Origin of the sequence: Streptomyces sp. NPDC053079, assembly GCF_044546695.1 — a bacterium.
Taxonomy (GTDB): Bacteria; Actinomycetota; Actinomycetes; order Streptomycetales; family Streptomycetaceae; genus Streptomyces.
Genome location: NZ_JBITZJ010000009.1, coordinates 285589 through 398228 on the forward strand (window position 1 = coordinate 285589; position 112640 = coordinate 398228).

The window sequence follows — 112640 nt, forward strand, 5'->3', positions numbered from 1 at the left end:
AGGCCCTGCGCTTCGTCGGCCTGGAACAGCAGGCCCGCCGCTACCCCGAGCAGCTCTCCGGCGGCCAGCGCCAACGCGTCGGCATCGCCCGCGCCCTGGCCACCTCGCCCGGCGTCCTGCTGTGCGACGAGGCGACCTCCGCCCTGGACCCGCAGACCACCCAGGAGGTGCTGGCCCTGCTGCGCCGGGTCAACAGCGAGCTGGGCGTGACGATCGTCCTGATCACCCATGAGATGGACGTCGTCCGCTCCCTGTGCGACTCGGTGGCCGTGATGGCCGACGGCAAGGTCGTGGAGAGCGGCGGTGTCTACGACGTCTTCTCCCGGCCCCGGCACCCCACCACCGAGTCCTTCGTCCGTTCCGCCCTCCACGACCGGCCCGACGGCCCGGCCCTGGACCGGCTGCGGGCCCGGCACGGCGGCCGGCTGGTGACCGTGCCCGTCAGCGGGGACGCGGCCGGCGGCCACGAGTTGTCGCGGCTGCTGCGCGAGCACGCGGTCGACTTCACGATCGCCCACGCGGGCGTCGCGGAGGTCCAGGACCGTCCCCTCGGCAGCGTCACCCTCGAACTGCGCGGCACGGACGCGGACGTCGACGCCGTCCTCGAGCGCCTGTCCGGCCTGGAGAAAGCGGGAACCCGGTGAAGGTCGACTGGAACGAATTCTGGGTCAAGGTCGTCGACGCCACCGGCGAGACGGTCTACATGGTGCTGGTCACCCTGGCCCTCTCGGCGGTCCTCGGCATGGCCCTCGGCCTCGCGCTCTACGCCACCCGCAAGGGCGGCATCCTGCCCAACCGGGCGCTGTTCGCCGTGCTGAACACCCTCATCAACATCGTCCGGCCGGTCCCGTTCATCATCGCCATCGTCGCGCTGTCCCCGGTGACCCGGAGCGTGGTCGGCACGATGATCGGCACCGAGGCGGCCGTCTTCCCGATGGTGGTCGTCGCCACCTTCGGCGTCGCCCGGATCGTCGAGAGCAATCTGCTCTCCGTCGAGCCCGGGGTGATCGAGGCCGCGCGGTCGATGGGCAGCGGACCGGTGCGCATCATCGTCACCGTGCTGGTCCCGGAGGCCCTCGGCCCGCTGATCCTGGGCTTCACCTTCCTGCTCGTCGCGCTCATCGACTTCTCGGCCGTCGCCGGGACCGTGGGCGGCGGCGGAGTGGGCAACCTCGCGATGACGTACGGCTATCTGCGCTTCGACACCTCCGTGATGGTGGTGACGGTCGCGGTGCTCGTCGTCCTCGTCCAGGCCGCCCAGCTGCTGGGCAACGTCCTCGCACGCAAGGTGCTGCGCAGATGAGACCGACGCCGCACCGGGCGTCACGGCGGCGAGGCGGGCCAGCGGTAGCGCACCCGGGTGAGGGTCTCGGAGATGTCCCAGAGGCTGTGGGCCAGCGCGGCGTCCCCGGCCGGTGCGGGCAGCTCCACCGGGCCGGGGGCGCCGCGCGCCTCGAAGCGGCCGGTGGGCCCGTAGAAGCCGCCGGGGACGACGTCGCCGGCCGTGGCCGCGTACAGCGACGGCAGCGCCGCCTGCTCGGCACTCTGGCCGACGACCCGGTCCAGCGCCAGCCGGCCCAGCGCCCGCACCGGCCGCGCGAGGTGTCGCTGCAGTCCCGTCATGCTGACGCCCGGGTGCACGACCACGCTGGTCAGACGTGCTCCGGCTGTGTCGGCGCGACGCTGCAGCTCCAGGGCGAACAGCACGACGGCGAGCTTGGACTTGGCGTAGGCGGCCAGGGGCCGGTACCTGCGGGTGCTCTGCAGGTCGGAGAGGTCGGCCGGCGGACGGCGGGCCATGGCCGAGCCGACGGTCACCACCCGGGGCGCGGGGGCCCGCAGGAGCAGGGGGAGCAGCCTGCCGGTGAGGGCGAAGTGGCCCAGGTGATTGATGCCGACGGTGAGTTCGAGGCCGTCGCGGGTGGTGCGCCGCCGCGGGACGGCCATCACGCCGGCGTTGTTGACGAGCAGGTCGACCGGCCGCCCGCCGTGCTCCATGCGGTGGGCGAAGCCGGTGACGGACGCCAGGTCGGCCAGGTCGAGCAGATCGGGCCGGACCCGGGCGCCGGTCACCTCCCCGGCCAGCCGCTCGGCGGCGTCGCGGGCCCGGCCCGCGTCCCTGCCGGTGACGACGACCTCGACGCCGGCCCGCGCCAGTTCACGGGCGGTGACGTACCCGATGCCGCTGTTCGCTCCGGTGACGACGGCCAGCCGGCCCTCCTGGCTCGGCATGTCGTCGGTGGTCCAGTCGGTGGTCCAGCTGTCGTGCATGCGACTCCTCGGCGGCCGGTCGCGTACGGACGAGCGTATTGTCCGCCGACCGGACGACCATCCGGCGGAAGGCGCGCCCGGCGGGAAGGGTGGGACGGGCAGGGGAGCCGGCGGCTCACCCGCCGGCCGTCCCTTCCGGCCGCCGCCCGGCGATCTCCTCCGCGACCTGGCGGGCCTGCCGGGCCACGTTGCGCAGGTGGTTGGAGAAGGGGATCCGTACGTGCGTGCCCACGCCGGCCACCCAGACGCGTTCCGGCGGCGCCCCGGGCCGGCGGCGCACCCGCAGGTCGGCCTCCAGATGGTCCACGGCCCCGGCGCCGTCCACGGCCCGCGTCAGCTGCAGCGTTTCGCCGTCGGGGGACCAGTGGAGCGCCGGCTGGTGGAAGCCGGTGCCATTGACCACGTGGTCGAAGCGCTCTGGTACGCCGGCCGGCCCGGGCCACTCCACCCGCCAGGCGTCGCCGTCGAAGGCGACGGCCCGGGGGTAGGGGTGGGCCAGCCGCAGCGCACCGGTGGCGAAGTGGGCGAGGAGCCGCCGGGCGTTGACGACCGTCATGGCCGTGGCGTAATAGCCCGTGAACCAGGAGAAGCGCTCCATCAGGGCGTGGCGGCGCGCCGCCGGCAGGGTGGGGCCGAGTGCGATGGCCGCTTCGAGCAGAGGCACGACGACGCCGGGCCAGTGGCAGACGCCCGCTTCGACCAGGGCCGTCTCCTCCCGCAGGCGCTGGACGGGGTCGGGGGCCGTGGACGTCTGCCGGCGCAGCGGGCGCCGGCTCAGCAGACGGACCGCCTCCACCGCGGCGCGCAGCACCTTCTCCTCCAGGCAGGGGTCCGCCGGGTCGAGGCGGGCGATGCGCTCCACCGGCGGGAGGTCGCGCGGGGGCGCGCCCAGCGACAGCCGTACGGAGGGCAGCCGGCCCGAGGGAGAGGTCATGACGGCCCGGTGGCCGTCGCGGCACAGCAGCAGGGCCGCGTCGATGGCCGACTGGCGGGTGCCGAGGACCAGCACCCGGCTGTGCGGGCGCAGCTCCTCGCGGAGGCGGTCGGAGGGATAGGGGCTGTCCAGGTAGCGCGGGTGGGCGGTGAGGCCGGCGAAGCCCTCGGGGACGCGGGGCCGGCGGACGCCCGTGCAGATGACGACCGCGTCGGCCGCCAGTTCCTGTCCCGTGCCGAGCCGCACCCGGTGGCGTCCGTTCGTCGGTGCGCCGACCGACTCGGCGTCCGCCCGCACCTCGCGCACCTCGATGCCGAGCGCCTTCGCGGCCGCCCGTGCCCCGGCGTGGCGGTCCCGGCAGTAGGCGGCCATCCGGGCCCGGGGGACGCAGTCCTGCGCGGTCCCACTCCAGCCGTGCTCGCGCAGATAGCCGACGAAGTCGGCGTGGTCGTCGGCGAGGAGGGAGTTGACCTCGGCCGCGCTGTTGCACAGCAGCAGGGGGTCGCCGTCCCCGAAGGCCAGCCCCCAGCCGACCGGGCGCGGGTCCACGACGAGGATCGAGCGGACCGTACGGGCCGGATCCGCGGCCCTGCGGGAGAGCGCGCGGACCAGGTGGACGAAGACGCTGGTCCCGGCGACACCGGCGCCCACGATCACCACGTCCTGCCCGTGATGCCGCGAGGGCGGGGCCGCGTGTGAGGGAGCGTCGGCAGGCAGGGCGGGTCTGAGGGGTCCGCCGGGATTCCTGGGGGCCGTGGGGGCCATGGGCAGCACCTTCCTTCCGTAGCTGACCCTGCCCATGCGCGCGTGCCGGGAAGCGCCGGCGGCGCCCGGCCCGGCGGGGGCGGAGCACGGCTCCGCCCCCGCCGGGCCGTCGTCTCCTACGCCGGTGCCGCCAGCGGCTTCGACTTCAGCGCCAGGTCGATCTGCAGGCCGCCTCCCGCGCCGTTGCCGAGCAGGTCGACCGCCGACTTGAAGGCGCGGGCGTACGGGCCGGCCGGCCCGTCGAGAACGCGCTGGAGCATGACGAGCCCACAGACCCCCGGGACGCCGAGCAGCAGCCCCTGGGCGAAGGTCTCCTGGTCGATCTGCTGGTTGACCAGCTGGATGATGGCCATGGTGACCCCCGCGACGCCGAGGGCCGTCTCGGCGAGGGGCGCCACGAGCTCCAGGAAGTCGAGGATGTCGCCCGTGCTGAAGCAGGAGATCAGCAGCGAGTACACGAAGGCGACGGACGGGCCGGCGATGATGCCCTCCAGCGGGGTCAGCTGGAACGCGCTTGCCGTCAGATAGGTGACGGCGGTGAGCCCGAGGGTCACGATGCCGAGCCACTTGGGGGTCTTCTCGTGGCCGAGGTCGTTGATCGAGTTGAGGACGCCGTTGACGATCTGCAGGATGCCGGTGGCCAGCTGGTAGCCCCAGGACACGCCGTCCGCCGTGTCGCCGGCCTCCTCATGGCCGGCGGCACAGGGTTCGCTGTCCGCGCCGTTGATCAGCTTGTAGACGAGGGTGACGGGGAACGCGCCGATGAGGGCGGCCAGGGAGCCGAGGGTGAGTTTGTCGTCGTCGCCGTATCCGGCGAGCTTCGCCGCCCACGCCCAGAGGGTGTTGACCGGGCCCAGCTCCAGCTCCTTGTCGAGCATCGAGCCGACCGCGTCGAGGGCCGCGTCCACGACGTCGAGGAGGGCGAGGACGATCGCGTCGCCCAGGTCGAGTGCGCCGTCGACGAGTTTCTCGACGCCGTCGAGGAGTTCGACCGCCGCGTAGGTCTTCAGCGACCCCGGATCCTTGATCAGGTCGACGCTGCCCTCCGCGAAGGACTGGAGCCCCTTGCTGAACTCCTGGCCCGACCTCTTGACGGCCTCGGCGAGTGCCTTCCAGGGGGCGGGATGGACGGCCGCGCTCAGGTCGAACGCCGACTCCGGGAAGAAGACGGAGTTCGCGCCCATGTGGTTCTGCAGCCAGTTGTGCTGGGCGTTGTGGGACACGCCGGACGTGCTCACCTTGCCGCCCGCCGAGCCCTGCGATCCCTTCTGCCAGTGGGGCAGCTCGGCGATCTTCTTGCCCGCCCCGTCCCGCCTCAGCTGAGCGAAGGCCGTGTGCGCGTCCTTCTTGAAGCGCCCGAACACGGCGTCGCCCTGGCCGCGCAGGGTGGCGACGACCTTTCTGGCCTCGGGGACCGCCTCGTGCATCGACTTCTGGAAGGCCATCTTCGTGCGCCAGATCGCCGGGAAGTCGAAGAAGGCCTTCAGCCAGGCGATGACCTCTTCGACGAAGGCCTCGATCTTGTGGAAGACGTTCACGACGAACTGCGCGGCCTGCTCCAGGCCGTGGAGCACCATCTTGAGTCCGCCGATGATCGAGTTGCCGATGCGGATCGCCAGGGTGGAGAGCTGGTGGACGCCGGTCATGACCGCGTGGTCGATCTCGATCAGGCCGTTCTTCGCCGCGCGCAACAGGTCGCCGCCGAGCTGACGGAGCTTCTGCCGAGCCTCTTCCGCCAGGTGCTTGACCCCGTCCACGGCCTCGTTGTAAACGTGCTTGATCCCGTTCCAGGCGTCGCCCAGCCAGCCGTACGCGGTCGCCTCGCCCTTGCGGCTGACCTCCTCGACGTGCCGGGCGACCTCCTCCTCGGTCCGCAGCAGCACGAACTGGTGGGACGCGGCCGCCGTCCGCGCGCCCTTGGGGGCGGCCGGCTCCAGGCTGAAGCGGATGGCCTTGGCACCGTCGGGCAGCGGCTGTCCCATGCCGATGAGCGCGGTGTGCCGGATCGCCTGGGCGGCCACCGAGGCCAGGAAGGACTCGTTCGCGGCGCGCGGCGCCAGGGCGCCGCCCTTGCGGGCCGTGGCCGCGCCCAGGGTCTTGCCGTGCTTGTCGAACGGCTCGAGGGCGCCGCCCGGGTCGGTCTCGCGCAGCGTGCCCGTCCCGGACAGGTAGGTGTGGACGGCCCGGCCCGGCTGGACGGGCACCGGGGCCGGCAGGTCGGCGGCGGTCAGCTCCAGCGAGGAGGCCCCAAGGCCGTTGGGCGGCACGCCGATGGCGATCCTGCCGAAGCCGTCGGTGCGCAGGGTCACGCCGTCACGGGAGACCGTCAGCATGCGGCCCTGGTGCGACACCGGGCAGTCGGAGGCGTTCGCCGTCACCCTCAGCGTCATCGGGTAGTCCTGTACGGGCAGGCCCTTGGCGTCGGTGACGACGGCCTCGACGCGGTACTGCGTGATCTCGTACGCCTGCAGCCGCGGTGCGCGGACGTCGTGCTCGTGCCACATGCCGGTGCGGGCGTCCTGTGTCTCCATGCGCAGGCCGCGCTTGCCCTTGACGTAGGAGAAGAGCGTCGGGGTGTCGACCGGTTCGACGGAGGCGGCGACCCCCGCGATGTTCCGGTCGAGGGGAGTCGGCGGCAGCCAGCGCGGCAGCCCGTCGTCGAGCGGGCGCACCGGGTCCTGACGCAGGGACCACAGGGTGCGGTCGTCGTCGATGCCGTAGACGTCCCAGCGGACGGGACCGGGCCGGTCCGGGTGGTTGCGGCACAGGTGCGCGACCGCGGTACGGAACGACATCTCCCCGACGGGGCGGCTCCCTGCCGGCCTGCCTTGGTGGTCGCAGTGCCACAGGTGCAGCGTCCCGTCCTGGTGGAGGATCAGGAAGGCCGCCCGCTCGGGGTCTCCGTAGGCGGCCACCACACGGCGTACCGCCGGATGCCCGGGCACCTCTTTGCCGAACTCCTCGCGGGACGTGCCGATGTCGCCGCAGTTGACGACGAGCTTTCCGCCGACGGCGGCCGCCGAGACCCAGTGCTTGACGCCCACCCGGGTGATCTGCGCGTTCTCGTCCAGGCGCGTCCACACGGAGTGCGGCGCCGTGGAGAGGATCCAGCCCGACCCCGTCTCCGTCCCCGAGGCGACGAGGGAGTGCAGGGGGTAGGAGTCGCCGTGCCGCTTCCCCGTGGCGTGCGAGAGCTTCAGCCCGCGCAGCCGCGCGCCGGGGGTGTCGATCGGATGCACCTCGCCCCACGTCCTGCCGTCGCTGTTCAGCACGGAGCGGAACGCCCGGGCGTCGCTGATGAAGTAGCACTGGATGTACGGCTTGCCCTCCCGGTCGGTTCCGGCGGTGGTGACGACCTCGGTGGGCGTGTACGAGGCGAAGACCTCGGTCGCCTGCCAGCCCGTCGCCGTACCGGGGTCGGGGTGGACGTGCAGCAGGGCCGTGGCGGTCGAGGCCCGGCTCACCACCAGCGTCTCGTCCGCCCGCGTGAAGGGGTTGTGGAACACGGCGAGGGGCGCGGGGCTCAGCTCGTCGACGTGGATGCCGGCCGCCATGACGACGTCCTGGCCCAGCACCTCGCTGACCCCGACCTTGAGCGGAAGCGCGGGCGGACGGGCGGTGGACGGCGGGGCAGGCGGGGTGGCGGTCTCCATGAGGTTCTCCCGGGGGGATTTGCGCTGGATGTCCTCCCAGGCTTCCCCTCCACCGGGCCCCGGCAGTCACCGCCGGGAACGGATCATCCCTGCGCGCGACGGCGCACGGCCGGTGGTGTCACAGGTCCCGGCGCATGCACACCCGGGGCCACCGGTCCAGGCCGTGCGCGGCTTCCTGCCGTCGGACCTCCCGAAGGCCCGGGCCGAGCGCGCTGTCGTCGAGCGGGCGGAAGCCGCAGCGCGCGTAGTACGGCGCGTTCCAGGGGACGTCTGTGAACGTGGTGAGGGTCAGGGCGGGGACTCCGGCGGCGCGCGCGTGCTGTGCCAGGTGGTCCAGCAGGGAACGGCCGATGCCGCGGCGGGCACGGTCCGGGTGGACCGACACCTGCTCGACGTGGAGGTTGCCGTCGACGTGGTCCGCGATGAGGTAGGCCACCGGGGCGTCGGCCCCGCAGGCCGCGACCCAGGCCAGGCCGGTCCGCTGGTAGCGGGCGAGTTCCCCGGCCGGGAGCGGCTCGTCCTCGGCGATCTCCGGCATGCCGATGTCGTGGAAACACCTCCCGGCGGCCCTTTCGATGTCCTGAAGGAGGGTCAACTCGTCGGTGCGGACTGCTCGGATGCGCATGGGCCCATTGTCCTCGGCGGGCGTGAGCGCCCACCGGGCGGGGCGGCGGCCGGTGCCGCGGCCGGCCGCCGCCCGCGGCGCGGTTCAGCTGCTCCGGCCGCCGGCCGAGGCCATGCCCAGCCAGGTGTGCGGGTTGCCTTCCCAGCACCACCCCAGCTTCGGGGCGCCCTTGCTGATCCACAGGGCGGGGACCCGGCGGTCCCCGAAGCGGGTGCCGGCGAGGGAGAAGCACTTGTTCTTGGCCAGCGCCTGGGGGTACTGGGTGATGAACGCTATGCCCTCCTCCATCGTGAGCGGGGTGCGGCCGCGCTCCGCGACGGCCGCCAGGGCGTCCAGGGGCACGACGTCGCAGAACTCCTCGCCCCGCTCGACGTCGAAGACGACGTACGCCTCCCCTGCGGGGAGCGCCAGTTCCTCGAGCGAGACGAACCGCTCCAGCTCGCCCGGGGCGTAGAAGCGCTCGATGACCCCCGGGGCCTTCTTGCCGGCGAGCGTGGTCGACGGGACCGACGCCTCCAGGGGTACGAGCGCCCTGGTGACCACCAGCAGGAACGGCACCCGGCCCTCGGCCGGCGGCGCCGACGCCGCCGCCCGCGCGAGGACGGGCTCGCGCAGCGGGGCGAGGACGTCGCGGAACGCGCTCTCCGTGATGCCGGCGAGAGCCGGGTAGCCCCGGTCGACCAGCGTCTGAACCTGACGGTCGAACTCCGTGCCGGCGTCGAATGCGGTCATGTGAGGCCTTCCTGCGGGGAATTTTGCGACGGACGTAAACTTAGCCCGAGGCGAGCGAGACCGTCAAGCGCAAACTTACGTCGGGGGTAAGATTTGCTCATGGATGTCGAACCGATGGGGCTCCGCGAGTCCAAGAAGCAGGAGACCAGGCAGCTGATCTCCGACCACGCGACCAGGCTGTTCATCGAGAACGGCTTCGAGCCGACGACGATCGCCGAGATCGCCGCGGCCGCCAGGGTGGCCAAGAAGACGGTGACCAACTACTTCCCCCGCAAGGAGGACCTGGCCTTCGACCGCCACGAGGAGTTCGTCGCGGGCCTGGCCCGGACCGTCGCCGGACGCGCCGAGGGGGAGTCGGCGCTCGCGGCGCTGCGCCGCGCGTTCCTCGACGGGGTGGAGCGGTGCGACCCGGTGATCGGGTTCTCGGGGGAGGTGTTCGCCCGGATGATCGCGGACAGCCCCACCTTGCTGGCCCGCCTGCGCGACATGCACGACCAACGCGAGGCGGCGCTCGCCGGTCTCCTCGCCGCGGAGACCGGAGCCGCCCCGGACGACATCACCCCCCGCGCGGCGGCGGCCCAGCTGGGCGGCGCCCACCGGGTGCTGTTCCAGCAGATCCTGGAGCTGACCCTCGCCGGTCACGGCAATGAGCGGATCGCCGAAACGGTGGCCGTCTCGGCCGACCGTGTCTTCGCCATGCTGGCGGGCGGCCCGCTCGCCGACTACGCCGTGAGATGAGCACGGCGCTTCAGCCGTGGGCGATTCCGCTGAGAGCATGCGGCGGTTCCCGTCGCGGCCGACAGAGGGCAGAGTCGCCGTCATGAGACTCCTGATGCTGGGCGGAACGGAATTCGTGGGACGAGCCGTCACCGAAGAGGCGCTGGCGCGCGGTTGGGAGGTGACGGTCTTCCACCGCGGCCACCACCCGGCGCCGGCGGGGACCGTCGCGCTGCACGGCGACCGCAGGGCGCAGGACGGCCTGGCCGCCCTCGCGCGGGGTGAGTGGGACATCGTCGTCGACACCTGGTCGGCCGAACCGTCGGCCGTACGGGACGCGGCCCGGTTGCTGGCCGGACGCGCCGGGCACTATGCGTACGTCTCCAGCGGGTCGGTGTACCGCCACCCCCGCGCGGCCGGGATCGGCGAGAGCGCGCCTCTCGTGGACGGCTCGCCCGACGCGGGCGATGTGGAGTATCCGCAGGCCAAGCGGGGCGGCGAGCTCGCGGCCGCCGAAGCCTTCGGCGAGCGGGCGCTGCTGGTGCGGGCGGGGCTGATCCTCGGCCCGTGGGAGAACATAGGACGTCTGCCCTGGTGGCTCCTGCGGATGGCCCGCGGCGGCCCCGTCCTCGCGCCGGGCCCCCGCGACCTGGCCCTGCAGTACATCGACGTCCGTGACCTCGCCTCCTGGACCCTGGACGCCGCTGCCCGCAGCCTCGGCGGCCCGTACAACCTCATCAGCCGCCCCGGGCACGCCACGATGGGCGAACTGCTGGAGGCGTGCGTCCGCGTCACGGGAGGAGGCGCCGAGCTGCGCTGGACCGCCCCGGAGAAGATCCTGGAGGCCGGCATCGAGCCGTGGCTGCAGCTGCCGGTCTGGGTGCCGCCGGGCGAGCTGCACGAGACCCTGCACCAGGGCGGCGTGGACAAGGCGTTCGCCGCCGGCCTGCGCTGCCGCCCGGTCGAGGAGACGGTGGCCGACACCTGGTCCTGGCTCGAGCGGCTCGGCGGAGTGCCACCGCAGCGCGGCGACCGCCCCGCCGTCGGGCTGGACCCGCAGACGGAGGCGAAGGTGCTGGGCGCCTGAGAACGGAGCGGCGGGCCGCCGACCCCGGTGGCCCGCTGCCCGGCACCCCCGCCCGCGGGCGCCTCACCCCGACGGCCCCCCTCCGGCTGCGCCCCGCGCCGGGGGCCGGTGGACTTGGGGCCGGGGAATCCGGAGGGTGTGAGGCGATGCGGGAGCGGGCCGGCGCGGTCGGGGTGGTGGTCGCCGTTCTGGTTCTCGTGGCCGGCGGATGCGTCGCGGGCGGGGGCGAGCGGGGGAGCCGGGCCTCGCCCGTTCCCGCTTCCTCGGCACCGCGCGACCCGCAGCAACGGGGCGTGCCCGAGCTGCCGGCCGTCATCGCCGGGCAGCAGCTGGCCTGGGAGGCCTGTTCCGCCGAGGACGCCGGGCGGGCCGGCGCCACCCTGCGGCGGGACGCGGACTGCTCCTGGCTCACCGTGCCCGTCGACTACGGCGCGCCCGGCGAGCAGATCATCAGGCTCCGCGTGGCGCGCGTACGGGCCGCGGGGGCGCAGCGCCTCGGGTCGCTCGTCTTCAACCCCGGCGGGCCGGGGGAGGCGGGCGCCGCCATGGTCGCGGGCGGTGTGTTCGAAGCCACCGCCCGTGTGATGGACCGTTACGACCTGGTCGGTTTCGACCCGCGCGGCATCGGGCGCTCGGCACCGCTGAAGTGCCCCCAGGGTGCGGGCGGCGACCTCATCCCGCGGACCCGCGAAGAGGTGGACGCCGAGTTCAGGGCGGCCGCCGAGCAGGGCGAGAACTGCCGCAAGGCGAGCGGCGCGCTGCTGGCCCACATGGACACCGTCAGCGTCGCCCGCGACCTGGACGTGCTGCGCGCCGCCCTCGGCGAGAGCCGGCTGCACTACCTCGGCATCTCCTACGGCACCTACATCGGCCAGCACTACGCCCACCTCTTCCCCGGCCGCGTGGGCCGCTTCGTCCTCGACGGCGTCGTGGACCCCGCCACCGACCAGACCCAGACCGCCCGCAACGACGTCAAGTCCCTCGACGACAGCTTCGCCAGCTACGCACGCGCCTGCGCCGCCCTGCACTGCCCCCTCGGCGGGACGTCCGAGGAGATCGTCGCCAGGACCACCGCGTTCGTACGGGACCTGGACGCCCACCCGGTGCCCGCGCCCGAGGGCGGCAGGCTCACCACCGGGCTGGCGGTCCAGGGCATCAGGGCGCCGCTCTACCAGTCCGACCGGTGGCCGGACCTGACCCGGGCGCTGGTCGAGGCGATGGCGGGCCGGCCGGGCGCGCTCATCGCCCTCGCCGTGGAACAGGTCCAGGTGCAGACGCAGACATCGGAGGGCTCGGACAAGTCGAACAAGGCGGCCTCCGGCAACCGGGCTCCCGTGGACCCGACCATGGCCCGCAACGCCGTCGACTGCCTCGACAAGCCGGGCCCCCGCAGCGCCGCCGAACTCCTGGCCGACCTCGGTGAGTTCGAGAGGACGTCACCGCTGTTCGGCGCCACCGTGGCCGCCGCCATGTTCCACTGCGCCGCCTGGCCCCTCGCCCCCACCGGCCGGGCCGAGCCCCTTACCGCCCCCGGCGCCCCGGCCATGGTCCTGGTCTCCTGGGCCGTCGACCCGGCGACCCCGCTGAGCAACGCCGAGGCCGTGCGCAGGAACCTTCGCACCGCCTCCCTCGTCGTCCGCGGCGGGACCGGCCACTCCGCCTACGCCAGCGGCTCGGGCTGCACGGACCGGGCCGTGGACGAGTTCCTCGTCGGGGGCAGGCTGCCGCCGACGAAGGCGGAGTGCAGCGCCTGAGGCGCGGACGAGCGGCGCCGCTCGCGGCGTACGACCAGCAGCGCGGCGTCGTCGGACAGCGCCCCGCCCGTGTACGCGCGCAGGTCGGCCACCAGCCGGTCCACCAGCGGGTCCGGGGCCAGCTCCGGCATCGTGGCCAGGCGCTCGGCCAGCGGATAGAACCGGCCGGAGGCGTCACGGGCCTCGGTCACCCCGTCGGTGTACAGCACCAGCAGGTCGCCCGGCGCGAAGGCGAAGTGCAGGAAGTGGTACGGGCCGGCGGCCAGGTCCCGCAGCGCCAGCGGCGGGTCGGGCACCGGCGTCTCCACCTCGCTCACCACGCCCGCCCGCCACAGCAGCGGCGGCAGATGGCCGCAGTTCACCAGCTCCGTCGGACCGTCGGCCTCCGGCACCCCCAGCAGGACGGCCGTGACGAACTCCTCGCCGGACCGGCGCCGCAGCACGGTGGCGTCGAGCCGCCGGGCCACCGTGCGCAGCTCCGGTTCGACCTGCGCGGCCTCCCGGAAGGTCCCGAGCACATCGGCCGCGGTCTCGATGGCCGACAGCCCCTTGCCCCGCACATCGCCCACGATCAGCCGCGTCCCGTAGGGGGTGGCCAGCACCTCGTACAGGTCGCCGCCCACCCGGGCCTCGGCGGCGGCCGCGAGGTAGCGCACCGCCACCCGCAGCCCGTCGATCCGCTCCGGGAGCGGGCGCAGCAGGGTGCGCTGCGCCGCCTCCGCGACCGAGCGCGAGTGCAGCAGTTCGCGCTCGCGGGTCGAGACGAGGACGACGTTGGCGGTGCTGACGCAGGTGAGGGTCAGCACGGTGGCGCCCGCGGTGAGGTGCACGGCGAACGGCACACCGGTGTCGGCGATGCCGAGGAGCGGGACGAACGCGAGGGCGATCAGGCCCACCGTCAGGGGGACCCGGGCGCGCCGGGTGCCGCCGATGCTGGCGAGCGCGGGGGCGGTGGCGAGGACGGGGGAGAAGGTCAGCTGGGGGTTGGTCGCCAGGTCCACCACCACGGCGATCGTCAGCAGGGCGTAGGCGGCCACGACGAGCAGGCGCGCGCTGCGGGGGAGCGGGGGTACCTCGGGCGGCCTCTCGCGACCTTGGTCTCGCTTCATGGTGGTTTCCCACCCTAGGCGGCACTCGTCCGGCCGCAAGCGGACCGGCCGAGTGGCGCGGCACGTCGGATCGTGGGATGGAAGGTCCATATGCCGGCGGTGGCGGCCGGTCGACGTGGCGTAAACCGTCTTATGCCCAGAAAAAAGGACATTACTCCATAAAGGTGATCGCCGCCCCCTTCGGCGGTGCGGCGCCGACGGGTCGCCGATGATGGCCACTGTGAGCGGCAAGGTGGAGACGCGCGACGTGCTGATCGTCGTGTACGACGGAGTGCAATTGCTGGACGTCGCAGGCCCCTTGGACGTCTTCGGCCGGGCTGTCTGCGAGGGCGGGGACGGGGCCGGCTACCGGGTGCGCCTGGCCTCGCTGGGCGGCCGGTCCGTGGCCACCTCGGCCGACGCCCACCTGGGCGTCTCGGCGGACCTCGCGCGCGTGCGCAAGCCCCCGGACACGCTCATGGTGGCCGGGGGCCGGGGGTACGCCGAGGCGGCCGCCGACCGCGAACTGGTCCGGCACGTGCGGCGGCTCTCCGCCGGGGCCCGGCGCACGGGCTCGGTGTGCACCGGCGCGTTCGTCCTGGCCGAGGCGGGCCTCCTCGACGGGCGCCGCGCCACGACGCACTGGGCGTTCTGCTCCGAACTGGCCGCCGGCTACCCGGCGGTCACCGTGCAGCCCGACGCCATCTACGTCCGGGACGGCACCGTCGTCACCTCGGCCGGGGTGACCGCGGGCATCGACCTCACCCTCTCCCTGCTGGAGGACGACTACGGCCCCGAACTGGCCCGGGCCGTCGCGAAGTTCCTGGTGGTCTTCATGCAGCGGCCGGGCGGCCAGTCCCAGTTCAGCACCTGGACCCGCGGCGAGCCGCCGCTCGGCGGCGCCCTGCGCGAGCTCGTCGAGGCCATCGACGCCCACCCCGCCGACGACCTGTCGGTGCCCGCGCTGGCCGCCCGGCTGGGCATGAGCCGGCGCCACTTCAGCCGGGTGTTCAGCCAGCAGGTGGGGACCAGTCCGGGCGCGTACGTCGAACGGGCCCGGGTCGCCGCGGCCCGCGCCCTGCTGGAGAGCACCCCCGACAGCGTCGACACCATCGCCGGACAGTGCGGCTTCGGCACCGTCGAGACGATGCGGCGCGCGTTCGTGCGCGAAGCCGGCGTCTCGCCGGCCGCCTACCGCGACCGGTTCCGGCGGGGCTGACGCCGGGCGCCGGCCCCGCGGCCGGATCACTCCGTGCCGGGGGTCTTCCGCGTGGTGACGGCGATCCGGTTCCAGGCGTTGATGGTGAAGATGAGCGCGATCAGGTGCGCCAGCTCCTCCTCCCCGAACTGCCGGGCGGCGCGCTCGTACACCTCGTCGGGAACGAAACCGTCGGTCAGGACGGTCACCGCCTCCGTCAGGTCGAGCGCCGCCTGCTCCTTCTCCGTGTACAGGCCGGCCTCGCGCCAGGCGCTGAGGAGGTGGATCCGCTCCTCGCTCTCGCCCGCCGCACGGGCGTCGCGGGTGTGCATGTCCAGGCAGTAGGCGCAGTGGTTGAGCTGCGAGGCCCGGATCTGGACCAGCTCCACGAGGGCCGGGTCCAGATCGGCCGTCGCGGCCGCGCTGAGGGCGATCATGGCCTTGAAGACCTTGGGGGCGGCCTTGGTGAAGTTCATGCGCTGTGCGTGCTGTGTCGTCGTCATGATCAGAACCCTAGGCGCGGAATCGGCCCGCCCCATGGTGCAATTCGGGGATGGAATCACAGGTCAATCCGGCGAAGTCGCCATCGGTGGGAGGGGCGGGAAGCGACCTCCACCTGGAGTTGTCCGACGGGCCGGGCGGCCGCCGCGGCGCCCTGATACGCGCGCTGCGCGAGGCTGTTCGCGCGGGGCGGCTCACGCCCGGCACCCGGCTGCCGCCGTACCGCGTGCTCGCCGCCGACCTGGGCGTCGCCCGCAACACCGTCGCCGAGGCCTACGCCGAACTCGTCGCCGAGGGCTGGCTCACCGCCCGTCAGGGCTCCGGAACCCGCGTCGCCCACCGCGCGGAACCGCCCGGCAACGGACGGCCCCGCAGACCCACCACCCCCTCCCGCCCCCGGCGTCCCGCCTACGACCTCGTCCAGGGCACCCCCGACGCCTCCGCCTTCCCCCGCACCGCCTGGCTGGCCTCCGCCCGCCGCGCGCTCTCCGCCGCACCCAACGAGGCCTTCGGCCCCGGCGACCCCCGCGGCCGCGCCGAGCTGCGCCACGCGGTGGCCGAATACCTCGGCCGCGCCCGGGGCGTACGCGCCGACCCCGAACGCATCGTCGTCTGCTCGGGCTTCGCGGGCGCGCTGCGGCTGCTGGGGCAGGTGCTCGAGGGCACGATCGCCGTGGAGTCGTACGGACTGGGCTTCCACCGCTCGCTGCTGACCGCCGCCGGGCTCACCACGGCGACCCTGCCCATCGACGAACACGGCGCGCGCGTCGAGCACGTGGCGGCCACCGGCGCCCGGACGGTGCTGCTGACCCCCGCGCACCAATTCCCGACGGGCGGCCCGCTGCACCCGCGCCGGCGGGCGGCCCTCATCGACTGGGCCTGCGCGCAGGGCGGACTGGTCCTGGAGGACGACTACGACGGCGAGTTCCGCTACGACCGCCAGCCGGTCGGCGCGGTGCAGGGCCTCGACCCGGAACGCGTGGTCTACATCGGCTCGGTCAGCAAGAGCCTCTCCCCGGCGCTGCGCCTGGGGTGGATGGTGCTTCCGGGGCACCTGGTGGATGCGGTGCTCGCGGTGAAGGGGGAGCGGGAGTCGTGGGCGAGCGCCCTGGAGCAGCTGACGCTCGCCGACTTCATCGCCTCGGGCTCCTACGACCGTCACGTACGCCGCATGCGCCGGCACTACCGCCGCCGGCGCGACCGCCTCGTCGCCGCCCTCGCCGAACGCGCCCCGCACGTCCGCGTCACCGGCATCGCGGCCGGCCTGCACGCGGTGCTCGGCCTCCCCGAGGGCACCGAACGGACCGTGGTGCAGGCAGCCGCCTGGCAGGGCCTCGCCGTCGAGGGGCTGGGCCTGTACCGCCACGGCGAGGCGACGGGAGTGCCGGACGACGGCCTGGTCGTGGGCTACGGCACCCCCGCGGACCACGCCTTCGCGGGCGCACTGGACGCCCTGTGCGAGGCGCTGCCGCCGGGACTATGAGCGGCCCGGGGCCGGCGGGCGGCCGGCCCCCCGGCACAAGCGCCGCCGCTTCCGGCCGTCAGCTTCGGCTGTCGGCGGCGATCCGCCGCCTGGGCGGCCCGCTTCTCGCGCCCGTGCTTCCGACGCGGCCGGCAGCTGGGGGCGACGGCCGGTGGACGGGCCCCGCGCCACCCGCGCCGGGCGCTTTCTTGCCGCCCTTGCCCGGCCGCCCCCGCGTCGTGCGGTGCGCGCGGGCCAGGCCGTCAGCCCCGGCTGTCGGCGGCGATCCGCGCGGCGGCCTCGCCCGCGACCCCGTTCAGCCGCTGGACGACCTCCAGGAGGGCCCCGCACCTGGCCGACGACACCGTGGCCGAGCTGATCGACCCCGCGAGCGCGCTGTTCGGCTACCGCTGTCCGGCGGGCGCGTTCGTACCGGAACCCGGGGACGGGGCCCTCTTCGAGGACCCGGTCGCACCCAGTGGACGGCCCGGAGCCCGCGCGCCGCACGTTCCGCTCGGCGGCGGGTCCACCCGCGACCTCTACGGTCGCGACTTCGCCCTGCTCACCGACGACCCGGCCTGGCGCGCCGGCGCCGCCCGGGCGGCCCAGCGCCTCGGCGTGCCCGCTCGCGTGCCCGCCCTGGACGGGGACTGGGCCGGTGCCCACGGCGTGACCGCCTCGGGCGCGGTGCTCGTCCGGCCGGACGGCATCGTCGCCTGGCGCAGCGCGGCCGGGGGTGACCCCGAGGGGATCGAGCGGGCGCTGCGGACGGTGCTCGACCGCTGACCTCGACCGCCGACCTCGACCGGCGTTCCGCCCGAGCCGTCGGCCCCGCCCGGCTTGGTACAGTCAGGAGGACTTTTCAGTGCACCGTACTGACCTGAGGAGACCCGATGGCATCCGACAGCGCCGACATCAAGGCCTGGCTCGACACCGTCACCATCGACCCCGCCGTGCGCGTCCTGCGGCCCGACTACCGCGCCCTCGTGCTCGCCGCGGAGGGCCTGCGGCCCGGGCCCAGCGACGAGGCGAGCGAGAAGCTGCTGGTCTCGGCCGAGGAGGGGGCCCGGGCGTGGCTCGCGCACACGCCGGTCGAGGAGCACCCCCACCTGGCCGCCTGGCGCGAGGCCTTCCGCGCCTTCGGCGCGAAGCCGCAGCGCACCCGCCCCAGCGCGGAGGCGCTGCTGCGCCGCGCCGAGACCGGACTGCCGCGAGTGGACCGGCTCACCGACATCTACAACGCGATCTCCGTCGCCCACGTCCTGCCGTTGGGCGGCGAGGACCTCGACCACTACGCGGGCCCGGCGCGCCTGGTCCGCGCCACGGGCGAGGAGGACTTCGGGACGACCGCGGGCGGCGAGGACGTCGTCGAGCACTGCCCGCCGGGCGAGGTCGTCTGGCGCGACGACGCGGGTGTGACCTGCAGGCGCTGGAACTGGCGCCAGTGCACCCGCACCCGTCTCACCCTCGCCACCACGCGCGCGGTGTTCATCCTCGACGCCCTCGGCCCGCTCGGCGACGCCGAGCTGACCGCCGCCGGGGACGCCCTGACGGAGGCCCTGCTCGCGAGCAGCCCGGGGGCGAGGGTCGCCGCATGCCTGGTGCGCTGACCGGACGACGGCCCCGCGCCGGGCGGCGCCCGCCGCCCGGCGCCGGGGCCGCTACGCCGTCATCGGCTCGGCGACCGCGGCGTCGAGCCCCTCGACGCACGCGTCGGCGAGGGCGTCGGTCGACAGCCCCAGCGCGGACGCCAGGGCCGTGATCGTGAAGAAGGCGGGGGTCGGCGCCCTACCGGTCTCGATCTTGCGGAGGGTCTCGGCGGACAGCCCGGCACGGGCGGCCACCTCCACCATGCTGCGCTCACCGCGGGCCTCCCGCAGCAGGGCGCCCAGGCGCTCGCCGCGCTGCCGCTCCCACGGGGTCAGAGGAGTTCTCACCATGCACGTGATACTAATACCGGTATAAGAATTGGTTCGAGCGGTCCGGCGATCCCGCCGGCCGTACAGGTGGGGAGTCGTGCGGATGGTGGAGATCAAGTCGGACGCGGCGCTGGAGGCCATGCGCGAGGCGGGGCGCGTCGTGGCGCACGCGCTGGCCGCGGTCGAGGACGCCGCCGGGGTCGGCGTCGCGCTGCGCGAGCTGGACGAGGTGGCGCGCGAGATCCTGGACAAGGCCGGGGCCACCTCGCCCTTCCTCGGCTACCACCCCTCCTTCGCCCCCACCCCCTTCCCCGCCGTCATCTGCGCCTCGGTCAACGACGCCGTCGTGCACGGCATCCCCGACGGCTACCGGCTGCGCGACGGCGACCTGGTCAGCATCGACTGCGGCGCGCTCCTCGACGGCTGGGCCGGCGACGCCGCCGTCAGCTTCACCGTCGGCACCGCCCGCCCCGCCGACCTGGCCCTGATCGAGACCACCCGGCGGGCGCTGGAGGCCGGCATAGCCGCGGCCGTCGTCGGCAACCGCATCGGCGACATCTCCCACGCCATCGGCAGTGTGGCCCGCGCCGCCCGCCACGGCCTCCCGGCGGACCTCGGCGGGCACGGCATCGGACGCCGGATGCACGAGGATCCCCACCTGCCCAACCGCGGGAGGCCGCACCGCGGGTACCGCCTGCGGCACGGGCTGGTCCTGGCCATCGAACCGATGCTCATGGCGGGCGGCCGCGACGACTACCGCACGGCACCCGACGGCTGGACCCTGTGCACCACCGACGGCAGCCGCGCCGCCCACATCGAGCACACCGTCGCCATCACCGACGACGGACCGCGCATCCTCACCCTTCCCTGAGGCCGGCCCGGCGCGACGTAAGACTTTCGTCACCGGATTTCCGGATCCCCCGGGGCCCCGGAGCTGTTCTCACCACAGGGGAACGCAGAGAACGCTGAGAACGCAGCACGGCTTCAGGAGGCGGAAATGGGACGCGTACGACGGCTGCTGACCAGGCCCATCGTCATCGCGGCACTGGCACTGGGCACCGTGGCGGTCGCCGTCGGGGTGTACTGGTTCCAGCCGTGGAAGCTGTGGGTGGACGAGACGGTGCGCGAGTCCGCGCCCGTCTCCGGCGGAGCGCCGGGCCAGGGGACGCGGACCCTGGCCACCGGCAGGCTCATCAGCCACGAACACACCACCACCGGCACGGTGCGCATCCTGCAGTCGCCCGACGGCAGCCGCACGCTGCGCCTGGAGGGGCTCGACACCAGCAACGGCCCGGACCTGCGGGTCCTGATCACCGACGCCCCGGTGAAGGAGGGCCGGGCCGGCTGGCGGGTCTTCGACGACGGCGCCCACGTCAGCCTCGGAAAGCTCAAGGGCAACAAGGGCGACCAGAACTACGCCCTGCCCGCCGACATCGACCTCAATCGGTACGGCAGCGTCAGCATCTGGTGCGACCGCTTCGACGTCTCCTTCGGTGCCGCCGCCCTCTCCCGTGCGTGAGGGTCCGCGCTAGCCGGCCGTGACGTCCGTCGTCGCGGCCACCGGCGCGGTGCCGGAGACCGTGCAGTTCACGGTCACCCCGAACACGTGCACCGCCGCGTTCCCGGGGCTGAAGGTCGTGCTGCCGGCGTCGTCCAGCCGCGCGGACGCGGTGCCGCCGGTGAGGGTCACGGTGGAACCGCTGGGGATGCGGTCGGCGTTGGTGAACCCGGTCGCCGTCACGCTGCCGGAGCCGGCGCCGCCGATGGCTATCTCCATCTCGCCCGACACGCTGTTCGCCGGGACGCTGATCGGCACCCTCAGCTGCGTGGTGACCTCCAGGGCGAGGTCCGCCGTGCCGCCCTGCGGGACGGTGGCCGGCGCCGCCATGGTGACCTGCAGGGACTGGACGCCCTCGGGGGCGCCCGGCCCGTTGCAGGTGTAGCCGACGGACACGGGATCGGCGGCGGCAGCAGGCGGCGCGCCCAGTCCGATGCCCGCGCTCGCCAGGGCGGCGACGAAGGCCGCGGCCGTCAGGGTGCGGTTGCGTCTGCGCGGAGCGGTCGAGGTGTTCATCGTCGTACTCCCTTCCGTCCGGGGGGCGGCCTCGTGGGCCTGCCGCCCGGTACGAAGAGGTGGGGGACTGATGTGAACACGTCATAAGTTGCACGGGGTGCCGGAGAAGTCAACAGCGTCCGGCCGCCCACCTGGCCTAGAGTGCGGGCATGGACATGGACGCGGAGAAGGGAACGGTCCGGGTCGACGCCTGGATCTGGTCCGTGCGACTCACCAAGACACGCTCGATGGCCGGCGCCGCCTGCCGCGCCGGGCACGTCCGCATCAACGGCGAACGCGCCAAGCCGGCCCAGACGGTCAAGGCCGGAGACGAGGTACGGCTGCGCCACGCCGGCCGCGAACGGATCGTGGTGGTCAAGCGCCTGGTGCGCAAACGGGTCGGCCCGCCGGTGGCGGCAGAGGCTTTCATCGACAACAGCCCGCCCCCGCCCCCGCGCGAGGCCGTCGCCCCCGCCGGCCAGCGCGACCGCGGCACGGGCCGCCCCACCAAGCGCGACCGGCGCGAGATGGAGCAGCTGCGCGGGCACTGAACCGAGGGCCGGTAGGGCCGACGGGGCCGGAAGCGTGAGAAGAATCGTGTCTGCATCACAGGGGCGTCGTTAATGCCGACATGACCAAGCGCATCGCAGCCGCCACCGCGCTCAGCGCCGTGGCCCTCGCCCTCCCCGTCGGCGCCGCCTCGGCCGCCTCCGCACCCCAGCCCGCCCCCAACCCCGGCCCCGTCTCCCTGCAGTTCGGCGCCCCCGCTCCCGACGAGGGCGAGGGCGGCCAGGAAGGCCGCGAAGGCCAGGACCGGGGCGGCCGGGAGGCCCAGGAGGCGCCGTACCGGGAGGCGAGCGGCCCCCTGGATCCCGTCCTGGGACTGGTCCGGCAGGTCACCAGCCTCCTGCCGCACTAGGCGGTCACGGCGTGGCCGCCAGCCGGTAGCCACGCTTCGTCACCGTGCGCACCACCGGCGCGTACGGGCCCAGGGCCGTGCGCAGCCGGGCCACCGCCGCCTCCACCGCGTGCTCGTCGGGGCGCTGCCCCGGCGGACCGCTCCACACCCGGCGCAGCAGTTCCGACCGGCTGAGCACGGTGCCCGGCCGCTCCGCCAGCGCCCGCAGCACCGCGGCCGGCAGCGGCGGCAGCAACAGCGTCCGGCCGCCGGCCAGGACCGCCGCCCCCTGCAGCACCAGGGGCCCGGCCGGGGTGTCGAGCTCGTGCCGGCAGCGCTCGGCGAGCTCCCGCCCGAGGGTGCGGACCAGGGAACCCAGCCGGCCGCGCTCGGGCCACACGCAGGGTACGTCCGCGACCAGCAGCGGCCGGGCGCAGATCGGCCCGATGCACACCGGCAGGACGTCCCGGCGCAGCGCGTCGACGACCTCGGCCCGCCGCCCGCAGGCCTCGGCGGCGGCCAGGAACGCTTCGACGGCCGGGGCGCTGGTGAACGGCAGCGCGTGGACCTCGCGCCGCGCGGTCTGCTCCGCGAGCCGGCGCACCGCCGCCGGGTCCTCGGGCGGACCCCACCGGTAGACGGGCACCTCGATGACCACGGCACCCGCCGCCCGCAGCGCCGCCGTGAACTCCGGCTGCGGCGCGCCGTGTTCCTGCACCGCGATCCGCCGGCCCCGCACCCCGCGGGCCAACAGCCAGGCCAGGACGTCGTCCAGGGCCTCGGACTCCGGCGCAAAGGTCTCCCGCAACCCGCAGGAGCGCAGCGCGCCCGCCGCCTTCGAACCACGGCTGACCAGCACCGCCTCCGCGCACGCCGCCACCAGCCGGCCGCCCGTGCCCCAGCCCTCCGCCGCGCTCATCCAGCCGCGCCAGCCCACCCCGGTCGTGGCCACGACGTAGTCCAGGCCCCCGGCGAGAGCGGCCTCGGTGGCCTCGTACAACAGCGCGTCGTCGCTCAGCGGCACCATCCGCAGGGCCGGTGCGGCGACGACCGTGGCACCACGGCGTTCGAGGAGGGCGCAGAGTTCGTCGCGCCGCCGGTCGGCCGTCACGCCCACGGTGAAACCGACCAGCGGCCCCTGCGGCTGTGGCACTTCCCCCGCGTCCCCCGGTATTGCTGACCTCATGGCCCGAGGGTTGCCCAACGTCGTTAAGGCCCCGTTGCGCCCACGTCACAGGGGCGTTAGCCCCCGTGCCGGCCGCGCAACGCCCACGTGACGTTCCCCGCACACCCGGCGCCGGACAGGATGCGCGCCCTGTGCGCCGGCGGCAACGTGAACGTCGCACCGGTGTAACGCGGGACCGCGACGCTTCGGGACATGCCCGTCGCCCCGTCGCCCACCGACACCCACTGCCCCTACTGCTCGCTGCAATGCGGCATGCGCCTGCGCCCCGTGGAGCCGGCCGCCCCCGGCGGGCCCGCGGTCGCGGTCGAGGAGCGCCCGGACTTCCCCGTCAACCGGGGCGCCCTGTGCGGCAAGGGCGCGTCGGCCGCCGCCGTCCTGTCCGCCGGGGCCCGCCTGAGTGCCCCGCTCTTGCGCGACCGCCGCACCGGACGGCTGCGCGAGGCGAGCTGGCCCCAGGCCCTGGACCGGGCCGCCGAGGGCCTTGCCGCCGCCGCGAGCCGCCACGGACGCGACGCGGTCGGCGTCTTCGGGGGCGGCGGCCTCACCAACGAGAAGGCCTACCTGCTGGGCAAGTTCGCCCGCGTCGTGCTGCGCACCCCCAACATCGACTACAACGGCCGCTTCTGCATGTCGTCGGCCGCCGCCGCCCAGCGCCGGGCCTTCGGCATCGACCGGGGGCTGCCGTTCCCACTGGCCGACGTCGCCCGCACCGGCTGCCTCGTCCTGGTCGGCGCCAACCCCGCCGACACCATGCCGCCCGCCGTGCGCCACCTGCGCGAACAGCGCGAGGCCGGCGGCCGCCTGATCGTCGTCGACCCGCGCCGCACCCGCACCGCGGAACTCGCCGACCTGCACCTGACGCCCCGCCCCGGCACCGACCTCGCCCTCGCCCTCGGCCTGCTCCACCTCGTCATCACCGACGGCCGCCTCGACGAGGACTTCGTCGCCACGCGCACCAGCGGCTACGAGCACGCCCGCGCCGCGGCCATGGCGCACTGGCCCGAGCGCGTCGAACGCCTCACCGGCGTGCCCGTGGCCCACCTGCGGCAGGCCGTGGAGCTGTTCTGCGACGCCCCCACCGGCATGGTGCTGACCGCGCGCGGCGGCGAACAGCACAGCAAGGGCGTCGACACCGTCGGCGCGTGGATCAACCTGTGCCTGGCCACCGGGCGGGCCGGCCGCCCCCTGTCCGGCTACGGCTGCCTGACCGGGCAGGGCAATGGCCAGGGCGGCCGCGAACACGGCCAGAAGGCCGACCAGCTGCCCGGCTACCGTGCCATCGACGACCCCGCCGCCCGCGCCCACGTCGCCGGCGTCTGGGGCGTCGACCCCGACAGCCTCCCCGGCCCCGGCCGCTCCGCCTACGAACTCCTCGACGGCCTCGGCACCGCCGGCGGGGTGCGGGCGCTGCTGCTGATGGGCTCCAACCCCGTCGTCTCCGCACCGCACGCCGGGCACGTCACCGAGCGGCTGCGGGCGTTGGACCACCTCGTCGTCTGCGACGTCGTGCTCTCCGAGACCGCCGAACTCGCCGACGTCGTCCTGCCCTCCGCCCAATGGGCCGAGGAGGACGGCACCATGACCAACCTCGAGGGCCGGGTGATCCTGCGCCGGGCCGCGCTGGCCCCGCCCGCCGGCGTCCGCACCGACCTGAGCATCCTGCGCGCCCTCGCCGCACGGCTGGGCGTCGGCGAGGGGTTCCCGGACGCGGCCGAGAAGGCCTTCGCCGAGCTCGGCCGGGCGTCCGCCGGCGGGCAGGCCGACTACTCGGGCATCGACTACGACCGGATAGCGGCGCAGGACGGCGTCTTCTGGCCCTGCCCCGCCACCCCCGGCGGCCCCGCCCACCCGGGAACGCCCCGGCTGTTCCTGGACCGCTTCGCCACCCCCGACGGGCGCGCACGCTTCGCCGACGTCTCCCACCGGCCGGCCGCCGAGGAGCCGGACACCGACTACCCGCTCCTCCTCACCACCGGCCGGGTCCTCGCCCAGTACCAGAGCGGCGCCCAGACCCGCCGCACCCCGGCGCTCAACAAGGCCGCCCCCGGCCCCTTCGTCGAGCTGCACCCCCGCCTCGCGACCCGGCTCGGCGTCGCCGACGGCGACCTGCTGACCGTCACCAGCCGGCGCGGCCGGGCCACCGCCCCCGCACACGTCACCCCCACGATCCGGCCCGACACCGTGTTCATGCCCTTCCACTGGCCCGGCGAAGGCAACGCCAACCGGCTCACCAACCCGGCACTGGACCCCGTCTCGCGCATGCCCGAGTTCAAGGTCTGCGCGGTCCGGGTGGAGAAGACCCCCACCGGAGAGACGTCATGACACCCCGCCCCGCACCCCTGCGCGTCGCCGTCGCCGGAGCCGGCATGGCCGCCGCCCGCTTCGCCCACCAGGCACTCTCCCTCGCCCCGCCCGGCACCCTGGAGGTGACCCTCTACGGACGGGAGCACCACGCGCCCTACAACCGCACGCTGCTCACCGGCGTACTGGCCGGCCAGGGCGACCCCACCGCACTGACGCTGCCGACCGGCGGCGCCCTGGTACGCACGGGAGTGGACGTCGTCTCCTTCGACCCGGCTTCCCGCACCCTGCGCACGGCCACCGGCGAGACCGTCCGCTACGACGCCCTCGTCCTGGCCACCGGCGCACGGCCCGAACTGCCGGACATCCGCAACCTCCACGCCGGCCCACGGCCGCCCGCCCGCACCGCCGCCACCGGCCCGGACCCGGCGCCGCGCGGAGCCCTGGGCACGCGCACCCGCCCCGCCACCCGCCCGGCAGCCGGCCGCCCCCTGAAGGACGGCGTCCACGCGCTGCGCACCCTCGCCGACGGCGCCCGCCTCGCCGGGGACCTCCCGCGCGCCCGCCGGGCCGTCGTCGTCGGCGGGGGAGTCCTGGGCGTCGGCGCCGCCCAGGCCCTGGCCGCCCGGGGCCTGCCCGTGCACCTGGTGCACCGGGCACCGCACCTGATGGAACGCCACCTGGACGCCGGCGCCGCGGCCGCCGTGCGCCGGTCCCTGGAGGCTCTGGGGGTGCGCGTGCACACCGGCCGCGGCGTCCGCGCCCTGCTCGGCGGCGACCGCGTCACGGGCCTCGAGATCGCCGACGGCCCGCTCCTGGAGACCGAACTGGCCGTGCTCGCCTGCGGCACCCGCCCCCGCACCCGGCTCGCCCGCGCCGCCGGCCTGACCGTGCGCACCGGCGTCGTCGTCGACGACAACCTCGCCACGTCCGCGCCCGGCGTCCACGCCATCGGCGACTGCGCCGAGCACCGGGGCACCGTCCACGGCCGCGCCGAAGCCGCCTTCGACCAGGCCGACGTCCTCGCCGCCCACCTGTCCGGGGCCCGGCCGGGCGCCCGCTACACCGGCTCGCCCGCGCTCCTGCGGCTGAGCGCCGGCCCCCTGCGGGCCCTGGCCCTCGGCGACGGCACCGGCCCGTCCGGCCCGGACACCGACACCGTCCGCCTCACCGACGCCACCCGCGGCACCTACAAGAAGCTCGTCCTGCGCGGCGACGCGCTCCTCGGCGCGCTCCTCGTCGGCGACCTCGCCACGGCCCCCGACCTCGTCCACGCCTTCGAACGGGGCGAGCCCGTACCCCCCGACCCCCTGCACCTGCTCACCACGGAAGGAGCCGCCCCGTGAAGGACACCCGACGCCACCTGGTGCTGGCCGGCCACGGCATGGCCGGGCAGCGCCTCCTCCACGCGCTCACCGAACGCGCCCCGGGCGCCTGGCGGGTCACCGTCCTCGCCGAGGAACCGCGCCCCGCCTACGACCGCGTCCGGCTCACCTCCTGGTTCTCCGGCACCACCGCCGAGGACCTGTCGCTGTGGCCGGCCGGCTTCGCCGACGAGCACGGCATCGACCTGCGGCTCGGCGACCCCGCCACCGCCGTCGACCGCACGGCCCGGACCGTCACCACCCGCTCCGGCCGGACCGTCCCCTACGACGTCCTCGTCCTGGCCACCGGCTCCCGGCCCTTCGTACCGCCCGTGCCCGGCCACGACACCCCCGGCTGTTTCGTCTACCGCACCATCGAGGACCTCGAGGCCATCCGCGACCGCGCCGCGCACACGCGCGTCGGAGCCGTCGTCGGCGGCGGCCTGCTCGGCCTGGAGGCCGCCGGAGCCCTGCGGGCCATGGGACTCGAGACCCACGTCGTGGAGTTCGCGCCCCGCCTGATGGCGGTCCAGGTCGACGAGGGGGGCGGAGCCGCGCTGCGCCGCAAGATCGAGGAACTGGGCGTACGCGTCCACACCGACGCCGCCGCACAGTCCGTCGACGCCGGCCCCGACGGCACGGTCCGCTCCATGACCCTCTCGAACGGCGAGAGCCTGGAGACCGGCCTCGTCGTCTTCTCCGCCGGAGTACGCCCCCGCGACGAGCTCGCCCGCGCCTGCGGCCTGCCCGTCGGAGAGCGCGGCGGAATCGTCGTCGACGCCGGCTGCCGCACCGCCGACCCCCACATCCTGGCCATCGGCGAGTGCGCCCAGGCCGCCGACGGACGCGTCTACGGCCTGGTCGCCCCCGCCTACGCCATGGCCGAGGCCGCCGCGGCGGAACTCACCGGCGGCACCGGCACCTTCACCGGCGCCGACCTCGCCACCAAGCTCAAGCTCCTCGGCGTCGACGTCGCCAGCTTCGGCGACGCCCACGGCACCGGCGACGGCGTCCTGGACGTGCTCTACTCCAACAGCCGCGACGGCGTGTACAAGAAGCTGGTCGTCGGCCCCGACGGCCGCCTCCTGGGCGGCGTCCTCGTCGGCGACACCGACTCCTTCGACCTGCTGCGCCCCCTCGCCGCGGCGGGCACCCCCCTCACCACGCCCCCCGAACAGCTCGTCCTGCCCACCCCCGCGGGCGGCGCCGCCGGCCCCGTGACCCTCCCGGACGCGGCCCTCGTCTGCTCCTGCCACAACGTCTCCAAGGGCGCGATCCGCGCCGCCGTCACCGAGGGCGGCTGCGCGGACGTGGCCGCGGTGAAACGATGCACCAAGGCCGGCACCGGATGCGGCTCCTGCGTCAAGATGATCGGCACCATCGTCGGCGAGGAACTCGCCGCCGGCGGCGCCGAGGTCGCCAAGGGGCTGTGCGAGCACTTCGCGCACACCAGGGCCGAGCTCTTCGAGATCGTACGGGTCAAGAAGGTCACCACCTTCTCCCGCCTCCTCGACGAACACGGCAGCGGCGGCGAGGGCTGCGACGTCTGCAAGCCCGTCGTCGGCTCCATCCTCGCCACCCTCAACCCCCAGCTCGGCAACTCCGTCCACATCCTCGACGGCGAACAGGCCGCCCTGCAGGACACCAACGACCACTTCCTCGCCAACCTCCAGCGCAACGGCTCCTACTCCGTCGTCCCCCGCGTCCCCGGCGGCGAGATCACCCCCGAAGGGCTCATCACCATCGGCGAGATCGCCCGCGACTTCGGCCTCTACACCAAGATCACCGGCGGGCAGCGCATCGACATGTTCGGCGCGACCGTCGACCAGCTCCCCCTGATCTGGCGCCGCCTCGTCGACGCCGGCTTCGAGTCCGGCCACGCCTACGGCAAGGCCCTGCGCACCGTGAAGTCCTGCGTCGGCCAGACCTGGTGCCGCTACGGCGTCCAGGACTCCGTCGCCCTCGCCATCGAACTGGAACTGCGCTACCGCGGCCTGCGCTCCCCGCACAAGATCAAGGCCGCCGTCAGCGGCTGCGCCCGCGAGTGCGCCGAGGCGCAGAGCAAGGACTTCGGCGTCATCGCCACCTCCGCCGGCTGGAACCTCTACGTCGGCGGCAACGGCGGCATGACCCCGCGCCACGCCGACCTCCTCCTCACCGACGCCGACCACGGCACGCTCATCCGCACCATCGACCGCTTCCTGATGTTCTACATCCGCACCGCCGACCGCCTGGAGCGCACCGCGCCCTGGATCGAACGCATGGAGGGCGGCCTGGACCACCTGCGGGCCGTCATCGTCGACGACTCGCTGGGCATCTGCGCCGAACTCGACGCGCTGATGGACCGGCACACCCGCACCTACGAGGACGAGTGGCGCGCCACCCTGGAGGACCCCGAACGGCTGCGCCGCTTCGTGTCGTTCGCCAACGCGCCCGGCACCCCCGACCCCACCGTGCGCTTCACGCCCGAGCGCGGCCAGATCCGCCCGGCACGCGAGAACGAGGCGGTGGCGGCGCTGTGAGCGGCTTCGTGGAGGTGGAGGTCGGGGGGCGCTGGACCGAGGTGTGCGCCTACCGCGACCTGCTGCCCGGGCGCGGCACCGCCGTGCTCGTGGACGGCCGGCAGATCGCGCTGTTCCGCGACCGGGCGGGGGAGGTGTACGCGGTGGGCAACCGCGATCCGTTCAGCGGGGCCCAGGTGATCTCGCGCGGCCTCCTCGGCAGTCGCGGGCCGGTGCCGGTGGTGATCTCGCCCATGTACAAGCAGGCCTTCGACGCCAGGACGGGAGCCTGCCTGGACGAGGAGTCCGCACCCGCGCTGCCGGTGTGGCGGGTCCGCCTCACAGCCCCTGCCCGGCGGTGTGCGGGAGATGTAGCACCGCCGAGCGGGAACGCACACCGGCCGGAAACCGCCCGTCCGTAGCCTCGCAGAGTGACCACGAACCCCGCCCTCACCGCCCTGGGGCACCCGCCGCCCGCCGTGGCGCGGCCCCACCACATCGACGACTGGCGGCCGGAGGACCCCCTCTTCTGGGAGGCCGCCGGCGCCCGCATCGCCCGCCGCAACCTCGTGTACTCCGTGCTCTGCGAGCACATCGGCTTCTCCGTGTGGAGCCTGTGGTCGGTCCTGGTCCTCTTCCTGGGCCCCGAGTACGGCATCGACCCCGCCGGCAAGTTCCTGCTCACGGCGGTGCCGACCCTGGTCGGCGCCGTCCTGCGGCTGCCCTACACGGTCGCCGTGGCGGTCTTCGGCGGCCGCACCTGGACCATCGTCAGCGCGCTCGCCCTGCTGATCCCCACCGGCCTCATCGCCTACGTCCTCGAGCCCGGCGTCTCCTATACGACGCTGCTGGCCGTGGCGGCCGTGGCCGGGCTGGGCGGCGGCAACTTCGCCTCCTCGATGGCCAACATCAACGCCTTCTACCCGCAGCGCCTCAAGGGCCGCGCGCTGGGCGTCAACGCGGGCGGCGGCAACCTCGGCGTACCGGCCGTCCAGCTGCTCGGCCTGCTGGTCCTGGCCACCGCGGGCGCCGCCCACCCCCGGCTCGTACCGCTCGCCTACATCCCGCTGATCGTGCTGGCGGCGCTCGCCGCCGTCCTGCGCATGGACAACCTGCCGCGCACGCGGTCCGCCGGGCGCCCCCTGCGCGAGGTGAGCCGCGACCGTCACGCCTGGGTGATGTCGGTGCTCTACATCGGCACGTTCGGCTCGTTCATCGGCTTCGGCTTCGCCTTCGGGCAGGTGTTGCTGGTGCAGTTCCCCGGCGACTTCCCGACGCCGGTGCGGGCCGCCGCCCTGACGTTCCTCGGGCCGCTGCTGGGCTCGCTCGTGCGGCCCGTGGGCGGCATGCTGGCCGACCGGTGGGGAGGCGCCCGCGTCACGTTCTGGAACTTCCTGGCCATGGCGGCGAGCACGCTGCTCGTGCTGCTGGCCTCGTCCCGGGGCTCGCTGCCGCTGTTCCTGGCCGGCTTCGTGCTGCTCTTCGTCCTCAGCGGCGTCGGCAACGGCTCGACGTACAAGATGATCCCCGCCATCTTCCGCCGCACGGCGCGGCGCTGGACCGGCGAGGGCATGGACGCGGGGATCGCCGAGGAGCGGTCCCACCAGCACGCGAACGCCCTGATGGGCATCGCCGGGGCGGTCGGCGGCCTCGGGGGAGTCCTGATCAACCTCGCGTTCCGCCAGGCCTTCCTGACGCAGGGCACGGGCGAGGCGGCGTACGCGGCCTTCCTCGGCCTGTACGTGCTGTGCCTGGCCCTGACCTGGGCCGTCTATCTGCGCGGCGGCTCGCGCGGCGTCTGAGAACGGTCGGAAGGCTTCACGATCCTGCCCCGGCGCCGCACGCGGCCCGGGGCAGGGGCCTCTCAGGCGGCCGGCTCGGCGATCAGGGCGGTGCCGATACGGCGGAATCCGGCCCTGGCGTAGACGCGCGCGACGGCCTCGTCCCCCGCGGAGAGGAAGACCGTCCCGATGCCCCGGGACCGGGCGTCGGCCACGAGCGCCGCGGTGACCGCGAGGCCCAGGCCGCGGCGGCGGGCGGCGGGCAGGGTGCCGATGCCGACGAGCTCGCTGACCGCGCCGACCGGCTGGTGCTGGCCCGCGCACAGCGGGGTGCCGTCCTGCGCGGCCATCGCCAGGGCGGTGAGGCCGGCGCGGATGCGGGAGGCGATCTGCCCGACCGTACCGTCGGCGGTCAGCGTCCGCTCCGCCGCCGCCACCTCCTTGGGGCCCGCGCTGCCGACGGCCGTGCCGGGCTCGCCGAAGGCGACGAACGGCACGGCGACCGCCGTCGCCAGGGCAGGGTCGTCCGCACCCACCATGCGCACCGACACCCCGTCACCGGCCGCCGTGGGCAGGCCGGTCACCGGGGCGGTCCCGTCCAGCACCATCAAGGGGTGCTCGTGCACCACCAGACCCGCCTCCTCGGCGGCCGGGCGCAGCCCGGGCGTGGTCTCCGCGACCCACTCGAAGCTCTCCGGCAGGCCCAGTTCGCGCTGGCGGGCCCGCACCCGCAGCACATCGGCGGCCGTCACCGCGGCGCCGCGCCACCCCAGGGCGGGACGGCCGTAGAACGGCCAGCCCCGGCCCTCGCGGACGAAGAGGGTCAGCGGCCCGAAGTCCTCGCCGCGGGCCACGCTGCGGGGCACGGCGTCGTAGTACTCCTCGATCCGGTCGAGGAGGGCGCGGACGGGCTGTCCGGAGGGGAGGGAATGGTCCATATGGGTCACGCGCCGCATCCAACACCAGGTCGCGACCCGGCGGCCACCGAATAAACGGGGCCGTGCGCCGGCCGGGGACACGGGGGGCCACGAAAATCATGGGATTTCCGTTCCCCGTGGGGAACCATCAGCTGTGGAAGGCGCTCTCTGGGACCAGAGGCGTACGGATGTGCGGGACCAACCCATATGCGGGGGCGGTAAATGACGCGAAAAGTCGCACAACAGCGGTCGTCGAGGGCGCGGAAGACCGCCGTGAGAACGATGACGGCGCTCGCGGCGGGGCTGGCGCTCACCGTGGGCGCGGCGGCGCCGGGGCTGGCGGCCGGCTCCGCGCGGGCCGCGGACGGCGCGCAGGCGAAGCCCGGTTGCGACGCGCCCGCCGCGCGCGGCACGTCCGCGCCCGCCGCACCGGCGCTGCCGCCCGAGGCGGCGCCCGCACCGGCCGCCGCGGGGAACGCCGCACAGAAGATCTCCTACAGCGTGGACTCCCAACTGCCCATCGGCCTGTGGTCGTCCTCCGCCGTCACCCTGCGCACGCCCGTCACCAACGGCAAGGTCCGCCTCGACGTCAGCAGCAGCGGCTTCAGCACCGACTCCCTCACGGTGCAGCGCTACGACACGGGCACCCGGCGCTGGGTCGACCTGGACTCCGCCCCGGGCGGCGGCAGCTGGCCCACCCGCGCCACCCTCACCTTCCCCGTCAGCGCCAAGGGCGCCGACGCCAGGCACCCGCACACCGTCGCGCTGCGGCTGCAGGACCTCGACCGCCCCGGCACCCTCACCGTCGCCGCCTCCGTCGAGGACGGGCGCGGCCACACCTACCGCGCACCCGCCCGCACCACCACCGCGACCCGGCCGAAGGTCACCGTCAGCGGCTGGCGGCCCGGCAGCACCCTGGAGCGCGGCGGCTCCGCGCGCGCCGTGACGGTCACGGTGAAGAACACCACCAACCGCGCCTACCCGGCGCTCGCCGCCTCCTACTTCGCCTACGGCGTCGGCAGGAACCGGGCCCTGGAGCCCAAGGACCTGACGCTGCGCCAGCACCGGCCCGGCCACGGCTGGGAGCGGGTCGCGCTGGTCGCGGGCGGCTGCGACCCCGGCATGAGCGCCACGCTGCGCCCGGTGGCCAAGGCGCCGCTCGCGCCGGGCGCCACCGCTGTATACCGCCTGAAGGTCGCCGTGGCCCGGACCGCCCCGCGCGACGTGGCCCGCGCGGACGCGGGGGTCACGGTGAGCAACGGCGACATGTCCTTCTTCTCCAAGGACCTGCCGTTCACGATCCGGGGCGGCAAGTAGGGCACGTAGCCGCGTCCACCGCCACGACGGCCGTCGGCATGTGCCGACGGCCGTCGTGCGGGGCCCATGTGTCCGCTGTGTGAAGCCCGTACCGGACCCGCTTGTCAACAATGGCGGATGGCGGTTTGATGAGGCCCACGACACGTACACCTCGGGTAAGGGCGGCCGATGACCAGCGGTGACCGAGTACCTCGCCAGGGCGACCGGCCACTGCTGCGCAAGTTCGACCAGCGGCTGAACGAGCTGATCGCCGCCATCTATCCCGACGAGCGCAAGCGCCCGGGGTACGCCCGGCTCGCCAAGGAGATCCGGGAGACCACCGGAGGGACGATCTCCGGTACGTATCTGTGGGAGCTGGCCACCGGCAAGAAGCGCAACGTCACCCTCGAACAGCTCGACGTCCTCGCGGAGTTCTTCGGGGTGCCCCCCGAGTACTTCCTCAGCGAGGAGGTCGCCGAGCGGGTCAACGCCCAGCTCGCGCTGGCCATCGCGCTGCGCGACACCCGGGTGCGCAACCTCGCCCTGCGGGCGGACGGCCTCTCCGCGGCGACCCTGGACGCGCTGCTGGCCATGGTCAACGAGGCCCGCAAGGTGCAGAACCTCTCCAGCGTCGAGACCGGCGGCGACGACGTCGCGTAGCCGCCGGGGCGCGCCACCGCCACGGGCGGCCGGGGCCGCCCGTGGCGTGCGGGGTCAGCGCTTGGGCGTGTTCGCCTCGGTGACGTTCACCGCGGCCCAGGCCTTGTCCACCGTCTTGTACTCCGTGCTGGTCGCGCCGTAGATGTCGGCGGCGGCCTGCAGGGTGGCGGTGCGGGCCTCGTGGAAGTCGGTCGTGGAGACCATGTAGCGGGTGAGGGCCCGGTAGAAGATCTGCTCGGACTTCGCCCGGCCGATGCCGGTCACCGTCGAGCCGTCGTGGGTGGGGGAGTCGTAGGTGACCCCGCCGACCGTCTTCTTGCCGCTGCCCTCGGCCAGGAGGTAGAAGGCGTGCGAGGAGACGCCGGAGCCGGCGTGGACCTCGCGGTCGTAGGAGCCCTCGTCCCAGTAGTCGACGGTGCCCTCGAGGACGTCGAGGGAGGGCTTGTCCAGGCGGCGCAGGAACGTCTGCTGCAGGCCCAGCTTCTCGCCCAGCAGGTAGTTCGGCGGGTTCGCGGAGTTGTTCGTCGCGAACTCCACGCCGGTGCCGAAGATGTCGGCGAAGGACTCGTTGAGGGCGCCGGCCTCGCCGAACTGGTTGCCCGCCTCGTCCACGCGCGTGGGCTCGAAGTTGGCGGTGGCCTCGATGACGCCGTGGCTCAGCTCGTGGCCGGTGACGTCCAGGGCGACCAGCGGCTGCTTGAACGTTTCGCCGTCCCCGTCGCCGTACATCATGCAGGCGCAGTCGGGGGACCAGTAGGCGTTGCCGACCTTGTCGCCGTAGTGGACGAGCGCACGCGGACCCGCGCCGTCGTTCTTGATGCCGTTGCGGGCGAACGTCTTCTTGTAGTAGTCGAAGGTGCTCGTGATGCCGTACTGGGCGTCGACCGCCGCGCTGGCGGAGTCGGCGGCGGTGCCGTTGCCCCACTTGTTGTCGGCGTCGGTGAAGGCCTTGCCGGCGGTGAAGGCCTCGAGCTCCTTCTTTCCGGCGTTCCTGGTCTCGGCGTTGCCGCGGCCCGGGTCCTTGAGGGTGAAGGAGCTCTTCGCGGTCTGCGTGGTGATCAGCGGCACGCTGCCCGCGAAGATCGAGGCGCCCGTGCCGTTGGCCGGCGCCGGGAAGGAGCCCGTGGCGGGCTTGGCCGGGCCGGGGGTGGCGGGCCGGGTGGTGCGCGGGGCGGCCTTCTGCCCCCGCTCGCGCAGCGTGGACCGCAGCTTCGGCGAGATGAACGCGTCGCTGTGCGGGGTGCTGCTGATGACCTTGCCGGAGGCGGCGTCGACGACCACCGAGCGGGCGGTGCCCGCCTCGGCGTCGCGGCTGCCGGTGACGGTCACCCGGTAGGCCAGGACGGCGTCCTCGGTGCGGGCGTCCACGACCAGTTCGGTCGTGGACGCGGTGCCGCCCGCCGACGCGGCGGCCTTGGCGGCGGCCTGAGGGGCGGTCAGCTTCGGGGTGACGGTCGGGACGGAGACCTGGCGCTTGGTCGCCCGGGTCGCGCCGAGGTAGGCGTTCTTCGCGTCGAGGTGGACGACGAGGTCGCCGCCGATCACGGTCACGCCCTGGTGCGTCCGCTCGAACCGGACGTGCCGCTTGCCCTCGGGGTCGACGAGGGTGTCCTTGACCTTCAGGGTGTCCGCCGCCGCGACGCCGGTGTCCTTGGTGTGGGCGAGGGCGGCGGCACGGGCGGCCTTCACGACGTCCGCGGGGGACACCGGGGAGGCCGCCGGAGCCGCCGGGGCCTTCGCCGTGCCGGCGGGCGCGGCCACGGCCGGGCCGGCCATGGTCGCCGCGGCGGCGACCGCGACGGCGGCGGCGACGAGGCGTCTGCGGGAAGAGGCCGATATGGAGGATGTGGGGGATGTACGCACTCTGAGCGCCCTTTGTCATGGGGGCGGTTCGGGCATGGCCGAACCGCCCGCGCGCCACGCGGTGCGACACGGTCGCACCGCGGGAACCTGCGGTCCCGTGGATGACCATGCAGGCATTGGCATGCGCATGAAAAGAGCAAAGTGCGGAAATATCCGAACAGTTGATGCATTGTTTACAAATGATCAACAGGTAGTGATCGGAAGGCGACATCCTGTCCCACCGTCAGGCAAGACGGGGCAACCTCCCCCGGGGTTGCCGGGGTTGGGAAGTTGATCAGTATGTGAGACGGGGCCCGCGTCAGCCCGTCCAGTCGCCGCCCGCGATACGCGTGCCGGCCGCCCGCAGCCGCCCGGCCACCCGCTCCGCCGCGACGTACACCCACCCGCGCACGGGGGCCTCCCCCCCGACGCCCTCGGTGAACACCTCGCACACGACGCGCTCGTAGAGATTGCGCGGATCGCCCGGACGGTGACCCTCCAGTTCGTCGAGCGCCGACAGCACCCGCTCGTACGCCCAGGGCGCCACGGTGATCAGCTCGCCGTGGACCTCGCCCGCCCCCTCCCGTACCGCGTACGGAAACCCCGGGCCCTCGTACAGCACCGCGCCCCGCAGCACCGCGGGCACCTCGGCCACCGTGCGGCCGCGCAGCAGGCGGTCGTGGTTGCGCCGCCCCGGACGCAGTGTCCCGTAGACGAAGAAGGGCAGGTCAGCGGGGGCCTCCTGCGCGGTCACCGAGGACCCCTTCCGTAGAGTCTTCCGCCGCGGTCCGCCGGAAGGGCGGGTACGGACATCCGGCCGTAGCCTAGAAGTATGGGACAGCGGTCCGTCGCGCCCCCGGCCCCCTCCGCGCCCGAGCTCGTCGTCGAAGCCGACGACGGCTCGCACGTGATGAGCCCGAGCCGGATCTACCACGTGGGGCGCGACCCGGCGAGTGACATCGTGCTGCGCGACAAGCGGGTCTCGTGGCACCACGCGGTGCTGCGCGCGGTCCGGGACCACTGGACGCTGGAGGACACCGACAGCACCAACGGCACCTACGCCGAAGGCCGGCGCGTGCACGAGGTCGACGTCGGACCCGGCAGCGTCGTCCGCTTCGGCAACCCCGCCGACGGCCCCACCGCCGTCGTCACCGCCCCGCCGGAGCGCCCCGCCGACCGCCCCTCGTCCGTCCACCACCCCTCGGCCACCGGCACCTTCCGCCGGCCCACCTCCGTACACGCCCTGCCCACCCGCACCGTGCGCATCGGCCGCGGCACCGACAACGACCTCGTCATCGACGACCTGAGCGTTTCCCGGCACCACGCCGAACTGCGGATCCTCCCGGACGGCGGCCACGAGATCGTGGACGTCGGCAGCCACAACGGCACCTACCTCAACGGCCGCACCGTCCGGCGCGCCCCCCTCGGCGCCGGCGACATCGTCGGCATCGGCCACTCCGACTTCAGCCTCGTCGGCGACCAGCTGCAGGTCTTCGTCGACACCGGCGAGGTCTCCCTCGACGTCCAGGAGCTCTCCGTCCAGGTCGAGGGCGGACGCAAGACCCTCCTGGACGACGTCTCCTTCCCCGTGAAGGCCAAATGCCTGCTCGCGGTCGTGGGGCCGAGCGGCGCCGGCAAGTCCACCCTCCTCAACGCCCTGACCGGACAGCGCCCGGCCGACCGCGGCACGGTGCTTTACGACGGGCGCGACCTGTACCAGGACTACGCCGAGCTCAGGGCCCGCATCGGGCTCGTCCCGCAGGACGACATCCTGCACACCCAGCTCAGCGTGCGCCGCGCCCTGCGCTACGCCGCCGAACTGCGCTTCCCCGGCGACACGGCCAAGGCCGAGCGCGAGGCCCGCGTCGAGGAGGTGATCGGCGAACTGGGCCTGGAGCAGCGGGCGCGCCAGCCCATCCACAGCCTCTCCGGCGGCCAGCGCAAGCGCGTCAGCGTGGCCCTGGAACTGCTGACCAAGCCCTCGCTGCTCTTCCTCGACGAGCCCACCTCCGGCCTCGACCCGGGCATGGACCGCTCGGTGATGAACATGCTGCGCGCCCTGGCCGACGACGGCCGCACCGTCATCGTCGTCACCCACAGCGTGCTCAGCCTGGACGTCTGCGACCGGCTGCTGGTCCTCGCCCCCGGCGGGCGCACCGCCTTCTACGGGCCGCCCCGCGACTCCCTCGACTTCTTCGGCTTCTCCCAGTGGCCCGAGGCCTTCGAGGCGTTCGAGAACGACCGGGACCGCGACTGGGCGGGGCAGTACCGCGCCTCCCCGCAGTACCGGCGCTACATCGCCGCCTCCGAACAGCCCCGGCTCGGCGGCGCCCCGGCGCCGCTGCCCGCGATCGAACCCGTGAAGGCCCAGAGCTGGGGCGCCCAACTGCGCACCCTGATGCGCCGCTACGTCTCCGCCCTGACCGCCGACCGGACCTTCCTGGCCATCATGATCGCGCTGCCCTTCGTGATGGGCGCGATGGCCCGGGCCCTGGCCAGCTCCAGGCTGACCGGGGACAACGCCATGAACGCGCTGCTGATCCTGTGCGTGGGCGGCGTGCTGACCGGCGCGGCCAACGCCGTGCGCGAACTGGTCAAGGAACGCGTGATCTATCAACGGGAACGGGCGGTCGGCCTGTCCAGATCCGCGTACGTCATGTCGAAGATCCTGGTGCTCGGGGCCATCACGGTGGTCCAGGCGGTCGTGCTGACCCTGGTCGGGCTCGGCGGGGTGGACACCGGCGCGCCGGGAGGCAAGGGCGTCCTCATGCCACCCCTGGCCGAGATCACCCTGGCCGTGGCGCTGCTGTCGTTCACCTCCATGCTGCTGGGCCTGCTCGTCTCGGCCCTGGTGCGCAAGGAGGAGGTCACCATGCCGCTGCTGGTGCTCATCGCCCTGGTCCAGGTCGTCTTCTGCGGCGCCCTGCTCGCCCTGCACGGCGTGCCGGGGCTGGAGCAGCTGTCGTGGCTGGTGCCCGCGCGCTGGGCGCTGGCGGCCATGGGCGCCACGCTCGACCTGGAGCGCCTGGTGCCGGGCAAGCAGACCGCCGACCCGCTCTTCGACCACGCCGTGGGCACCTGGCTGGTGGACATGAGCATGATGGTGCTGCTGTCGGTGGTCCTGGGCCTCCTCGTCGCCCGCCTGCTGCGCCGGCACGAGCCCACCATCATGCGGAAGTGACGGCCGCCCATGAACGCGCCCGGTGCCCCCTACGCCGTCACCCCGGGCGTCCCCGGCTTCCTGCCGACCCATGTGGTGCCCAAGGCGGGGCTGGCCACCTGGGCGGCGCCCGACGCGGTCGTGCCCACCGAGCCGCTGGACCCGCTGCTGCCCGTGCAGCTGCTGAGCCGGCTCGGCGACTGGGGGCAGGTGCTGTGCGCCAACGGCTGGTCGGCCTGGGTCGACGCCCGGATGCTCGTCGCCCTCCCGCAGAGCCCGCCCCCGGCCGGCGGCCCCCTCGTGCGCACCGCCGACGCCCGGCGGCTGCTGGCCCGGGTCGAGGAGACGCTGGGCCGCTACCGGCGGGCCGTGGAGGACCTGGCCGCCGGCCGCACGGACGGGCAGGCGTTCCGCCGCGCCACCCAGGGCCTGCGGATCGGGGCCGTGGTCGAGGGGGAGTCGGTCTGGCTGTACGACGCCGAGCACGACCGCTGGTGCTACTGCGACGGCACGGCGACGACGACCTTCGCCGCCCGCGAACCCGCCCCGGCCGCCCCGGACGCCGCCCGTACGCCCGCCCCGGACCCCGCCCCGCCGGAACCCACGCGCATCGACGGCGCCGGCCCCGCGGGCGACGCCGGGCCCGCCGGGCCCACGCGCATCGACCCTCCGGGCGGCCCTCCGCACGCGTCCTCCGGTGACCTCTGATGCCGGCCGCCGACGAGCCCCGCACCCGTCCGGACGCCCCGCCCGGCACCGGGCCGGAAGACATGGTCGGCCGCCAGATCGCGGGCTACCGCGTGGAGAGCGAGATCGGGCGCGGCGGCATGGCCGTCGTCTACTGCGCCAAGGACCTGCGCCTGGAACGCAGGGTCGCCCTCAAGCTGCTCGCGCCCGAACTCGCCCGCAACGACACCTTCCGCGACCGCTTCACGCACGAGTCGCGGGTGGCCGCCGCCATCGACCACCCGCACATCGTCCCCGTGTACGACGCCGGGGAGGCCGACGGCGTCCTGTACATCGCCATGCTCTACGTGGCCGGCCAGGACCTGCAGGCCCACCTGCGCCGCGAGGGGCCGCTGCCCCTGCCCGCCGCCTCGCGGATCGCCGGCCAGGTGGCGTCCGCCCTGGACGCCGCCCACGCGAACAACCTGGTGCACCGGGACGTCAAACCGGGCAACATGCTGGTGGCGCAGGGCACCGACAGCGAACACCCCGAGCACGTCTACCTGACCGACTTCGGCCTGACGAAGAAGTCGCTGTCGCTGACCGGGTTCACCCGGGTGGGGCAGGTCGTCGGCACGCCCGAGTACCTCGCCCCCGAGCAGATCTCCGGGAAGCCGGTCGACGGGCGCTGCGACGTCTACAGCCTGGCCTGCGTGGTGTTCGAGATGCTGACCGGTGCGCCGCCGTTCCGGCGGGACGACGACATGGCGGTGCTGTACGCCCATCAGTTCGACCCCCCGCCGCGGCTCTCGGAGCTCCGCCCCGGGCTGCCGCCGGAGGTCGACGACGTGCTGGCCACGGCGCTGGCCAAGGCGCCGGAGGACCGCTTCGACAGCTGTCTGGCGTTCGTGACCGCGCTGCGGCGGGCCGCGCAGGCCGGGGGAGGTGGGGACGGTGAGGACGGTGGGGGCGTCACGACGACGGCTCCGCCGGAGCCGCCGGCCTGGGCGGCGCCGGTGTTCCCGGAGCGGGGGGAGCGGGCGTAGGGCTCGCCCGGGCACGGCGAACCGGCACGGCGCCGGGGGGCGGTGCCGTGCCGGTTGTGGGGCCGTGCGGGTCAGCCGTTGAAGCTTATCGAGCTGGCCTGGTCGTTCATGGCATCGCCGACATACGGCACGGCGCCGCTGTAGGTCTGACTGAAGCCGAGGTAGTTGCTGTGCTGGTACAGGGTGATGTTGCACTGGCCGGAGGCGACGGAGCTGATCCGGTCGTTCCAGTCGTACAGGTTCTCGAACTCGGAGTAGCGCGTGCAGCCGCTGCTGCCCACGAAGGCCATCGATCCGCCGCCGAAGTCCTTGTCGCCGTACATCGTGCCGAGCACGGACGAGGCGTTCATCGCGAGCTTGGCGCCGTGCTCGTTGCGCGGACCGCTGAGGCGCTCCTGGAACTTGGTGTCCCGCACGGCGGCCCTGGTGTCGTTCGGGGCGTCGGTGACACGGCCGCCGGTGGCGAAGGCGACGGACTCTCTGTAGGTGGAGAAGCAGGACTTGGTGCCGTTGTCGGCGTCGACCACGCAGTGCCGGCTCGTCGTGGCGCGGGCGGAATCGGCCTCCTGGGCGAGGGCGGGCGTGGAGACGGCGGCCAGGGTGGCCAGGGTGCCCAGACCGAGGGCGACGAGGGTGCGTGCGGGCTTCATGGGGTTCCTCCCTGAGGAGAGTGCTGGAGCGGCGCCGGTACGGGCGGTGGCCGTCGTGGCCACGTCGCAGACAGTGCCGTCCTGCGTTCACCGCGCGATAAACGTCACCTGGGCACCGGCCCGGCTAGGCCGGGGGCGCGGCGCTCGACGTCCCCGCCTCCACCTCGCCCCGTCGCCGTACCCGCAGCGCGGCCAGGCTGCCCAGGAAGCCCGCCACGAAGCCCCACAGCAGTCCGAAGCCCACCAGGCGCGGCAGGAGCGCGTGCAGGGAGACGTCGCCGCCGAAGTCGTCGCCCAGGTCGCCGATGCCGAGCAGGGACAGGCCCAGGCGCGCCTCGACCCGGGTCAGGAGCCCGACGACCAGCAGGGTCAGCGCCGCCGCCACGCCGAGCTGCACGGCGTGCTGCCAGGGGCGCCGGCGGGCGGGCGAGCGGACGGCGGTGACGAAGCCGGCCGCGAGCAGCGCCAGGGCGGCCAGGGGCACCAGCAGCCAGGCGCGCGCGTCGTAGTCGGCCAGGGAGGCCAGGTCCAGCGTGGCGGGCCCGTCGCCGTTCTCCCGCAGCACCGCGGCCAGCGGCTTGGGCACCGGCAGCCCGATGTCGGCGCCCGGCACCCGGCCCTCCCAGGCGCCGCCCAGTCCGATGCCGAAGGCCATCCAGGCGAGGTTGGGCAGGCCCAGCAGCAGCACCGCGAACGTCTGTGCGGTGTGGCCTCGGGTGAAGGCCACGACCACGCCCGTCACCAGGCCGATGACGACGTACGCCAGCAGCACCACCAGCATCGCGAAGGCGGCTGGGCGGACCGTGTCCTGAAAGCGCAGCAGCCGTGAGGGCAGGGGCGTCTTGCGGGACACGGCGGTGGCCACGGCCAGCAGCACCAGCAGCCACAGCAGCCCGTAGCCGAGGGTCGCTCCCACGGCCGCCTCGAACCCCACGGTGGGTGTCGCGCCCAGGGCCTCGCCGAGCTCGTCGATGAAGTCCTCGCCCACCTGGATGCGGAAGGTGTGCCGGGCCGCGAGGGCGACGCACAGGATCGCCGGCAGCCACAGCACGGCCGTACGGGCGACCCTGGCGAGCAGTTCGCCCCCGCTCGTCACGGCGTGGTGGCGCAGGGGGAGGAGGAAGACCACGGCGACCGCCAGCGCCCCGGCCAGGGTCACCGACAGCGGTACGACCGCGAGTCCCCCGGCCGTGCTGCCGAGGAAGCCCGCGCCGCCGGAGAGTTCGACGGTGCCGCCCACCGCCGAGACCACGGTGGCCGCGACCACCGAACCGAACGCGTCGTCCGGCAGGTCGCCGGCCCCGGCCGCCCACAGGCCCAGCGCGGCGACGACGTACATGGCGGCCACCCCGGCGGCCACCGCCGCCAGGGCGTCCCACCAGGCGCGCAGCTCGCGCGCCGGGGCCGGGCGGGGCGTCGGTGGCTGACTCACGCTGTCTCCGGACGGTCGACGAGGGGTCGGTGTGGCGGTTCAGCCCAACGTAAGCCCGCCGTTGCCGCACCACCCGTCCGCGCGGGCGGCCGGGGGAATCGCCGGGATTGGGTGGGCCTTCGGGGGGAATCCGTGGCGGAACTGCTCCGCATGCCCGCTTGCGGGACGGGCGGGTTTGGGACACACAATGAGCGCAGGGGCGGTAAAAAGGGATAAATCAAGCGTAGGAGAAGGGCCGTGTCGTCCGAACCGCCGTCAGGAAACCGCCCCACCGGCCCCCCGTCCGGCCCCCTGTCCGGGCGGCGGCCGCAGCAGCCCACCTCCCCCGGGGACCGGGAGCCGACCCGGCCGGACGTGACGGTGCCGCCGCGGCCCGCGGGCGGCGGCGCGGCCGGTCCGACACCACCGGGACCCCCGGCCCCACCGACGGGCGGCCGCGGCACCCCGGGCGAGGGGCCCGGCCGCCGCCGTTCACCCTGGTGGCGCTCGCGCGCCGTCCTGATCTCGGGCGCCGTGGTGGTGGCCGCCGCGCTCGCGGTCTACTTCCTGCGCCAGAGCGGCGGGACCGGCGAGGTCTTCCTGCAGTCCGCCTCCGCCGACGGCCGGGACCCCTTCACCAAGTCGTCGGCGAAGAACTACGGAAACGCGGCGTCCGCCGCCCCCGCCGCCCCGGCCGGCGGAACGGGCGGCGGCACCCGCAGCATCCAGGGCGCCACGCCCGGCCTGTACGGCGGCACCCGCAACAACGCCAGCTGCGACGTCGAGCGCCAGATCGGCTACCTGAACCAGGATCAGACCAAGGCCCGCGCCTTCGCGGGCGCGGCCGGCATCGAGGTGGGCGGCCTGGCCCGCTACCTGCGGAGCCTGACCCCCGTGGCGCTGCGCGCCGACACCCGGGTCACCAACCACGGCTTCAAGGACGGCTCCGTCACCAGCTTCCAGTCCGTACTGCAGGCCGGCACCGCCGTGCTCGTCGACGACCGGGGCCTGCCCCGGGTGCGCTGCGCGTGCGGCAACCCGCTGGGGGCGCCCATCGCCGTGAAGGGCACGCCGAAGGCCAGCGGCGACAGCTGGCCTGCCTACCGGCCGTCCGACGTCGTCGCGGTCGCCCCCGCCGACGCCGTGATGGAGGACATCGTGGTCTACGACACGGAGGCCGGCGAATGGTTCGAACGCCCGGTCGGCACCAAGGGCGAGGACGACCGCACCGTGGCACCTCCCAAGGGCGGCGTCTCGCCCGGACCGACCCGGTCGGAGGCCTCGCCGGGCAGCGCCACCCCCTCGAAGCCGTCGCCCTCCACGCCGCACTCCCCGCCCGAGGTCAAGACCCCGCCTCCGGCGTACGGAGCCCCTCCCGTCCGGGCGAACTGAGCCCGGCCGATGCGTGAGCCGCCCACCGTCCTCCGCCGGGCCGCCGTCGACCTCGACCGGCCGGGCGGACGGGCACGTCCGGGCCGCCCGCCCGGCAGGACCCGCCGGCCGGCCGGCCTCCGCACGGCGTGGGCCCCGCTGCTGCTGACCCTGGCCGCGGTGGTCTACAACGACTGGGTGCTGGAGTTCGTCCTGCCCACCGGGCTCGACTTCAGGCACTCGTACGTGAGCGAGCTCTACGCCGCCGACCAGCCCTTCCACAAACTCTTCGGCAGCATCGAGATCGTGGCCGCGTTCCTCGTGGTCGCCGGCGCGCTGCTGGCGCTGCGCCGGGCGCCCGGCCGGCTGGCGTCGGCCGGATGGTGGTCGCTCGTCGCCTTCGGCGCCTCGTCCGTGGCCGACGTCGTCATCCCCATGCGCTGCGCGCCGTCGGTGGAGAGCCCCTGCGAGGCCGTCAACCCCTGGCACACCACCACCAGCGCGCTGGTGCACGCCGCGCTGTTCGCCTCGATGGCCCTGCTCGTCGCCGCGGCCGCCACCGACCGTCCCCCCAGCCCCCTCCTGCGCCGCTGGGGACCGTGGGTCCTGGGCAGCGCGCTGCTGACGGCACTGTCGACGGTCGGACCGCTGTTCGGGCGGCCGGGCTGGCACGGAATGACCCAGCGGGCCCATCTGCTGCTCGTCGGCGTGTGGTTCGTGCTGCTCGCGGCCGCCTTGTGGGCCGGCACCCGGCGCAGAGCCCTCCCTGACGCCCCGGCAGCGGTCCGGCCGTCCGGCTGAACCCACTCCCCGGCCCGGGGCACGAGCGGTACGTTGCGCGCGGGCCCCCGTGAACGCGCGGTCCGCCCCCCCGTACCGACCGGGCCCGCCCCGGCCCGCACTCCCGGAGGACGAGCGGTGAAGGAGCATGGCGCGACGCCCGCCGGAGCCCCGGCCGCCGTGGGCAGCCTGAGCGAGGGCTTCGCGGCCGCGGTGCGGGCCTTCCCGCGCCGCGTCGCGGTGCGCGAGGGGCCCCGGTCGCTGACCTACCGTGAACTGGACGCCCGCTCCAGGGCGCTGGCGGCGGCGCTGCGCGCGCGGGGCGCACGGCCGGGCCGGCCCGTGGGCATCCTCCTGGAACGGTCGGCGGACCTGGTGGCGGCGGCGCTGGCGGTGCTGCGGACGGGCGCCTCCTACGTACCGCTGGACCCCGCGGCACCCCGGGCGCGCCTGGAGCAGATCCTCCGGCACACCGCGCCGCAGACCGTCGTCACCGCGGGCGGGACGGCGGGGCGGCTGCCGGACGGGCACCCGGCGGTACGGGCCGACGTGCGGCTGCCACCCGCGCCGGAGCGGGAACCGGCCGTCACCGTCGGCCGGGAGGCCCCCGCCTACCTCCTCGTGCCGCCCGGCACCACCGGCCCGACGCGGCCGGTGCAGGTCTCGCACGGCACCGTCCTGCGGCTCTTCGCCCGCGCCGAGAGCCGCTACGGCTTCGGCAGCGACGACATATGGACGCTCTCGCACTCCTTCGCGTCCGACATCCGCGCCTGCGAGATGTGGGGGGCACTGCTGTACGGCGGCTGCGCCGTCGTCGTGCCGCCGGAGGCCGCCGAGGACCCGAAGGCCTTCCGCGAGCTGCTGCGCGCCGAACGGGTGACCGTCCACCTGAGCCGGAGCCCCGCCGCCGTCCGGCGCCTGATCGCGGAGGACAGCCGGGCCGGGGACCGCCTGCCGCTGAAGTGCGTGGTCCTCGGCGACGAGGCCCCGCACGCCCCGGACCTGGGGCCGTGGCGCGCCAAGTACGGCGACGCCGCCCCACGGCTGATCACCCTGGCCGGGACGGAGCGGCGGGCCCGCACCGAACCGTTCGCCCTGACAGCTCCCCAGGACCGCGAGCGGCTGACGGCGGCCGGCGGCATCGAGGACGCCTACCCGGTCACCGCCCTGCAGACGCGGATGCTGCTGCGGAGCACCTGCCGCGGCGGCACGGACGCCTCCTGCGACCTGTTCGTGTTCCGCCTGGGGGCCGCCTACGACCACGACGCCCTCACCCGGGCCGTGGACCGCGCCGTGGACCGCCACGACATCCTGCGGACCTCCTTCCACCTCGCCGGGTACCGCGAGCCGTTGCAGCTGGTGCACCACCACGCCCCCGCCCCGGTGACCGTCCGCGACCTGCGCGGGCTGCCCCGCCACGCGCGCGAAGCGGAGCTCGCCGCCTGGCCGGAGCGGGCGCGCGGCGAGCCGTACTCCTGGGCGGAGCCTCCCCTGGCGCGGTTCCACGCGCACGTCGTCAAGGACGCGGAGTTCCTCTTTTCGCTCGCCTTCCACGGCGCGCTGCTCGACGCGTGGAGCCAGTCGTCACTGATCACCGAGATCCTGGCCGACTTCTGGGCCCTGCGGGACGGCGGCCGCAAGGCGCCCGCCCCGCGCCCGGCCCACCGCTTCGCCGACTGCGTCGCCCGGGAGCGGCGCACGCTCGGCGACCGGGCCGTCCTGGCGTTCTGGTCCCGCGAACTGGACGGCTCCGAACCCGCCCCCGCGACGTGGCCGGCCGACGCGCCGGCCGGCCCTCCGCACGAGGAGGCGACCCGCTTCGGCGGCGTCGACATCACCCCCGGACAGGCCGCGGCCCTCGACGCCGTCGCACGGCACCACCACGCCCGCCTGCGGCACGTGCTGCTCGCCGTGCACGCCCGGGCGGTGGCCGTCCTCACCGGACGCGAGGACGTCCTGCTGGGCGTCGAGTGCGACGGCCGGCGGGACGGCGAGGGCGCCGCGGGCGGCGCCCGCGCGATCGGCCTCCAGCAGAACGTGATGCCCTACCGGCTGCGCACCGGTGGCCGGGCCTCGGGCGAACTGATCCGCGCCGTCCAGGACAAGGAACAGGAGCTCGCGGCCATGAGCGGCTTCCCCTGTACCGGCGAGGGGCGCCCGCCCGCGGTGCGCCGGGCGGCCGACATCCTCTTCGCCTGCACCGACCTGTACGGCTTCGAGGAGCTGGCCGCCGCCACCGACGTCGAACTCCTGGACGCCAAGACCCGCGTCCCCACCGGCGCCGCGCTGCGGGCGGAGTTCACCAGGGACCCCTTCACCCGGCTGCTCGGCCTGGATCTGGAGGCCGACGGGCGGCGGGTGGGCGAGGAATCGCTGCGCGAGGCCGAGGAGATCTACCGCGTCACGATCGCCGACGTCGCGGACGCGGCGCCGGCCGCCGGCCGCCGCCCCCCTCACTCGTCCGGCACGCGGTAGACCACCAGGGCCTCGTTCGCCTTCGTCAGGTTCAGCTCCCGCGGCGCCGGCGCGACTTCGCCGTCGTACGCCAGGTGCGTACCGGCCGCGATCTCCTCGACGTGCAACCGCCGCACCCGCGCCGTCCGCAGCACGGGGGAGTGGCTGAGCCCGCCCGTCACGGCGGCCACGAGCAGACGGGTGCGGGCCAGCCGGCCGCCGTGGACCATGCGCACGTCCAGCACCCCGTCCGCGAGGTCGTGCCGGCGCACCGGGGCCAGCCCCAGGCCGTGGTACGTGCAGTTGCCGGCGAACAGCATCCACAGCCGCCGCTCCCGGCCGTCGACGCGCAGCCGTACCGGGCGGGCGGTGCGCAGGATGTGGACCGCCGCCAGCAGCCCGGCCGGCCAGGTGCCGATGCGCGGCGCCCAGCGCTCGCGCACCCGCACCAGCTCCGGATACGCGCCAATGCTGAAGGTGTTCAGGAAGATGCCGCCGCGCCCGAACCGCGTCACGTCCACGGCCACCGCCTCCCCGGCCTCCATGGCCCGCACCGCGTCGGCGATCGACTCGATGCCCAGGTCGTAGGCGAAGTGGTTGTGGGTGCCGCCGGGCAGGACGGCCAGTGGCAGCCCGTGCCGCACGGCGGTGGCCGCCGCCGCGTTGACGGTGCCGTCCCCGCCGAGGACCCCCAGCGCGCCGCCCAGTTCGGCCGCCCGTTCCGCCGCCGCCTCCAGGGCCGCCGCCAGCGGTGCGGGCCGCCCGTCCGCCTGCCGGTCCCACTCGACGATCTCGGCATGCGGCAGCGCCGTGCGCAGCAACTGCGCCGGGTCCGGCCGGGCGGCGGCCGCCGCCCGCTGTCCGGAGCCGCTGTTGGTGACCACGACCAGGCCCCGGCCGCCGGGCAAGGGCGGGGCGTCCGCGCGGGGCCGGGCCGGGGGAGCGAGCTGGGAGCGGGTGGGCGCCACGCCGCGCACCGCGAAGGCCGCCCCGGCGCCCAGCAGCACCCCCGCCACCACGTCACCGGGGTAGTGCGCCCCGGTGTAGACGCGGGAGAAGCACACGGAGGCCGCCAGCGGCGCCAGGGCCAGGCCCCACGTGCGGTTCTCCAGCATGACGCCCGCCGTGAACGCAGCCGCCGAGGCCGAGTGCCCGGACGGGAAGGACGTGGTGAACGGCTGCCGGGTCAGCCGCCGCACCACCGGCACGACGTCCGTCACGGGCCGCACGCGCCGCACCGACCGCTTGCCGACGGTGTTGACCGTGGCGGAGGCGACGGCCAGCGACGCCACCCCGCGCAGCGCCGCGCGCCGCGCCGGCCGCCCGCCGAGCACCGCCGCGCCGGCCGCCACCGCGAACCACAGCACCCCGTGGTCGGCGGCGTGCGAGAGCCTGGGCAGCACCCGGTCGCCACCGGGCCAGTGGCGGGCGGCGACGCGCTCGAACACGGACCGGTCCCACGTACTCAACATGCTTCGCATCTGCGACGTGTACCCCGTTTACGCCGGGGGGATGCGGGTACCCGGCGGCGGTGATGAGGAGAAACAAGCCCACCGTCGTGGTGGTGACCGGGGCGAGCGGCGGCATCGGCCGGGCCACGGCCCGGGCCTTCGCGGCCCGCGGCGCCTGTGTCGCTCTGCTGGCCCGCGGCCGCAAAGGACTGGACGCGGCGGCCGCGGACGTACGCCGGGGCGGCGGCGAGGCGCTGCCCTTGAGCGTGGACGTGGCCGACCACCGGGCGGTCACCGAGGCGGCGGACCGCGTCGAGGAGACGTTCGGACCGGTGGACGTGTGGGTGAACAACGCCTTCACCGGCGTGTTCGCCCCGTTCGTCGAGATCGAGCCCGACGAGTTCCGGCGCGTCACCGAGGTCACCTATCTGGGCTATGTGTACGGCACCCACGCCGCCCTGTCCCGTATGCTCCCGCGCGACCACGGCACCATCGTCCAGGTCGGCTCGGCGCTCGCCTACCGCGGCCTGCCCCTGCAGTCCGCGTACAGCGGCGCCAAGCACGCCATCCAGGGCTGGAACGAGGCCCTGCGCTGCGAGCTGCTCCACCAGCGCAGCAAGGTGCGTACGACCATGGTGCAGCTGCCCGCCGTCAACACCCCCCAGTTCAGCTGGGTCCTGTCCCGGATGAACGGCCGGCCGCGGCCCGTTCCGCCCGTCTACGAGCCCGAGCTGGCCGCCCGGGCCATCGTCCACGCCGCCGCCCACCCCCACCGCCGGGAGTACTGGGTCGGCGGCAGCACCGTCGCCACCCTCCTCGCCAACGCCGTCGCCCCCGGCCTGCTGGACCGCTACCTCGCGCACACGGCGTACGCCTCGCAGCAGCGCGCCGAGCCCCTGGCCGACCTGCCGCCGGTGAACCTGTGGCACCCCGTCGACGGTGACGGCGGCCACGACTACGGCGCCCACGGCGAGTTCGACGACCAGGCCCACGAGCACGGTGCGCAGCCGTGGCTCTCCGAGCACCGGGGCGCCCTGGCCGCCGGTGCGGCGTTCGTCGCCGCAGCGTTCGCGGCGGCGCGGCTGCGGACGGACCATGGGTGCCATGACCGGTGACAAGGACCTGACCGACGCCCGGCGGCGGACGCTGCTGGCCCGGCACGGCGAGGCGCTCGAGCTGTTCACCGACCGGGTGCACGCCGTGCGCGGTGACCAGTGGGAGGCGCCCACGCCGTGCACCGAGTGGAACGTGCGCGAGCTGGTGAACCACCTCGTCGTCGAACAGCTGTGGGTGCCGTCCATGCTGGACGGCGCGACCGTCGAGGATGTGGGCGAGGTCTTCGACGGCGACCAGCTCGGCGAGGACCCGGTGGCCGCCTGGGACGAGGCGGCCTCCGCCGCCCGCGAGGCCTTCCACGCCCGCGGCGCCCTGACCCGCACCGTCCACCTCTCCTACGGCTCCTCCTCCGCCCACGCCTACTGCGCCCAGATGATCGCCGACCTGGTCGTGCACGCCTGGGACCTCTCCCGGGCGATCGGCGCCGAGGAGCACCCCTCCAAGGCCCTCGTCGACTTCACCCGGCACGAGGTCGAGCCCTACGCCGGCGCCCTGACGGAGTCGGGCCTGTTCGCCGCCCCCGTCGAGCCGCCGCCGGGCGCGGACTCCTGGCAGAGGCTCCTTGCTCAGCTGGGGCGGGAGCCCTGACCTGAGCCCGTGGTGGCTGCGAAGCCGCCGTCGGGGCGTGACGCTGCGCGGCTTGGCTGCACATGAGGAGACGTGATGCCCGGAACCCTGCAGGAGACCTTGCAAGCCTTCGCCTACGGCATGCGCATCGCGCAGATGACGGGAACCGGCACGCCCACATCCCTGCGGCTCGTCCCCCCGTCCGAGTTCCTCATGAACAGGACGCCGGCCGTCCAGGACATCGTCCCCGGATCGCTCGACGGTTCCGTGGACATCCACGCCACACAAAGCCTCGGTACCGTGCTGGGCGACCTGACGGGCAGCGCTCCCGTGGCGGCGGGAGTGTCCGGCGACCTCCTGAACGTCGAAATCGACGTGCGCTGGCGCGTACTCGACCAGCAGGGCCACGTCGTGCCGGGTGTGGCATGGTCGCTCACTCCGGCCACGACCCCGGGTGTGCCGAGCTCGGAGGGCCGGGGCGGAGAAATACACGTGCCGCTGGGCAGAGGCATGGACGTGTTCCTGCCCCTGGTGTTCGTGGAGGCGACGCTGGACCGGCCGACGGCACCACTGGTGAGGGTGGAGGCGGACGTGCGCGTGTACGCCGGGGGCAGTCTGAGCCCCTGGAGCGGCTGGGCCTCCAGCGACTGGATCACCTTGCCGCCCGTCATGGTGCCGGCGATCCCCGTTCCCACCCTGCTGGTGCTGTTCTGGGACGACACCTTGAAGGGAGCGGCCATCATCTTCGTGCCGGCCACGTCTCCCGTGGCCAAGAGCACGGTACTGACCCAGCTCAGGGACCTGATCGGCCTTCTCGGCCCGGTCCAGTCCTCCCTTACGGTCCTGGGATGGCTGCTGCCGCAGCTCAACACGCTCACCGACACACTCGACGCGGTCTATGCCGACGAGCATGACATCGGACTGAACTTCGGCATCCGGGACAGCATCGACGACCTCCAGGACTGGAAGGTGAGGCCCTGGCTGGGACCCTCGAACTTCAATTTCTTCACCACGCGCTGGGACAACGAAGCCACCTCAGCAGTCCTGCTCGGCCCTCCCGGGCGCCAGGCCCGGCTCTTCAACGACAAGTTCTGCAGGGTCGGGCAGGGCCGGCTCGACCTCACTGCAGGCCAGGGGCTGCTGGTGAGAGTCGACAACCTGAACGGAGCGGCTCCTGCGGGGGATCCCCCCGCGGGAGCGACTGTGGCGCGTCCCGCCTCCTCATTCGGGGGTTCACTCAACTCGTTCTGCTTCGCGTGGGCCGACGCGTAGAAGAGGCCCTCGGCCGTGGTGAGGCCGCTCGGCGTCAGGCGTTAGGCTCCCCTGTCACCATCGTCTGTGGGGCGATCGGCCACCGTGCATCTGTGGAGCAGGACGCTGACGGCGGCGGGCATCGTCGAGCCGCGGCTCCGCGACGCCTACACGCAGCAGCGGGAAGTCGTCTCGGCCTACCGGCGCAACGCCTACCTCGCCGTGCGCCTGCTGCTGCCCCCGCAGGTCGTCCCGCATGTCATCGCCGCCACCGCGTTCATGCACCACACCGACGTGCAGGCCGAAGCCGGGCCGTCCGACGCCGCGGGCGGCGACCCGCTCAGCACCTGGGAAGAGCAGGTCCACGAGGCGCTGAGCAGCGGGAACAGCAGCCACCCGGTGCTGCGCCCGCTGGTGCACACGCTCTCCCGCCACCCGGGGCTGCGCGAGCACGTCGAGCGGTTCCTCGCGGGAGCGCCGATGGACAGGGACTTCACGGCTTCGCCGACGAGGCGGCCTACCAGCGGTACGTCGACGGGTACTCGCTCCCGGCCTTCATAGTGGTGGCCGGCCTCGTCCTGGCGCCCGACGCGGACCCCAGGGAAAGCCGTGCCCTGTGCCGGTCCTACATCGACGGCAGCCAGCGACTGGACTTCCTGAACGACCTGGCCGAGGACCTCGGCCACGGCCGCCTGACCCTCCCCGAGGAGACGCTGAAGCAGTACGGGGTCTCCCGCTCCGACCTCGAACGGGGCCTCGACACCCCCGCGACCCGTGCCCTCCTCGAGGGACTTCTCACCCGGAGCCGCGAGGACCTCCTCGCCAGCCGCCCGCTGCCGCGGCTGGCCCCACCCGCCCACCGGGCGTTCGTCCGGGCGTTCGTCACGCTGGAGGGGCTCACCAACGACGCTGCACTGGCGAAGGGCACCGCCCTCCTACGGGGCGCGGCCCGCCCCTCTCCCCGCGCCGCCCTCGGTGTCCTGGCACGGGAATACCACCGCCGCGGCCGCTGACGGGCCGGCGGGCCGGAATTCAGCAACCAGGGCGCGCCGAAAGTCACCGGTGTCCCCCTGCCAGTCCGTAGGCAGGGGCACGCGTCGTTCAGGTGGTCAGGTCAGGTCACTTGTTTCTGCACAGGACGACACCCTCGGTGATGCCCTTGAACGCGCCGGTCATCATGTCGATGGCAAGTCCTTCGGGGCCGCCTGTCACGGTGCCCCAGAGACCGCCCTTGACGATGCTCTTGCCGATTTTCTCGGCCATGCACTTGTCGTGCTCGTCGCTGTTGCTGGAGGCGGGAGCGGCCATGAGGGAGTTCGCCGCCGTCATCTTCTTGACGGTCTTCATCACGGTGGCGGGGGGTGCCGTTGCCCAGGGAGAAGGTCGGGGGCGTCATCGTGCCGGTGACGGTGTCGCCGGTGACGCCTTCGATGGTCTGGGTGACGGTGTTGCCGTCCACCGCGAGACTGACCTTGTGGCTCGTGCCGCTGGTGTCCGTGACGGTACCGGGCTGCACCGTTGCGATCGTGCTGCCGTCGGCGGCGTTGACCTGGACACCGCCCTTGTAGGCGGTCAGCTTGCCGCCTTCGGGCACGTCCACGGTGGCCTTCGCGCTCTTCGCGAGAGCGGCAGGCTTGACGTCGGGGCCGCTGGTGCCGGTGCTGGTGCCGGGCGGGGTCGTGCTGGTGCGGGCGACGTACATGGTGGAGCCGGCCGTCGAGTTGATGACGGGGACGGTCACGGTCGCGTCGGCGGTCCACGGCTGGTTGTCGGTGTCGAGGGTCCACGTGCCGGTGACCTTCTTGCCGACGGCGGCGAAGTCGACCCATCCCGTAGCTCTTGGCCGGGACGTCGATCGCGATGCCGTTCACCGTGGTCTCGTCGGATTGGTAGGTCTGCGTCGCGGTGAGCTGGCTGGAGATCATCGCCTGGACCGGGGTGGTGACACCGACGGAGGTCGAAACGCCCGCGGAGTACGACTGCGCCCACCCGGAGTGGTAGATCGTGGTGAAGACCTGCTTCATGCTGCCACTGGTGTCGTTGTACCAGACCGACGAGGCGGGCTTGCGGGGCAGGACTTCGGGCTGCCCTTCAGACTTCTGTGTCCACGAGCAGGTGGTGGTTTTCTTGGAGCACAGGTTGGCGTAGAAGTCGAGGGCGAGCTGCCTCGCCTCGGCCGCCTTCGACGCGGGGACCGTCCATTCCTGGCTCGCGCTGCCGTTGCAGATGTTGGGCTGGGCGAGAATGCCCCACATGTGCAGGCCGCCCCGGTTGTCCATGCACCACTCAGTGCCGTTGCGGTCGTCGCGGCGGACGATGTCGAACGTGTTGGGCTTGCCGTCGATGGGGCGGAAGTTCCACTGCTCGCCGTCCTTGCCACAGGACTGCTGAACGGCGGGCTGGCTGGCGTAGATGCACTTCCCGGACGAGGTGCTGGCGATGTTGAACGTGCCGGGGGGCGCCGAGCTTGATCAGACGCCAGTTCCGGTAGTTGGTGCCGTCGGGGGTGACGGAGATCTGGTTTCCGTCGTTGTTGCCCGTCGCGTTGAGGGTGCCGTCGGTGTTGGTGAACGTCCAGGCATCGGAGTCCGCGGCCTGCGCCGGGGCGGCGGTGGCGACGACGCCGCCGGTGAGCATGAGCAGGGCGAGGATCGGGGCCGATATGAGGCGTCTGACGCGTCTGAGGCCCTAGGGGTGTCTAGACATGTGGCCTTCCGTGGTGAGTTCGTTAAGCGCCGGTCGTCACTTCGTGAGTGTGCACGGGCTGATGAAATTGGACTGAACACGGGAGGGAGGCGGTAGCGGAGCCCGGCGCCGGCGTCCACGCGCCGGCGTGGCCGAGCGGTGGCCGACCGAGACGAAGACGGGCCTGACGCCCTTCTGGGTACGCACGGCCCGGCCGACCTCCTCCATTTCGTCTAGCAGGGGATCAAAGGCATCTCATCCGTCTGGAGGTCGACCGGCTGTCCGGCGGAGGAGACGCGCTGCCCCTGTGGCTGCGGTCATCCGCCACCGGCCTGACCCAGCGAGGACATCGACGTCCGCGCGGAACGATACGGGCGGTTGGCCGCGTGGGGTGCGACCGCTTTTTCGGTCAGCGGTTGAGGATGCGCACGAGTGTGGTGACGACGGACCCCACGTAGACGGAGAGGGTCGCCACCACCTCCTTCAGCCGGAAGAGGCGGACCCGGCCGTCCCGGATGACGGCGATCTCCTGCCGCTCCACTCGCGCGATCTCGAACTGTTCAAGGCTTCCGGGAGCCGCCCGCTGCCGCAGCTCGGCGAAGCAGTCCCGGAGCCGTGCGATCTCCTGCTCGCGGTACCGCTTGGTCCCGCTCCTGAGCAGGACGAGGGGGACGAGGAGGTAGATGGGGACGCAGAGCAGGAAGAGCAGGAGGAAGGGAGTGGTCCAGGAGACCTGTCGCACAGAGAGCGATAGGAACAGGGAGCAGAACCCGACCAGGGAGATGAGGACGGACACGACGACTCCGCTCAGGAGATCGTGCATGGCCTTCCACCCGTGGCAGCCGTCGGCGTTGGCCGTGTCGAAGGCGTAGGCGACGTCCTTACGGATGGCGAGGAAGAAGGACATCATGCACAGGCCCATGAGGTTGTGCTTGATCATCACGTAGGCGATGCCGGAGGCGACGAGGGCATAGGCGGCAGGGCCGGTAAGCCCGCCGGCTTCGGGGGACGCCCACCAGGAGGCGTAGGCCCGCATGCTCCACTCGCGGCGGGCTTCGTCGTCCGTTCCGGGGGCCAGCCAGAGGAAGACCCCGCCTTCCCGGTAGGCGCCGCTGAGCAGTCCCGCGATGACCAGCGAGACCAGGGCCACTGCCCAGGAGTGCCGGCCGCAGACGGCGAAATACCGGTTGGCTCGCACCAGGGCGACCCGCACCGTCGTCCGGCTGGGCGGGGGCACCAGCATCAGGCCCCTCGCGTGGAGGCCGCTGGGAAAGTCGGCGATGCGCCGACAGTTCTCGAAGGCGATGAGAAGGGTGAACGCGGCGATCACGACATTGATGAGTGAGGGGTAATCCCTGACCAATGGCACGGAGAAGTCGGGGCTTCCGGCGCCGAGACGGACGAGCCGACGGAAGTCCGCCCGGGCCACAGCGGGGAATCCTGGCCGCGTCAGATTTCCGCTGAATCCACTGCAGACGACGAGCGGAAGCAGCTGAACTGGCAGGGAGAGCAGGAGCAGTCGGGGAGGGAAACGACGACGGTGGAACCAGCGGAAGAGAGGGTCGACGTCGTACGCCCGGAGAGCGAGCTCCGCAGAGGTCAACTCCCCACCGGGCACACGGATGACCCGCCACCGCCTGAACGCGCCCCACCACGCCCCCGGACCGAGCATCCGCCCTCCCGATCGCAAGGTACTCGCCACGGGCCGGGATCGGCCCGTTCTCGGCGTTCTTCAGGACTTGCCGAAGAGAAGCGTTACTTGCACGGAAGCCCTGACCAGAACCCAATGCACCAGCCCCACCTCTTCAGGAGGACTCGACCGTCAGCGCAACAAAACTTCGCGTACTGGACGAAACCAGCGCATTCCGTTGCAGCGCCGTAGCACCCGGGCGGGGGAGGCGGGAGCTCTCCCAACGCTGCCTTCTTGCTGTAGATGGCCAAACGCCGGTTGAATCGTACGGCCCTCTCCTCACACTTTGCACACGGGGCTATTCCGATGGACGACGTGATTTTCTTGATTGCCGTGCCCAGCCCGATCTCCTTTGACAAGAGAAAGCCTGGCAGGCGAAGCCGCAGCGTACGCACTTCTGCGCCCGTGGGAGACATGGCCCTCTCCTAGCGAGGTTTGGCGGGGCTGGACTTCTGCCGGGTCGTGTCACCAACCACCTCGTAAGTGAGGGTGTAGCTGGCGCCATCGGCGTTGAACTCTGTCGCCTTTGCCCCCTGGTCCGCCTGGCTGGCGTTGATGAAGTGAACGCCTAGGAGGTCATCGGGATCGAGCCACCAGCCGAGATCCCTCTCCCACACTTCGATTTTCACCCGTGAGTTGGCGCTGAACGGCACGTCGAGATTGATGTCCCACGTCTGGTTCGTATTCATGCTTCGAGTGGCCTCAGCGTAGCGAGATCCGAAGACCTTGATGGTGATATCGTCGTCTCCTGTGTTGTCTTCGGTACTGTTGCACGTCAGGGCATTGAGGCGAGCGATGGGCATGTGGCGTCCTTATGTCTTGCAGCTGAATGACGAATTGAACGCTGACTCGCGACTGATGCGAGGGGGAGTCCTACCCATGAACACGATGGGCGGGTTCGCTTGGAGCTTCTGAACGTGCCTTAACCGTAAGTCACTTCATCGAATGGAGGTAGGGCGCTTCGTGATGCGGATTCGGCGCTCGGCAGCAACACGGCGCGCAGCCGAGGGCAATGCCGTTACAGTGAGAGTAGAGGGGACAGGGGGTCGCAGTGTTTTCTTCCGTTCCTAGCGTCCCGCTATGCAACACGCTCCGCGATATCCCCACCCATGGTCGGTGAGGTCTTTCAGTTTTGCCGTTCCAGGGTGAGTGCTGCAGTGATAGGCCCTCGTCGACTTCACCCGGCACGAGGTCGAGCCCTACGCCGGCGCCCTGACGGAGTCGGGCCTGTTCGGCGAACCCGTCGAGCCGCCGCCGGGCGCGGACTCCTGACAGAGGCTCCTTGCTCAGCTGGGGCGGGAGCCCTGACCTGAGCCCGTGGTGGCTGGGAAGCCGCCGTCGGGGCGTGACGCTGCGCGGCTTGGCTGCACATGAGGAGGCGTGATGCCCGGAACTCTGCAGGAGACCTTGCAAGCCTTCGCTTACGGCATGCGCATTGAGCCGGTGACGAGCATCGGCGCGCCCACGCCCCTGCGGCTCGTCCCTCCGCTCGAGTTCCTCATGAACAGGACGCCGGCCGTCCAGGACACCGTGTCTGCCCGGTGTGGCGTGGTCGCTGACTCCGGCTACTCCCCGGGTGTGCCGAGCTCGGAGGGACAGGGCGGAGAAATCCACGTGCCGCTGGGCAGAGGCATGGAGGTGCTCCTGCCCTTGGCGTTCGCACTCGTTCTGTTTCGCGTGGGCCAAAGCGTGAGGCAGGTCGAGTACGGAACGCGCTCAGTGGCCCGCAAGTGACTAGGCGCTCACATAGGTGTGTGGGATGTTTGCGGACGGTTGTCCGGTGGCCGCTTCAGGCCCGGAATCGAGGAGAATGCGCATGGACACTCCCGCGTTATCCCGACGCACCGCCCTGCGCGCGGCCACCGGCCTGGCCGTCGGAGGTGCCACCCTCGGCTTGGGCGCCCCGGCGGCCCACGCCGCCGGTCAGTTCCAGGACGTCCGCCAGTTCAAAGGCACCTGGCTGGGTAGCTACGACGGCCGCAACGCCCGGTTGACCATCACTGTGGTGGGCGTGGGGCCCGGCTTCTTCCACGTCGGTTTCGAATACGTGGACCTGGACCGCAGCCTGCGCTACACGGCTTCCCTGGACGGCATCGCGGCCAGTACCCGCCAGTTCCACAACCTGATCCTCAACGGTCCGGACCAGCTCCTGTGGCCGCGGCTGAGCCTGCACACGTGGAACACCGACTATCTCTCCGGCGTCTCCCAGTGGAGCAACGCCGACTACGGCTTCTCCTTCGCCCGTGAGGGCGTGGCCGAGCCGTACATCACCCCGCCACGCCGTTTCAATGGCTCTAGCTCTGCCGACGTGCTCGGCGGATACCTCAGCACGGGGCCTATCAGCCTTCCCGTGGTCCACGATCATTACGCCCACTACGAGGGGCGTATCGACGGACGTGCAGCGCAGCTCAATACCTATGCCGCCAATAACGGAGGGGGGCGTATCTACTTCGAGCTGTGGGACAACGCGACGGGCTGGTACACCTGGTTCGACCGCACCAGCACGGTGGATTGGCGCCATCCGTTGTGGCCGGACGCCTGGATGGCGGCACTGACCAAGAACACGGGTGACCTCCGCCTCAGAGGTCTGTTCTGGCACACGTGGAACTGCTGGTACGTCTCTGGGGAGACGGTGTGGAACGGGCAGTATTACGGGATGTCCTTCACTCGTCGCACCCGTTTCGCCAACCCTGACGGGTCGTAGTCGTCGGCCGAGGCCCACCGCGTCACAGAGGACCGGGGCAGCGGCAGGCGCTGTCCCAGCAGCCAACCAAGAGGGCACTCGAGGCTTGCTGCGAGAGGGAACCATCGAACGGTTCGCGCACCGCCGCTACGGCCCCGGAGGCGCGACGCGTTGACGGTCTTGCGATTGCTACTCGGTGCTCGGCCAGAACTGGATCAGCCAGTGCTCGACAGCGTCTTCGGTAGGCCCGTCGACTTCGTCTTCCTCGTCTTCGTCGAGTGTGTCGTCGATGACCTGAGGTGGCTCTTCTCCACGGACGGGCGCTTCATCGCGGCGTCTGAGGAGGCGGAGGTCGTATCGGCCGCTCGGGAGGTTCAGCTGCCCGAAGTAGGTGCCGAAGAGGCCGAGTACGGACACGTTGTCACCAAGGGTGACGCCATTGAAGATCCGTTGGTAGTCCCAGCCTCCGGGCGGGGTGCTCTCAGGAGCGTGGGAGAGGTGCTCGAGCGTCATTGCCGGGTAGAAGGACGGGTCGTGGCTGCTGAGGCGCAGGCCTTCTGCTGGAATCATCACGACGTCGTCGTTGTCGGGCTGTTGAGAGAAGGCGATTGCGCCGATGTCGATGGTGCTGTGATGGACTGATGGGCGTAGATCTACAGAAGACAGCAGTGGCATGTTGACCCACGCTAATCCTGCGGCGTGCTCGCGGGCTTGGTTCCCGCCTGATCTGGAACGGTGTGCTGGGGTCAGCCCAGGGCGATCAGCGCATCCCAGCCGGTGTCGTTGACCTCTTCAGAGCGACTGATAAAGGGGAAGTCGCCGGCGGAGTCAGCGGCAGGAACGCCCATGCCTGTTTGCCAGTGGTCCGTGGCGCCCTGGGGTAGGCGCGGGCCAGCTCGGCGGGGTCGGCGAAGAAGGACGGGGTGCCGGTGGCCAGGGCGCGGCCGGCGGGAGCAGGACGGTCAGGGCAATCACCTGACGCGGCCTCTCGGCCCAGCTCAACGGCGCCGACACCATCAACCGGCAGTCGTGCGCAAATGGACAACACCTGTGCAGTGCGGGTCAAGGCCCCTGGCAAGGCAGGGCGGTTGACTGAAAGCCGCGGAAGCTTCGGCGACGCCGGACACGCAGACCGGGAGGAACCATGCGTACACGAATCTGGGCCTCGGGAATCCTACTGGGGGCCACGCTCCTGGCGGGCGGGATCACCACGGCCACCGCGCAGGCGGCGTCGATGACGTCTGCCACCACGGGAGCGGCGGACGCGGCGGTCGTCCCGCCCGGCAGGGCATTCATCGGGTACTACCCCAGCAGCACGGCGTGCCACATCGTGGGGACGTCGATGGCCTCAAGGGAAGCCGCGGATACACCCTGTATATCTACGTGTAGTGACGTAGCCGCCGCCCGATCACCGGAACGTGCGCCCGACCGTGCGCCCGTGCCGGTTGCGGCTGTCCTCGACTGTCAGCGCGAGGTGCCCGTCGGTTCCCGCGCAGCCGAGTGGCGGTAGTCGCGAGGGCTGATCCCGTAGGCGCACGGAAGGTGCGGCTGAAGTCGGCAGGGTTGGGGAAGCCCCAGCCGGCGGCGATGGAATGAATGGGGCGGCCCAGCAGGAGAGGGTCGGCCAGGTCGCGGCGGCAGTTCTCCAGGCGCCGCTCCCGGATCCAGGCGCCCACGGTCAGGCCCTGGTCACGGAAGAGCGCGTACAGATGCCGGGTGGAGATCCCGTGCGAAGCAGCGACGGCTTCGGGCGTCAGACCCGGATCCCGCAGCCGCTGCCGGATGTAGTCGTGGATGCGTGCCTGCAGGGCACGTCTGCGGGCCTCCGGGCCCATCTTCGCCTCGGCGTACACCGGCCGAGCAAGGACGCCAGGAGATCCACAGTGGTCCGGCTCAGGGCCGGGACGTCGGCCGGTGTGAACTCCCCGGCGCGCGTCACGAGCTCCGCGAGCCAGCGGTGGAAGACGCCGCCCAGGCCGCACGAGGCGGAAATCGGGACGGCGGTCATGCGCCGCACCCCGTTCTCCGGCAGCGGCACCAGGCTCCGGGGCATCTGGACGACGATCGACGACCAGGTGCCGGAAGCCGGGGCCAGACAGCCGCTGAACGGCCGGCTGCTGTCCGCGACGATGATCTCCCCGGCGCGGAACGCCGCGTCCCGCCCTGCCTGTGACAGGCCGCCCGTCCCATGGATCATGCCGAGGACCTGGTGCGCCTCTCCGTCGCTCGGCCGGATCAGCTTCGGCGTCCGCACGACCTCCAGATGTGGAACGTCCATCAGCGACAGTTGAACGCCGCCCAACGACAGACTGCGCATCCTCGCCCTGAAGTCGTCCCGACGCTCACTGCGCATCCAGTTGCGCATGTGCGACCCGGCGGCGAACTCCTCGAACAACGCGAACGGCTCCGGTGCGCACACGGACTCCTAGGACATGTCCGGCCGATCATGCAATCGCTTGAGGCATATCTCATCGATGTAGCCAGGGACGAGGACGATCTGACGAGGTGCCGGTTGCGAGTGCCCAGAAAGGCCGTGAGGACAGGCCTTAGTTGATTCAGGGCGCACGAGACGCGCCGACCTGCGAGTTTACAGGGATTCATGCCCTGTCCGACCATCCGACACCCAGGACGACAAGCACTGTGGCCAAGGGTAAATTGGAAGAGTCGGCGAATGTGAACATCTACCGAGACGCCAATCATCCGCTTCCGTGTCGAGGTAAACGCGTAGCGCAGTTTTCCTGGCCTTCGGGCGAATGAGGTAAGAAGGAACCGGAGATGGCAAACTATTACGACGTGGAATCCTATGGGGCGGTGGCCGATTGGGGGGCAGGGCGCACCGGAACAATTCTGCCCAGTTCTCCGGATGTACTCAGGGTAAATTCCGCAGTGCAGCTGTCCATTGGGCAGAAGATCGCTATCGCGGGAATCGCCGGTACGAGAACAATCGTTGATGTGACTCCCAACAAAGTCATCATCAGCCCTGCCGTTGACTTCCCTGACGAGACACCGGTGACGGACGCCGCCTTCTACACGGACAACTACGATGCCTTCGTAGCGGCTCTTGCCGCTATGCGGGCCGATCAGAACGCTGTCCGCCAACTCGTCGCGAAAGGCTGGTTCTACATCGGCCAGACGCTCACCATCGCGCAGACGGTACACCTCGAAGGGGTCGGCGATGCACGAGCTGACCTGCATGCCTCCAAAGTCGGCAGCCGAAGCAACCCGGGCACGTGGCTGCTATTTCCCAAGAACATTGACGGCATCCGTCTCAAATCTGCATTTCCGGCGGACCCGGGCGGACCGGCGCAGAGCGCCGAGCGGACTAAGCTGAGGAACTTCTCCATCTCGTGCCTCGACCGCACAACGACAAGTGGGCACGGGATCTTTTCGACCGTAACTTTCGACGCGGAGTGTGTCACGGTCGAAAATTTCGGCGGGAACGGGTTCCATCTATTCGGCTGGGTCGGTTCGCCGGTGAACCCGACGGGCACGCCGATGCTTTCGAGCCTCTGGAACTGTTTCACCCTGAACAACCATCACGGTTTCCATCTCGAAGGTACGCAGTGCGGCTCCTGTCGCGTGCTGCTGTGCAATGCTCAGGGCAACCGCGCGGTGGGTTTCTACGATCAGGCAGGGGCTGGTGGTACGGCCTACGCCTTCTGCCACGCGAATTCAAACGGAGTGTACAACTACCAGACCGTGGGCGCCGGCTGTCTCGCTACATTTTTCCATTGCTACAACGAAGGGCAGCTGAACTGCTCTTTCGAGGGAATGCCAACGGTCATCGGGAGTAATCTGACGAAAGGAGCGTCCCCAGAGACCAGCCCGGTTTTCGAAATTGTACACGGCGAGGCGTCAAGAAGGCCGTTTGAATACGTGAACCGCAGGGAAAGCAACGATAGGAGCGTCAGGTCTCGGCTCGGAGAAAAGGTCAATCGAAAGAGGATGTCTTTCCTGTCTTTCGAGATTCTGGGCCCCCCGGGTGAGCATGAAAAGGACTACATCGAGACGTCGGAACTCAGGTACGGCGGAAACGCCCAGCCGTGGTTGATCTGGGAGAACGACAACACCGGCCAACGTGAGTATATGCGTTTTCCGACGATACTCGGGAACGTTCGGTCTCCGGCTCCGTGGTTCAGTAATGGGATCTATCTCGGCCTGGCCCCTGCGGAAATTCCCGGGATTGGTGGAAACGCCCAGGTTCGGATCACTGCGTCGCGGGGGCTGCCAGCGGTGCAACGCACCAACACACCGCTTACCTATGAGGTCGGCGACACCGTGTGGGAGGCTAATCCGAAAGGCGAAAACGCCGCGTGGGAGGTAGATCCAAAAAGGGGGGGAAAGCGCTTCGCACGCCGGTGTGTCGCCGCAGGCACGCTCTTCACGACCGCAGCGCTGGGCCAGGGGCAGGTCGACAATCCAGGAACCCTCATCTTTGTCATTTTGCCCAACAATCTAGCTGTTGGGCAGTATATATCAGTTGAAAGGCTTGACGGCGGAGAGAGGAAGAAGATCACCGGAATTGACAAGGACGAGAGGAAGGTGACGTACACGCCTCGGAATGGCACGGTTGGTGCTGCAGACGTCTCTTTCGCCACTCCCGAATTTGAAACGCTCTACGCCGCGAACGGCCCATCTGTCACGACGGCTAGAGATGTGACGATCACGGCCGACCAGCGGTTCGTCACCGTAACGGCTTCGGGAATAGTCGTGAAGCTGCCCAATTCCCCGCCTGAGAAAATCCCGTTCGATGGTGAGACGCATGAGATCAAGGGTAACGGTGCGTTCGCCGTCACAATCGATGGCAACAAAGCCAATATCGACGGAGCCGCCGACTACACGCAGCCAACGAACCGAAGCAATACGCGGGTCCGTTTCAACGGCACAAGCCGCGAATGGGAAATCAGATGACCTGCGGCTTGCTACTGGACTTGTCCGGGCGATCAAGTTCGTAGCCAGATGGTGAGGGCTGCCGCTGTCGCGGTGCCGAGATAGACGTAGCCGCGCTTGTCGTAACGCGTGGCGACTGCCCGGGACAGTTTCAAGCGGTTGATCGCCCGTTCGACGGTGTTGCGCTTCTTGTAGCGGTTCTCGTCGAAGCCGGGTGGCCGTCTGCCGCGTGAGCCTTTGCGCAGGCGGGCGGCCTGGCTGTCGGTCTTCTCCGGGATCGTGTGCCGGATACCGCGGCGCCGCAGGTACTGGCGGCATGGCCCGTTGCTGTAGGCCTTGTCGGCCGCGAGGCTGTCCGGTTTCTTGCGGGGCCGGCCCGGCCCGGGCCGCGGCACGCGGATCTTCTCCAGGACAGCCTTGAACTGGGTGCAGTCAGCCCGCTGGCCCGCGGTGACGATCAGGGACAGCGGGCGGCAGCGGCCGTCCGCGCTCAGGTGGAGCTTGCTGGTGAACCCGCCGCGCGAGCGGCCCAGGCCCTCGCCTCCAGCACCACCTCCACCAGGCGGGCGACCAGGCTCTGCCATGGTGCTTCGTCCTGGTGTTCCACCGGTTCGGCCCCCTTTGACGGGAGAGCCGGCGGCGGGTCGGTCCGGGCGCCGGCCGCATGCTGATGCGCACGGACGATGGTGGAGTCCACCGAGATGTCCCAGTCGATCTCGCTTGCGGCGTCGGCTGCGGCCTGGACCTGCTGGAGCAGTCGTTCCCAGGTACCGTCGGCCGACCACAGCCGGTGGCGCTCATAGACGGTCTTCCACGGGCCGAACCGTTCGGGCAGGTCCCGCCACTGAACTCCGGTTCGCACCCGGTGCAGAATCCCGTCGATCACCTGCCGGTGATCCCGCCACCGGCCGCAACGCCGGTTGCTGACAGGCAGGAACAGCCGCAGCCGTTCCCACTCGGCATACGTCAGATCACCCCGCCCCATGTCCACGTAACGACCTCGGTGCGGAGTAGTCACATGATCGGCCGGACGGGTCCTAGGTCGTGTCTCTTCGATCAGGTGACTCGTTGTTCTGGGCATGCTCAGCAGGGGGGATCTGACCGATGGCGAGTGGGCGGTGCTGGAGCCTTTACTGCCCAGGAGTAACAACCGGTGCGGGCGGTGGCGAGACCACCGGCAGGTGATCAACGGGATCATTTACCGGCTCGGCACTGGTTGCCAGTAGCGTCAGCTACCAGCACGCTTCGGCCCATGGCAGACCGTCCATAAGCGACACCTGTTGTGGTCAGCCGACGGCACATGGGAGAGGCTGCTCCAGCACGTTCAGGCTGTCGTCGACGAGGCGGGGGATATCGACTGGGACATCAACGTCGACTCGACCTCCGTCCGCGCCCATCACCATGCCGCAGGGGCCCCGAAAGCGCCGCCGAAGCACTCAAAGGGGGCCGGCCAAAGATCAGTTCATGCGTGCCGCGCACATGCACCTGAAGTCGCCGACGAGGGGCCTTGGCCGCTCCGGGGCGGGCTGACGACGAAGATTCACTTGGCGGCCGACGGCAAGTGCCGGCCGCTGTCATTGGTCATCACTCCGGGCCAGCGGGCGGACTGCACTCAATTCGAGGCGGTCATGGACAAGATTCGCGTACCCCGCATAGGGAGCGGACGTCCCCGATGCGCCCCCGACAGCGTCAGCGCGGACCGGGCATACAGCAACGGCATCATCCGCGCCTACCTGCGTCGGCGCGGTCTTCGGCATGTGATCCCGGAGAAGAGCGACAGCCAATCGGCGCGTCGGCGCAGAGGGTGGCGTGGGGGGCGGCCGCCAGGTTTCGACACAGCCCGGTACAAGAAGCGCAACACCGTGGAGCGGGCCGTGAACAAGCTGAAGCAGTTCAGAGCCGTGGCCACACGCTACGACAAGAGAGGCTACGTCTACCTCGGGGGCGTTACTGCGGCGTCCCTCTTGATCTGGATGCGAACCTGAAGTCGTCGCCTGAGTGGACTCGCAGCTGGAGGTTCAGACCGACTATGCAATTTCGAGCAGCACCGTGCCCGTTGCAGGGTCGACCACCGCAGCAACCGTGGTCGTGAAGAAGAAGTCGATCGCCCCACCGTCGACGTCCGGGCTGATGTTGGTCGTCACATGGGCGTACTCATCCCCCAAGTCATAGCCCCAGGCGATGTTGAAGACCGTCAGCTTCATGCCGTCGCGCAACACAACCTCGGTGGCCACGCCGTCGCGGTCCTGGAGTAGCTGAAGAATCGCATCGTCCTTGGGCGGCGGCTGTTCTGGAGTCACCAATCCAGTATGTCACCCCGCTTGGTCACTGATCGAAGAGACGCGACCTAGGCGTTTCTTGAGCTCTACCAAGACCGTCGAACAGCGTTGGAATGCAGAACTGCGCCTCGACTCGGAGGTAAACACCTGTCCGGCGACGGTGACGTCAGGAGAGACCAGGAAACAACCCAATGAGGCCCGTTGAACGTTTTCTCATGTGCCCGTTATCCATCCCACACCACCTCGACCCGAGGCGGCGACGGCTCCTCGCCCAGCTGGGGCGGGAGCCCTGAGCCGACCGGCCCGTCAGCCGCCGTTCCCGCCGCGCGCCGTGCGGAACTCCTCCGTGAACGCCGCGCAGAACGCCTCGAGATCGTCCGGCTTGCGGCTGGTGATCAGCGTATTGGGGCCGGACGTGCACACCTTGACCTGCTCGTCCACCCACGAGCCGCCCGCGTTCTGGATATCGGTCCGCAGGCTCGGCCACGACGTCACCGTACGGCCGCGCAGCACGTCGGCCTCCACCAGCGTCCACGGCGCGTGACAGATCGCCGCGACCGGCTTGCCCGCACCGAAGAACTCCCGCACGAAGGCCACGGCCCGCTGGTCCATGCGCAGGAAATCGGGGTTGGCCACCCCGCCCGGCAGCACCAGCGCGTCGTACTCCGACACCCCCACCTCGCCCACCACCTTGTCGACGGGGAACGTGTCGCCCTTGTCGAGATGATGGAACGCCTGGACCTTCCCGGGCTTCGTCGACACCAACTGCGGCGTGTCGCCGGCCTCCTCGACCGCCTTCCAGGGAGTGGTCAGCTCGATCTGCTCGACGCCCTGGGGCGCCACGAGGAACGCGACCTTCACGATGTCTTCCTTTCCACGAACTCTTGGTCTGTGCGGTTCTTCCGGCGCCGCCGGGAGGCGCGCACGCAGCGCACGAACTCCTCGGCGTACGGCAGCGCCACGCACGCCGCCACCCCCAGCCCGATGCCGGCCAGGTAGCCGCGCGGCAGCGGCCGGCGGCGCGGCACCAGCCGCCACGCGCGAGGGTCGCCCCGGCCGCCGCGCAGCAGGGAGCGGACCTGCCCGGGGTGGAGGCACATCAGCGAGGCCAGGGCGGCGAAGGGCAGCGTCTCCAGGAAGCTGTGGATGTGCTGCTCGACCGGCTTGACCTCGCGGTCGCTGCGCACGGCCGTGCGCACGTCCCACAGGGCGGTGGCCTCGTGCGCGGCCGTCGCGCCCAGCTGCACCGTCATCAGCAGCGGATTGACCTCGCACAGCAGGGTCAGCGCCAGGGGCACGCCGACCTCGGCCATCATCAGGGAGTGGATGGCCGACTCCTTCGTCCCCGAGGTGTCCTCGATGCGGGTGCGCCGGTGCATGGCCCAGTCGGCGACTCCGGGCACGAACCAGCCGGGCAGCAGGCCGTACATCAGGTAGCGGGTGGTGGCGTCCTCGACGTCGGTCATGCGGTCCGGTCTCCTTCTTCATGCGCGGGCGGGTGCGGTCGCTTCACAGGACGCGGTGGGCCATCGCCTCCTTGTGCCGGAAGCGCATCCCGTGCCCCGGCTTTCCGTCCGCGCCCGGCCGTACCGTGCCGCCGGACGGGTCCAGGGCGCCCGCGAAGAAGGCCGCCTCGATGCGCGCGTGGTCGTGGAACCACTCGATGTGCCGCAGGTTCGGCACGCAGGCCGCGACGTGGGCGTGCACATGGGGTGCGCGGTGCCCGGAGATCTCCAGCCCGCCGGCCTGGGCGACGGCGGCGGCCCGCAGCCATCCGGTGAGGCCGCCGCAGCGGGTGGCGTCCGCCTGCAGGCAGTCGACGACGGGGGCCATGCGGGCGAAGTAGGGCAGGTCGTAGCCGTACTCGCCGGCCGCGATGTCGCAGGCGCACAGGTCGCGGACCAGCCGCAGCCCCTCAGGGTCGTCGGAGGAGACGGGTTCCTCGAACCAGCCCACGCCCAGCTCGGCCAGCGCCTGCCCGACCCGCACCGCCTGCTTGCGGGTGTACGCGCCGCCCGCGTCCACGTACAGGGCGGTGTCCGGGCCGATGGTCTCGCGGGCGTGGCGCACCCGGTCGAGGTCGCGGGGGACGTCCCGGCCCCAGGAACCACCGATCTTGATCTTGACGCGGTCGATGCCGTGCCCGTGCACCCAGCTGTTCAACTGGGCCGCCAGATGCGTGTCGTGGTACGTCGTGAAGCCGCCGGAGCCGTACAGCGGCACGGTCTCGGCGACCGCCCCGATCAGATGGACCAGCGGCACCTGGAGCAGATGGGCCTTGAGGTCCCACAGGGCGATGTCCACCGCCGAGAGGGCGCACCCCACCAGCCCCTGCCGGCCCGCGTCGCGCACCGCCCGGCACATCGCCTCGTTCGCGCCCGCCACGTCCATGGCGTCGCGCCCGACGACGTGCCCGGCCAGCAGGGAGGTGACGGCCGTGCCCGCGTCGGCGGGCCCGTACGTCCAGCCCAGGCCGCTGCGCCCGCCGCAGTGGGCCTCGACCACGACCACGGTGGTGGCGTCCCAGCTCAGGGTGGCGTCGGCCTCCGGCGCGTCGGTGGGGATGGTGTAGGCCGACACCTCGAGCGCCTCGACCGTCCGGTCGCCCGTCACGGCTCGCGCTCCTGCCCGGCGGCGGACTTCTTCCGGCCGGGCAGGAACTCCTGCATCTTGGCCTTGATGCCCTGCCGCAGCATGCCCTTGCGGTCCGCGTCGCCCTTGAGGATCGCCGCGGCCGTGGCCTCGATCTGATCCCAGTCCGCGTGCGGCGGGATCGGCGGCACCGCCGGGTCGGTCACGAACTCCACCACGGCCGGCCCCTTCGCGGCCAGCGCCTGGCGCCAGGCGTCCTCGACCTCCTCCGGTTTCTCCACCCGGATCCCGGTCAGGCCCAGCAGCCGCCCGAAGGCCGCGTAGGAGACGTCGGGGAGCTCCTGCGAGGGCAGGAACTGCGGGGAGCCGCCCATCGCGCGCAGCTCCCACGTCACCTGGTTGAGGTCCCGGTTGTTCCACACCCCGACCACCAGCCGCGGATCCTCCCACTGGTGCTGGTACTTGGCCGCCGTGATCAGCTCGGCCATGCCGTTCATCTGCATCGCGCCGTCCCCCACCAGCGCCACCACCGGCCGGTTGGGGTGCGCGAACTTCGCCCCGATCGCGTACGGCACCCCGCAGCCCATCGTGGCGAGCGTCCCCGACAGCGAGCCGCGCATGGTGCCGCGCATCGTGATGTGCCGCGCGTACCAGTTGGCGACCGAACCGGAGTCGGACGTGAGGATCGCGTCGTCGGGCAGCAGCGGCGACAGCGCCCGCGCCACGTGCTCGGGGTTCACCGGATCGGCGCTCACCGCGGCCCGCCGCGCCATCACCTCCTTCCACCGCCCCACATCGGCGATCACCCGGCTCTGCCAGCCGCGCTCGTCCTTGTGCTCCAGCATCGGGATCAGCCGCAGCAAGGTGGCGCGCGCGTCGCCGATGAGGTTGACCTCGTACGGATAGCGCAGGCCGGCCAGGTGCGGATCGAGCTCGATCTGCACCGCCCGCGCCCTGCCGAACTCCGGCAGGAACTGCGAGTACGGGAAGTTGGAGCCGATCGTCAGCAGCGTGTCGCAGTCCCGCATCAGCTCGTACGAGGGCCGGGTGCCCAGCAGCCCGATGGAACCGGTGACGTACGGCAGCTCGTCGCTGAGCACGTCCAGGCCCAGCAGCGCCTTCGCCACGCCCGCACCCAGGATCTCGGCGACCTGCTCCACCTCGCCCCGGGCCCCCGCCGCACCCTGCCCGGCCAGGATCGCCACCTTCTCGCCGGCGTTGAGGATCTCCGCCGCCCGGGCCAGCGAATCCTGCGAGGGCACCGCCTGCCAGCCGCTGCGGTCCAGGCTGGAGGGCACCATCTTGAAGGCGTGCGTGGGCGGCGAGTACTCCAGCTCCTGCACGTCGCCGTGGACGATGACGGCGGTCGGCGCGCGACGCGCGTAGGCGGTGCGGATCGCCCGGTCGAGCACGTTCGGCAGCTGCTCGGGCACCGTGACCGTCTCCACGAAGTCGGAGGCCACGTCCTTGAAGAGCGTATGCAGATCGACCTCCTGCTGGTACGCGCCCCCCATCGCCGACCGGGCCGTCTGGCCCACGATCGCCAGCACCGGCACATGGTCGAGCTTGGCGTCGTACAGGCCGTTGAGGAGATGGATCGCGCCCGGCCCGGACGTCGCGACGCACACCCCCAGCCGCCCGCTGAACTTGGCGTAGCCCACGGCCTCGAACGCCGACATCTCCTCGTGCCGCGACTGGATGAACCGCGGCTGGTCCCCGGCCCGCTCCCAGGCCGCCAGCAACCCGTTGATGCCGTCGCCCGGATACCCGAAGACCCGCTCGACGCCCCACTCGCGCAACCGCGCCAGGATGTGGTCGGACACCTGCTCACTCATGCCGTCTTCTCCACCTCGTCACTCATGTCGCGGGCGGCCTCACTGGACGAGCTGCGGCAGCACCTTGGTGCGGTAGAAGTCGAAGAAGCCCCGCTGGCCGGGACCGATCTGATTGACGTGCACCCGGTCGAAGCCGGCCTCGGCGTACGCGCGCAGCGCGCCGACGTGGGCGTCGACGTCGTCCCCGCACGTCACGCTCGCCGCCACCCGCTCCCGCGGCACCAGCTCGGCCGCCTGCTCGAAGTGGGCGGGCGTGGGCAGCACCTGGTTGAGCTCGCCGGGCAGCTGCTCCACCGCCCACAGCCGGTGGGCGAGCTCCAGCGCCTCCTCGCGGTCCGGGCCCCAGCACACCTTCACCCCGCCCAGGACGGGCTTCTGCCCGCCGCCGCCCCGCCGGAAGCGCTCCACCGCCTCCGCGTCCGGCGCCATCGTCACCAGGCCGTCGCCGATCCGGGCCGCCAGCTCGGTCGCCGCCGGGCCGAACGCGGAGACGTCGATGGGCACCGGCGCGTCGGGCAGGGTGTACAGGCGGGCGTTCTCGACTGTGTAGTGCTTGCCGTGGTGGCTGACCTCGCCGCCCCCGAAGAGCAGCCGCATCACCTGAACGGCCTCCTCCAGCATCTCCAGGCGCACCGCCGCCTGCGGCCACCGGTCGCCGAGGATGTGCTCGTTGAGGGCCTCCCCGCTGCCGACCCCCAGCCGGAACCGGCCGTCGAGCAGCACCGCGCTGGTGGCCGCCGCCTGCGCCGTGACCACGGGGTTCAGCCGCATGGTCGGGCAGGTCACCGCGGTCTCCACCGGCAGCGACGTGGCCTGGGAGACGGCCCCGATCACCGACCACACCAGAGGGCTCTGCCCCTGCTCACCGGTCCACGGATGGAAGTGATCGGAGATCCACAGCGAGGTGAAGCCCGCCTGCTCGGCCATCCGGGCCTGATCGACGAGGGCATCGGGGGAGTGCTCCTCGCAGGACAGGAAGTAGCCGTAGCCGGTCATCGGGGGACACCTCCTGTGGCCGCGCGGCGTGCGGGGCGTGCGTCGGGACGGGTAACCCCCGGCCGTCGCGATGAAACCTCCCCCCTTCGCGGCGGCACGGGGTGTGGCAACGCCCGCAGCGGGTGAATACCGTAAAGGTGGCGCATCATATTTAACCCGTTTTAACCCGTCACTTTCCCCATGGTCGGCAGTTAGGTCGAAGTGAAAGTACGCCGGTCACACCCGTACCGGCGCGCCGACTGGAGGGGAATCCTGTGAGCATCGTTCAGCGGATCGCTGCCACCGCCACGCTGGTCATCACCACGCTCGGGGTGGGCTGCGGAACCGCCTCGGCCGCCGCCGGCGGCCAGGACGACGGCGTCACGAACGTCTACTGCAACAACCCGTACAACGCGAGCCTGGTCGACGCCTCCGGCGGGACCGCGGTCGTCAAGCAGGCCCAGGACCTCCTGGGCGTCGGCGTCGGAGGCGACGGGACGGGCGGAACCGGCGCCGGGGGCAGCGGGTCGGGCGGCAACGCCTCCAGTGGAGACGCCAGCGGCGGTGGCGCCGGGGCCGGCGGTGGCGGCAGCGTCTTCGGCGGGGGCAGCCCGGACGCCGAAGGCGGCAACGGCACCAGCGGTCCCGCCGCCGGCGGACCCGGTGCGGGCGGCGTCGGCGCCGGAGGCCCAGGCAGCGGCGGCTCCGGCGCGAGCAGCGGAGCCCAGCACCAGGGAGCCACCGCCAACGGCGGCAAGGGCGGCAGCGCGGACCTCTCCAACGTCCAGCAAGCCAACCACAACCGCTGCGGACAGAGCACGGACGCCGATGTCAGCACCACGGTCGACAAGAGCACCGCGATCGACAACAGCACGTCCGTCGACAAGTCGGTCAGGTCGAGCAAGGTGCGGGTCGACCGCGGCAGCCGTCCGGGGCGGCACTGAACACGGCTGACGGGCCGATAGCAAGCCCGCGGGGTCTTCCGCTGCCACGAACGCGGCGGAAGACCCCGTAGCCGTGCGCCCCCGCGAGCGGGGAGCACACCGGCGTCACCGGTCGGTGCGGCGCCCGCGCCCCGGACCGTTCCCGAGCAGCGCCGCCGCGATCACGGCCGTCACCACCAGCAGCCCGGCGACCCCCCACAGCGCCGTCGAGAACCCGTGCACCGCCGCCTCGGCGCGGGCGGCAGCCCCGCTCCCACGGCCCCCGTGCCCGGCGAGCCACTCGGCGGCGGCACCGGCCGCGACCGTGTTGAGGACGGACGTCCCCACCGCGCCGCCCACCTGCTGCGCCGTGCTGACCATCGCCGACGTCACCCCGGCGTCGCGCGGGTCGACACCCGCCGTGGCGGTGGCCATGACCGTCATCATCGTGGCCCCCATGCCCATGCCCGTCAGGATCAGGCCCGGCAGTACCCGGGTGGTGTACGAGGCCTCGGTACCGGCCTGGGCCAGGACGACCATCCCGGCCGCGGCCACCAGCAGCCCCGGCACCACGACCAGACGCGGCGCCACGACCCCCGCCAGCCGGGCCCCTATCTGCGTGGAGCTCGTGATCATCGACGCGGTCAGCGGCAGGAAGGCCAGGCCGGTGCGGACGGCGGAGTATCCGAGGATCACCTGAAGGTAGTAGGTCATGAAGAGGAACAGGCCGAACATCGCCACCGGTGCCAGACCCGCCGTCAGGAACGCCCCCGCCCGCCGCCGGTCGCGCACCACGCGCAGCGGCAGCAGCGGGTGGGCCGTGCGGGACTGCCACAGGACGAAGAGGGCCAGCAGGACGGCGCCGCCGGCCGGCAGGCCCAGCACCAGGGGGTCGTCCCAGCCCCGGGACTCGGCCTCGCCGAAGCCGTAGACGATGGCGGCCAGCCCCGCGGTGCCGAGGACGGCGCCCGTCACGTCCAGGCGGCCGCCGGTGCGCTCGCCCGGGTCGTGCAGCAGCGGCACCGCGCCGACGAGCACGAGCACCTCCACGGGCACGGCGATGTACATGCACCAGCGCCAGTCGAGGTACTCGGTGACGATGCCGCCGACCAGCAGGCCGAGCGCCGCCCCCGCCCCGGCGATGGCGCCGAAGATGCCGAACGCCCGGGCGCGCTCCCGGGGATCGGTGAACGTCGTCGTCAGCAGCGACATCGCGGCGGGAACGAGCAGCGCCGCGAAGGCCCCCTGCAGGGCGCGCCCGGCGAACAGCATGCCGGCCCCGTTCGCGGCGCCCGCGACGGCGGAGGCGATCCCGAACCCGGCCACCCCGGTGAGGAAGACCCGCTTGCGACCCACCAGGTCGGCGATCCGACCGCCCAGGAGCAACAGTCCGCCGAAGGCGAGGGCGTAGGAGGTGATGACCCACTGCCGGGCCCCGTCGCCGATGCCCAGGTCGGCCTGGGCCGACGGCAGGGCGATGTTCACGACCGTGCCGTCGAGCAGGACGATCAGCTGGGAGAGACCGAGTACGGCCAGGCCCCACCAGCGGCGTGAGCCGGCCGTGGCCCCGCCTTCGCGGGCGGCCGCGGCTCGGATCGGGCGGACCGCTCTGGTCGCGGTGGTCTGCGTCATCGTTGAAGTCCCTACTGTGCGTTCGCGTCTCACCGAGCACGGTAGGAGCTCAAGTTGACTTGAGGTCAAGCGATCGGGGGTGCCCACGACGAGCGCACGGAACGCGAAGCGCGGGTGACGGGGGAGCGGACGGCGTGCGAACGAGGGCCGGTTTGCCGTGCAACCAACGGGCCCTCTGAACGGTCATACCGGGCATGACAAGAGCCGCAAGCAAGGCGATCCCGCGCCGACTCGGCGCCCTGCTGGGGGCGGCCGCCCTGGCCGCTCCCCTGACCGTGGCGCTGGGCACCACCGCCCACGCCGCACCGTCCGCGTGCACCGCCGGGACCGGCCCGTACCAGGCGAAGGCGGAGCGCTTCCTGGGCAGGACCGTCGACGGCAAGCAGTCGGCCGCCGACTGCCGGGCGATACGCGACTTCCAGCTGGGCCACGGCATCACCCCGGCCATCGGCTACGCCGGCCCCGTGACCTGGGCCGTGATGGACCTCGTCAGCCGGCAGCGGGCGGCCGGCGACAACCCCAACGCCGCCGGGAAGTGCCCCACGAACAAGGGGCGCATCGCCTGCGTGGACCTCTCCCGGCAGCTGTCGTGGATTCAGGACGGCAAGCGGCTGACGTTCGGCCCGGTCCCCATCCGCTCCGGCCGTGACGGCTACGAGACGCGCACCGGCCTCAAGCGCGTCTACTGGCGGAGCATCGACCACTGGTCGACCCTCTACAACGTCCGCATGCCCTACAGCCAGTTCTTCGACGGCGGGCAGGCGTTCCACGCCATCGACGGCAGTGTCTGGTCGGCGCCCGGCTCCCACGGCTGCGTCAACATGCGGCGCGCCGACGCCAAGTCGTACTGGTCGCTGCTGAAGAACGGCGACGACGTGTACGTCTACGGGAACAAGCCCGGCACCTGAGGCCGCCCCCCGGGGCCCCGGGCTCGGTTTCGGGGCGGCGCCGGACGGCAGATACGGTGGGTCTCCGGGCGGACAGGCCGTCCGTCCCCTGTCGGACGCCTGTCAGGAGGCACTTCCTTGCCATTACCGCAACTCAGGCTGGACGAGCTGCTGGAGGAGCTCCAGGCGCGCATCGACGCCGCGCGCGGCACCCGGGACCGCGTGCACAGCCTGCTCGAAGCCGTGCTCTCGGTCGGGCGTGAGCTGGACCTGGAGCACGTGCTGCGGCGCATCGTCGAGGCGGCGGTGACGCTGGTGGACGCCCGGTACGGCGCGCTGGGCGTGATCGGGCCCGACGGACGGACGCTATCGCAGTTCCTCACCGTGGGGCTGACGCCCGAACAGATCGAGGCCATCGGACCGTACCCGTCCGGCCACGGCATCCTCGGCGAGCTGATCCGCCACCCCGAACCCCTGCGGCTGTCGAGCATCTCCGGGCACCGGGCGTCGTACGGCTTTCCCCCCGGCCACCCGCCGATGCACAGCTTCGTGGGCGTACCCATCCGCGTCCGCGACCAGGTCTTCGGCAATCTGTACCTGGCCGAGAAGCACGGGGGCGTGGACTTCGAGGACGAGGACGAGGCGGTGCTCTCCACGCTCGCCGTCGCCGCCGGCGTCGCCATCGACAACGCCCGCCTGTACGAGGAGTCCACGCGCCGCGAGCGCTGGCTGAGGGCGAGCGCCGAGGTGACCACGAGCCTGATGTCCGGCAGCCACCCGGCGGATGTCATCGGGCTGATCGCCGAGCTGGCCAAGGAGATCACCGGCGCCGACCTGGCCCTGGTCTCCCAGCCGGTGCCCGGCGAGGCCGCGCTGAGCGCCGAGGTCGCCGTCGGCGAGCGGGCGGCGGAGCTGCGGGGCCAGATGCTGCCGGTGGAGGGCACCCTCGCCGGGGCGGCCTACTCCGGGGGCGGGCCGGTCCTCAGCGCCGACATCGCCGCGGACCCCAGGAGCTCCGCGGCGCCGCTGCGCCCGGCGGGCCTCGGCCCGGCGGTGGCCGTGCCGGTGAAGTCCGGCGACGCGGTGCGCGCCGTGCTGCTGCTGGTGCGCGGCACCGGGCGGGCGCCGTTCACCGAGGAGGAGACCCGGCCGCTGGTCGCCTTCGCCGGCCAGGCGGCCCTGGCGATGGAGCTCGCCGAACGCCGCGCGGACGCCCAGCAGATCGCGCTCCTGGAGGACCGCGACCGCATCGCCCGCGATCTGCACGACCTGGCGATCCAGCGGCTCTTCGCCACGGGCATGACGCTGCAGAGCGCCGACCGTTTCATCGACCACGCCGAGGCCTCCGAACGCGTCCAGCGGGCGGTCGACGACTTGGACGAGACCATCAAGATCATCAGGTCGACGATCTTCGGGCTGCGCTCCCGGGAGACCGCCCCGCAGCACGGCCTGCGCACCCGGGTCGTCGAGACCGTCGGCGAGGCCGGCGCGCTGCTGGGCTTCGCACCGAGCCTGCGCATGGAGGGGCTGCTGGACACCCAGGTGCCCCGCGCGGTCGTCGACGACGTGGTGGCGGTGGTGGGGGAGGCGCTGGCCAACGTGGCCCGGCACGCCGGCGCCGGCTCCGCCGACGTCGCCGTGGTCAACGACGGCGCCCATCTGGTGCTGACCGTCACCGACGACGGCACCGGCATGCCGGCCGGCGGCGCGGGCCGCCGCAGCGGGCTGCGCAACCTCGCCGAGCGCGCTACGCGCCACGGCGGCCGGCTGCGGCTCAGCGAGCCGCCCGGCGGCGGTACGGCCCTGACGTGGCGGATCCCGCTGCCGTGACCCGGGCGGCGCCGGCCGGGCCCGGTCGGCGGCCTTCGCCGAGCCGCCCGTCACGGCACCGCCGGCCGGTCGCGCCCGACGCCGCCTGCGGCGCGCCACCGACTACGCCGTGCCGGCTCCCGCGCCCGGCGAGGCGGCCGCGGCGCGAGGACGCCCGGCGGCCTCGCCGTCCGGCGCGCGCAGCGCGAGGACGGCCATGTCGTCGTGGCCGTCACTGGGGCGGGCCCGCACCACCGCCCGCCCCAGCACCTCCAGCGGCCCGTCCGCGTGCGCCGCGGCGACGTCCGCCACGGCCCGCAGGGTCTCGCCCAGATCGCGGGCCGGGTGCTCGACCAGGCCGTCGGTGAACATCAGGACCGTGGCGCCCGCGGGCAGGTCGTGCCGGTGCTCGGCGCGGGCCAGGCACGGGTCGACCCCCAGCGGCAGGTCCGGCTCGCCCTCCAGATACCGTGCCCGCCCATCCGCCGTCACCATCAGCGGCGGAGGATGGCCGGCGCTGCTCCACCGCAGCGACCACCCCTGCCCGTTGCCGGCGGGCGCGATGCGGGCCAGGCACACCGTCGCCATCGTGGGCTCCGCGACGCCCGCCAGGGTGCGGTCCAGCCGGCTCAGCAGCTCACCGGGTGCCAGGTCCGCGTCGTAGGCCAGAGCCCGCAGCATGTTGCGGACCTGCGCCATGCCGGCGGCGGCCCGTACGTCGTGGCCGACGACGTCGCCCACGATCATCGCCCGTACGCCGCCGGGCAGCGCCAGGGCGTCGTACCAGTCGCCGCCCAGCAGCGCGGGCTCGGTGGCCGGCTGGTACAGCGACCAGGACGTGAAGGGCGCCAGATCCGGCAGGCTCGGCAGGAGCAGCCGCTGGAACTGCTCGGCGCCCGAGCGCAGCCGCTCGTACAGCCGGGCGTTCTCGATGGCGACACCGGCGGCGCTCGCCAGGGCGACCACGACGTCCTCGTCCTCGGCGTCGAAGGGCCGGCCGTCCCGGCGGTCCGTCAGATACAGATTGCCGTAGACGCGGCCGCGCACGGTGATGGCGACGCCCAGCAGCGAGCGCATCGGAGGATGCCCCGGCGGCAGGCCCGCGGCGAACGGATGCGCGGCGATGTCGTCCACCCTCAGCGGCCGGGGGTCGCTGATGAGCAGGCCCAGCAGCCCCCGGCCGTGCGGCAGCGCGACACCCGCCAGCCGCTCGGTCTCCTGCGCGTCCAGCCCTACGGGAATGAAATCGGACAGGCTCGAGCCGTCGGGGTCCAGAACCCCGAGCGCGCCGTAGCGGGCGCCGGCCAGCTCCATGGCGGTGACCACGATGCGGCGCAGCACGACGGGCAGGTCGAGCTTCCCGCTCACGTCGAGGACGGCGCCCAGCAGGGACCGCAACCGGTGCTCGGCGTCGGCGGCCCCGACCAGCCGCTCGGCCAGCCGGCCGACGTCGAGGCCCGCCCGCGGACCGGATCCGTCGCCTGGACGGCGCTCTCCCACGGGCCCCTCGTCTGCTTCGCTGCTCGCCACGATCAGAGACTAGCGACCGGGCACAGTGCGTCCTCGCACGTCAGGGCGTACGTGGCGGGTCAGCCCCCCGCACGGTGGGAGGCCCGGCCCGCCGGCTCGCGCCGGTCCTGGACAGCCCGGGCCGGCACCGGGGCGGCCCGGGCGACCTCGGTGGCTATCACGGCCGCCTGGATGCGCCGCTCGACGCCGAGCTTGGCCAGCATGCGGGAGATGTGGTTCTTGACCGTCTTCTCGGACAGGAAGAGCCGCTGGGCGATCTGACGGTTCGTGAGGCCGTCGCCGATCAGGGTGAGGACGTCCCGCTCACGGGGGGACAGCCCCGCCAGCCGCTCGTCCTGCGGCCCGCCGTCCTCCTCCTCGCCGCGCAGGCTGTTCATCAGCCGCGTGGTGGTGGCCGGATCGAGCATGGACTGGCCGGAGGCGACCGTACGGATCGCTGCGACCAGATCCGACCCCTTGATCTGTTTGAGCACATAGCCGGCGGCCCCGGCCATGATCGCGTCCAGCAGGGCATCGTCGTCGTCGAAGGAGGTGAGCATCAGACAGGCCAGCCCCGGCATGCGCGAACGCAGCTCCCGGCAGACCGAGATGCCGTCACCGTCCGGAAGCCGTACGTCCAGCACCGCCACATCGGGGCGCAGCGCCGGCCCGCGCGTCAGGGCGTGGTCGATGGTGCCGGCCTCGCCGACGACGTCGATGTCGCCCTCGCCGTCCAGAAGGTCGCGGATGCCCCGCCGGACGACCTCGTGGTCGTCCAGCAGGAACACCCGGATCGGCCGCTCATGGGAGAACGTCCTTGACTGCTCCACTGCCCCTACCGCTCCCTGTCGACGGTGCGCGCGCCGCCGCACGCTACCCCGATCATGATCCCTCAGGGCGCGCCGCACCATGGGCCGAACGGCCCCGGAGCGGCCTGGGGCCGCACGGCCCGCGCGCCTACGCGACCAGGACCGCCGCCCCGGTGACGCGCCCGCCCGCCAGGTCCGCCAGGGCCTCGTCCGCCCGGCTCATCGGATAGCGCCGCACCCGCACCACGGGGCGGTGCCGGGCCGCCTCCGCCAGATAGGCCCGCCCGTCGGCACGGGTGTTGGCGGTGACGCTGCGCAGGGTCCGCTCCTGGAACAGGTGCCGCCCGTACGTCAGCGCCGGGATGTCGGTGAGGTGGATGCCGGCCACCGCCAGCGTCCCGCCCCGGTCGAGCGCCGCCAGGGCCACGGGGACGAGGTCGCCGGCCGGGGCGAAGAGGATGGCCGCGTCCAGCAGCTCCGGCGGCGCCTCGCGGGCGTCGCCCGCGGAGGCGGCACCCAGCTCCAGGGCCAGCTCGCGCGCCGCGGCGCCCCGGGTCAGCACATGGACCGTCGCGCCCCGGGCGATCGCCAGCTGCGCGGTCAGATGGGCGGAGGCGCCGAAGCCGTAGACCCCGAGCCTGCCCCCGGACGGCAGCTCCGCGCGCTCCAGGGCCCGGTAGCCGATGATGCCCGCACACAGCAGCGGCGCCAGCTCCTCGTCCGGCGGCCCCTCCGGCAGGTGGTAGGCGAAGCGGGCGTCGACGACGGCGTGCCCGGCGTAACCGCCGTGGACGTCCCACCCGGTGTAGCGCGAGTACGGGCACAGGTTCTCCCGGCCGCCCCGGCAGTACCGGCACGTCCCGCACGTCCCCGCCAGCCACGCGGCCCCGACCCGGTCGCCGGGGGCGAAGTCCCGCACCGCCGACCCGGTGCGCAGGACCCGCCCGACGATCTCGTGCCCGGGGGTGCAGCGGGCCCGGTGCGGCGGCAGGTCACCCTCGGCGAGATGCAGGTCGGTGCGGCACACCCCGCAGGCCCGCACCTCCACCAGCAGCCCCGCCGGCCCCGGTTCCCCCGCCGCCCGCTCCACCCTGCGCAGCGGATGCCGCGCGGCCGGGGCGGGTCGCTCGACCACCCAGGCCGTGGTGAGCGGGGATCCGGCGGCCGCCTCGCGGTCGCGGCCGTGGCCCCCGGTCCCGGCGGTCATCGCGCTCACCTCCGTTCCCTCCCTCCACGGTGCGCCCGCGCCGCGGCGGGGACAACGCCCGGCCGGGGCGGCCCGGCGGTCGGAGATGAAAGCGCCGGGTGTGCCTGCGCCAGTGCCGTGGCGGGGGCAACGCGCGGCCGGGGGGTGGCCCGGCGGTCGGGGGGAGGGCCGGGTGTTTCCGCGCCCGCGCCGCGGCGGGGACAACGCCCGGCCGGGGCGGCCCGGCCCTCGGAGATGAAAGCGCCGGGTGTGCCTACGCCAGTGCCGTGGCGGGGGCAACGCGCGGCCGGGGGGTGGCCCGGCGGTCGGAGGGAGGGCCGGGTGTTTCCGCGCCCGCGCCGCGGCGGGAGCAACGCCCGGCCCGGGGCCCCGCGGCCGTGGGGAAGGGCCGGACGTCCCCGCGCCGTGCCCCGGCCGGCCCATCCGCCGACCGCCGCGCCCCGCCAGGCTGGGATCCGCCCGGACCGAAGGACACCCGTCCCGCGCCCCGTCCCCGCTCCGGGCGCCCCGCTGGGGCCCGCCGGAGCCGGACGGCCGACGGCCGGCCCCGGCGGCCCCGCCGCGGACCGACACTGGAAGCAGGACAGAGAAGGACCCCCGCACGGGAGGGAGGCGGCCGTCATGGAGACCGCACCCATCACCGCAGGACTGGACGGCTCCCCCGAGAGCCTGGCCGCGGCGCACTGGGCGGCGGCCGAGGCGGACCGCCGCGGCCTCGCGCTGCGCCTTCTCCACGCCTGGATCCTGCTGGTCCCCGAGCCGGAGGGGCTTCCCGTCGAGCGGGACCAGGACTACTGGGCGAAGCGCATCGTCCACGCCGCGCAGGCGGAGATCCACCAGCGCTTCCCCTCGCTGGCCCTCGTCGAGGAACTGGTCGCCGAGGACCCCGCCGAGGCCCTGCTGCGGGCCGCCGACGAATCGGCCATGGTCGTGCTCGGCTCGCGCGGCCTGGACCGCATCCAGAGCTTCTTCCTCGGCGACGTCGCGCTGCACGTCGCCGGGCGCGCCGGCCGGCCGGTGGTCCTCGTACGGGCCGGAACCGTACCGCGGCACGGCACCGTGGTCCTCGGCGCCGGCCTCCACCGCCCCAGCGACGAGGTGTTCGCCTTCGCGTTCGACGCCGCGGCCTCGCGCGGTGTGCCCCTGCACGTGATCCACGGCCGGCCGCTGCCGGTACAGGCCTACGCCCCCTGGGGCGTGGACCCCGACGTGGCCGGGGACATCCAGCAGGGCGCGGAACAGGAACTGCGGGCGGCGCTGCGCCGGTGGTGCCAGACGTACCCGGACGTGCCGGTCACCGACACCGTCCGCCTGGAGAGCCCGGCCAGGGCGGTCGTCGACGCCGCACAGGACGCGGCCCTGCTGGTCGTCGGCCGCCGCAGGCACCGCCCCGCGCTGACCCCGCGCCTGAGCTCGGTGGCGCAGGCGGGCGTCCACCACGCCTCCTGCCCGGTGGCGGTGGTGCCGCACGACTGACCCTCACGGGCGCCGTCCGCCGTCCAGCGACAGGGTGAACCGCTCCGCGTACGCCGCCGACAGCTCCCGCAGGGCACGGCCGCAGTCGCCCGCGTAGGCGGGGCCGTGCATGAGGCCCATCGCGCGCGGCTCCAGGTCCGCGAGCCGGAGCATGGTGGGCGCCGTGGCGGCCGTCAGGCACGTCGCGCCGAAGACGTCCTCGGCGGCGAGCGCGGGGCCGACGATCTCCCGCTCGGTCAGGGCGGGCGCGTCGCCGATCGCCGTGAAGAGGTCGCCGCACAGGAGGGTGCCCGTCGTCTCCTCGTACAGCAGACCGGCGTCCCAGCCGTGCGGCATGTGCGGCGTCTCGACGCGGCGGACCCGCTTTCCCCCGAGGTCGATCACCTCACCGTCCCGCAAGGGGGTGGGCGGGCGGTCGGACAGGTCGTTCACCGACACCAGGCACCCCATCGCGCCGTGGGCGACCGTCGCCCGCGGCGCCGCCGCCACCCAGGAATTGAGCGCACCGCATTCGTCGGCCTCCACATGGCCGAAGGTGATCCAGCGCAGCCGCTCGACCGGAATCACCCGGCCCATGGCCTCCGACACCAGCGGGAAAAGCGCCCGGAGTCCGCAATGGAACAGCAGCGGTTCCTCGGCGTTTACCAGAAACTGATTGAACATGAAGTCCGCGTCGCTGATGAAGGTGGACAGCCGGTAGATGTCCGGCGCGATTTCCGTGACCCGGGTTTCCACCAGCCGCCGCCCTCACCGTGCTCCGCGTTCCTCCCGGTCACTGTGCCGGAATCCGTGTGCTGCGGGGTGGGCGACGCGCGCACAGGGGACCGCTTCGTCTGTTCGCGGGCGGGGACCCGCCCGCGAACAGACGAACGCCGGGCAGGGCCCGGATCAGCCCTCGGCGCCCTCCGCCGGCTTCTCCTCGCCTTCCGCGGCCGCCGCCTCGGCCTCGGCGCCCTCTTCGGCCTCCTCTTCCTCGGGCAGTTCCTCCGCCTGGGCGGCGACGACCTGCAGCACCGCGGCGTCCTCCTCCACGGCCAGCGAACTGCCGCGCGGCAGTGGGATGTCCCCGGCGCGAATGGTGTGACCGGCCTCCAGGCCCTCGATGGACACGGTGAACGACTCGGGGATGTGAGTCGCCTCGGCCTCCACGGGCAGGGCGTTGAGGATGTGCTCGAGCAGATTGCCGCCCGGCGCCAGCTCCCCCTCGGTGATGACCGGCACCTCGACGGTCACCTTCTCGCCCTTCTTCACGGCGAGGAAGTCGACGTGGACGAGGAAGCCCTTGAGCGGGTCGCGCTGCACGGCCTTGGGGATGACGAGCTCGCCCTTGCCCCCGATGTCCAGCCTGATCAGCACGTTCGGGGTCTTGAGGGCCATCATCAGCGCGTGGCCCTCGAGCGCCACGTGCTTCGGATCGGCGCCATGACCGTAGATGACGGCGGGGACCTTGTTCTCGCGGCGGGTGCGGCGGGCCGCGCCCTTGCCGAAGTCGGTACGCTTTTCGGCGCTCAGCTTTACCTCGGCCATGACGGCACTCCTCGTATGCAGACACTGTCCGGTGGCCGTCACCCGGGACCTGGCAGACCTCCTGGGGAGCGCGGCCGACAAAGGAAAGCCGCACCCCTGAAATACGGCCTCCCTCGCCGGGCAACTCCGCGAGTGTATCCAGCGATAGAAGCCCCGAAGCCCGCTGTTGAGCCATTCGGCCGAACCCTGAATTCATGAATGCCACCCGCGCGGTATGGGAGTTCCGCACTTGGGGGGCGTTTCACTTCGCCGCGCGCCCCCGATGTACGCCGGAGCGCGGGCGGCGGGCCGCACACCAGTCGGATGTTCACGCCGGGTGACTATCCGAATACGGGGTGAAATCATCGAGAGCGTGCCGTGCTCGCCCGGAGCGCCGCAGCGCCGGTGCGCCGCGAGGAAAGGGTGGCCCATGCCAGAAATCCGCCTCGAACCGCCGCCGGAACGCCCCGGATACGGCGAATTCCCCGCCGTCGTGGAACCCCCGATCCGGGACCTCCCCGAACCCGCCGCCGCGCCCGGCCCCGCCGAGCCCGTGCCCTGCGTGCGCACCACCCCGCCCTCCGGCACGCAGCTGCTGGACCGCGCCACCCCCGCGCTGCTCTCCGACGCGCGGGTCAGGGCCGCCCTCGACGGACACCGCTACGTCTTCCTCGGCGCGAGCCTGCTCGCCGACGACAAGGAGCGCACGACGCCCGCGATCCTCGTCCTGGTCTATGACTACACCGACGAACGCGCGCTGGAATTCACGCTGGAGGGCACCGAGGCCCTGTCCGTCACCGCCATGGCGGAGAGCGCCGCACAGCCCGCACTCTCCGACGCCGAGATCGAACGGGCCGTGGCCATCGCCCGCACCCACTCCGAGGTCGTGCGGCGCGCCCCGGCCGACGCGGTGCCCATGGTGCTGCTCACCAGCGACGTCCGCGAGGGCGACGAACACCACGGCCGCCGTCGCGCCTACGTGGGCTTCGGCCCCGCCGACCGGCGCCAGCCCCGGGTGCGGGTCGTGGTGGACCTCGGCGAGGAGCGGGTGCTGGGCGGGGGAGGTGAGGGCGATGAGTGAGGCGGGTCATGTCTCCTGGCCGGCCGACCGGCCGGTGTGGACCTTCGACTGGCGGCTCGCGGACGCCCCCGACGAAGAGGGCATCGTCATCCTCGCCGCCTCCTACCGCGGCCACCGCGTCTTCACCAAGGCCAGCCTGCCGTCGCTGCGCGTGCAGTACAACGGCCCCTGCGGCCCCTACAAGGACCCCCTCAACTACAACAACTCCCGGCCCACCAGCCGGTGCCCCCAGAACCGCGTCTGCGTCTACTCCTACGTCAGCGGCGGACAACGGGCCCTGAGCGTGGAGTCGTACCACACCATCAGCGCCTACCGCCTGACGCACCGATGGGTGTTCTGGGAGAACGGCGTGGTGATGCCCCGGCTCTTCAGCGCGGGCATCCAGTGCCCCTACGACCACCGCCACCACAGCTACTGGCGGCTGGACTTCGACATCGACGACGCCCAGAGCGACCTGCTGCTGGAGTACAACAGCTACACCCCCGACGAGGGCTGGGGCGCCGGCTGGCACCCGTTCCGCACCGAGACCAACCGGGTCAAGAACCCGCCCTCCCGGCGCAGCTGGGCCGTGCTCGACGTCAACAGCGGCCGCGGCTACCACCTCCTGCCGGGGCCCGACGACGGCACGGCGAACGCCTTCTCCTCCTCCGACCTGTGGCTGCTGCGCTACCGCGGCAGCGAGGACCGCTACGGCAGGCAGGGCAGCGCGGCCGACGACGGGCTCGGCGCCTATCTGAACGGGGAGAGCACCGACGGCCAGGACGTAGTCGTCTGGTACTGCGGTCACCTCTTCCACCGCGTCAGCGAGGGCGGCGACGACTGGCACAGCGTCGGCCCCGACCTCGTCCCCTTCGGCCCCTGGTGACGACACCGGTCCCGGTACGGCACCGCCGGCCGGGACCCACCGCGCGGCCGTCCCCTCAGCGGGCGTCCGGCCCGGGCCGCGGCGAGAGCGCGACGCGCAGGCCCTGCCACGGCAGCGGCTTGACCCGCCAGCCCCGCGCGTACGACGGCACCGCCCGGCCCTCGCCCAGCACCACCGCCACCGGCATCCGGCCCGCGGTCCGCAGTAGTTGCTCCGGCGTGATGCTGCCGTCGTGCCCGCTCGTCTGACGGGAGGAACAGCCGGCCCGGTAGGCGATCCGCACGGCCTCCTCCCCGCTGACGACGCACGGCGGACGCACGCCCTGCCGCCGCAGCTCGGCGATGACGCGGCCCACCGCGTCGCGGGTGTGAGCGCTGCGGGCGACCATCCTCTGGAGCACCGTGTACTGCACCGCGAAGTGCGCGAGCAGCGCCAGGGCGAGCGCGACGGCCCCGAGCGCCCGCATCCGCGCCTCGCCCGACCCCCGTGCCCTGCTCGCCGCGGCGGTCATACAGAGCCCGACGGGCAGCGCCAGCAGCGCGTATGCGGGGAGCAGGAAGCGGGGCGCGGCGTAGTCGAGCAGCATGTACGGCACCGCCAGGCACCCCGCCACCAGCACCGGCAGCGCCACCACGGTCAGGCGGCACACCCGGGCCGCCGCCACGAGCCCGCCTGCGGTGAGCACGGGCAGCGCGAACCACCAGGCGGCGGTGACCGGATGGCGCCACGGCACGTCGCAGGGGCGGCACAGCGACCGCCCCTCCAGGGCGCGCACATGGTCGTCCAGGGCGAGGTGGCCTCCCCAGCCGCCCTGGATCTCCTCGGCCCGGTGCAGGCGCGCGGCGAGCCCTCCGTAGCGGACATACGCCTCGATGACCCACTCCGCGCCGCCCAGGACCGTACCGGCCACGAGGGCGAGCAGCACGGCCGGCCGCCGCCAGGCCCGTACGCACAGCGCCGCGGCCGCCAGCGGCAGCACGAGCGCGAGGGCGTCGCCCGGCCGCATCAGCGCGGTGAACGCGACCGCCAGGAGCAGACCGGCGAGCGCGCGGCGGTCGCTTCCGTCGCGCACCGCCCGCAGGAAGCAGCCCGTGGCACACAGCGCCCCGTAGGCGACCCAGAGGTTGGGCATGGCCTGCGGCCCGTAGAACAAGGTGATCCACAGGCCGCTGAACAGCACCCCCGCCGCCACCAGCACCGGCAGCGGAAGCAGTCGCCGCCAGACCCACAGGGAGAGCAGCAGTCCGCAGCCCGAGAGCGCCGCCAGCCAGACGCGCAGCGCCGTGACGGAGGCCGTCAGTGCGGCGACGGGCGCCACGAGGAGGGTCACGCCCCGGGCGCGGGGCGCGCTGAAGAACGCGGCGGGAGTCCGCGGCCCCACCTGGCTGACGTATACGGTCTCGTCCCAGCCCAGGCCCGTGCCGGGGACGACGAGGACCAGCTGGGCGACGGCGTAGGCGGTGGCGACGGCGGCGAGCCACGGCAGGACCGGCGCGCCCGGCGCGCGGCCCACCCGCGCGGGACGCTCCGGGCCGGCCCGGACGGGGTCGAGGCGAGCTGACCTCATGGGGCCACGCTCCGGCCGCCGTGCCGCGCCCGCGACGCGGGAGCGGCAGTCGGCCGAGCGCCGTGACCCCAACGGGCGGCGCGGCGGCACCTCGGGCGGGGAAGGCCGCCGCGGCCCGGCCGGAGGGCCGGCAAAGCTTCGGGGCCGCTAGCGCAGCACGGCTTTCAGCAGGCCGTTGACCAGCCCGCTCAGGCCCGACACCACGCCGTTGAGGCTGTTCACCAGGCCGTTGACCAGGCCGGTGACCACGGAGAGGAGGCCGTCGCCGTCCCTGCCGTGGCCGTGCGCCCGCTCCTGTTCCTTCGCGAGCCGGGCCGTGGCCGCGACCGCGTCGGTCGTCGCCGTGGTGAGCGCGGCCAGGTCCGGCCGGGCGGCACCCGCCTGCCGCTCCATGCCGGCCCGGGCCCGGTCCAGCATCCCCAGGTTCTCCTCCAGCGCGGCGCACCGCCCGCCCGGTGCCCGGCTCTGCTCCCGCACCGCCTTGCACTCCGCCGCGGCGGCCTCGGCCGCCTCCTTGCCGATCACGTTGGCGTCGATGGCCCGCATCCCCTCGCCGGCCGCCTTGCGCAGCGCGGCGGGCGGGGGAGCCTGTGCGGGGACGGTGGTGCGCGACGTGTCCGACGCCGAGGACGGTGACGAGGCCGGGCGGGCCGTGGCGTCGTAGCCGACGGCGCCCAGCACGAGCGCACCGCACACGACGCCGGACACGAGAAAGCCGGTTCTTCGGGAGGCACCCATGGTCCAACTCCTTCGAGCGGGGAAAGGGATCTTCCCGATCACCTTGCGGCGGGTGCCCGGTGGCCGCAAATCGGGAGCGAACTGACCCATCGCCACATTCCGTTCCGGCACGCCCGGGCCGCTGCCCGGGGTGGCTCAGACCTCCAGCTCCGCTTCGATGCGCTTGAGCTGATGGCGCGCCATGGCCAGATTGGCCCGATTGCCGTCGAGGACCAGGTAGAGGAAGAGCCCGTTGCCGCCGCGGCCGGTCAGCAGCCGGATCAAGTGGTACTGCGTGCCCAGGGTGATGAGGATGTCCTCGATGGTGTCCTGGAGGTTGAGCATCTCCATGGCGCGCAGCTTGGCGCGTACGACATCCGTGTTGCCCGCGGCGGCGACGTTGAGGTCGAAGGACTGGGTTCCGCCGAGAGTGCCGAGGGCCATGCCGCTGCTGTAGTCGACGAGCGCCACGCCGATGGCCCCGTCGATCGAGCCCATCGCGTCCTTGAGTGCCATTTCGGTGTTCGCCATCAGGGATCCGCTTCCTGTTCCGTATCGGGAGGGGTGTGAAGTCGCTATCGCTATAGAGGTAAGTATCGTTTTGTCGCTATTTATTGGCGTCGGGGCGGCCCGCCGTCACGGCTGCCGCTGGCGCTCCAGCGTGCTCTCCGCCAGGGCGGCTATGCGCGTACCGGCCCTGCGGGCCTCGAGGTTCAGCCGGCCCACGTTGGCGTCGGCCGAGGCCAGCAGCGTCAGGACGCAGGAGCCCCCGGCGGCGTACGTGGCCACGTAGCCGAGTTCGCCGCTGACGATCAGTTCGCGGAAGCCTCCGTGGCCCACGGCGTTCGTCAGCCGCGCGCCGACTCCCAGGGCGGCGGCGGTCAGCGCGGCCACGCCGTCCGGCTCCATCTCGCTGACCAGATGCGCGATCACCAGCCCGTCGGTGCTCGCCACCAGCGCACCGGTCAGATGCGGTACCCGGACACGTAACCCCTGGAGCTCGGCGAGCACCTCGGGTGCGGCGGTCATCGACTGTCTCCTTCCGGCGAACTGCCTCAGCGCACGCCTCATCATGAGATCGGTGGAACCCGGCGGTCCGGCGAGCCGGTGCACGACACGGGCACGGGTCGTTCGAGGGTCACAGGGCCTCCAAAGCGTCGCGGATCCGGTAGAGCAGGGAGATCTCCGGAGCGGCGGTGGCGGAGCGCAGCGGCGCACGGGCCGGCGCCGCGCCCGCCTGCGGGGTACGGACCAGCCCCGCGGCCGCCAGCCGCCGGACGTCGAGGAGGGTGGCGAAGGCCGAACGCCCCAGCGCCCGGGCGATCTGCAGCGGCGTCCGCACCCCGTCGGCGGCCTCCAGGACGGCCCGCCGTCCGCACGTCGGCCCGGGCCCCCGCGCGTGGGGACCGGGGCCGGCTACGGGCACCACCGGGGCCGCGTCCACCTCCGGCCACGGCCAGGCCCGCTCCAGCAGGCTCCGCCGGCGCCGCATCTCCCGCTGGAGGAGGGGGACGGGAACCGGACGGACGGGACCGAACCAGTGCCGGGCCTGACTGAGGAACCGCTCCGGCGCCCGCTGGGTGGCGTCCAGCGGGGACAGGACGAAGTAGGCGGCGTCGAACAGGGCGCTCAGATGGCACAGTTCCAGCTCGCCCCTGCTCAACCGGCCGTGCTCGACGAGGAAGGTGCCCGCCCGGTAGTCGGGACCGCCCTCCTCCACCGCCTCGTCCCAGCACTCGGGCGAGAGCCGGCCCCCGGCCGTGAGCCGCCACCCCACGTCGGGCACGGCGGGACTCTCGGCGTGCACGATCGCGCCGTCGGCGAGATAGAGCGCGCCGACGCGGCCGTGCAGGGCGCCCGTGGCGCGCTCGGCGGCGAGCCGGGCCAGCGTGCCGTCGCCCGTGGCCGCCCGTATGCCCTCCGGGCCGTTCGCCTCCGCGCTCATGCCACGACCAGCCTGGCGGTCAGGTCCTTGAGCCGGAACAGGGCCACCGCGAGATTGGCCTCGGCCCGGTCCAGCCACACGTAGAGGAAGACGCTGCTGTCGAAGGCGGTCTGCACGAAGCGGATCAGGTGGTAGCTCCCGCGCGCCGTGACGATCAGGTCCTCCACCGGTCCCGCGTCGGGGGCGGAGCGGGTGAACGCGCTGTTCTCGAAGGCCAGCCGGGCCAGCTCGGCGGCGTCCGCCGCGGCGGCCTCGTGGTCGCCTTCCGGTCCCTCGCCGGCCGCCCCCAGGGCGAGCCCGCTGGTCCAGTCCACCAGGCTCGCGCCCCGCGCCCCGGGGATGGTCATGGCCTCGGCCAAGCACCCGTCGATACCGGTCACACGATCCTCTCCAGCGGCGCGGCGGCCAGCTGCGCGCCGCGACTACGTACGGGTGGCGATCACCAGTGGCATGCCCTGTGCGACGGAAGGTAATCGATAACAGTGGTGTGAGGTGAGGGTTTTGGCATTTCCCATCGGCACATGTACCGACGTGCTAATGGCCGGATCCGGCGGTTTACGGCGGCCGAAGACACCCACCGCCACGATGACACGAGCCACCGAAGATCTCCCCCTACATCGAAAGATGTAGCGCGGTTTCATCACCGCCTACGAAGCCCCTCGCGCGACGCACGGTGACGATGAAGACAACGACGAATCCAGGAGATCGCGATGTCGGACACCGCACGGCCAGCAGCCCCTTCACCGAGAACCCCGCCGACGCCCGCGCACCGCCCGGCGTCCGGGCAGGTCACCGGCGCGGCCGGGCCCGGCGGACGGCTCGCGCTCCTGGACGTACTGCGGGGCACGGCGATCCTCGGCACGCTGATGACCAACGTATGGATCTTCACCGGCCCCGGCGCGGAATGGGGCATCCTCTCCGGCACCGGAGGCTCCTCCCTGCACCACGTGGTATCCGACCCGTCCCTCCCGGCGGCGGCCGAATGCCTCTTCCGGCTCCTCGCCGACGGCAAGTTCCTGGCCATGCTGACCGTCCTGTTCGGCGTCGGACTGGCCATCCAGTTCGGCTCCGCAGCCAAGCGCGGACAGCCATGGCCGGGCCGGTACCGGTGGCGGGCCCTGTTCCTGTTCGGCGAAGGAACGCTGCACTTCGTCCTCGTCTTCGCCTGGGACGTCCTCATGGGCTACGCGGTCACCGCACTGCTCGTGGCCTGGCTGCTCACCCGCTCCGACCGGTTCCGCCACAGGGCGATGTGGTGCGCGGCGGCCCTGCACCTGGCCCTCATGTCGCTGCTCACCCTGGGATCGCTCGCCTCGCAGTCCGACGACACCGACGGGCCGAGCCGCCGCGTCGTCGACCTCTACGCCCACGGCGGCTACCTCGACCAGATCGCCTTCCGCCTCCACAACGCCGTCGTGCTGCGCATGGAACCGGTCCTCTCCTTCGCGCTGTTGGTCTTCCTCTTCCTCCTCGGCGTACGGCTCTACCGCGCGGGTGCCTTCGCCCCGGACGCCGACGGCCGCCGCATCCGCGCCCGGCTGCTCCAGTGGGGACTCGGCATCGGCGTGCCGCTGAACGTGGCGACAGCCCTGGGCGGCGCCGACTTCTACCTGCTCGGCCGCTACGTGGCCGCCCCGGTCGTGGCGCTCGGCTACATCGGCCTGATCGGCGCGCTCACCGACCGGATCCGCGGCGGCGGCCTGCTGACCTCCGGCCTGACCTCGGTGGGCCGCACCGCGCTGTCCTGCTACGTCGCCCAGAACGTGCTGTGCATGCTGGCCTCCTACGGCATCGGCCTGGGACTGGCCGCCCGCTTCGGCGACTTCGCCCCGTGGTGGGTGATGGGACTGTGGGCCGTGGTGTGCGCCGTCCTCATGGCCGCCTCCGCCCTGTGGCTGCGACGGTTCTCCCACGGACCGCTGGAGGCGGTGCAGAGGTGGGCCCTGCGGCGCTGAGTCGGGCCGTGCCGCCCCGGCTGTGGGGCGTGCTCCGCTCACCCGCAGACTTCCGGCCCGGTGGCCTTGAACCATAGTCACGCCGCCGTAGACCTTCGGCGCCTCCGGCGGCCGGGGCGCCGGGGCCGTGGGCGGTCGGCCTCGCGGTGTTGACGGCGGGCAGCCTGTTCCTGGCGACCGGGCACGTACCCGGATGGGGGAGCGCCCTGGCGGCCGCCGCACTGCCGGCCGTCGCGGTGAGGGCCGGCGCGCGGTGCTGACCGCGGGAGCCGTGCTGCTGCTGATACGCGCGGCCCGGGCCGTCCGCCGCGAGCGACCCGGGCCTTCGGGGCCGCCTTGAGGTGGAGGCCGGTGCGGCCCCTGTCAGGGCAGGAGGCGCTGTTCCTTGGCCACGGCCACCGCGCCCGCACGGGTGTCGACGCCGAGCTTGGCGTAGATGCGGCCCAGGTGGGTCTTGACCGTGGCCTCGCTGATGAACAGCGCACGGGCGATCTCACGGTTGCCCAGGCCGCGCGCCAGCTGCCCCAGGATGTCGCGCTCGCGCTCCGTGAGCGTGCCCGTCGCCGGCCGGGCGCCGCGCAGGTGGGCCATCACCCGGCCGGCGACCGGTGCCGAGAGGGCGGTGCGCCCCTGGGCCGCGGCGTGGACGGCGGAGAACAGCTCCTCGGGGCGCTCGGCCTTCAGCAGATAGCCCGTGGCCCCGGCCTCGATCGCGCGCGTGACGTCCGCGTCCGTGTCGTACGTGGTCAGGACCAGCACATGCGTCGTCCCGCCGGCCGCCGCGGTGATGCGGCGGGTGGCCTCCACGCCGCCGATGCCCGGGCCGAGCTGAAGGTCCATCAGGACCACGTCGGGCTGGAGCTTGGCGGCCAGTGCGACGGCCGCCTCGCCGGTGCCGGCCTCTCCGACGACCTCGATGCCGGGTTCGCTCGCGAGCAGGGCCAGCAGCCCGGCCCGTACGACGGCGTGGTCGTCGCACAGCAGCAGACGCACAGGGGAGGTGTTCACGGAAGCTCCGAGGAGGGGGAGGTAGGAGAGGAGGGGGAGGGGCGCGAGGGGACGGACGCGGAGACGACGGTGCCCTCGCCGGGCGCCGACTCCACGCTCAGCCGGCCGCCGACCGCCAGGACGCGGGCGCGCATGGCGGGCAGACCGTGCCCGCGGCCGCCCTCGCCCGGGTGGGTGGCGCCGAGGTCGAAGCCCCGCCCGTCGTCGGCGATGTCCAGCACGACCTGGTCGTCGAGGCAGGTGAGGGTGAGGGCGGCGGTGGTCGCCCCGGAGTGCTCGCGCACATTGGCGAGCGCCCCCTGGGCGATGCGCAGCAGCGCCGACTCGACCCGGCCCGGCAGTGGTGTGGGTACCCCTTCCAGGTGGAAGCGCACGGTGAGCCCGCCCGTCGACTCCCGCCCGGCCAGGGCGCGCAGGGCCTCGCCGAGCGATACGCCCCGGTCCAGGTCGGGCGGTGCCAGGTCGTGGACGAAGCGCCGGGCCTCCGCCAGGCCGCGGGCGGCGACGCCCACGGCGGTGCGCACATGCGCGCGGGCTGTGAGCGGGTCCGCGTCCCAGACGCGGTCCGCGGCCTGCAGCAGCATCTGCTGGCTGGACAGCCCCTGGGCCAGGGTGTCGTGGATCTCCATCGACAGCCGCTGCCGCTCGGCGAGCGTGCCCTCGCGCCGCTCGGTCGCGGCCAGTTCGCGCCGGGTGCGCAGCAGGTCGTCGATCAGCGCGCGCTGCCGGGACGCCTGCCGCTGCATGTGCACGAAGACGGCGGTCGCCATCGCGGCGACGGTCGGCGGGGCGACGACGAGGTTCGGGTCGAACCCGAAGAGGCTGATCTGCGCGGCCACGACGAACACGGTCAGCACGCCGATCAGGGCGAGCGCGGCCCGCACCGGCAGCGTGTGCAGGCTGGTGTAGACGAGGGGGATCGCGCACCACGCGAAGCTCGGCGCGAGCACGACGAGGACGACCCAGACCGCGACGACCGCGCCGAGCCACAGCCGGCGGCGGGCGACCGCGGCGTCACCGAGCGCCGAACCGAGCACGTACAGCCCGGCCAGCACGGCGCTCAGGGCGGCCACCCACGGAATGCGGGGCTCGCCGGGGTGGCGGAGCAGGAAGCGGACGAGGGACGCGCCGAGGAGCAGGAAGAACGCGGCGTGCCGGATCGCGGTGAACCACAAGGCGTCGGGGTCGCCGCCGCGGTCGCGGGACCGGGCCGGGTCCTTAGCCTGCGGTGGGGGGCTGTGCACGGGCGGCCTCTCTTGCCGAATCCTGCCGGAACGCTCACCGAAACGGTGCTGCCCTCCCGTCCTAACCCCTCCCGGCCCCCTCCGCATCATCCGATCGGTTGACCCGGGGGTCGGCCGTCCTGTCCGCCCGGAGCAGCCGGAACGACGACGGGCGCGGGGCGCGGGCGCTCCGAGGATGGAGGCACGGCGCACGGCCGGCGGCTCCCCGCCGCCGTCCGGGCGTCGCCGTCCCCGTACGCCCACTGGCCAAGGAGCCCTCATGAAGAGCCTGCAGAAGTTCCCCGTCCGCGCCCGGGTGCTGACCGTCGCCGCGGTCGTCGCCGTCGGTGCCGGCACCTTCGGCGCCGTCTCCGCGACGGCCGCGTCCCCCGCGCCCAAGGGCTTCACCCAGAGCACCCACCTGACGGTGGAGTCGGCGGCCGAGGCCGCGAAGGCGGCGCTCGCCGCCGCCAAGAAGGACGGCCAGAAGGTGTCCGTCGCGGTCGTCGACCGCAACGGCAACACCCTGGTCACCCTGCGCGGCGACGGCGCGGGCCCGCAGTCCTACGAGTCCGCCCAGCGCAAGGCCTACACGGCGGTCTCCTGGAACGCCCCCACCTCCGAGCTGGTCAAGCGCCTGCAGCAGGCGCCGAACCTGAAGGACATTCCCGGCACCCTCTTCCTGCCCGGCGGCGCCCCGGTCCAGGCCCAGGGCGCCCCGGTCGCCGGCATCGGCGTGGCGGGCGCGCCGAGCGGGGACCTCGACGAGAAGTACGCGCGGGCGGGCGTGGCCGAGATCGGCAAGTAACGCCCGGCGCCGCACGCACCGGTGCCCGGCGGCTTCGACAGCCGCCGGGCACCGGGGTGAGGCAAGCGGACGGCTACGCCGCGCCGAGCGCGTCGCGGACCTCGCGGAACGCCGCGACCGTGCGCAGGACGTCCTCGCGCGAGTGCGCGGCGGACAGCTGGACGCGGATGCGCGCCTTCCCCTTGGGCACGACGGGGTAGGAGAAGGCGATCACGTAGATGCCCTTCTCCAGCAGCGCCGCCGCCATCCGGGCGGCCAGCGCGGCGTCGCCGACCATCACCGGGGCGATCGCGTGCTCGCCCGGCAGGATGTCGAAGCCCGCGGCGGTCATCTCCGCGCGGAAGAGCTTGGTGTTCTCCCGCAGCCGCGCCCGGCGGTCGCCGGACTCGGTCAGCAGCTCGAGCACCCGCAGCGAGGCGCCGACGATGGACGGCGCGAGGGAGTTCGAGAAGAGGTACGGGCGCGAGCGCTGGCGCAGCAGCTCGACGATCTCGGCGCGGGCCGCGACGTAGCCGCCGCTGGCGCCGCCGAGCGCCTTGCCCAGGGTGCCGGTGATGATGTCGACCCGCTCGGTCACACCGAAGAGCTCGGGGGTGCCCCGGCCCTCCTCGCCGACGAAGCCGACGGCGTGCGAGTCGTCGACCATCACCATTGCGCCGTAGCGATCGGCCAGGTCGCAGATCTCGTCCAGGGGGGCGATGTAGCCGTCCATGGAGAACACGCCGTCGGTGACGATCAGCTTGTGGCGCGCGCCGGAGGCCTCCTGCAGGCAGCGCTCCAGGTCGGCCATGTCGCGGTTGCGGTAGCGGAAGCGGGCCGCCTTCGACAGGCGGATGCCGTCGATGATGCTCGCGTGGTTGAGCTCGTCGGAGATCACCGCGTCCTCGGCGCTCAGCAGCGTCTCGAAGACACCGCCGTTCGCGTCGAAGCAGGAGCTGTAGAGGATCGTGTCCTCCATGCCGAGGAACCGGGAGATCTTCTCCTCCAGCTCCTTGTGCGGCGCCTGGGTGCCGCAGATGAACCGGACGGAGGCCATGCCGAAGCCCCAGTCGTCCAGGGCCTTCTTGGCGGCGGCGATGACCTCGGGGTGGTCGGCGAGGTCGAGGTAGTTGTTGGCGCAGAAGTTCAGCACCTTGCCCTCGCCCACGCTGATCGCGGCGGACTGCGGGCTGGTGATCACACGCTCGGACTTATACAGGCCGGCGTCGCGGATGTCCTGCAGCTCGGTGCGCAGGTGCTCGCGCATGCTGTCGAACACGGGGTGACTCCTCGTCGTGGGGGCTGCGTCAGGGGGCGGTCGGCCGGGTCCAGTCGATGACGACCTTCCCGCACTGGCCGGAACGGGCGGTGGCGAACGCCTCGGCGTGCTGCTCGAACCCGAACCGGTGCGTTATCACCGGGGAGATGTCCAGACCGCTGCGCAGCAGCACGGACATCGCGTACCAGGTCTCGTACATCTCACGGCCGTAGATGCCGCGCAGGGTCAGCATGCGGGTCACGACGGTGGCCATGTCGATGCTCACGTCGCCGGTGGGCAGGCCGAGGGCGGCGATGCGGCCGCCCGGCGACATGGTGGCGATCATGTCCTGGAGGGCGTCGGCGCGGCCGGACATCTCCATGCCGATGTCGAAGCCCTCGGTCATGCCGAGCTCCGGCATGACGTCGGCGATGCGCCGGCTGCTGACGTCGAGGGCGACGGTGGCGCCCATCTTCTGCGCCAGGGCGAGCCGGTACGGGCTGACGTCGGTGATGACGGTGGAGCGCGCCCCGGCGTGCTCGGCGACGGCCGCGGCCATCATGCCGATGGGACCGGCGCCGGTGATCAGCACGTCCTCGTTGAGGACGGGGAAGGCGAGGGCCGTGTGCACGGCGTTGCCGAACGGGTCGAATATGGCGGCGACGTCGATGTCGATCTCGTGCCGGTGCACCCAGACGTTCGACTCGGGCAGGACCACGTACTCGGCGAAGGCGCCGTCGGTGTGGACGCCGAGGCCGACCGTGCGGATGCACAGGTGGCGGCGGCCGGCCATGCAGTTGCGGCAGGTGCCGCAGACGAGGTGGCCCTCGCCGCTGACGGTGTCGCCGACCTTCACGCCGGTGACGCCCGGGCCCGTCGCCACGACCTCGCCGGCGAACTCGTGGCCCAGCACGAGGGGGGCGCGGACCACGCGGGCCGCCCAGTCGTCCCAGCTGTCGATGTGCAGATCGGTCCCGCAGATGCCCGTGCGCAGCACCTTGATCAGGACCTGTCCGGCGCCGGCCTCGGGGGTCGGCACCTCGGTCAGCTCGAGACCGGGTCCAGCGGTGGTCTTTACCAATGCCCTCATGAGGGATCACTGTGCAACCTGACCGCTGTGAAGTCCATCAACATTTTTCGAGATCGGCTGTGAAGCCAGGCTTAACGATCTGCGATAGTGGACCGGTGATCGATCCACGCCGCCTGCGCGTGCTGCGCGCCCTCGCCGACCACGGCACCGTCACCGCGGCCGCCGGCGCTCTCTACCTCTCGCCCTCGGCGGTCTCCCAGCAGCTGGCCGCCCTGGAGGCGGAGACCGGGCACGCCCTGCTGGAGCGCCGCGGCCGCACCGTGCGGCTGACCGCCGCCGGCACCGTCCTCGCCCGGCACGCCACCGAGATATCCGCACAGCTGGAGCGGGCCGAGGCCGATCTGGCCGCCTGCTCGACGGGCCTGGTGGGCGAGGTGGCCGTGGCGGCGTTCGCCACCTCCATCACCGAGGTCGTCGCCCCGGCCGTCGCCGCCCTGCGGCAGCGGGCGCCCCAGGTCCGCGTGCGGGTCAAGGACGCCGAGGGGCACGCCAGCGCGCGCCTGCTCATCGACGGCGAGGTCGACATCGCCGTCGCCGTCGAGCACCGCGACTCCCTCGCCCCCGGCGACGGACAGCTGCTGTACGCCCCGCTCTACGCGGAGCCCTTCGACGCGGTCCTGCCCCCCGGCCACCGGCTGGCCGACGCGCCGGAAGTGGATCTGGCCGACCTGCGCGACGACCTCTGGATCACCCCCTGGCCCGGCAACCCCGTGCACGAGGCCGTGCTGCGCGCCTGCGAGGAGGCCCGCTTCCAGCCCCGTGTGGAGTGCCTGTCCGACGACTTCTCCGCAGTCTGCGCCCTGGTCGCCGTGGGCGCGGGCGTCGCCCTCGTGCCGCGCTCGGCACTGCACGGCATCCGCCCGGCCCTCACCCCCGCCGTCCGGCCGGTGCGCGGGCCGGGCCCCACCCGGCGGGTCTTCACGGCCGTGCGCCGCGGCAGCGAGGGGCACCCCCTGCTGCGGCTCGCCCTCGCCGAGCTGCGCGAGCGAGCCGCAGCGCTCAGCGCCTGACGCGCTCACCGCCTGGGCGGCACGGTTTTCCGGCAGGGCCGGAATCGGCGACCGGTTCGCTCGCGGGGCCGCGCCGCCCGGGGCACGATGGTCCCGTCCCGGGCGCGGCCGGCTCGGCACCGAGCCCCGGCCGCGCCCGGGGCCACGGACCCGATCTCCCTGGAGCATCCATGATCTTCATCGTCGTCAAGTTCACCGTCCGCCCCGAGCGGAGCGAGGAGTGGCTCGACCTCGTCCAGGACTTCACGCAGGCCACCCGCGACGAGCCGGGCAACGTCTTCTACGAGTGGTCCCGCAGCGTGGACAACCCCCACCAGTTCGTCCTGGTGGAGGCCTTCGAGTCCGCCGAGGCGGGCGAGGTGCACGTGAACTCCGAGCACTTCAAGACCGCCATGGCCTGGATGCCCGACGTGATCGCCGAGACGCCGCAGATCATCAACGTCGAGGTGCCGGGCACCGGTTGGTCGGCGATGGCGGAGCTTTCCCCGCGCGGCTAGGGCCACGCTCCTCCGCCGTCGTCAGTCGACCCGGACTTCCTCCACGCCCAGGTACATCACCTTCGGCCGGGCGGGGTTGAAGGCGATGGCGGAGATGCCGTCGTAGGCGTTGTGCGTCTTGCCGATCTTGCCCGTGGCCGTGTCGAGGCGGAACAGGTCGGTGCCGTAGTCCTGGTAGTAGGTGCCGTACGCGAAGTAGAGCACGTTCGCGTCGGTGGGGCTCGGTGCCAGCAGGGTGCCGTTGGTGAGCTTGGTCTCCGCGGAGTCGTCGACGGTCTTGACGAAGGTGCGGCCGCCGTCGGCCGAGCGGTAGAGGTGGCGGCCCTCGGAGCCCGAGCCCGGCGCGGCCTCCACCAGGTCGATGCCCAGGGCGTGGACGACCGAGGGGTTCGCGGGCGAGACGACCGCGTGGAAGAGGTTCGCCGCGCCGCCCGCAGTTGCCGACAGTCCGGTGGACGACGTCCATGTGGCCCCGCCGTCGGTGGTCACCGCCCCGCCGCGCGCCATGCCGCCCGCGACGGCGTGGTCCGGGTCGGCCGGGTCGAAGGCCACCGAGTACACGGTCGTCCCGCCGCCGAAGGCCCGGCTGCCCACCGCCTTCCAGCTCGCGCCACCGTCCGTCGAGTCGAACAGCCGGCCGTCGCCGCCGGCGAGGCGCACATGGCCCGGCCGGGCCCGGTCGGTGCCCACGCCCACGATGTTCGCCGTGGGGGCGGTCAGCGGGGTGACGGTCCTGCCGTCCACCCGGGCGAGGTAGGCGCCGCTCATCTCCCAGGCGAAGGCGCGGCCGCCGGGGGCCGCGGTCAGCCGCGTGGAGCCGCTGCCCAGCGTCGCGACGCGGGTCCAGGTGCAGCCCGCGTCCGTCGAGCGCTGCAGTTCGCTGTTGCGGGTGGCGAGCAGCGTGTTGGGGGTGTCCAGGGCGACCAGCCCATGGGTGTAGCTGACCGGCTTCAGGGTTCCGGTCGTCGGGGCCAGGCTCGCACCGTCGTCGGTGGTGTAGGTGACGGCGCCGTCGCCGGTGACGCGGGCGCAGGACGGGACGGTCCAGGCCGGGGCGTCCGCCGCGACGGCGGAGGGCGACTGGGCCAGGACGAAGGCAGCGGCTGCCGCGGTGACGGCCGAACCGGTCCGCTTCATGATCTCTCCCTTGTGGGGCACTGACACGAGGTCATCAACGATCATGTTCTACGCGGTCGGACGTCCGGTGCGGAACGCGATCCAACGCCAATCCTGTCGTCTGGAAACGATCTTGACGCAAGAAGTGAAGCGAGATCGCTCCTTCGTCGAATATTCGACGGGAAGGCAGGAAGGCAGGAAGGCAGGAAAAGGCGAAGGCCCCCACCTCCCGGTGGGGGCCTTCGTGGAATCGCTCGCGGGTTCAGTGGATGCGGAACGAGGTGCCCGTCACGAGGGTGCCGCCGAAGTCCGCCCGGGTGTTGGGCGGCAGGGCGCGCTGGGCGCAGGCCTGTACCCAGCAGGCGGAAGCGGTGTATCTGCCCGTGTTGTAGCCGCTGCGGTAGGGCCAGTTCCCGCGGGAGGTGCCCGCGGAACCGTAGAAGCCCTGGTGGGCGTAGGGCACGCGACCGCTGAGGAAACAGCCGTCGCCGGAGTTGCAGTAGTTGTGGTGGCCGATCCCCTGCTCCGGGGTCCCGGGAAGGGCGCGGACGGAGAGGATCGCGCCGGTGGCGGGGTCCAGTTGGACGGCCTTGGGTGCGTCGGAACCCAGCAGCGCCTTCTCCGTGCCGCTCAGGGCGGGTATGGGGGAGGGGCTCGCCTGGGCGGGCGCGGCCCCGAAGAGTCCGAAGGCGGCCGCCGCGGCGGCGAGCGTCGCGGCGGAACGCCAGGTGCGGGGCAGGACAGTGCGCATGAATGTCCCTCACTGTTCGGATGGTGACGGTCCATCACCGATTCCGTACAGGCTAAGCGCTCACTGCGGCGCGGGCGAAGGCTTGTGCGAAATCGTCGCCCCGGCCGCGCAGTTGCCTCAGACGTGCAGTTCGGGCGGGAAGCCCGTCCAGCGGAGCTCTTCCGGCAGGTGCCGCATGTCGTTGAAGAAGAGCACGGACGACGGCCGTCCCGGTGCGTACCGGATGACGGTCAGGGCGGCGTTGGCCTGGTTGAGACCGATCCAGCGCCACTTCGGGGCGTCCTGCGCCGCCCGTACGAGCCAGCCGATGAGGAAGTTATGGGTGACGACCAGCTCGTGGCGCGGCTCGTCGCCCGGCACCGGCCCCGTGAAGGACTCCACGGCCTCACGGGCCAGCGCCGCCCCGAGCTCGGGATCCTCCTCCGGGAACCGGGCCAGGAAGGCGAGGAGGAAGTCCGCCGACTCCGGCGGCAGCTCCTGCGCCGTCGGTACGTACGGGAGGTAGTCCCCGGCGGCCCGGGCCGGCCGCAGAGGGACCCCGTCCAGCTGCTCGCCGATCAACTGGGCGGTCTGCACCGCCCGGGCCAGCGGGCTGTGGTGGACCGCAGAGAACGGCACGCCGCGCAGCCGCTCGCCCAGCAGCACGGCCTGCCGCCGGCCGGCGTCCGTCAGTCCGCTCTGGTCCGCCAAGGCCTCGCCGTGCCGGACCAGATACAGATAGCGAGCGGCTGTTCCCGTCATGTGCGAAGCACTCCCCTGGATATCGGCGATCTTGTCGGTCCTCCCGGGGGACGCCCCCGCGCGCGCTGCGGTTCCGCGCCGGGCGGTGCGCAGGCCGTCACGACGTGCGCAGCAGCGTGGCGAGCCGGGTGCCCGAGGTGCCGAGCCCGGTGGGGGCGCCCACCGGCGCCGCCTGCGGCCGGACCACGGACGGGGCGGCGTGGCGCAGCAGGTCGGCCTCCGCGTAGCGGCGGCAGTCCCGGTGCCAGGTGAGGATGGCCGACATCCAGTTCTCCAGCTCCCTGACATAGCCGTCCAGGGCGGCGCGGCCCTCGGCGTCCAGGCCGAACTCCTCGCAGAGCACGGGCAGCTGCACGGCGGCGACGTGCTGGAACTCCCGCATCCGCGACTGCATCAGATCGCTCACGATGCCCAGCGCCTCGGTGCGCCCGCAGTTGAAGAAGTTCTGCACGACCAGGACGGCGTTGTGGACCTCGCCCTCGAACTGGATCTCCTTCTGGTAGGAGAAGACGTCGTTCATGAGGGTGGAGTAGTCCGCGGCCGCGTTCTCCAGCGCCTGCACGGGGCGGGAGCGGTAGACCTCCGGGGGCAGGACCTTCCCCTGGCGGAGCCGGGACAGGAACATGGTCAGGTTGGAACCGAACGTCAGCCGCCGCATCTCGACGTAGTCGACCGGCTCGGGGATCCGGTTCTGCTGCTGGTTCGCCAGCTCCCACAGCCAGCTCTCCAGCATCACCTCGACGGCGTCCCGGAACTCCTTGCGCGTCTGCGGGTCCATCGGGGCCACCGTGCGCACCCAGATGTCGGACAGACTGCGCTCCAGGCAGTTCACCGGGGGTGTCGGGGCCTCACCGTCCAACGGCATGAACAGCAGGAGCCGTTCGTGGCACGCCTTCGCCGCGGCCAGGTCGCCGGTGCGCCCGAAGCACACCGGGTAGATGTCGTCGCCGTACGTCCCCCAGGTGAGCCAGGCGGTGCCCAGGTCGAGCTCCTCGGCGGTCGCCCCCGGGTGGATCCCGGCGGCGCACAGGGCCAGGTCGAAGTCCCTCAGCTTCTCCTCGTCCCAGTGCCCGGCGAGGGGATCGGCGGCGGACGGCTCGAGGATGCCCATCCGGCTGGTCCACTCGACGTTGTTCCGGCGGGCACCGTCCAGGTGTGGGCTGAGCCGGGTCTCGAACGGCATCCGGAAGTCGGGGAGCGGCAGATGACCCACCTGCTCGAACGGCACGTGCGTATGGCTGCGCAGCCGCCTGGGCAGCGCGGCCAGGATCGACGGCACCAGGCGCGCGGCCGAGGTGCCGAGACCGAGGGGGCCGCCCAGCAGCGCCTCCGCCTCGGGGGAGGCGCCGCCGGAAGCGCCGTTCATGTAACGGCTGGAGCGCATGTGCCACTCGTGGCCGCCGGACTGCCAGTCCTGGAGGCCCTTGACGTAGGCGAAGACGTCGGCGGCCGCCCGGCTGTCGAGGCCGTGGTCCGCCAGCAGGGGAGCGACCTCGGTGACGGCGGTGTGCTCGAACTGCTGGAGCCGGGAGGTGAGCAGGTCGTTCACGGCGTCCGCGGCCTGCTGGGTGTCACAGCCCAGGAAGTGCTCGAAGACCAGCACCGCGTTGGCCAGTTCGCCCTCCTGCTCGGTCTCGCGCTGGTACGAGAAGAGGTCGTTTCGCAGGTGCACCCCGTCGGAGAAGGTGTCCTTCAGCACCCGCATCGGCCGGCTCACCGCGATGTCGTCGGGGACCTCGGCGCCCACCGCGTGCTCGACCAGGTTGGCGGACCAGGGGGCACCGCCGACCTTGCGCCGCATCTCGATGTACTCGACGGGGTTGGCGACCCGGCCCTCGTTGATGTTGGACAGCTCCCACATCGACTCCTCGAGCAGATGCCAGGTGCTCTCCCGGAAGCGCCGCCGCCAGCCGTCCGACATGGCCGGCACCGTACGGGCCCACAGGTCGGCCAGGCCCGCCTCGACCTGATTGGCGGGCTCCGCGGCGGGCGTGGCCGTATCCAGCGGCATGAACGCGGCCAGCCGGTCGAGATACTCCCGCGCGCCGCGGGTGTCCCCGGTGCGCTTGAACTTGGCCAGGAAGTCGTCGTCGAAGAAGAACACCCACACGTACCAGTCGGTGACCAGGTCGAGTTCGGGGCCCGAGGCGTCGGGGTGGGTGTAGGAGCACAGCAGCGCGTAGTCGTGGGAGTCGAAGTCCGACTCGTCCCAGATACCGGAGCCTTCGATCATCTCCATCCGCCTGGCCCACGCCTTGGAGTGTTCCCGGGTGCTTTCCAGATGAGGATTCAGACGTGCCGGATACGGCGTGTAGAAGCGGGGAAGCTCGAAGGGGTTCGGCATCGCGTGCGCGGCCTTTCGCGTCGGGCCGGGGGCGGACGGACGATCACTCGCAGGCTAGGCGGTGGACGGCTGGAAACGCCCAAGAAAGTGGGCTTATCCCTCAATGTGGTGAATGCCGGGAGCGGCTCGGTTAAGGATCTTGCAGCTGGGGGGAGTTGGGTCGTCCGGATCCCCCTGAAGAGATCCACTTGAAGAGATCCACCTGAAAAGGGGGCGTTCTCGCGCTTTTCGTGTCGGGTGTTTCCGGCAGTCGTTGAGCAGGTCATGAAAAATCGCATCATGCATCGCGTCGCGGCGGGATCGGTCCTCCTCGCGGCCTGCGGCCTGGCTTCCACCGCCGGCAGCGCCGAGGCGGCGGAGAACGGCGGCCAGGGTTCCGCCCGCCAGCCCCTGACCAGCCGGGTCACCCGCCTGGCCGACGTCGACACCGCGCCGGTCGACCGGGCCGCCGCCCTCGTCAAGAACGAGCTGCCGCAGGAGGCGGCCGGTCAGATCTACCTCCGCTCGCCCCTGGCCGAGGGCTGAGTCGCCCCACCAGGCTCCCGTGGCCGGCGCCGACGGCGTGCCGGCCATGGGGCGCGGGTTTGCCACATGGCCGGATTTCGCCCTAGGGTCCCTCCGATTTGTTACTGATCTTGGGGGATTCATGTCCGCACCATCGCCCGCGCCCTCTTCCCGGCGCACGAAGACGACCACCGTGCTGAGCTGGGTCGTCTCGATCGTCTGCAATGTCGTGTTGCCGATCGTGACCTACAACCAGCTGACCGACGCGGGCTGGAGCGACTTCTCCGCCCTGGCGCTGTCGAGCGTCTGGCCGCTGGTGGACACGGTGGTGTACCTGGTGTGGCACCGACGGATCGACGAATTCGCGGTCATCACCTTCATCTTCATGCTGCTGACCCTGGCCGTCACCGCCGTCGGCCCCCACTCGACCCGGCTGCTGCTGGTCAAGGACTCCGCCGTCACCGGCCTGTTCGGACTGGTCTGCCTGGCGACGCTGGCTGCCCCGCGCCCGCTGATGTTCTACTTCGGCCGCAAGTTCGGCACCGACGGCACCAAGGAGGGCCTGGCCCGCTGGAACGCCCTGTGGGAGCAGCAGCCCGGCTTCCGCCGTGTGATGCGCACGATCACCCTGGTGTGGGGCGTGGGGTACGCGGTCGAGGCGCTGGTGCGCATCGGGCTCTCCTACGCCCTGCCGACGGACACCATGGTCGCCGTGAACTCGGTGCTGTCCTACGGCGTCCCGGCCCTGCTGGTCGCCTGGACCGTGACCTACTCCAAGCGTGCCCGCGCCAGGGGCCAGGCCGCCGCGGCCGCCGCCTCAGCCGCCGAGCCGGCCGCCGCTGCCGGGTAGCGCCCCCTTCGCCGGCCCGCCGGCCTGCTCCACCCCCGGGGTGGCGTAGGAGTGCCGGCCGGCGACGCGCCACCACAGGCCGGCCAGCCCCAGCACGGCCAGCAGCGCCACCGGGGCGTAGTTGAAGGTGTCGACGGAGACCAGGCCGTGGGCGGGCCGGGACTGCGGCAGGCAGAACAGAACGGTCACCGCGCCGACCCACACCACCGCGGCCCAGCCGACCGGCCCGCTCCATCGGCCCAGGTGCCAGGGGCCGCGGTGGAAGCGGTCCCGGTGGCGCAGCCGCAGATAGACCGGAATGGCGTAGGCCGGGGTGATCCCGATGACGTTGACGGCCGTGACCGCGCCGTACGCGGTGGTGCTGTAGAGCGACGGCAGGGCGAGCACGCCCGCCGCCGCGACGGCCAGCCACACCGCCGGTACGGGCGTCCCGGTCCGGGCACTGACGCGTCGCCACCACCGGGAGCCCGGCAGCGCGCCGTCCCGGGAGAAGGCGAAGACCATCCGGGAGCAGGCGGCGACCTCGGCGTTGCCGCAGAACAACTGGGCGACGATCACGACGAGCAGCAGGGCCTTGGCCCCGGACGCCCCCAGGGCGTCGAGGAAGATCTGCGCGGGCGGCACCCCGGTCGGGCTGTCCCGGGTGCCGGCGTAGTCCTGTATCGCGAACGTCAGCCCCGCCAGCAGCACGAACCCCGCCGCCCAGGACCAGGCCACGGCCCGGACGATCCCGCGCGGGGCGTTGGTCTGCGCCCCGGTGGTCTCCTCCGACAGATGGGCGCTCGCGTCGTAACCGCTGAAGGTGTACTGGGCCACCAGCAGCCCCACCGCGGCGACGTACAGGGGGCTGGACCATCCGGTTCCGTTGGCGAACTCCCCGAAGACGAAGGAGGGCGAGCGGTGGTGGGACGGTACGAACGCCAGGGCGCCGACGATGACCGCGACCCCCGCCAGGTGCCACCAGACGCTGACCGAGTTCAGCAGGCTCACCAGACGGACGCCGAAGAGGTTCAGCAGCGCGTGCAGCAGCAGGATGCACCCGTAGACGGCCATCGTCGTGCCCGGCGTCGCCTCGAAGCCCCACTGCAGATCGGCGAAGGCGCCCACGAACAGCGCGGCGCCGTAGTCGATGCCCGCGATGGCCCCGAGCAGCCCCAGTAGATTGAGCCAGCCGGTGTACCAGCCCCAGCGGGGCCCGCCGAGCCGGTCCGCCATGTAGTACAGGGCCCCGCTGGTGGGGTAGGCGCTGGTCACCTCGGCGAGGGAGGCGGCCACGCACAGCACCATCGCCCCGACCAGGAGCCAGCCCCACATCATCACCGCCGGGCCGCCGGTCCGCAGCCCGAAGCCGTAGAGCGTCATGCACCCGGACAGCACGGAGATCACGGAGAAGGAGATGGCGAAGTTCCCCATCGCCCCCATGCGCCGGACCAGTTGGGGCCGGTAGCCGAGCCCGCGCAGTAAGTCGGCGTCCGGGTCGCGGCCGGCCGGCGGCTCGGGCGGGGCAGCGGTGCGGGACCGTCTCGGGTGCGGCACGGAAGACCTCCGGGATGCGTGCGGGTGTTCGGCCGGGCTCACCGCGTGAGCCTGCCCCGGCTCCGGGCCGTGGATGCGGGCCGGTCCGCGGTCCGCGGGCGCCGGCGCGGTCGAGCACCGGGGCGGATGGCCGCGCAAGAGCGCCTAATGGGACGAGATCCCTCCGGATCTGGTCAGGTCCCGAGTGTTTCCGTCAAGGATTTGCATCGTTCACCCAGTACGGTGACTGCGTTCATCAAGAGTTTCCTCAGCGCCCCGGGACGGTCCGGGCGCACCGAGGGAGGAAGCGATGGAATCCGTGCGACATCTTGCCGCCCACCTGGGACTCGACCTCGTCGCCGTGTGCCTGCTGACCTTTGCCGTCTACTATCCGCGGCACCGGCGCCGCGACCTGGTCCCCGCCTACCTCGCCCTCAACGTCGGCCTGTTCACCGTCGTGGCGGCACTCGCGGAGACCAGTGGCAACGGCGGCGCGGCACTGGGCTTCGGCCTCTTCGGCGTGCTGTCGATCATCCGGCTCCGCTCGGACGCGGTCCAGCACGAAGAGGTCGCCTACTACTTCACCATCCTGGTCCTCGGTCTGGTCTGCGGCCTGCCCCACCTCGCCCTCGGTCTGGCGGCCGCGCTCAGCGGAATTCTGCTGCTGGTGGTTTACGGGGCCGATCACCCCAGACTGTTCGCGCGCTCGCGCCGGACGATGGTCACCCTCGACGCGGTGCACGCCGACCCGGCCGCCCTGCGCGCGGACCTCGCCCGACGGCTGGGGGAACCCCTGAACTGGACGGTCATGGAGGTCGACTACGTACGCGACCTGACGGTCGTCGACGTGCGCTACCGCGAGCCGCTGCCGGGACCCGCGGAGGTGCCGGCACAGGACGGCCGGCTCGAACGCGCCTCCCAGGGCAAGCCCGCCTGGGAGACCGTATGAGCGCCCCGGCCCAGCACCCGGCGTCCCTGCCCGAGCTGTCTCCCCGGACGCCGACCGGGCCGGGGGAGCGGCCCCCGTCCGCCCAGGGGCCGTCCGCCCAGGTCCTCTCCGCCCAGCCCTCGTCCGTACGGGCCATCGCGCAGGCCGCCCGCGCCGCCGAGCCGGTCGGCCTCGCCGAGGTGAACGAGCGCGCGGAACTGCTCGTCCGCTTCGACCGCAGCTACCTGGTCCCCGTCGAAGCGTTCGCCGACGTGGCCGCGCTGCTGACGGACCCTCGCCGCCCGCACGCCCCCTTCCGGATCCTGACCATCGACGGCCGGAACACCTTCCGCTACCACTCCGTCTACTACGACACCCCCGAGCTCCGTTCCTTCCACGACCACCGCCAGGGCCGCCGGCTGCGCTTCAAGATCCGCGAACGCGTCTACCAGGACAGCGGCGAGCGCCAGTTCGAGATCAAGCTCAAGGGGCGGCGCGGCGACACCGTCAAACACCGCCGCCCCCTGACCGGCGACGGCACCCCGCTGGACGCGCCCTCCCGCTCGTTCCTCGCCGCCACCCTGCGCCAGTCGTACGGCATCGACGCGCCCCGGGCCCTGCACCCGTCGCTGAGCACCGACTACCTCCGGGCCACGCTGGTGGCCGACGGCGAGCGCATCACCTGCGACGCGGGCCTGGTCTGCACCGACGTGCGCACCGGCCGGACCGTCCACGGTCACGAGGGCCTGGTCCTGGTGGAGACCAAGAGCACCGGCCGCCTGACCGAGGCGGACCGCCTCCTCCACGCCCACGGCCTGAGACCCGCCGACTTCACCAAGTACTGCGGCGCCCTGGCCGCCCTGCACCCCACCCTCCCGGCCAACCGCTGGCGGCGTGCCGCCCACCACGCCTTCACCGGCGCGGTCCGCAGGCCGCCGCCGGTCCGGGCGCGGTAGAGGCGGGCTGTACGTCGCACGCCGGACGGCCGGTAGGGTGCCCGTTGCACAAGCGTCGGGTCGCATCAGGTTCCCGGCTGCCCGATGCGGTCTCCTAGCCTGTTCGTATGATCGACGACCGCGACCGGCGCGGTCGCCCCTGGCTCCCTGAGTCGCTAGCCGGGTTTGATGGTGGTGAGCTGTACGAGCAACAGGACCAGGCGGTAGGCGTCGGCGAAGTCGGCTGCGGTGAAGGTGACCGTGCGGCCGTCCTCGGCGCGTGCGACACCCGGCACGAGTGTCGCCAGATCGACCATGTGAGGGCTGGAAAGGTCGATCTCGAGCGCCAGTGGTCCGGATATGGCCAGCGGTGAAACCAGTGCACGTCGCGTGATGGCTTCGGCGGCCGCCCGGCGCAGCCGCTCCCGGGCTTCTTCGGGGTGCAGGGCGACTGCGGCGCCCTGGCCGAGGGCTTGTTTGACCGCGAGGGTGACCGCGGAGGGGACCAGATCGCGCAGTTCGGCGCAGGCGGTGTCGTCGCCGCTGAGCAGCACGACCGGTACGCCCAGGTGCCCGGCCATTGCGGCGTTGAGGCCGATCTCGCCCATGGGGCGTCCGGCCACCCGCACGTCGAGGATGGCGTCGCTCATGGTGTGTGCCAGCACGGCCGGCCCGGCACCGGCTCGTGCGTGGTAGCCGACGCACATGACAGCGTCGGTGTGTTCGTCGAGCCCGCCGAGCATGCCCAGCGGCCGGGGCTTTCCTCGAACCAGTCGTGCCCGTCGGTCCAGTTCCTCCGGCAGGAGATTACGAAACGGCCCGTGCGCGTCGGTGACCCAAACGACGGCGTCGGGTTCGGCGTCCAGGACGCCGGCGATCACGGCATTCGCCTCGGCCGTCATCAAGGCCCGGCCTCGTTCGTAGTCGTAGCGGTCCGGATTCGTCTCGGCGGGATGCACAATCCCCGAGATGCCCTCCATGTCAACAGAGATCAGCACCTTCATGGACCAGGGAGTGTACGCGTCGTGCGGCCCCGCGCCCCCTCAGCTCCCCGCCCGCAGGAAGCGCCGGAGCTTCTGCAGCGGCCACGTGTTGATGACGTCGTCCTTGGTCAGCCACCCCCGCTGCGCCGTGCCCACCCCGAAGCGCATGTAGGGCAGGTGCGTCACCGAATGCGCGTCGGTGTTCACGGCGAACTTCACGCCGTAGCGCTTGGCGCGCAGGATGTCCTCGTCGCACAGGTCCAGCCGTTCCGGATGGGCGTTGATCTCCAGGGCCGTGCCCGTGCGGGCGCAGGCCTCGAAGACCGCGTCGAAGTCGGCGTCGATGCCCGGGCGTTTGCCGATCAGGCGGGTCGTGGGGTGGCCGATGATCGCCACGTGCGGGTTTTCGCAGGCCCGTACGAGCCGGCGCGTCAGCTCTTCCCGGCTCTGGTTGAAGTGGGAGTGGACCGAGGCGACGCACAGGTCGAAGCCTTCGAGGAAGTCGTCCGGCCAGTCGACCTCGCCCTCCGGGCCGATGTTGAGTTCGGTGCCGTGCAGGAGCCGCATCTTGCGGTGCTTGCCGTCCAGTGCCCGTACGCGCTCGCGCTGGGCGAGCATCTTGGCGTCGGTCATGCGCTGCATATAGAGGTCCGGGGCGTGGTCGGTGATGGCGTAGTAGGCGTAGCCGCGCTCCGCGGCGGCGGCCACCATGTCCTCCAGCGGGGCGAGGCCGTCGGTGAGGTCGGTGTGGGTGTGCAGGTCGCCCCGGATGTCGTCCTCGGTGACCAGGTCGGGCAGTTCGTCGCGCAGCCCGGCGGCGACCTCGCCACGGTCCTCGCGCAGCGTCGGCGGGATCCACGGCAGGCCGAGCCGGGCGTAGATGTCCTCCTCCGTGCGGGAGGTGATCTTCTTGCCGCTCCCGGCGTGGAAGAGCCCGTACTCGGACAGCTTGAACTTGTGCCGCACCGCGATCTCCCGCACGCGGATGTTGTGCGCCTTGGAACCGGTGAAGTACTGCAGGCCCGCTCCCCAGGCGTCGGGCGGCAGTACGCGCAGATCGACCTGCAGGCCCTTCGTCGTGCGGATGGAGGTCTTCTTCTCCCCGTGCGCGATGACCTCGGCCGTGTACGGAAGGCCGGCGAAGGCGTCCATGAAGGGGCCGGAGCGGGCGGCGGCGACGAGGATGTCGATGTCGCCGATCGTCTCCCGCATGCGGCGCAGCGACCCCGCGTACGTACATCCTTCGCACCCTTTGATCGAGGACAGGTCGGAGACCACCTGGTCCGCGACGTCCATGGCGCCGCTGAGGAGGATCCGGCCACCGCCTGCCCTCTGCATGAGGGAGATTCCGTGCAGGATGTTCGCCTCGGTCTTCTCGCCGAAGCCCTTCAGGTCCCGCAGCCGCTCCGCCTGGATGGCGTCGAGCAGTTCCTCCACGGAGGAGACGCGCAGTTCCTCGTAGAGGGCCATGGCCTTCTTGGGGCCGAGCGTGGGAATGGTGATGAGCTCCCGTACGCCGGCCGGAATGGACGCCCTGGCCTCCTCGAGGGTGGAGACCTGTCCCGTGCGCAGATATTCCACGACCTTGTCGGCGATCGACTTGCCCACGTTGGGGATCTCCAGCAGGCCCTTGGCGTCGAGCTTGGAGACGTCGCCGGGGTAGCCGCCGATCGCGCGGGCCGCCTTTTCGTAGGCACGGGCCTTGAAGGCGTCACCACCGGTGATCGAGACGAGGTCGGCGTACTCCTGCAGCAGCGCCTCGACCTCCTCGTTGGGCCGGACCATGGATCCAGCGTGCCACGGGGACGCCGGGGCCACACTCCGGGCGGCTCCGGAGCCCACCACTTCCGGCGGCCCCGGCCTCCTCCTGGACGGCGAGGCGAAGCGCGTTCCCCCGCGACGCGCCTCGTCCGTCGTCAGATTCTTACCCGTGCCCCGCTCCCGTCACAGGCCGCGTTGTTTCCTGATGGAGTTGTTCAGGAACGCGGACTTCCTGTAATTCGGGACATGGTCCGCTGACGCGCACGGCCAGGACGGGCAGGGAGAAGAGGAACGGTGGACAGCAAGAAGGCGTTGAAGGACCTGCTGGAGGCGCAGCGTGCGCGGATCGATCCCACGGAGATCGGCTGGCCGCCGCGCTCGGGGCGGGGGCGTACGGCGCGGGGGCTCTCCCAGGCGCAGGTGGCGCAGCTGCTCTACAAGACCGAGCGCTGGTACGGGGAGTTTGAGCGAGGAAACCTTTCTTCTCCGGCGCCGGAGATGCTCGACGCCGTGGCGCGGGTGCTGCGCATGTCCGAGCACCAGCGCAGCGCGCTGTACCACTACTCCCTGGGGTACGAGCCGCCCGTCCCTGCCGACCCGCGGTCCGCCGACCGCGTCAATCCGGCCTGGCAGCGTGCCGTGGACGCCGTCACCGGCCACGCGGCCTACCTCACCGACACCGCCTGGAACCTGCTGGCCTGCAACGACATGTTCGTCAGGATGTTCCCGCGGGCGCCGGGCGCGCAGCCGCGGGTGCCGGAGCGCAACATGATGCGGTACATGCTGCTGAACCCGCAGGCGCGCGAGCTCATGCTGCTGAGCTGGAAGGAACAGTGGGCGGAGCCGGTGACCGGGGCGTTCCGCGCGGCCCTGGCCGCTCACCCCGGCAACGCGGACCTGCAGCAGTTGGAGGCGGACGTGATGGCCGACCCGGAGGCGGGAGCGGTCTACCGTCGTGGCGGGGTCGCCCACATCCACCCCGACGGGGACCGGCGGGCGTTGCGCCACTGGGCCTACCCGGGCGAGCCGGCCGGGCACGTCACCATGTGCATGGCCCGGCCGTACGGATCGCCGGGAGCGCGCTTCACGATCCTGGTGTTCGACCCCGGACCGTGACGGGGCGGCCGGCCGTCGGGGGGCGACTGTCAGTGGCCCCTGCCATGCTGAATTGCGATCGACGGCAGCACGCCGGAAGCGACGGCACCACGTTCGAGGAGCTGACCCATGCTGACATCCACGCACGTTCCCGGCGGGCCGAGCTGGCTCGACCTCGGCACCCCCGACGTCGAGGCGGCCGTCGCCTTCTACCGGGGAGTCTTCGGGTGGGAGTTCGCTTCCGCCGGTCCGGAGGCGGGCGGCTACGGCTTCTTCCAGGTGGACGGCAAGACGGTGGCGGCCGTCGGACCGCTGACGGAGGAGGGGGCGTCCTCCGCCTGGACGGTGTACTTCCGCACCACGGACGCCGACGCCACGACGAAGGCCGTGGAGCAGGCGGGCGGCACGGTGCGCTTCGGCCCGGCCGACGTCTTCACGGCCGGGCGGATGGCGGGCTTCACCGACCCGACCGGGGCCGAGTTCGCCGTGTGGCAGGCCGGCGAGACCAAGGGCCTGGACCTGGTCAACGCGCCCGGATCGGCGAGCTGGATCGAGCTCTACACCACCGACGCGGCCGCGGCTAAGGCCTTCTACCAGCAGGTCTTCTCCTGGGAGATGCGGGACATGCCGATGGGGGAGGAGCTGGTCTACATCGTGGCCGGGCCCGCCGGCGGTGGCGTGGAGACGATGCACGGCGGCCTCCTGCAGCTGCCCGAGGAGAATCTGGCGGCCGGCTCGCTCTCCGAATGGCACCCGTATTTCGAGGTCGTGGACTGCGATGCCACGCTGGCCGCGGCCACGGCACAGGGCGCCGTGGTCCTCATCCCCACCATGGACGCGCCGGGCATCGGCCGGCTGGCCATCTTCGTCGATCCCTTCGGGGCGCCCTTCGCGGTGATCACGAGCGCGTCGGTCTGACCTGCGATCCGAGCGTGGCGGGCAGGCCGCAGGCCCGTGCGCGTCGGCCCGACTGCCGCCCCGCCGTGTGTGACGGCGCCCCGAAGCCCCGTCAGAAACGCGGCAGCGCCCCCTTCCTCGCCTGGCGGCACAAGATGGCGATCTTGTGTCAACTGCCCACAGACCCCTCCCGTGACCTGCGTCTACTCGGTACCGTCCCCTTCAACCGCGATCGGTGTTCGATCGCGTTGACCGCAACCCGGGCGGCCACACCAGGGCCGACCCGTTCCGGAAAGGGACTTCCGTGCGCGCACACCTCCGCCGCAGAGCGATATCGGCGCTCGTCACGACCGCCGTCGCCACTCCCGTGCTGTTCGCCGTCGCCGCGCCCGCCGAGGCCCG

Annotated in this window: 102 protein-coding genes and 4 pseudogenes (2 of these 106 only partly in view); 52 read left to right on the plus strand and 54 right to left on the minus strand. The window is 72.7% G+C overall.

The features are described from left to right. Both ACIGXW_RS31165 and ACIGXW_RS31170 read left to right on the plus strand, forming a co-directional pair. Positions 1 to 644: the 3' portion of an ATP-binding cassette domain-containing protein gene (locus ACIGXW_RS31165; RefSeq protein ID WP_071966793.1), read on the plus strand. The gene continues 370 nt to the left of window position 1, outside the view; only the last 644 of its 1014 coding nucleotides appear in the window; its start codon lies off the left edge, out of view; its stop codon occupies positions 642 to 644. Next, positions 641 to 1303, plus strand: coding sequence for a methionine ABC transporter permease (locus tag ACIGXW_RS31170; RefSeq protein ID WP_399576256.1), 663 nt, complete (start codon positions 641 to 643; stop codon positions 1301 to 1303). Before ACIGXW_RS31165 ends, ACIGXW_RS31170 begins: the two co-directional genes overlap by 4 nt. A gap of 20 nt (positions 1304 to 1323) precedes the next feature. Here the strand turns inward: ACIGXW_RS31170 and ACIGXW_RS31175 are convergent, their stop codons facing one another. The 5 genes from ACIGXW_RS31175 to ACIGXW_RS31195 form a co-directional block, all read right to left on the minus strand. Then, positions 1324 to 2271, minus strand: coding sequence for an oxidoreductase (locus tag ACIGXW_RS31175; RefSeq protein ID WP_399576257.1), 948 nt, complete (start codon positions 2269 to 2271; stop codon positions 1324 to 1326). A gap of 115 nt (positions 2272 to 2386) precedes the next feature. After that, positions 2387 to 3865: an FAD/NAD(P)-binding protein gene (locus tag ACIGXW_RS31180; protein WP_399576259.1), complete on the minus strand. Its 1479-nt coding sequence runs from the start codon at positions 3863 to 3865 to the stop codon at positions 2387 to 2389. Positions 3866 to 4086: 221 nt separating this feature from the next. Then, on the minus strand, positions 4087 to 7623 hold the full coding sequence (locus tag ACIGXW_RS31185; protein ID WP_399576260.1) for a hypothetical protein: 3537 nt from the start codon (positions 7621 to 7623) through the stop codon (positions 4087 to 4089). A gap of 118 nt (positions 7624 to 7741) precedes the next feature. Continuing rightward, positions 7742 to 8248, minus strand: coding sequence for a GNAT family N-acetyltransferase (locus ACIGXW_RS31190; protein WP_399576262.1), 507 nt, complete (start codon positions 8246 to 8248; stop codon positions 7742 to 7744). 84 nt (positions 8249 to 8332) lie between these two features. Continuing rightward, entirely contained in the window at positions 8333 to 8980 is a 648-nt protein-coding gene (locus ACIGXW_RS31195) for a DUF5701 family protein (protein ID WP_071966780.1), read from the minus strand. A 99-nt stretch (positions 8981 to 9079) separates the two neighbouring features. Here ACIGXW_RS31195 and ACIGXW_RS31200 point away from each other — a divergent pair, with 99 nt between their 5' ends. The 3 genes from ACIGXW_RS31200 to ACIGXW_RS31210 all read left to right on the plus strand — a co-directional run bounded on the left by ACIGXW_RS31200 (position 9080) and on the right by ACIGXW_RS31210 (position 12538). Then, a complete protein-coding gene (locus ACIGXW_RS31200) occupies positions 9080 to 9718 on the plus strand; it encodes a TetR/AcrR family transcriptional regulator (RefSeq protein WP_399576264.1) in 639 nt (212 codons plus the stop codon). Between the two features lie 82 nt (positions 9719 to 9800). Next, entirely contained in the window at positions 9801 to 10784 is a 984-nt protein-coding gene (locus tag ACIGXW_RS31205; RefSeq protein ID WP_399576265.1) for an NAD-dependent epimerase/dehydratase family protein, read from the plus strand. A gap of 146 nt (positions 10785 to 10930) precedes the next feature. After that, positions 10931 to 12538 carry an alpha/beta hydrolase gene (locus tag ACIGXW_RS31210; RefSeq protein WP_399576266.1) on the plus strand — a complete coding sequence of 536 codons (1608 nt, stop codon included), beginning with the start codon at positions 10931 to 10933 and terminating at the stop codon, positions 12536 to 12538. Here the strand turns inward: ACIGXW_RS31210 and ACIGXW_RS31215 are convergent. Continuing rightward, the gene (locus tag ACIGXW_RS31215; protein ID WP_399576267.1) at positions 12445 to 13647 is read right to left on the minus strand and encodes a PP2C family protein-serine/threonine phosphatase; all 1203 of its coding nucleotides are present in this window, start codon (positions 13645 to 13647) and stop codon (positions 12445 to 12447) included. The two genes, ACIGXW_RS31210 and ACIGXW_RS31215, sit on opposite strands and share 94 nt — an antisense overlap. Positions 13648 to 13858: 211 nt before the next feature. Here ACIGXW_RS31215 and ACIGXW_RS31220 point away from each other — a divergent pair, with 211 nt between their 5' ends. After that, positions 13859 to 14845 carry a GlxA family transcriptional regulator gene (locus tag ACIGXW_RS31220; RefSeq protein ID WP_399576408.1) on the plus strand — a complete coding sequence of 329 codons (987 nt, stop codon included), beginning with the start codon at positions 13859 to 13861 and terminating at the stop codon, positions 14843 to 14845. 26 nt (positions 14846 to 14871) lie between these two features. Here ACIGXW_RS31220 and ACIGXW_RS31225 read toward each other — a convergent pair whose 3' ends face one another. Continuing rightward, positions 14872 to 15327, minus strand: a complete 456-nt coding sequence (locus ACIGXW_RS31225) for a carboxymuconolactone decarboxylase family protein (protein ID WP_071966776.1) — start codon at positions 15325 to 15327, stop codon at positions 14872 to 14874. Positions 15328 to 15377: 50 nt separating this feature from the next. Between ACIGXW_RS31225 and ACIGXW_RS31230 the strand changes: the two genes are divergently transcribed. The 3 genes from ACIGXW_RS31230 to ACIGXW_RS31240 all read left to right on the plus strand — a co-directional run bounded on the left by ACIGXW_RS31230 (position 15378) and on the right by ACIGXW_RS31240 (position 18397). Then, a complete protein-coding gene (locus ACIGXW_RS31230) occupies positions 15378 to 16808 on the plus strand; it encodes a PLP-dependent aminotransferase family protein (protein ID WP_399576268.1) in 1431 nt (476 codons plus the stop codon). 345 nt (positions 16809 to 17153) lie between these two features. Continuing rightward, complete coding sequence (locus ACIGXW_RS31235) at positions 17154 to 17573, plus strand: hypothetical protein (RefSeq protein WP_399576270.1); 420 nt, start codon at positions 17154 to 17156, stop codon at positions 17571 to 17573. A gap of 107 nt (positions 17574 to 17680) precedes the next feature. Continuing rightward, entirely contained in the window at positions 17681 to 18397 is a 717-nt protein-coding gene (locus ACIGXW_RS31240) for a B3/4 domain-containing protein (RefSeq protein WP_399576272.1), read from the plus strand. Between the two features lie 51 nt (positions 18398 to 18448). Here ACIGXW_RS31240 and ACIGXW_RS31245 read toward each other — a convergent pair whose 3' ends face one another. Next, on the minus strand, positions 18449 to 18727 hold the full coding sequence (locus ACIGXW_RS31245) for a helix-turn-helix transcriptional regulator (protein WP_071966772.1): 279 nt from the start codon (positions 18725 to 18727) through the stop codon (positions 18449 to 18451). A gap of 82 nt (positions 18728 to 18809) precedes the next feature. On the opposite strand from ACIGXW_RS31245, the gene map reads away from it, so the two are divergent. Further along, positions 18810 to 19577, plus strand: coding sequence for a type I methionyl aminopeptidase (gene map, locus ACIGXW_RS31250; RefSeq protein ID WP_399576274.1), 768 nt, complete (start codon positions 18810 to 18812; stop codon positions 19575 to 19577). Positions 19578 to 19703: 126 nt separating this feature from the next. Then, a complete protein-coding gene (locus ACIGXW_RS31255) occupies positions 19704 to 20225 on the plus strand; it encodes a DM13 domain-containing protein (RefSeq protein ID WP_399576276.1) in 522 nt (173 codons plus the stop codon). A 9-nt stretch (positions 20226 to 20234) separates the two neighbouring features. Here the strand turns inward: ACIGXW_RS31255 and ACIGXW_RS31260 are convergent, their stop codons facing one another. After that, positions 20235 to 20780 (minus strand): hypothetical protein, encoded by a 546-nt coding sequence (locus tag ACIGXW_RS31260; RefSeq protein ID WP_399576278.1) that lies wholly within the window; start codon positions 20778 to 20780, stop codon positions 20235 to 20237. A 155-nt stretch (positions 20781 to 20935) separates the two neighbouring features. On the opposite strand from ACIGXW_RS31260, the gene ACIGXW_RS31265 reads away from it, so the two are divergent. Continuing rightward, positions 20936 to 21310 (plus strand): RNA-binding S4 domain-containing protein, encoded by a 375-nt coding sequence (locus ACIGXW_RS31265; RefSeq protein ID WP_071966970.1) that lies wholly within the window; start codon positions 20936 to 20938, stop codon positions 21308 to 21310. Positions 21311 to 21390: 80 nt separating this feature from the next. After that, positions 21391 to 21678, plus strand: a complete 288-nt coding sequence (locus ACIGXW_RS31270) for a hypothetical protein (protein WP_399576279.1) — start codon at positions 21391 to 21393, stop codon at positions 21676 to 21678. Between the two features lie 4 nt (positions 21679 to 21682). Here the strand turns inward: ACIGXW_RS31270 and ACIGXW_RS31275 are convergent, their stop codons facing one another. Then, entirely contained in the window at positions 21683 to 22843 is a 1161-nt protein-coding gene (locus ACIGXW_RS31275; RefSeq protein ID WP_399576281.1) for a uroporphyrinogen-III synthase, read from the minus strand. Between the two features lie 192 nt (positions 22844 to 23035). Here ACIGXW_RS31275 and ACIGXW_RS31280 point away from each other — a divergent pair, with 192 nt between their 5' ends. Genes ACIGXW_RS31280 through ACIGXW_RS31300 form a run of 5 tightly spaced genes read left to right on the plus strand, consistent with a single transcriptional unit; the run spans position 23036 to position 30811 of the window. Continuing rightward, positions 23036 to 25165, plus strand: coding sequence for a molybdopterin oxidoreductase family protein (locus ACIGXW_RS31280; protein WP_399576283.1), 2130 nt, complete (start codon positions 23036 to 23038; stop codon positions 25163 to 25165). After that, positions 25162 to 26490, plus strand: coding sequence for an NAD(P)/FAD-dependent oxidoreductase (locus ACIGXW_RS31285; RefSeq protein ID WP_399576285.1), 1329 nt, complete (start codon positions 25162 to 25164; stop codon positions 26488 to 26490). Before ACIGXW_RS31280 ends, ACIGXW_RS31285 begins: the two co-directional genes overlap by 4 nt. Positions 26491 to 26528: 38 nt before the next feature. Then, positions 26529 to 29030: a nitrite reductase large subunit NirB gene (nirB, locus tag ACIGXW_RS31290; RefSeq protein ID WP_399576409.1), complete on the plus strand. Its 2502-nt coding sequence runs from the start codon at positions 26529 to 26531 to the stop codon at positions 29028 to 29030. After that, positions 29027 to 29431, plus strand: coding sequence for a nitrite reductase small subunit NirD (gene nirD, locus ACIGXW_RS31295; protein WP_399576287.1), 405 nt, complete (start codon positions 29027 to 29029; stop codon positions 29429 to 29431). The genes nirB and nirD overlap by 4 nt, the downstream gene beginning before the upstream one ends. Positions 29432 to 29467: 36 nt before the next feature. Continuing rightward, positions 29468 to 30811 (plus strand): nitrate/nitrite transporter, encoded by a 1344-nt coding sequence (locus ACIGXW_RS31300; RefSeq protein WP_399576410.1) that lies wholly within the window; start codon positions 29468 to 29470, stop codon positions 30809 to 30811. Positions 30812 to 30873: 62 nt separating this feature from the next. On the opposite strand, the gene ACIGXW_RS31305 is transcribed toward ACIGXW_RS31300, so the two are convergent. Continuing rightward, entirely contained in the window at positions 30874 to 31728 is an 855-nt protein-coding gene (locus tag ACIGXW_RS31305; RefSeq protein WP_399576411.1) for a GNAT family N-acetyltransferase, read from the minus strand. A 261-nt stretch (positions 31729 to 31989) separates the two neighbouring features. Here ACIGXW_RS31305 and ACIGXW_RS31310 point away from each other — a divergent pair, with 261 nt between their 5' ends. Continuing rightward, positions 31990 to 33024, plus strand: coding sequence for a hypothetical protein (locus ACIGXW_RS31310; RefSeq protein WP_399576412.1), 1035 nt, complete (start codon positions 31990 to 31992; stop codon positions 33022 to 33024). Positions 33025 to 33192: 168 nt separating this feature from the next. Further along, complete coding sequence (locus ACIGXW_RS31315; protein ID WP_104531792.1) at positions 33193 to 33663, plus strand: hypothetical protein; 471 nt, start codon at positions 33193 to 33195, stop codon at positions 33661 to 33663. A gap of 54 nt (positions 33664 to 33717) precedes the next feature. Here ACIGXW_RS31315 and ACIGXW_RS31320 read toward each other — a convergent pair whose 3' ends face one another. Together ACIGXW_RS31320 and ACIGXW_RS31325 are read right to left on the minus strand one after the other, a co-directional pair. Next, a complete protein-coding gene (locus ACIGXW_RS31320; protein WP_399576413.1) occupies positions 33718 to 35439 on the minus strand; it encodes a M4 family metallopeptidase in 1722 nt (573 codons plus the stop codon). A gap of 385 nt (positions 35440 to 35824) precedes the next feature. Next, a complete protein-coding gene (locus ACIGXW_RS31325) occupies positions 35825 to 36259 on the minus strand; it encodes a gamma-glutamylcyclotransferase (RefSeq protein WP_399576289.1) in 435 nt (144 codons plus the stop codon). Positions 36260 to 36337: 78 nt separating this feature from the next. On the opposite strand from ACIGXW_RS31325, the gene ACIGXW_RS31330 reads away from it, so the two are divergent. From ACIGXW_RS31330 to ACIGXW_RS31340, 3 genes are read left to right on the plus strand one after another with little or no spacing between them, the layout of a single operon-like run. Next, entirely contained in the window at positions 36338 to 38686 is a 2349-nt protein-coding gene (locus ACIGXW_RS31330) for an FHA domain-containing protein (protein ID WP_399576291.1), read from the plus strand. Positions 38687 to 38695: 9 nt separating this feature from the next. After that, complete coding sequence (locus ACIGXW_RS31335; RefSeq protein WP_399576293.1) at positions 38696 to 39373, plus strand: hypothetical protein; 678 nt, start codon at positions 38696 to 38698, stop codon at positions 39371 to 39373. Further along, positions 39373 to 40377, plus strand: a complete 1005-nt coding sequence (locus ACIGXW_RS31340; protein WP_399576295.1) for a serine/threonine-protein kinase — start codon at positions 39373 to 39375, stop codon at positions 40375 to 40377. Before ACIGXW_RS31335 ends, ACIGXW_RS31340 begins: the two co-directional genes overlap by 1 nt. Before the next feature lie 71 nt (positions 40378 to 40448). Here ACIGXW_RS31340 and ACIGXW_RS31345 read toward each other — a convergent pair whose 3' ends face one another. Together ACIGXW_RS31345 and ACIGXW_RS31350 are read right to left on the minus strand one after the other, a co-directional pair. After that, positions 40449 to 41027 (minus strand): peptidase inhibitor family I36 protein, encoded by a 579-nt coding sequence (locus ACIGXW_RS31345; protein ID WP_399576297.1) that lies wholly within the window; start codon positions 41025 to 41027, stop codon positions 40449 to 40451. A 124-nt stretch (positions 41028 to 41151) separates the two neighbouring features. Next, on the minus strand, positions 41152 to 42459 hold the full coding sequence (locus ACIGXW_RS31350) for a streptophobe family protein (protein WP_399576299.1): 1308 nt from the start codon (positions 42457 to 42459) through the stop codon (positions 41152 to 41154). A 237-nt stretch (positions 42460 to 42696) separates the two neighbouring features. Between ACIGXW_RS31350 and ACIGXW_RS31355 the strand changes: the two genes are divergently transcribed. The 3 genes from ACIGXW_RS31355 to ACIGXW_RS31365 all read left to right on the plus strand — a co-directional run bounded on the left by ACIGXW_RS31355 (position 42697) and on the right by ACIGXW_RS31365 (position 47064). After that, the gene (locus ACIGXW_RS31355) at positions 42697 to 43830 is read left to right on the plus strand and encodes a DUF6777 domain-containing protein (RefSeq protein ID WP_399576301.1); all 1134 of its coding nucleotides are present in this window, start codon (positions 42697 to 42699) and stop codon (positions 43828 to 43830) included. 9 nt (positions 43831 to 43839) lie between these two features. Then, entirely contained in the window at positions 43840 to 44610 is a 771-nt protein-coding gene (locus tag ACIGXW_RS31360) for a DUF998 domain-containing protein (protein ID WP_399576303.1), read from the plus strand. A gap of 117 nt (positions 44611 to 44727) precedes the next feature. Beyond that, on the plus strand, positions 44728 to 47064 hold the full coding sequence (locus ACIGXW_RS31365) for an AMP-binding protein (RefSeq protein ID WP_399576305.1): 2337 nt from the start codon (positions 44728 to 44730) through the stop codon (positions 47062 to 47064). On the opposite strand, the gene ACIGXW_RS31370 is transcribed toward ACIGXW_RS31365, so the two are convergent. After that, positions 47043 to 48524, minus strand: coding sequence for a bifunctional phosphatase PAP2/diacylglycerol kinase family protein (locus tag ACIGXW_RS31370; protein WP_399576307.1), 1482 nt, complete (start codon positions 48522 to 48524; stop codon positions 47043 to 47045). The two genes, ACIGXW_RS31365 and ACIGXW_RS31370, sit on opposite strands and share 22 nt — an antisense overlap. Before the next feature lie 53 nt (positions 48525 to 48577). On the opposite strand from ACIGXW_RS31370, the gene ACIGXW_RS31375 reads away from it, so the two are divergent. The 4 genes and pseudogenes from ACIGXW_RS31375 to ACIGXW_RS31390 all read left to right on the plus strand — a co-directional run bounded on the left by ACIGXW_RS31375 (position 48578) and on the right by ACIGXW_RS31390 (position 52441). Further along, the gene (locus ACIGXW_RS31375) at positions 48578 to 49609 is read left to right on the plus strand and encodes an SDR family oxidoreductase (RefSeq protein ID WP_399576309.1); all 1032 of its coding nucleotides are present in this window, start codon (positions 48578 to 48580) and stop codon (positions 49607 to 49609) included. Further along, positions 49599 to 50198, plus strand: a complete 600-nt coding sequence (locus tag ACIGXW_RS31380) for a TIGR03086 family metal-binding protein (RefSeq protein WP_399576311.1) — start codon at positions 49599 to 49601, stop codon at positions 50196 to 50198. The genes ACIGXW_RS31375 and ACIGXW_RS31380 overlap by 11 nt, the downstream gene beginning before the upstream one ends. A gap of 75 nt (positions 50199 to 50273) precedes the next feature. Next, positions 50274 to 51449 carry a hypothetical protein gene (locus tag ACIGXW_RS31385; protein ID WP_399576313.1) on the plus strand — a complete coding sequence of 392 codons (1176 nt, stop codon included), beginning with the start codon at positions 50274 to 50276 and terminating at the stop codon, positions 51447 to 51449. A gap of 201 nt (positions 51450 to 51650) precedes the next feature. Next, positions 51651 to 52441 (plus strand): annotated as a pseudogene (locus ACIGXW_RS31390) (phytoene/squalene synthase family protein). Positions 52442 to 52547: 106 nt separating this feature from the next. On the opposite strand, the gene ACIGXW_RS31395 reads toward ACIGXW_RS31390, so the two are convergent. Next, the gene (locus ACIGXW_RS31395) at positions 52548 to 52778 is read right to left on the minus strand and encodes a hypothetical protein (protein WP_399576315.1); all 231 of its coding nucleotides are present in this window, start codon (positions 52776 to 52778) and stop codon (positions 52548 to 52550) included. An 11-nt stretch (positions 52779 to 52789) separates the two neighbouring features. Here ACIGXW_RS31395 and ACIGXW_RS31400 point away from each other — a divergent pair, with 11 nt between their 5' ends. Next, the gene (locus ACIGXW_RS31400) at positions 52790 to 52996 is read left to right on the plus strand and encodes a hypothetical protein (RefSeq protein ID WP_399576317.1); all 207 of its coding nucleotides are present in this window, start codon (positions 52790 to 52792) and stop codon (positions 52994 to 52996) included. A gap of 718 nt (positions 52997 to 53714) precedes the next feature. Here the strand turns inward: ACIGXW_RS31400 and ACIGXW_RS31405 are convergent. The 4 genes and pseudogenes from ACIGXW_RS31405 to ACIGXW_RS31420 form a co-directional block, all read right to left on the minus strand. Further along, positions 53715 to 54065: a hypothetical protein gene (locus tag ACIGXW_RS31405; protein WP_399576319.1), complete on the minus strand. Its 351-nt coding sequence runs from the start codon at positions 54063 to 54065 to the stop codon at positions 53715 to 53717. Between the two features lie 201 nt (positions 54066 to 54266). Next, positions 54267 to 54356: pseudogene (locus ACIGXW_RS31410) on the minus strand (endonuclease V); the annotation flags it as partial. A 166-nt stretch (positions 54357 to 54522) separates the two neighbouring features. Continuing rightward, complete coding sequence (locus ACIGXW_RS31415; RefSeq protein WP_399576418.1) at positions 54523 to 55443, minus strand: hypothetical protein; 921 nt, start codon at positions 55441 to 55443, stop codon at positions 54523 to 54525. 785 nt (positions 55444 to 56228) lie between these two features. Then, positions 56229 to 56606, minus strand: coding sequence for a hypothetical protein (locus tag ACIGXW_RS31420; protein WP_399576321.1), 378 nt, complete (start codon positions 56604 to 56606; stop codon positions 56229 to 56231). A 580-nt stretch (positions 56607 to 57186) separates the two neighbouring features. On the opposite strand from ACIGXW_RS31420, the gene ACIGXW_RS31425 reads away from it, so the two are divergent. Together ACIGXW_RS31425 and ACIGXW_RS31430 are read left to right on the plus strand one after the other, a co-directional pair. After that, complete coding sequence (locus tag ACIGXW_RS31425; protein WP_399576323.1) at positions 57187 to 57537, plus strand: hypothetical protein; 351 nt, start codon at positions 57187 to 57189, stop codon at positions 57535 to 57537. Positions 57538 to 57619: 82 nt separating this feature from the next. After that, complete coding sequence (locus ACIGXW_RS31430) at positions 57620 to 58507, plus strand: hypothetical protein (protein ID WP_399576325.1); 888 nt, start codon at positions 57620 to 57622, stop codon at positions 58505 to 58507. Positions 58508 to 58675: 168 nt separating this feature from the next. On the opposite strand, the gene ACIGXW_RS31435 is transcribed toward ACIGXW_RS31430, so the two are convergent. From ACIGXW_RS31435 to ACIGXW_RS31445, 3 genes are all read right to left on the minus strand, one after another. Then, the gene (locus ACIGXW_RS31435) at positions 58676 to 59161 is read right to left on the minus strand and encodes a hypothetical protein (RefSeq protein ID WP_399576327.1); all 486 of its coding nucleotides are present in this window, start codon (positions 59159 to 59161) and stop codon (positions 58676 to 58678) included. Between the two features lie 704 nt (positions 59162 to 59865). Then, the gene (locus ACIGXW_RS31440; protein WP_399576329.1) at positions 59866 to 60321 is read right to left on the minus strand and encodes a helix-turn-helix domain-containing protein; all 456 of its coding nucleotides are present in this window, start codon (positions 60319 to 60321) and stop codon (positions 59866 to 59868) included. After that, positions 60240 to 60905, minus strand: coding sequence for a hypothetical protein (locus tag ACIGXW_RS31445; protein ID WP_399576331.1), 666 nt, complete (start codon positions 60903 to 60905; stop codon positions 60240 to 60242). The genes ACIGXW_RS31440 and ACIGXW_RS31445 overlap by 82 nt, the downstream gene beginning before the upstream one ends. 356 nt (positions 60906 to 61261) lie before the next feature. On the opposite strand from ACIGXW_RS31445, the gene ACIGXW_RS31450 reads away from it, so the two are divergent. Continuing rightward, positions 61262 to 63397 (plus strand): hypothetical protein, encoded by a 2136-nt coding sequence (locus tag ACIGXW_RS31450; protein WP_399576333.1) that lies wholly within the window; start codon positions 61262 to 61264, stop codon positions 63395 to 63397. A 32-nt stretch (positions 63398 to 63429) separates the two neighbouring features. On the opposite strand, the pseudogene ACIGXW_RS31455 reads toward ACIGXW_RS31450, so the two are convergent. Continuing rightward, positions 63430 to 64361: pseudogene (locus ACIGXW_RS31455) on the minus strand (IS5 family transposase). A gap of 94 nt (positions 64362 to 64455) precedes the next feature. On the opposite strand from ACIGXW_RS31455, the pseudogene ACIGXW_RS31460 reads away from it, so the two are divergent. Continuing rightward, a pseudogene (locus ACIGXW_RS31460) lies at positions 64456 to 65361 on the plus strand (IS5 family transposase). Positions 65362 to 65403: 42 nt separating this feature from the next. On the opposite strand, the gene ACIGXW_RS31465 reads toward ACIGXW_RS31460, so the two are convergent. From ACIGXW_RS31465 to ACIGXW_RS31490, 6 genes are all read right to left on the minus strand, one after another. Further along, positions 65404 to 65676 (minus strand): hypothetical protein, encoded by a 273-nt coding sequence (locus ACIGXW_RS31465; RefSeq protein WP_399576335.1) that lies wholly within the window; start codon positions 65674 to 65676, stop codon positions 65404 to 65406. Positions 65677 to 65961: 285 nt separating this feature from the next. Beyond that, positions 65962 to 66516: a type 1 glutamine amidotransferase domain-containing protein gene (locus tag ACIGXW_RS31470; protein WP_071963151.1), complete on the minus strand. Its 555-nt coding sequence runs from the start codon at positions 66514 to 66516 to the stop codon at positions 65962 to 65964. Further along, on the minus strand, positions 66513 to 67121 hold the full coding sequence (locus ACIGXW_RS31475; RefSeq protein ID WP_071963150.1) for a diguanylate cyclase: 609 nt from the start codon (positions 67119 to 67121) through the stop codon (positions 66513 to 66515). Before ACIGXW_RS31475 ends, ACIGXW_RS31470 begins: the two co-directional genes overlap by 4 nt. A gap of 43 nt (positions 67122 to 67164) precedes the next feature. Continuing rightward, positions 67165 to 68268 (minus strand): enolase C-terminal domain-like protein, encoded by a 1104-nt coding sequence (locus tag ACIGXW_RS31480; protein ID WP_399576337.1) that lies wholly within the window; start codon positions 68266 to 68268, stop codon positions 67165 to 67167. Further along, complete coding sequence (locus ACIGXW_RS31485; RefSeq protein WP_399576339.1) at positions 68265 to 70082, minus strand: thiamine pyrophosphate-requiring protein; 1818 nt, start codon at positions 70080 to 70082, stop codon at positions 68265 to 68267. Before ACIGXW_RS31485 ends, ACIGXW_RS31480 begins: the two co-directional genes overlap by 4 nt. Before the next feature lie 39 nt (positions 70083 to 70121). After that, positions 70122 to 71078, minus strand: a complete 957-nt coding sequence (locus ACIGXW_RS31490; RefSeq protein ID WP_399576341.1) for an LLM class F420-dependent oxidoreductase — start codon at positions 71076 to 71078, stop codon at positions 70122 to 70124. 254 nt (positions 71079 to 71332) lie between these two features. On the opposite strand from ACIGXW_RS31490, the gene ACIGXW_RS31495 reads away from it, so the two are divergent. Further along, positions 71333 to 72001, plus strand: coding sequence for a hypothetical protein (locus ACIGXW_RS31495; RefSeq protein ID WP_071963146.1), 669 nt, complete (start codon positions 71333 to 71335; stop codon positions 71999 to 72001). Positions 72002 to 72106: 105 nt separating this feature from the next. Here the strand turns inward: ACIGXW_RS31495 and ACIGXW_RS31500 are convergent, their stop codons facing one another. Next, positions 72107 to 73612 (minus strand): MFS transporter, encoded by a 1506-nt coding sequence (locus ACIGXW_RS31500; protein WP_071963145.1) that lies wholly within the window; start codon positions 73610 to 73612, stop codon positions 72107 to 72109. Between the two features lie 194 nt (positions 73613 to 73806). Here ACIGXW_RS31500 and ACIGXW_RS31505 point away from each other — a divergent pair, with 194 nt between their 5' ends. Both ACIGXW_RS31505 and ACIGXW_RS31510 read left to right on the plus strand, forming a co-directional pair. Beyond that, the gene (locus ACIGXW_RS31505; protein ID WP_399576343.1) at positions 73807 to 74520 is read left to right on the plus strand and encodes a L,D-transpeptidase family protein; all 714 of its coding nucleotides are present in this window, start codon (positions 73807 to 73809) and stop codon (positions 74518 to 74520) included. A gap of 117 nt (positions 74521 to 74637) precedes the next feature. After that, positions 74638 to 76329 carry a GAF domain-containing protein gene (locus ACIGXW_RS31510; RefSeq protein ID WP_399576345.1) on the plus strand — a complete coding sequence of 564 codons (1692 nt, stop codon included), beginning with the start codon at positions 74638 to 74640 and terminating at the stop codon, positions 76327 to 76329. A gap of 102 nt (positions 76330 to 76431) precedes the next feature. Here the strand turns inward: ACIGXW_RS31510 and ACIGXW_RS31515 are convergent, their stop codons facing one another. From ACIGXW_RS31515 to ACIGXW_RS31525, 3 genes are all read right to left on the minus strand, one after another. Then, positions 76432 to 77838: a PP2C family protein-serine/threonine phosphatase gene (locus ACIGXW_RS31515; RefSeq protein WP_399576347.1), complete on the minus strand. Its 1407-nt coding sequence runs from the start codon at positions 77836 to 77838 to the stop codon at positions 76432 to 76434. A gap of 59 nt (positions 77839 to 77897) precedes the next feature. Further along, positions 77898 to 78647 (minus strand): response regulator, encoded by a 750-nt coding sequence (locus tag ACIGXW_RS31520; RefSeq protein WP_399576349.1) that lies wholly within the window; start codon positions 78645 to 78647, stop codon positions 77898 to 77900. Positions 78648 to 78774: 127 nt separating this feature from the next. Next, a complete protein-coding gene (locus ACIGXW_RS31525; RefSeq protein WP_399576351.1) occupies positions 78775 to 79833 on the minus strand; it encodes a zinc-dependent alcohol dehydrogenase family protein in 1059 nt (352 codons plus the stop codon). Positions 79834 to 80454: 621 nt separating this feature from the next. On the opposite strand from ACIGXW_RS31525, the gene ACIGXW_RS31530 reads away from it, so the two are divergent. Continuing rightward, entirely contained in the window at positions 80455 to 81309 is an 855-nt protein-coding gene (locus ACIGXW_RS31530; RefSeq protein ID WP_071963137.1) for a universal stress protein, read from the plus strand. 3 nt (positions 81310 to 81312) lie between these two features. Here the strand turns inward: ACIGXW_RS31530 and ACIGXW_RS31535 are convergent, their stop codons facing one another. Beyond that, positions 81313 to 82044, minus strand: coding sequence for an MBL fold metallo-hydrolase (locus tag ACIGXW_RS31535; RefSeq protein WP_399576353.1), 732 nt, complete (start codon positions 82042 to 82044; stop codon positions 81313 to 81315). Between the two features lie 153 nt (positions 82045 to 82197). Next, positions 82198 to 82836: a 50S ribosomal protein L25/general stress protein Ctc gene (locus tag ACIGXW_RS31540; RefSeq protein ID WP_071963135.1), complete on the minus strand. Its 639-nt coding sequence runs from the start codon at positions 82834 to 82836 to the stop codon at positions 82198 to 82200. A 409-nt stretch (positions 82837 to 83245) separates the two neighbouring features. Between ACIGXW_RS31540 and ACIGXW_RS31545 the strand changes: the two genes are divergently transcribed. Beyond that, positions 83246 to 83896, plus strand: a complete 651-nt coding sequence (locus ACIGXW_RS31545; RefSeq protein WP_399576355.1) for a hypothetical protein — start codon at positions 83246 to 83248, stop codon at positions 83894 to 83896. Further along, positions 83889 to 84761: a hypothetical protein gene (locus tag ACIGXW_RS31550; RefSeq protein ID WP_071963133.1), complete on the plus strand. Its 873-nt coding sequence runs from the start codon at positions 83889 to 83891 to the stop codon at positions 84759 to 84761. Before ACIGXW_RS31545 ends, ACIGXW_RS31550 begins: the two co-directional genes overlap by 8 nt. A gap of 55 nt (positions 84762 to 84816) precedes the next feature. Here ACIGXW_RS31550 and ACIGXW_RS31555 read toward each other — a convergent pair whose 3' ends face one another. The 6 genes from ACIGXW_RS31555 to ACIGXW_RS31580 all read right to left on the minus strand — a co-directional run bounded on the left by ACIGXW_RS31555 (position 84817) and on the right by ACIGXW_RS31580 (position 89370). Beyond that, positions 84817 to 86328 (minus strand): hypothetical protein, encoded by a 1512-nt coding sequence (locus ACIGXW_RS31555; RefSeq protein WP_399576357.1) that lies wholly within the window; start codon positions 86326 to 86328, stop codon positions 84817 to 84819. Between the two features lie 147 nt (positions 86329 to 86475). After that, a complete protein-coding gene (locus tag ACIGXW_RS31560; protein ID WP_399576359.1) occupies positions 86476 to 87066 on the minus strand; it encodes a hypothetical protein in 591 nt (196 codons plus the stop codon). 135 nt (positions 87067 to 87201) lie between these two features. Further along, positions 87202 to 87576: a hypothetical protein gene (locus tag ACIGXW_RS31565; protein WP_071963130.1), complete on the minus strand. Its 375-nt coding sequence runs from the start codon at positions 87574 to 87576 to the stop codon at positions 87202 to 87204. 105 nt (positions 87577 to 87681) lie between these two features. Next, on the minus strand, positions 87682 to 88074 hold the full coding sequence (locus ACIGXW_RS31570) for a roadblock/LC7 domain-containing protein (RefSeq protein WP_399576361.1): 393 nt from the start codon (positions 88072 to 88074) through the stop codon (positions 87682 to 87684). Positions 88075 to 88183: 109 nt separating this feature from the next. Then, positions 88184 to 88990 carry a transcriptional regulator gene (locus tag ACIGXW_RS31575; RefSeq protein WP_399576363.1) on the minus strand — a complete coding sequence of 269 codons (807 nt, stop codon included), beginning with the start codon at positions 88988 to 88990 and terminating at the stop codon, positions 88184 to 88186. Further along, a complete protein-coding gene (locus tag ACIGXW_RS31580) occupies positions 88987 to 89370 on the minus strand; it encodes a hypothetical protein (protein ID WP_071963128.1) in 384 nt (127 codons plus the stop codon). Before ACIGXW_RS31580 ends, ACIGXW_RS31575 begins: the two co-directional genes overlap by 4 nt. A 330-nt stretch (positions 89371 to 89700) precedes the next feature. Between ACIGXW_RS31580 and ACIGXW_RS31585 the strand changes: the two genes are divergently transcribed. Continuing rightward, on the plus strand, positions 89701 to 90945 hold the full coding sequence (locus ACIGXW_RS31585) for a DUF418 domain-containing protein (protein ID WP_399576365.1): 1245 nt from the start codon (positions 89701 to 89703) through the stop codon (positions 90943 to 90945). A 363-nt stretch (positions 90946 to 91308) separates the two neighbouring features. On the opposite strand, the gene ACIGXW_RS31590 is transcribed toward ACIGXW_RS31585, so the two are convergent. Continuing rightward, positions 91309 to 91953 (minus strand): response regulator transcription factor, encoded by a 645-nt coding sequence (locus tag ACIGXW_RS31590; protein ID WP_071963126.1) that lies wholly within the window; start codon positions 91951 to 91953, stop codon positions 91309 to 91311. Next, positions 91950 to 93197 carry a sensor histidine kinase gene (locus ACIGXW_RS31595; protein WP_399576367.1) on the minus strand — a complete coding sequence of 416 codons (1248 nt, stop codon included), beginning with the start codon at positions 93195 to 93197 and terminating at the stop codon, positions 91950 to 91952. Before ACIGXW_RS31595 ends, ACIGXW_RS31590 begins: the two co-directional genes overlap by 4 nt. 268 nt (positions 93198 to 93465) lie before the next feature. Between ACIGXW_RS31595 and ACIGXW_RS31600 the strand changes: the two genes are divergently transcribed. Next, positions 93466 to 93984 (plus strand): heme-binding protein, encoded by a 519-nt coding sequence (locus ACIGXW_RS31600; RefSeq protein WP_071963174.1) that lies wholly within the window; start codon positions 93466 to 93468, stop codon positions 93982 to 93984. A gap of 73 nt (positions 93985 to 94057) precedes the next feature. Here the strand turns inward: ACIGXW_RS31600 and ACIGXW_RS31605 are convergent, their stop codons facing one another. Together ACIGXW_RS31605 and tdh are read right to left on the minus strand one after the other, a co-directional pair. Beyond that, the gene (locus tag ACIGXW_RS31605; RefSeq protein ID WP_399576369.1) at positions 94058 to 95242 is read right to left on the minus strand and encodes a glycine C-acetyltransferase; all 1185 of its coding nucleotides are present in this window, start codon (positions 95240 to 95242) and stop codon (positions 94058 to 94060) included. A 28-nt stretch (positions 95243 to 95270) separates the two neighbouring features. Beyond that, positions 95271 to 96311 (minus strand): L-threonine 3-dehydrogenase, encoded by a 1041-nt coding sequence (tdh, locus tag ACIGXW_RS31610; RefSeq protein WP_071963124.1) that lies wholly within the window; start codon positions 96309 to 96311, stop codon positions 95271 to 95273. 95 nt (positions 96312 to 96406) lie between these two features. On the opposite strand from tdh, the gene ACIGXW_RS31615 reads away from it, so the two are divergent. Together ACIGXW_RS31615 and ACIGXW_RS31620 are read left to right on the plus strand one after the other, a co-directional pair. Next, positions 96407 to 97321 carry a LysR family transcriptional regulator gene (locus tag ACIGXW_RS31615; RefSeq protein ID WP_071963123.1) on the plus strand — a complete coding sequence of 305 codons (915 nt, stop codon included), beginning with the start codon at positions 96407 to 96409 and terminating at the stop codon, positions 97319 to 97321. A gap of 170 nt (positions 97322 to 97491) precedes the next feature. Next, a complete protein-coding gene (locus tag ACIGXW_RS31620) occupies positions 97492 to 97818 on the plus strand; it encodes a putative quinol monooxygenase (protein WP_071963122.1) in 327 nt (108 codons plus the stop codon). Positions 97819 to 97839: 21 nt separating this feature from the next. Here the strand turns inward: ACIGXW_RS31620 and ACIGXW_RS31625 are convergent, their stop codons facing one another. The 4 genes from ACIGXW_RS31625 to ACIGXW_RS31640 form a co-directional block, all read right to left on the minus strand. Continuing rightward, positions 97840 to 98955, minus strand: coding sequence for a WD40/YVTN/BNR-like repeat-containing protein (locus tag ACIGXW_RS31625; protein ID WP_399576371.1), 1116 nt, complete (start codon positions 98953 to 98955; stop codon positions 97840 to 97842). Positions 98956 to 99196: 241 nt separating this feature from the next. Beyond that, on the minus strand, positions 99197 to 99685 hold the full coding sequence (locus tag ACIGXW_RS31630) for a hypothetical protein (RefSeq protein WP_399576372.1): 489 nt from the start codon (positions 99683 to 99685) through the stop codon (positions 99197 to 99199). Positions 99686 to 99802: 117 nt separating this feature from the next. Beyond that, positions 99803 to 100426 carry a histidine phosphatase family protein gene (locus ACIGXW_RS31635; protein WP_071963120.1) on the minus strand — a complete coding sequence of 208 codons (624 nt, stop codon included), beginning with the start codon at positions 100424 to 100426 and terminating at the stop codon, positions 99803 to 99805. A gap of 97 nt (positions 100427 to 100523) precedes the next feature. Next, a complete protein-coding gene (locus ACIGXW_RS31640; RefSeq protein ID WP_399576374.1) occupies positions 100524 to 102770 on the minus strand; it encodes a germacradienol/geosmin synthase in 2247 nt (748 codons plus the stop codon). Between the two features lie 279 nt (positions 102771 to 103049). Between ACIGXW_RS31640 and ACIGXW_RS31645 the strand changes: the two genes are divergently transcribed. Both ACIGXW_RS31645 and ACIGXW_RS31650 read left to right on the plus strand, forming a co-directional pair. Continuing rightward, the gene (locus ACIGXW_RS31645; protein WP_071963118.1) at positions 103050 to 103295 is read left to right on the plus strand and encodes a hypothetical protein; all 246 of its coding nucleotides are present in this window, start codon (positions 103050 to 103052) and stop codon (positions 103293 to 103295) included. A gap of 121 nt (positions 103296 to 103416) precedes the next feature. Then, positions 103417 to 104124 (plus strand): VC0807 family protein, encoded by a 708-nt coding sequence (locus ACIGXW_RS31650; RefSeq protein WP_399576376.1) that lies wholly within the window; start codon positions 103417 to 103419, stop codon positions 104122 to 104124. On the opposite strand, the gene ACIGXW_RS31655 is transcribed toward ACIGXW_RS31650, so the two are convergent. After that, positions 104092 to 105585 carry an amino acid permease gene (locus ACIGXW_RS31655; RefSeq protein ID WP_399576414.1) on the minus strand — a complete coding sequence of 498 codons (1494 nt, stop codon included), beginning with the start codon at positions 105583 to 105585 and terminating at the stop codon, positions 104092 to 104094. The two genes, ACIGXW_RS31650 and ACIGXW_RS31655, sit on opposite strands and share 33 nt — an antisense overlap. Before the next feature lie 364 nt (positions 105586 to 105949). Between ACIGXW_RS31655 and ACIGXW_RS31660 the strand changes: the two genes are divergently transcribed. Continuing rightward, a complete protein-coding gene (locus ACIGXW_RS31660) occupies positions 105950 to 106588 on the plus strand; it encodes a DUF4956 domain-containing protein (protein ID WP_399576378.1) in 639 nt (212 codons plus the stop codon). Next, positions 106585 to 107523, plus strand: a complete 939-nt coding sequence (locus tag ACIGXW_RS31665) for a polyphosphate polymerase domain-containing protein (RefSeq protein ID WP_399576380.1) — start codon at positions 106585 to 106587, stop codon at positions 107521 to 107523. Before ACIGXW_RS31660 ends, ACIGXW_RS31665 begins: the two co-directional genes overlap by 4 nt. Before the next feature lie 155 nt (positions 107524 to 107678). Here ACIGXW_RS31665 and ACIGXW_RS31670 read toward each other — a convergent pair whose 3' ends face one another. Together ACIGXW_RS31670 and polX are read right to left on the minus strand one after the other, a co-directional pair. Beyond that, a complete protein-coding gene (locus ACIGXW_RS31670; protein WP_399576382.1) occupies positions 107679 to 108506 on the minus strand; it encodes a M55 family metallopeptidase in 828 nt (275 codons plus the stop codon). A gap of 39 nt (positions 108507 to 108545) precedes the next feature. Beyond that, positions 108546 to 110270 (minus strand): DNA polymerase/3'-5' exonuclease PolX, encoded by a 1725-nt coding sequence (gene polX / locus ACIGXW_RS31675; RefSeq protein ID WP_399576384.1) that lies wholly within the window; start codon positions 110268 to 110270, stop codon positions 108546 to 108548. Positions 110271 to 110540: 270 nt separating this feature from the next. Between polX and ACIGXW_RS31680 the strand changes: the two genes are divergently transcribed. From ACIGXW_RS31680 to ACIGXW_RS31690, 3 genes are all read left to right on the plus strand, one after another. Beyond that, positions 110541 to 111362 carry a helix-turn-helix domain-containing protein gene (locus tag ACIGXW_RS31680; protein ID WP_399576386.1) on the plus strand — a complete coding sequence of 274 codons (822 nt, stop codon included), beginning with the start codon at positions 110541 to 110543 and terminating at the stop codon, positions 111360 to 111362. A 108-nt stretch (positions 111363 to 111470) separates the two neighbouring features. After that, positions 111471 to 112259, plus strand: a complete 789-nt coding sequence (locus tag ACIGXW_RS31685; protein ID WP_399576388.1) for a VOC family protein — start codon at positions 111471 to 111473, stop codon at positions 112257 to 112259. A 283-nt stretch (positions 112260 to 112542) separates the two neighbouring features. Beyond that, on the plus strand, positions 112543 to 112640 hold the 5' end (the start) of the coding sequence (locus ACIGXW_RS31690; protein WP_399576389.1) for a M28 family metallopeptidase. Its footprint extends 1408 nt past the window's final position; 98 of the gene's 1506 nt are visible here — the first part of the coding sequence; its start codon is at positions 112543 to 112545; the stop codon falls past the right edge of the window.

Bases quoted from the DNA above. Each gene is read 5' to 3' on its own strand.
- ACIGXW_RS31320 (WP_399576413.1), bottom strand. From the start codon at position 35,439: ATGGCCGGCCCGGCCGTGGCCGCGCCCGCCGGCACGGCGAAGGCCCCG.
- ACIGXW_RS31435 (WP_399576327.1), bottom strand. From the start codon at position 59,161: ATGCCACTGCTGTCTTCTGTAGATCTACGCCCATCAGTCCATCACAGC.
- ACIGXW_RS31635 (WP_071963120.1), bottom strand. From the start codon at position 100,426: ATGACGGGAACAGCCGCTCGCTATCTGTATCTGGTCCGGCACGGCGAG.
- ACIGXW_RS31490 (WP_399576341.1), bottom strand. From the start codon at position 71,078: ATGACCGGCTACGGCTACTTCCTGTCCTGCGAGGAGCACTCCCCCGAT.
- ACIGXW_RS31575 (WP_399576363.1), bottom strand. From the start codon at position 88,990: ATGAGCGCGGAGGCGAACGGCCCGGAGGGCATACGGGCGGCCACGGGC.
- ACIGXW_RS31450 (WP_399576333.1), top strand. From the start codon at position 61,262: ATGGCAAACTATTACGACGTGGAATCCTATGGGGCGGTGGCCGATTGG.
- ACIGXW_RS31315 (WP_104531792.1), top strand. From the start codon at position 33,193: ATGACCAGCGGTGACCGAGTACCTCGCCAGGGCGACCGGCCACTGCTG.
- ACIGXW_RS31360 (WP_399576303.1), top strand. From the start codon at position 43,840: ATGCGTGAGCCGCCCACCGTCCTCCGCCGGGCCGCCGTCGACCTCGAC.
- tdh (WP_071963124.1), bottom strand. From the start codon at position 96,311: ATGAGGGCATTGGTAAAGACCACCGCTGGACCCGGTCTCGAGCTGACC.
- ACIGXW_RS31260 (WP_399576278.1), bottom strand. From the start codon at position 20,780: ATGAACACCTCGACCGCTCCGCGCAGACGCAACCGCACCCTGACGGCC.
- ACIGXW_RS31525 (WP_399576351.1), bottom strand. From the start codon at position 79,833: ATGACCGCCGGGACCGGGGGCCACGGCCGCGACCGCGAGGCGGCCGCC.
- ACIGXW_RS31280 (WP_399576283.1), top strand. From the start codon at position 23,036: ATGCCCGTCGCCCCGTCGCCCACCGACACCCACTGCCCCTACTGCTCG.
- ACIGXW_RS31275 (WP_399576281.1), bottom strand. From the start codon at position 22,843: ATGAGGTCAGCAATACCGGGGGACGCGGGGGAAGTGCCACAGCCGCAG.
- ACIGXW_RS31200 (WP_399576264.1), top strand. From the start codon at position 9,080: ATGGATGTCGAACCGATGGGGCTCCGCGAGTCCAAGAAGCAGGAGACC.
- ACIGXW_RS31540 (WP_071963135.1), bottom strand. From the start codon at position 82,836: ATGGCCGAGGTAAAGCTGAGCGCCGAAAAGCGTACCGACTTCGGCAAG.
- ACIGXW_RS31550 (WP_071963133.1), top strand. From the start codon at position 83,889: ATGAGTGAGGCGGGTCATGTCTCCTGGCCGGCCGACCGGCCGGTGTGG.
- ACIGXW_RS31270 (WP_399576279.1), top strand. From the start codon at position 21,391: ATGACCAAGCGCATCGCAGCCGCCACCGCGCTCAGCGCCGTGGCCCTC.
- ACIGXW_RS31215 (WP_399576267.1), bottom strand. From the start codon at position 13,647: ATGAAGCGAGACCAAGGTCGCGAGAGGCCGCCCGAGGTACCCCCGCTC.
- ACIGXW_RS31660 (WP_399576378.1), top strand. From the start codon at position 105,950: ATGGAATCCGTGCGACATCTTGCCGCCCACCTGGGACTCGACCTCGTC.
- ACIGXW_RS31345 (WP_399576297.1), bottom strand. From the start codon at position 41,027: ATGAAGCCCGCACGCACCCTCGTCGCCCTCGGTCTGGGCACCCTGGCC.
- ACIGXW_RS31430 (WP_399576325.1), top strand. From the start codon at position 57,620: ATGGACACTCCCGCGTTATCCCGACGCACCGCCCTGCGCGCGGCCACC.
- ACIGXW_RS31670 (WP_399576382.1), bottom strand. From the start codon at position 108,506: ATGAAGGTGCTGATCTCTGTTGACATGGAGGGCATCTCGGGGATTGTG.
- ACIGXW_RS31405 (WP_399576319.1), bottom strand. From the start codon at position 54,065: ATGCTCACCGGCGGCGTCGTCGCCACCGCCGCCCCGGCGCAGGCCGCG.
- ACIGXW_RS31625 (WP_399576371.1), bottom strand. From the start codon at position 98,955: ATGAAGCGGACCGGTTCGGCCGTCACCGCGGCAGCCGCTGCCTTCGTC.
- ACIGXW_RS31555 (WP_399576357.1), bottom strand. From the start codon at position 86,328: ATGAGGTCAGCTCGCCTCGACCCCGTCCGGGCCGGCCCGGAGCGTCCC.
- ACIGXW_RS31380 (WP_399576311.1), top strand. From the start codon at position 49,599: ATGACCGGTGACAAGGACCTGACCGACGCCCGGCGGCGGACGCTGCTG.
- ACIGXW_RS31640 (WP_399576374.1), bottom strand. From the start codon at position 102,770: ATGCCGAACCCCTTCGAGCTTCCCCGCTTCTACACGCCGTATCCGGCA.
- ACIGXW_RS31665 (WP_399576380.1), top strand. From the start codon at position 106,585: ATGAGCGCCCCGGCCCAGCACCCGGCGTCCCTGCCCGAGCTGTCTCCC.
- ACIGXW_RS31240 (WP_399576272.1), top strand. From the start codon at position 17,681: ATGGCATCCGACAGCGCCGACATCAAGGCCTGGCTCGACACCGTCACC.
- ACIGXW_RS31230 (WP_399576268.1), top strand. From the start codon at position 15,378: ATGGAATCACAGGTCAATCCGGCGAAGTCGCCATCGGTGGGAGGGGCG.
- map (WP_399576274.1), top strand. From the start codon at position 18,810: ATGGTGGAGATCAAGTCGGACGCGGCGCTGGAGGCCATGCGCGAGGCG.
- ACIGXW_RS31500 (WP_071963145.1), bottom strand. From the start codon at position 73,612: ATGACGCAGACCACCGCGACCAGAGCGGTCCGCCCGATCCGAGCCGCG.
- ACIGXW_RS31210 (WP_399576266.1), top strand. From the start codon at position 10,931: ATGCGGGAGCGGGCCGGCGCGGTCGGGGTGGTGGTCGCCGTTCTGGTT.
- ACIGXW_RS31530 (WP_071963137.1), top strand. From the start codon at position 80,455: ATGGAGACCGCACCCATCACCGCAGGACTGGACGGCTCCCCCGAGAGC.
- ACIGXW_RS31265 (WP_071966970.1), top strand. From the start codon at position 20,936: ATGGACGCGGAGAAGGGAACGGTCCGGGTCGACGCCTGGATCTGGTCC.
- nirB (WP_399576409.1), top strand. From the start codon at position 26,529: ATGGCCGGGCAGCGCCTCCTCCACGCGCTCACCGAACGCGCCCCGGGC.
- ACIGXW_RS31565 (WP_071963130.1), bottom strand. From the start codon at position 87,576: ATGGCGAACACCGAAATGGCACTCAAGGACGCGATGGGCTCGATCGAC.
- ACIGXW_RS31440 (WP_399576329.1), bottom strand. From the start codon at position 60,321: ATGGGCCCGGAGGCCCGCAGACGTGCCCTGCAGGCACGCATCCACGAC.
- ACIGXW_RS31425 (WP_399576323.1), top strand. From the start codon at position 57,187: ATGCCCGGAACTCTGCAGGAGACCTTGCAAGCCTTCGCTTACGGCATG.
- ACIGXW_RS31485 (WP_399576339.1), bottom strand. From the start codon at position 70,082: ATGAGTGAGCAGGTGTCCGACCACATCCTGGCGCGGTTGCGCGAGTGG.
- ACIGXW_RS31685 (WP_399576388.1), top strand. From the start codon at position 111,471: ATGCTGACATCCACGCACGTTCCCGGCGGGCCGAGCTGGCTCGACCTC.
- ACIGXW_RS31650 (WP_399576376.1), top strand. From the start codon at position 103,417: ATGTCCGCACCATCGCCCGCGCCCTCTTCCCGGCGCACGAAGACGACC.
- ACIGXW_RS31570 (WP_399576361.1), bottom strand. From the start codon at position 88,074: ATGACCGCCGCACCCGAGGTGCTCGCCGAGCTCCAGGGGTTACGTGTC.
- ACIGXW_RS31305 (WP_399576411.1), bottom strand. From the start codon at position 31,728: ATGGACCATTCCCTCCCCTCCGGACAGCCCGTCCGCGCCCTCCTCGAC.
- ACIGXW_RS31645 (WP_071963118.1), top strand. From the start codon at position 103,050: ATGCATCGCGTCGCGGCGGGATCGGTCCTCCTCGCGGCCTGCGGCCTG.
- ACIGXW_RS31220 (WP_399576408.1), top strand. From the start codon at position 13,859: ATGGCCACTGTGAGCGGCAAGGTGGAGACGCGCGACGTGCTGATCGTC.
- ACIGXW_RS31310 (WP_399576412.1), top strand. From the start codon at position 31,990: ATGACGGCGCTCGCGGCGGGGCTGGCGCTCACCGTGGGCGCGGCGGCG.
- ACIGXW_RS31285 (WP_399576285.1), top strand. From the start codon at position 25,162: ATGACACCCCGCCCCGCACCCCTGCGCGTCGCCGTCGCCGGAGCCGGC.
- ACIGXW_RS31185 (WP_399576260.1), bottom strand. From the start codon at position 7,623: ATGGAGACCGCCACCCCGCCTGCCCCGCCGTCCACCGCCCGTCCGCCC.
- ACIGXW_RS31225 (WP_071966776.1), bottom strand. From the start codon at position 15,327: ATGACGACGACACAGCACGCACAGCGCATGAACTTCACCAAGGCCGCC.
- ACIGXW_RS31475 (WP_071963150.1), bottom strand. From the start codon at position 67,121: ATGACCGACGTCGAGGACGCCACCACCCGCTACCTGATGTACGGCCTG.
- ACIGXW_RS31245 (WP_071966772.1), bottom strand. From the start codon at position 18,727: ATGGTGAGAACTCCTCTGACCCCGTGGGAGCGGCAGCGCGGCGAGCGC.
- ACIGXW_RS31195 (WP_071966780.1), bottom strand. From the start codon at position 8,980: ATGACCGCATTCGACGCCGGCACGGAGTTCGACCGTCAGGTTCAGACG.
- ACIGXW_RS31620 (WP_071963122.1), top strand. From the start codon at position 97,492: ATGATCTTCATCGTCGTCAAGTTCACCGTCCGCCCCGAGCGGAGCGAG.
- ACIGXW_RS31630 (WP_399576372.1), bottom strand. From the start codon at position 99,685: ATGCGCACTGTCCTGCCCCGCACCTGGCGTTCCGCCGCGACGCTCGCC.
- ACIGXW_RS31375 (WP_399576309.1), top strand. From the start codon at position 48,578: ATGAGGAGAAACAAGCCCACCGTCGTGGTGGTGACCGGGGCGAGCGGC.
- ACIGXW_RS31205 (WP_399576265.1), top strand. From the start codon at position 9,801: ATGAGACTCCTGATGCTGGGCGGAACGGAATTCGTGGGACGAGCCGTC.
- ACIGXW_RS31335 (WP_399576293.1), top strand. From the start codon at position 38,696: ATGAACGCGCCCGGTGCCCCCTACGCCGTCACCCCGGGCGTCCCCGGC.
- polX (WP_399576384.1), bottom strand. From the start codon at position 110,270: ATGGTCCGGCCCAACGAGGAGGTCGAGGCGCTGCTGCAGGAGTACGCC.
- ACIGXW_RS31385 (WP_399576313.1), top strand. From the start codon at position 50,274: ATGCCCGGAACCCTGCAGGAGACCTTGCAAGCCTTCGCCTACGGCATG.
- ACIGXW_RS31255 (WP_399576276.1), top strand. From the start codon at position 19,704: ATGGGACGCGTACGACGGCTGCTGACCAGGCCCATCGTCATCGCGGCA.
- ACIGXW_RS31330 (WP_399576291.1), top strand. From the start codon at position 36,338: ATGGGACAGCGGTCCGTCGCGCCCCCGGCCCCCTCCGCGCCCGAGCTC.
- ACIGXW_RS31420 (WP_399576321.1), bottom strand. From the start codon at position 56,606: ATGCCCATCGCTCGCCTCAATGCCCTGACGTGCAACAGTACCGAAGAC.
- ACIGXW_RS31505 (WP_399576343.1), top strand. From the start codon at position 73,807: ATGACAAGAGCCGCAAGCAAGGCGATCCCGCGCCGACTCGGCGCCCTG.
- ACIGXW_RS31190 (WP_399576262.1), bottom strand. From the start codon at position 8,248: ATGCGCATCCGAGCAGTCCGCACCGACGAGTTGACCCTCCTTCAGGAC.
- ACIGXW_RS31545 (WP_399576355.1), top strand. From the start codon at position 83,246: ATGCCAGAAATCCGCCTCGAACCGCCGCCGGAACGCCCCGGATACGGC.
- ACIGXW_RS31560 (WP_399576359.1), bottom strand. From the start codon at position 87,066: ATGGGTGCCTCCCGAAGAACCGGCTTTCTCGTGTCCGGCGTCGTGTGC.
- ACIGXW_RS31175 (WP_399576257.1), bottom strand. From the start codon at position 2,271: ATGCACGACAGCTGGACCACCGACTGGACCACCGACGACATGCCGAGC.
- ACIGXW_RS31340 (WP_399576295.1), top strand. From the start codon at position 39,373: ATGCCGGCCGCCGACGAGCCCCGCACCCGTCCGGACGCCCCGCCCGGC.
- ACIGXW_RS31370 (WP_399576307.1), bottom strand. From the start codon at position 48,524: ATGCGAAGCATGTTGAGTACGTGGGACCGGTCCGTGTTCGAGCGCGTC.
- ACIGXW_RS31585 (WP_399576365.1), top strand. From the start codon at position 89,701: ATGTCGGACACCGCACGGCCAGCAGCCCCTTCACCGAGAACCCCGCCG.